The sequence below is a fragment of the Niveibacterium sp. 24ML genome, assembly GCF_026586805.1.
In the GTDB taxonomy this organism is placed as follows: domain Bacteria; phylum Pseudomonadota; class Gammaproteobacteria; order Burkholderiales; family Rhodocyclaceae; genus Niveibacterium.
In genome coordinates, this window is the sequence record NZ_JAPFHA010000007.1 from 1 (window position 1) to 113,385 (window position 113,385).

Annotated in this window: 105 protein-coding genes, 4 tRNA genes, 1 other RNA gene and 2 pseudogenes (1 of these 112 only partly in view); 72 read left to right on the top strand and 40 right to left on the bottom strand. The window is 61.5% G+C overall.

Features of this window, described 5'->3' with window-relative positions:
• Positions 1-198: 198 nt before the first annotated feature.
• From ssrA to OPU71_RS07805, 5 genes are all read right to left on the bottom strand, one after another.
• Positions 199-560, bottom strand: a transfer-messenger RNA (tmRNA) gene (gene ssrA, locus OPU71_RS07785).
• Positions 561-610: 50 nt separating this feature from the next.
• Positions 611-1,291 (bottom strand): phosphoglycolate phosphatase, encoded by a 681-nt coding sequence (gene gph, locus OPU71_RS07790; protein ID WP_267726973.1) that lies wholly within the window; start codon positions 1,289-1,291, stop codon positions 611-613.
• Positions 1,288-2,004 carry a bifunctional 2-polyprenyl-6-hydroxyphenol methylase/3-demethylubiquinol 3-O-methyltransferase UbiG gene (gene ubiG, locus OPU71_RS07795; protein WP_267726975.1) on the bottom strand — a complete coding sequence of 239 codons (717 nt, stop codon included), beginning with the start codon at positions 2,002-2,004 and terminating at the stop codon, positions 1,288-1,290. Before ubiG ends, gph begins: the two co-directional genes overlap by 4 nt.
• 109 nt (positions 2,005-2,113) lie before the next feature.
• Positions 2,114-2,842 (bottom strand): OmpA family protein, encoded by a 729-nt coding sequence (locus OPU71_RS07800; protein WP_267726979.1) that lies wholly within the window; start codon positions 2,840-2,842, stop codon positions 2,114-2,116.
• Positions 2,843-2,933: 91 nt separating this feature from the next.
• Complete coding sequence (locus tag OPU71_RS07805) at positions 2,934-4,271, bottom strand: TRZ/ATZ family hydrolase (RefSeq protein WP_267726982.1); 1,338 nt, start codon at positions 4,269-4,271, stop codon at positions 2,934-2,936.
• A gap of 210 nt (positions 4,272-4,481) precedes the next feature.
• Between OPU71_RS07805 and gyrA the strand changes: the two genes are divergently transcribed.
• The 32 genes and pseudogenes from gyrA (at position 4,482) to rpoS (ending at position 35,672) form a co-directional block, all read left to right on the top strand.
• On the top strand, positions 4,482-7,088 hold the full coding sequence (gene gyrA, locus OPU71_RS07810; RefSeq protein WP_267726986.1) for a DNA gyrase subunit A: 2,607 nt from the start codon (positions 4,482-4,484) through the stop codon (positions 7,086-7,088).
• Complete coding sequence (gene serC / locus OPU71_RS07815) at positions 7,085-8,197, top strand: 3-phosphoserine/phosphohydroxythreonine transaminase (RefSeq protein WP_267726990.1); 1,113 nt, start codon at positions 7,085-7,087, stop codon at positions 8,195-8,197. The genes gyrA and serC overlap by 4 nt, the downstream gene beginning before the upstream one ends.
• 9 nt (positions 8,198-8,206) lie before the next feature.
• Positions 8,207-9,274: a prephenate dehydratase gene (pheA, locus tag OPU71_RS07820; protein WP_267726994.1), complete on the top strand. Its 1,068-nt coding sequence runs from the start codon at positions 8,207-8,209 to the stop codon at positions 9,272-9,274.
• A gap of 9 nt (positions 9,275-9,283) precedes the next feature.
• Entirely contained in the window at positions 9,284-10,396 is a 1,113-nt protein-coding gene (gene hisC, locus OPU71_RS07825; RefSeq protein ID WP_267726997.1) for a histidinol-phosphate transaminase, read from the top strand.
• Entirely contained in the window at positions 10,393-11,271 is an 879-nt protein-coding gene (locus OPU71_RS07830; RefSeq protein WP_267726998.1) for a prephenate dehydrogenase, read from the top strand. The genes hisC and OPU71_RS07830 overlap by 4 nt, the downstream gene beginning before the upstream one ends.
• Before the next feature lie 157 nt (positions 11,272-11,428).
• A pseudogene (aroA, locus tag OPU71_RS07835) lies at positions 11,429-12,724 on the top strand (3-phosphoshikimate 1-carboxyvinyltransferase); the annotation flags it as partial.
• Between the two features lie 48 nt (positions 12,725-12,772).
• Positions 12,773-14,506 (top strand): arginine--tRNA ligase, encoded by a 1,734-nt coding sequence (gene argS, locus OPU71_RS07840; RefSeq protein ID WP_267727000.1) that lies wholly within the window; start codon positions 12,773-12,775, stop codon positions 14,504-14,506.
• Positions 14,507-14,794, top strand: coding sequence for a helix-hairpin-helix domain-containing protein (locus tag OPU71_RS07845; RefSeq protein ID WP_267727005.1), 288 nt, complete (start codon positions 14,507-14,509; stop codon positions 14,792-14,794).
• A gap of 2 nt (positions 14,795-14,796) precedes the next feature.
• Positions 14,797-15,453: pseudogene (gene cmk / locus OPU71_RS07850) on the top strand ((d)CMP kinase); the annotation flags it as partial.
• 108 nt (positions 15,454-15,561) lie between these two features.
• A complete protein-coding gene (rpsA, locus tag OPU71_RS07855; protein WP_267727010.1) occupies positions 15,562-17,265 on the top strand; it encodes a 30S ribosomal protein S1 in 1,704 nt (567 codons plus the stop codon).
• A gap of 12 nt (positions 17,266-17,277) precedes the next feature.
• Entirely contained in the window at positions 17,278-17,559 is a 282-nt protein-coding gene (locus OPU71_RS07860) for an integration host factor subunit beta (RefSeq protein WP_267727012.1), read from the top strand.
• A gap of 96 nt (positions 17,560-17,655) precedes the next feature.
• Positions 17,656-17,964 carry a LapA family protein gene (locus OPU71_RS07865; RefSeq protein ID WP_267727014.1) on the top strand — a complete coding sequence of 103 codons (309 nt, stop codon included), beginning with the start codon at positions 17,656-17,658 and terminating at the stop codon, positions 17,962-17,964.
• A gap of 4 nt (positions 17,965-17,968) precedes the next feature.
• Positions 17,969-19,144 (top strand): lipopolysaccharide assembly protein LapB, encoded by a 1,176-nt coding sequence (lapB, locus tag OPU71_RS07870; protein ID WP_267727016.1) that lies wholly within the window; start codon positions 17,969-17,971, stop codon positions 19,142-19,144.
• A gap of 30 nt (positions 19,145-19,174) precedes the next feature.
• Positions 19,175-20,497 carry a UDP-glucose dehydrogenase family protein gene (locus tag OPU71_RS07875; protein WP_267727018.1) on the top strand — a complete coding sequence of 441 codons (1,323 nt, stop codon included), beginning with the start codon at positions 19,175-19,177 and terminating at the stop codon, positions 20,495-20,497.
• Positions 20,497-21,438 (top strand): D-glycero-beta-D-manno-heptose-7-phosphate kinase, encoded by a 942-nt coding sequence (gene rfaE1, locus OPU71_RS07880; protein ID WP_267727020.1) that lies wholly within the window; start codon positions 20,497-20,499, stop codon positions 21,436-21,438. Before OPU71_RS07875 ends, rfaE1 begins: the two co-directional genes overlap by 1 nt.
• Before the next feature lie 10 nt (positions 21,439-21,448).
• Positions 21,449-22,456: an ADP-glyceromanno-heptose 6-epimerase gene (rfaD, locus tag OPU71_RS07885; protein WP_267727022.1), complete on the top strand. Its 1,008-nt coding sequence runs from the start codon at positions 21,449-21,451 to the stop codon at positions 22,454-22,456.
• Between the two features lie 11 nt (positions 22,457-22,467).
• A complete protein-coding gene (cysM, locus tag OPU71_RS07890) occupies positions 22,468-23,358 on the top strand; it encodes a cysteine synthase CysM (protein ID WP_267727024.1) in 891 nt (296 codons plus the stop codon).
• 8 nt (positions 23,359-23,366) lie between these two features.
• The gene (locus OPU71_RS07895; protein WP_267727026.1) at positions 23,367-24,020 is read left to right on the top strand and encodes a hypothetical protein; all 654 of its coding nucleotides are present in this window, start codon (positions 23,367-23,369) and stop codon (positions 24,018-24,020) included.
• Between the two features lie 92 nt (positions 24,021-24,112).
• Positions 24,113-24,189: transfer RNA gene (locus tag OPU71_RS07900), tRNA-Val, on the top strand.
• A 145-nt stretch (positions 24,190-24,334) separates the two neighbouring features.
• Positions 24,335-26,251, top strand: coding sequence for a threonine--tRNA ligase (thrS, locus tag OPU71_RS07905; RefSeq protein ID WP_267727028.1), 1,917 nt, complete (start codon positions 24,335-24,337; stop codon positions 26,249-26,251).
• 25 nt (positions 26,252-26,276) lie between these two features.
• Complete coding sequence (gene infC, locus OPU71_RS07910) at positions 26,277-26,807, top strand: translation initiation factor IF-3 (RefSeq protein WP_267727381.1); 531 nt, start codon at positions 26,277-26,279, stop codon at positions 26,805-26,807.
• Between the two features lie 148 nt (positions 26,808-26,955).
• The gene (rpmI, locus tag OPU71_RS07915; protein ID WP_172204368.1) at positions 26,956-27,153 is read left to right on the top strand and encodes a 50S ribosomal protein L35; all 198 of its coding nucleotides are present in this window, start codon (positions 26,956-26,958) and stop codon (positions 27,151-27,153) included.
• 13 nt (positions 27,154-27,166) lie between these two features.
• Complete coding sequence (gene rplT, locus OPU71_RS07920; RefSeq protein ID WP_267727033.1) at positions 27,167-27,526, top strand: 50S ribosomal protein L20; 360 nt, start codon at positions 27,167-27,169, stop codon at positions 27,524-27,526.
• A 69-nt stretch (positions 27,527-27,595) separates the two neighbouring features.
• Positions 27,596-28,627, top strand: coding sequence for a phenylalanine--tRNA ligase subunit alpha (gene pheS / locus OPU71_RS07925; protein ID WP_267727035.1), 1,032 nt, complete (start codon positions 27,596-27,598; stop codon positions 28,625-28,627).
• Between the two features lie 3 nt (positions 28,628-28,630).
• The gene (pheT, locus tag OPU71_RS07930) at positions 28,631-31,012 is read left to right on the top strand and encodes a phenylalanine--tRNA ligase subunit beta (protein ID WP_267727037.1); all 2,382 of its coding nucleotides are present in this window, start codon (positions 28,631-28,633) and stop codon (positions 31,010-31,012) included.
• A 2-nt stretch (positions 31,013-31,014) separates the two neighbouring features.
• Entirely contained in the window at positions 31,015-31,344 is a 330-nt protein-coding gene (locus tag OPU71_RS07935) for an integration host factor subunit alpha (RefSeq protein ID WP_267727039.1), read from the top strand.
• Positions 31,319-31,699, top strand: a complete 381-nt coding sequence (locus tag OPU71_RS07940; protein ID WP_267727042.1) for a MerR family transcriptional regulator — start codon at positions 31,319-31,321, stop codon at positions 31,697-31,699. The genes OPU71_RS07935 and OPU71_RS07940 overlap by 26 nt, the downstream gene beginning before the upstream one ends.
• 46 nt (positions 31,700-31,745) lie before the next feature.
• A tRNA-Pro gene (locus OPU71_RS07945) sits at positions 31,746-31,822 on the top strand.
• Positions 31,823-32,326: 504 nt separating this feature from the next.
• Positions 32,327-33,070, top strand: a complete 744-nt coding sequence (gene surE / locus OPU71_RS07950) for a 5'/3'-nucleotidase SurE (protein ID WP_267727044.1) — start codon at positions 32,327-32,329, stop codon at positions 33,068-33,070.
• Positions 33,067-33,726, top strand: a complete 660-nt coding sequence (locus OPU71_RS07955) for a protein-L-isoaspartate(D-aspartate) O-methyltransferase (RefSeq protein ID WP_267727046.1) — start codon at positions 33,067-33,069, stop codon at positions 33,724-33,726. Before surE ends, OPU71_RS07955 begins: the two co-directional genes overlap by 4 nt.
• On the top strand, positions 33,723-34,724 hold the full coding sequence (locus OPU71_RS07960) for a peptidoglycan DD-metalloendopeptidase family protein (protein ID WP_267727051.1): 1,002 nt from the start codon (positions 33,723-33,725) through the stop codon (positions 34,722-34,724). Before OPU71_RS07955 ends, OPU71_RS07960 begins: the two co-directional genes overlap by 4 nt.
• 9 nt (positions 34,725-34,733) lie before the next feature.
• Positions 34,734-35,672 carry an RNA polymerase sigma factor RpoS gene (rpoS, locus tag OPU71_RS07965; protein ID WP_267727054.1) on the top strand — a complete coding sequence of 313 codons (939 nt, stop codon included), beginning with the start codon at positions 34,734-34,736 and terminating at the stop codon, positions 35,670-35,672.
• Position 35,673: 1 nt separating this feature from the next.
• Here rpoS and mltB read toward each other — a convergent pair whose 3' ends face one another.
• Genes mltB through OPU71_RS07985 form a run of 4 tightly spaced genes read right to left on the bottom strand, consistent with a single transcriptional unit; the run spans position 35,674 to position 40,533 of the window.
• The gene (gene mltB / locus OPU71_RS07970; protein ID WP_267727057.1) at positions 35,674-36,699 is read right to left on the bottom strand and encodes a lytic murein transglycosylase B; all 1,026 of its coding nucleotides are present in this window, start codon (positions 36,697-36,699) and stop codon (positions 35,674-35,676) included.
• On the bottom strand, positions 36,678-38,624 hold the full coding sequence (locus tag OPU71_RS07975; RefSeq protein ID WP_267727061.1) for a transglutaminase TgpA family protein: 1,947 nt from the start codon (positions 38,622-38,624) through the stop codon (positions 36,678-36,680). Before OPU71_RS07975 ends, mltB begins: the two co-directional genes overlap by 22 nt.
• A complete protein-coding gene (locus OPU71_RS07980) occupies positions 38,621-39,595 on the bottom strand; it encodes a DUF58 domain-containing protein (RefSeq protein WP_267727065.1) in 975 nt (324 codons plus the stop codon). The genes OPU71_RS07975 and OPU71_RS07980 overlap by 4 nt, the downstream gene beginning before the upstream one ends.
• Entirely contained in the window at positions 39,592-40,533 is a 942-nt protein-coding gene (locus OPU71_RS07985; RefSeq protein ID WP_267727069.1) for an AAA family ATPase, read from the bottom strand. Before OPU71_RS07985 ends, OPU71_RS07980 begins: the two co-directional genes overlap by 4 nt.
• A 90-nt stretch (positions 40,534-40,623) precedes the next feature.
• Between OPU71_RS07985 and OPU71_RS07990 the strand changes: the two genes are divergently transcribed.
• From OPU71_RS07990 to bamC, 3 genes are read left to right on the top strand one after another with little or no spacing between them, the layout of a single operon-like run.
• A complete protein-coding gene (locus OPU71_RS07990; RefSeq protein ID WP_267727073.1) occupies positions 40,624-41,547 on the top strand; it encodes a histone deacetylase family protein in 924 nt (307 codons plus the stop codon).
• 58 nt (positions 41,548-41,605) lie between these two features.
• The gene (gene dapA / locus OPU71_RS07995; protein WP_267727075.1) at positions 41,606-42,484 is read left to right on the top strand and encodes a 4-hydroxy-tetrahydrodipicolinate synthase; all 879 of its coding nucleotides are present in this window, start codon (positions 41,606-41,608) and stop codon (positions 42,482-42,484) included.
• 13 nt (positions 42,485-42,497) lie between these two features.
• Positions 42,498-43,658: an outer membrane protein assembly factor BamC gene (gene bamC / locus OPU71_RS08000; protein WP_267727077.1), complete on the top strand. Its 1,161-nt coding sequence runs from the start codon at positions 42,498-42,500 to the stop codon at positions 43,656-43,658.
• 472 nt (positions 43,659-44,130) lie between these two features.
• Here bamC and OPU71_RS08005 read toward each other — a convergent pair whose 3' ends face one another.
• Complete coding sequence (locus OPU71_RS08005; RefSeq protein WP_324256045.1) at positions 44,131-45,126, bottom strand: JmjC domain-containing protein; 996 nt, start codon at positions 45,124-45,126, stop codon at positions 44,131-44,133.
• A gap of 206 nt (positions 45,127-45,332) precedes the next feature.
• Here OPU71_RS08005 and rlmD point away from each other — a divergent pair, with 206 nt between their 5' ends.
• Positions 45,333-46,631, top strand: a complete 1,299-nt coding sequence (rlmD, locus tag OPU71_RS08010) for a 23S rRNA (uracil(1939)-C(5))-methyltransferase RlmD (protein WP_267727081.1) — start codon at positions 45,333-45,335, stop codon at positions 46,629-46,631.
• A gap of 173 nt (positions 46,632-46,804) precedes the next feature.
• On the opposite strand, the gene OPU71_RS08015 is transcribed toward rlmD, so the two are convergent.
• The 8 genes from OPU71_RS08015 to phnG form a co-directional block, all read right to left on the bottom strand.
• Positions 46,805-48,007 (bottom strand): MFS transporter, encoded by a 1,203-nt coding sequence (locus OPU71_RS08015; protein ID WP_267727083.1) that lies wholly within the window; start codon positions 48,005-48,007, stop codon positions 46,805-46,807.
• Complete coding sequence (locus tag OPU71_RS08020; RefSeq protein ID WP_267727085.1) at positions 48,004-49,152, bottom strand: alpha-D-ribose 1-methylphosphonate 5-triphosphate diphosphatase; 1,149 nt, start codon at positions 49,150-49,152, stop codon at positions 48,004-48,006. The genes OPU71_RS08015 and OPU71_RS08020 overlap by 4 nt, the downstream gene beginning before the upstream one ends.
• Before the next feature lie 70 nt (positions 49,153-49,222).
• Complete coding sequence (gene phnL / locus OPU71_RS08025) at positions 49,223-49,945, bottom strand: phosphonate C-P lyase system protein PhnL (RefSeq protein WP_267727088.1); 723 nt, start codon at positions 49,943-49,945, stop codon at positions 49,223-49,225.
• 57 nt (positions 49,946-50,002) lie between these two features.
• Positions 50,003-50,782, bottom strand: a complete 780-nt coding sequence (gene phnK, locus OPU71_RS08030) for a phosphonate C-P lyase system protein PhnK (RefSeq protein ID WP_267727090.1) — start codon at positions 50,780-50,782, stop codon at positions 50,003-50,005.
• Positions 50,779-51,645 (bottom strand): alpha-D-ribose 1-methylphosphonate 5-phosphate C-P-lyase PhnJ, encoded by an 867-nt coding sequence (locus tag OPU71_RS08035; protein ID WP_267727092.1) that lies wholly within the window; start codon positions 51,643-51,645, stop codon positions 50,779-50,781. The genes phnK and OPU71_RS08035 overlap by 4 nt, the downstream gene beginning before the upstream one ends.
• Positions 51,642-52,817, bottom strand: coding sequence for a carbon-phosphorus lyase complex subunit PhnI (locus OPU71_RS08040; RefSeq protein WP_324256046.1), 1,176 nt, complete (start codon positions 52,815-52,817; stop codon positions 51,642-51,644). Before OPU71_RS08040 ends, OPU71_RS08035 begins: the two co-directional genes overlap by 4 nt.
• 1 nt (position 52,818) lies before the next feature.
• A complete protein-coding gene (gene phnH / locus OPU71_RS08045; RefSeq protein WP_267727095.1) occupies positions 52,819-53,445 on the bottom strand; it encodes a phosphonate C-P lyase system protein PhnH in 627 nt (208 codons plus the stop codon).
• Positions 53,445-53,891 (bottom strand): phosphonate C-P lyase system protein PhnG, encoded by a 447-nt coding sequence (gene phnG, locus OPU71_RS08050; protein ID WP_267727097.1) that lies wholly within the window; start codon positions 53,889-53,891, stop codon positions 53,445-53,447. The genes phnH and phnG overlap by 1 nt, the downstream gene beginning before the upstream one ends.
• 140 nt (positions 53,892-54,031) lie before the next feature.
• Between phnG and phnF the strand changes: the two genes are divergently transcribed.
• The 4 genes from phnF (at position 54,032) to phnN (ending at position 57,340) form a co-directional block, all read left to right on the top strand.
• A complete protein-coding gene (phnF, locus tag OPU71_RS08055) occupies positions 54,032-54,760 on the top strand; it encodes a phosphonate metabolism transcriptional regulator PhnF (protein ID WP_267727100.1) in 729 nt (242 codons plus the stop codon).
• A 144-nt stretch (positions 54,761-54,904) separates the two neighbouring features.
• A complete protein-coding gene (locus tag OPU71_RS08060) occupies positions 54,905-56,062 on the top strand; it encodes an alpha-D-ribose 1-methylphosphonate 5-triphosphate diphosphatase (RefSeq protein ID WP_267727102.1) in 1,158 nt (385 codons plus the stop codon).
• Positions 56,055-56,798, top strand: coding sequence for a DUF1045 domain-containing protein (locus OPU71_RS08065; protein ID WP_267727104.1), 744 nt, complete (start codon positions 56,055-56,057; stop codon positions 56,796-56,798). Before OPU71_RS08060 ends, OPU71_RS08065 begins: the two co-directional genes overlap by 8 nt.
• The gene (phnN, locus tag OPU71_RS08070) at positions 56,795-57,340 is read left to right on the top strand and encodes a phosphonate metabolism protein/1,5-bisphosphokinase (PRPP-forming) PhnN (protein WP_267727107.1); all 546 of its coding nucleotides are present in this window, start codon (positions 56,795-56,797) and stop codon (positions 57,338-57,340) included. The genes OPU71_RS08065 and phnN overlap by 4 nt, the downstream gene beginning before the upstream one ends.
• A gap of 72 nt (positions 57,341-57,412) precedes the next feature.
• Here the strand turns inward: phnN and OPU71_RS08075 are convergent, their stop codons facing one another.
• The 5 genes from OPU71_RS08075 to phnC form a co-directional block, all read right to left on the bottom strand.
• Positions 57,413-58,072: a DapH/DapD/GlmU-related protein gene (locus tag OPU71_RS08075; RefSeq protein ID WP_324256047.1), complete on the bottom strand. Its 660-nt coding sequence runs from the start codon at positions 58,070-58,072 to the stop codon at positions 57,413-57,415.
• A complete protein-coding gene (locus OPU71_RS08080; RefSeq protein ID WP_267727109.1) occupies positions 58,069-58,515 on the bottom strand; it encodes a GNAT family N-acetyltransferase in 447 nt (148 codons plus the stop codon). Before OPU71_RS08080 ends, OPU71_RS08075 begins: the two co-directional genes overlap by 4 nt.
• Complete coding sequence (phnE, locus tag OPU71_RS08085; RefSeq protein WP_267727111.1) at positions 58,512-59,252, bottom strand: phosphonate ABC transporter, permease protein PhnE; 741 nt, start codon at positions 59,250-59,252, stop codon at positions 58,512-58,514. Before phnE ends, OPU71_RS08080 begins: the two co-directional genes overlap by 4 nt.
• A 105-nt stretch (positions 59,253-59,357) precedes the next feature.
• On the bottom strand, positions 59,358-60,338 hold the full coding sequence (phnD, locus tag OPU71_RS08090) for a phosphonate ABC transporter substrate-binding protein (protein WP_267727113.1): 981 nt from the start codon (positions 60,336-60,338) through the stop codon (positions 59,358-59,360).
• Between the two features lie 32 nt (positions 60,339-60,370).
• Positions 60,371-61,183: a phosphonate ABC transporter ATP-binding protein gene (gene phnC / locus OPU71_RS08095; RefSeq protein ID WP_267727115.1), complete on the bottom strand. Its 813-nt coding sequence runs from the start codon at positions 61,181-61,183 to the stop codon at positions 60,371-60,373.
• 296 nt (positions 61,184-61,479) lie between these two features.
• Between phnC and OPU71_RS08100 the strand changes: the two genes are divergently transcribed.
• The 3 genes from OPU71_RS08100 to OPU71_RS08110 all read left to right on the top strand — a co-directional run bounded on the left by OPU71_RS08100 (position 61,480) and on the right by OPU71_RS08110 (position 62,986).
• On the top strand, positions 61,480-62,706 hold the full coding sequence (locus tag OPU71_RS08100) for an aspartate kinase (RefSeq protein ID WP_267727117.1): 1,227 nt from the start codon (positions 61,480-61,482) through the stop codon (positions 62,704-62,706).
• A gap of 57 nt (positions 62,707-62,763) precedes the next feature.
• A tRNA-Ser gene (locus OPU71_RS08105) sits at positions 62,764-62,857 on the top strand.
• Between the two features lie 52 nt (positions 62,858-62,909).
• Positions 62,910-62,986, top strand: a tRNA-Arg gene (locus OPU71_RS08110).
• Positions 62,987-63,232: 246 nt separating this feature from the next.
• Here OPU71_RS08110 and OPU71_RS08115 read toward each other — a convergent pair.
• Positions 63,233-63,541: a hypothetical protein gene (locus OPU71_RS08115; RefSeq protein WP_267727120.1), complete on the bottom strand. Its 309-nt coding sequence runs from the start codon at positions 63,539-63,541 to the stop codon at positions 63,233-63,235.
• Positions 63,542-63,709: 168 nt separating this feature from the next.
• Here OPU71_RS08115 and OPU71_RS08120 point away from each other — a divergent pair, with 168 nt between their 5' ends.
• From OPU71_RS08120 to ftsB, 16 genes are all read left to right on the top strand, one after another.
• Positions 63,710-64,360 (top strand): DedA family protein, encoded by a 651-nt coding sequence (locus OPU71_RS08120; RefSeq protein WP_267727122.1) that lies wholly within the window; start codon positions 63,710-63,712, stop codon positions 64,358-64,360.
• A gap of 72 nt (positions 64,361-64,432) precedes the next feature.
• Positions 64,433-65,074 (top strand): phosphoribosylglycinamide formyltransferase, encoded by a 642-nt coding sequence (gene purN / locus OPU71_RS08125; protein ID WP_267727124.1) that lies wholly within the window; start codon positions 64,433-64,435, stop codon positions 65,072-65,074.
• A gap of 29 nt (positions 65,075-65,103) precedes the next feature.
• A complete protein-coding gene (locus OPU71_RS08130) occupies positions 65,104-66,225 on the top strand; it encodes a DUF3108 domain-containing protein (protein WP_267727127.1) in 1,122 nt (373 codons plus the stop codon).
• A 2-nt stretch (positions 66,226-66,227) separates the two neighbouring features.
• Positions 66,228-67,487: an RsmB/NOP family class I SAM-dependent RNA methyltransferase gene (locus tag OPU71_RS08135; protein ID WP_267727131.1), complete on the top strand. Its 1,260-nt coding sequence runs from the start codon at positions 66,228-66,230 to the stop codon at positions 67,485-67,487.
• Entirely contained in the window at positions 67,484-68,812 is a 1,329-nt protein-coding gene (locus OPU71_RS08140) for a mechanosensitive ion channel family protein (RefSeq protein ID WP_267727134.1), read from the top strand. Before OPU71_RS08135 ends, OPU71_RS08140 begins: the two co-directional genes overlap by 4 nt.
• Before the next feature lie 117 nt (positions 68,813-68,929).
• On the top strand, positions 68,930-70,102 hold the full coding sequence (locus OPU71_RS08145) for a fatty acid desaturase (RefSeq protein WP_267727138.1): 1,173 nt from the start codon (positions 68,930-68,932) through the stop codon (positions 70,100-70,102).
• Positions 70,103-70,245: 143 nt separating this feature from the next.
• A complete protein-coding gene (gene creB, locus OPU71_RS08150) occupies positions 70,246-70,920 on the top strand; it encodes a two-component system response regulator CreB (protein WP_267727143.1) in 675 nt (224 codons plus the stop codon).
• A complete protein-coding gene (creC, locus tag OPU71_RS08155) occupies positions 70,917-72,347 on the top strand; it encodes a two-component system sensor histidine kinase CreC (RefSeq protein WP_267727146.1) in 1,431 nt (476 codons plus the stop codon). The genes creB and creC overlap by 4 nt, the downstream gene beginning before the upstream one ends.
• A gap of 99 nt (positions 72,348-72,446) precedes the next feature.
• A complete protein-coding gene (creD, locus tag OPU71_RS08160; RefSeq protein WP_267727149.1) occupies positions 72,447-73,850 on the top strand; it encodes a cell envelope integrity protein CreD in 1,404 nt (467 codons plus the stop codon).
• A gap of 165 nt (positions 73,851-74,015) precedes the next feature.
• Positions 74,016-75,263: a hypothetical protein gene (locus tag OPU71_RS08165; protein WP_267727151.1), complete on the top strand. Its 1,248-nt coding sequence runs from the start codon at positions 74,016-74,018 to the stop codon at positions 75,261-75,263.
• A gap of 223 nt (positions 75,264-75,486) precedes the next feature.
• Positions 75,487-76,671 (top strand): CaiB/BaiF CoA transferase family protein, encoded by a 1,185-nt coding sequence (locus OPU71_RS08170; protein ID WP_267727153.1) that lies wholly within the window; start codon positions 75,487-75,489, stop codon positions 76,669-76,671.
• 249 nt (positions 76,672-76,920) lie between these two features.
• Positions 76,921-78,549: a CTP synthase gene (locus tag OPU71_RS08175; RefSeq protein ID WP_267727155.1), complete on the top strand. Its 1,629-nt coding sequence runs from the start codon at positions 76,921-76,923 to the stop codon at positions 78,547-78,549.
• A 91-nt stretch (positions 78,550-78,640) separates the two neighbouring features.
• Positions 78,641-79,480, top strand: a complete 840-nt coding sequence (gene kdsA / locus OPU71_RS08180; protein WP_267727157.1) for a 3-deoxy-8-phosphooctulonate synthase — start codon at positions 78,641-78,643, stop codon at positions 79,478-79,480.
• Positions 79,477-79,773, top strand: a complete 297-nt coding sequence (locus OPU71_RS08185) for a Dabb family protein (RefSeq protein WP_267727159.1) — start codon at positions 79,477-79,479, stop codon at positions 79,771-79,773. Before kdsA ends, OPU71_RS08185 begins: the two co-directional genes overlap by 4 nt.
• 178 nt (positions 79,774-79,951) lie before the next feature.
• Positions 79,952-81,241 carry a phosphopyruvate hydratase gene (gene eno / locus OPU71_RS08190; RefSeq protein WP_267727161.1) on the top strand — a complete coding sequence of 430 codons (1,290 nt, stop codon included), beginning with the start codon at positions 79,952-79,954 and terminating at the stop codon, positions 81,239-81,241.
• Positions 81,242-81,356: 115 nt separating this feature from the next.
• On the top strand, positions 81,357-81,635 hold the full coding sequence (gene ftsB, locus OPU71_RS08195) for a cell division protein FtsB (RefSeq protein ID WP_267727163.1): 279 nt from the start codon (positions 81,357-81,359) through the stop codon (positions 81,633-81,635).
• 43 nt (positions 81,636-81,678) lie between these two features.
• Here the strand turns inward: ftsB and OPU71_RS08200 are convergent, their stop codons facing one another.
• On the bottom strand, positions 81,679-82,227 hold the full coding sequence (locus OPU71_RS08200; RefSeq protein ID WP_267727164.1) for a cob(I)yrinic acid a,c-diamide adenosyltransferase: 549 nt from the start codon (positions 82,225-82,227) through the stop codon (positions 81,679-81,681).
• A gap of 324 nt (positions 82,228-82,551) precedes the next feature.
• The gene (locus OPU71_RS08205; protein ID WP_267727165.1) at positions 82,552-82,788 is read right to left on the bottom strand and encodes a glycine radical domain-containing protein; all 237 of its coding nucleotides are present in this window, start codon (positions 82,786-82,788) and stop codon (positions 82,552-82,554) included.
• A 398-nt stretch (positions 82,789-83,186) separates the two neighbouring features.
• Here OPU71_RS08205 and OPU71_RS08210 point away from each other — a divergent pair, with 398 nt between their 5' ends.
• From OPU71_RS08210 to OPU71_RS08230, 5 genes are all read left to right on the top strand, one after another.
• A complete protein-coding gene (locus tag OPU71_RS08210) occupies positions 83,187-84,692 on the top strand; it encodes an FAD-linked oxidase C-terminal domain-containing protein (protein WP_267727167.1) in 1,506 nt (501 codons plus the stop codon).
• Complete coding sequence (glcE, locus tag OPU71_RS08215; protein ID WP_267727170.1) at positions 84,692-85,765, top strand: glycolate oxidase subunit GlcE; 1,074 nt, start codon at positions 84,692-84,694, stop codon at positions 85,763-85,765. Before OPU71_RS08210 ends, glcE begins: the two co-directional genes overlap by 1 nt.
• A gap of 6 nt (positions 85,766-85,771) precedes the next feature.
• The gene (gene glcF / locus OPU71_RS08220; RefSeq protein WP_267727172.1) at positions 85,772-87,025 is read left to right on the top strand and encodes a glycolate oxidase subunit GlcF; all 1,254 of its coding nucleotides are present in this window, start codon (positions 85,772-85,774) and stop codon (positions 87,023-87,025) included.
• Between the two features lie 43 nt (positions 87,026-87,068).
• Positions 87,069-87,929 carry an HDOD domain-containing protein gene (locus tag OPU71_RS08225; protein WP_267727174.1) on the top strand — a complete coding sequence of 287 codons (861 nt, stop codon included), beginning with the start codon at positions 87,069-87,071 and terminating at the stop codon, positions 87,927-87,929.
• A gap of 89 nt (positions 87,930-88,018) precedes the next feature.
• Positions 88,019-88,768: a PP2C family protein-serine/threonine phosphatase gene (locus OPU71_RS08230; protein WP_267727176.1), complete on the top strand. Its 750-nt coding sequence runs from the start codon at positions 88,019-88,021 to the stop codon at positions 88,766-88,768.
• 68 nt (positions 88,769-88,836) lie between these two features.
• On the opposite strand, the gene OPU71_RS08235 is transcribed toward OPU71_RS08230, so the two are convergent.
• Positions 88,837-89,940 carry a trypsin-like serine protease gene (locus OPU71_RS08235; RefSeq protein WP_267727178.1) on the bottom strand — a complete coding sequence of 368 codons (1,104 nt, stop codon included), beginning with the start codon at positions 89,938-89,940 and terminating at the stop codon, positions 88,837-88,839.
• 165 nt (positions 89,941-90,105) lie between these two features.
• Positions 90,106-91,212, bottom strand: coding sequence for a magnesium/cobalt transporter CorA (gene corA / locus OPU71_RS08240; RefSeq protein WP_267727180.1), 1,107 nt, complete (start codon positions 91,210-91,212; stop codon positions 90,106-90,108).
• A gap of 236 nt (positions 91,213-91,448) precedes the next feature.
• Here corA and OPU71_RS08245 point away from each other — a divergent pair, with 236 nt between their 5' ends.
• From OPU71_RS08245 to OPU71_RS08260, 4 genes are all read left to right on the top strand, one after another.
• Positions 91,449-92,570, top strand: a complete 1,122-nt coding sequence (locus tag OPU71_RS08245) for an NAD(P) transhydrogenase subunit alpha (protein WP_267727183.1) — start codon at positions 91,449-91,451, stop codon at positions 92,568-92,570.
• 12 nt (positions 92,571-92,582) lie between these two features.
• Entirely contained in the window at positions 92,583-92,885 is a 303-nt protein-coding gene (locus OPU71_RS08250) for an NAD(P) transhydrogenase subunit alpha (RefSeq protein ID WP_267727185.1), read from the top strand.
• Complete coding sequence (locus tag OPU71_RS08255) at positions 92,882-94,258, top strand: NAD(P)(+) transhydrogenase (Re/Si-specific) subunit beta (protein ID WP_267727187.1); 1,377 nt, start codon at positions 92,882-92,884, stop codon at positions 94,256-94,258. Before OPU71_RS08250 ends, OPU71_RS08255 begins: the two co-directional genes overlap by 4 nt.
• Before the next feature lie 293 nt (positions 94,259-94,551).
• The gene (locus tag OPU71_RS08260; protein WP_267727189.1) at positions 94,552-94,707 is read left to right on the top strand and encodes a hypothetical protein; all 156 of its coding nucleotides are present in this window, start codon (positions 94,552-94,554) and stop codon (positions 94,705-94,707) included.
• A gap of 203 nt (positions 94,708-94,910) precedes the next feature.
• On the opposite strand, the gene OPU71_RS08265 is transcribed toward OPU71_RS08260, so the two are convergent.
• From OPU71_RS08265 to OPU71_RS08280, 4 genes are all read right to left on the bottom strand, one after another.
• Positions 94,911-97,778 (bottom strand): adenosylcobalamin-dependent ribonucleoside-diphosphate reductase, encoded by a 2,868-nt coding sequence (locus OPU71_RS08265; protein WP_267727192.1) that lies wholly within the window; start codon positions 97,776-97,778, stop codon positions 94,911-94,913.
• A 180-nt stretch (positions 97,779-97,958) separates the two neighbouring features.
• The gene (locus OPU71_RS08270; protein WP_267727196.1) at positions 97,959-98,795 is read right to left on the bottom strand and encodes an HDOD domain-containing protein; all 837 of its coding nucleotides are present in this window, start codon (positions 98,793-98,795) and stop codon (positions 97,959-97,961) included.
• Between the two features lie 12 nt (positions 98,796-98,807).
• Entirely contained in the window at positions 98,808-99,896 is a 1,089-nt protein-coding gene (locus OPU71_RS08275; RefSeq protein ID WP_267727199.1) for a cation diffusion facilitator family transporter, read from the bottom strand.
• 104 nt (positions 99,897-100,000) lie between these two features.
• Positions 100,001-101,608 carry a hypothetical protein gene (locus OPU71_RS08280; protein WP_267727204.1) on the bottom strand — a complete coding sequence of 536 codons (1,608 nt, stop codon included), beginning with the start codon at positions 101,606-101,608 and terminating at the stop codon, positions 100,001-100,003.
• 47 nt (positions 101,609-101,655) lie between these two features.
• On the opposite strand from OPU71_RS08280, the gene OPU71_RS08285 reads away from it, so the two are divergent.
• Positions 101,656-102,498, top strand: a complete 843-nt coding sequence (locus OPU71_RS08285) for an endonuclease/exonuclease/phosphatase family protein (protein WP_267727208.1) — start codon at positions 101,656-101,658, stop codon at positions 102,496-102,498.
• Here the strand turns inward: OPU71_RS08285 and OPU71_RS08290 are convergent.
• Together OPU71_RS08290 and OPU71_RS08295 are read right to left on the bottom strand one after the other, a co-directional pair.
• Entirely contained in the window at positions 102,465-103,298 is an 834-nt protein-coding gene (locus OPU71_RS08290) for a DUF2189 domain-containing protein (RefSeq protein WP_267727212.1), read from the bottom strand. The genes OPU71_RS08285 and OPU71_RS08290 overlap by 34 nt on opposite strands.
• 152 nt (positions 103,299-103,450) lie before the next feature.
• On the bottom strand, positions 103,451-103,663 hold the full coding sequence (locus OPU71_RS08295; RefSeq protein ID WP_267727215.1) for a YdcH family protein: 213 nt from the start codon (positions 103,661-103,663) through the stop codon (positions 103,451-103,453).
• 257 nt (positions 103,664-103,920) lie between these two features.
• On the opposite strand from OPU71_RS08295, the gene OPU71_RS08300 reads away from it, so the two are divergent.
• Both OPU71_RS08300 and greB read left to right on the top strand, forming a co-directional pair.
• A complete protein-coding gene (locus OPU71_RS08300) occupies positions 103,921-104,157 on the top strand; it encodes a DUF3567 family protein (RefSeq protein ID WP_267727219.1) in 237 nt (78 codons plus the stop codon).
• Positions 104,158-104,206: 49 nt separating this feature from the next.
• Entirely contained in the window at positions 104,207-104,755 is a 549-nt protein-coding gene (gene greB / locus OPU71_RS08305) for a transcription elongation factor GreB (protein ID WP_267727223.1), read from the top strand.
• On the opposite strand, the gene OPU71_RS08310 is transcribed toward greB, so the two are convergent.
• Positions 104,746-106,542, bottom strand: coding sequence for an ATP-binding protein (locus OPU71_RS08310; RefSeq protein ID WP_267727225.1), 1,797 nt, complete (start codon positions 106,540-106,542; stop codon positions 104,746-104,748). The genes greB and OPU71_RS08310 overlap by 10 nt on opposite strands.
• Before the next feature lie 63 nt (positions 106,543-106,605).
• On the opposite strand from OPU71_RS08310, the gene htpG reads away from it, so the two are divergent.
• The gene (gene htpG / locus OPU71_RS08315; RefSeq protein WP_267727226.1) at positions 106,606-108,525 is read left to right on the top strand and encodes a molecular chaperone HtpG; all 1,920 of its coding nucleotides are present in this window, start codon (positions 106,606-106,608) and stop codon (positions 108,523-108,525) included.
• A gap of 78 nt (positions 108,526-108,603) precedes the next feature.
• Here the strand turns inward: htpG and OPU71_RS08320 are convergent, their stop codons facing one another.
• From OPU71_RS08320 to OPU71_RS08340, 5 genes are all read right to left on the bottom strand, one after another.
• Positions 108,604-109,509 carry an amino acid ABC transporter substrate-binding protein gene (locus OPU71_RS08320; protein WP_267727228.1) on the bottom strand — a complete coding sequence of 302 codons (906 nt, stop codon included), beginning with the start codon at positions 109,507-109,509 and terminating at the stop codon, positions 108,604-108,606.
• A gap of 146 nt (positions 109,510-109,655) precedes the next feature.
• Positions 109,656-111,296, bottom strand: a complete 1,641-nt coding sequence (locus tag OPU71_RS08325; RefSeq protein WP_267727230.1) for a mechanosensitive ion channel family protein — start codon at positions 111,294-111,296, stop codon at positions 109,656-109,658.
• Positions 111,297-111,366: 70 nt separating this feature from the next.
• A complete protein-coding gene (locus tag OPU71_RS08330; RefSeq protein WP_267727232.1) occupies positions 111,367-111,627 on the bottom strand; it encodes a SemiSWEET transporter in 261 nt (86 codons plus the stop codon).
• An 18-nt stretch (positions 111,628-111,645) separates the two neighbouring features.
• On the bottom strand, positions 111,646-112,824 hold the full coding sequence (locus OPU71_RS08335) for a vWA domain-containing protein (protein ID WP_267727234.1): 1,179 nt from the start codon (positions 112,822-112,824) through the stop codon (positions 111,646-111,648).
• Between the two features lie 9 nt (positions 112,825-112,833).
• On the bottom strand, positions 112,834-113,385 hold the 3' portion of the coding sequence (locus tag OPU71_RS08340; RefSeq protein WP_267727236.1) for an AAA family ATPase. The gene runs 297 nt beyond the window's last position; only the last 552 of its 849 coding nucleotides appear in the window; its start codon lies off the right edge, out of view — the gene reads right to left on this strand; the stop codon is at positions 112,834-112,836.

Below are 113,385 nucleotides of genomic sequence, written 5' to 3' on the forward strand. Positions count from 1 at the left end.
CTGCCTGGGGTGGTACGCTTATCCCTACGACAACTGCATCCCCGAATCGTTCACGGGGTTTTGCATCACCCTGTTAGCACGCCGTCTGGGAGATGTCGTGGCAGCAGTGCGTACCAAACGATCCGGCAAAGAAAAAGGCCAGAGTCCTAGATTTCTCTTGGGTTCTGGCCTTTGTTGCATCTACTTGGATGCGAGTTTTGGTGGAGGCGGCGGGAATCGAACCCGCGTCCGAAAGTCCTCTACAACCGGATCTACATACTTAGTCGGCCTATTTTGATTTAACGCTGTACTTTGCCGGACGACAGGCCCGCACAGCGCGAGCTACCTTGGATTTAGCTTTGCGCCAAGTAGCCCGGCGCATTGCGATTCCCTGTTTATAACGCTGCCGCGGGTTGCCCCGCCTGACCCAGGGAAGAATCAGTGCAGCGGTCCAGCCTTAAGCGGCTAGAGCGAAACGCTCGTCGTTTGCGTTTGTGGTTTTCCAGATGGATTTACGAGGTGACTGGTCCTCGGTATGCACCAAGCTGCTTCGCGACCCCCGTCGAAACCAGGTCGCCCCCATGTTCTAGATATTTGGGTGCCGGCCTCAATATCAAGCCCGGCAGAATTTCTATTGTACGTGTTCGTGAGACAAAGCGCCCAACAAACCGCTTGGGTCGCTGACGATCGCGTCGGCGCCCCAGCGATGAATGGGTTCGCCTTCGCCCAGATAGCCCCATGCTGCAGCAATTGTTCGCATGCCGGCGGCGCGCCCGGCTTGGATGTCGCGAATGTCATCACCGACGTAAACCGTCTGCGCTGCGGGGACGCCCGCCCGGTCACAGGCCAGGATCAGCGGGGCAGGGTGAGGCTTCGGGTGCGATGCGGTATCCCCGCTGATCACGCACGCAGCGCGCTCGGTGAGGCCTAGCGCGCTGACCAGGGGCTCAGTGAAGCGCGTGTGTTTGTTGGTGACGATTCCCCATTTGATGCCGCTTGACTCAAGCGTGGCGAGCACTTGATCCATGCCGTCGAACAGGCGTGTGAGTTCGCAGATCGCAGCGGTGTAATGCGATAGCACGCGCTGTGCGTGTGCTTGGTATTCGGGGTGTTCAGGTTCGAGCTTGAGTCCGACACGAAGCAGGCCTCTCACGCCTTGCGACGTAACGGGGCGGGTTGCTTCAAGGGGGAGCGGCGGGTGACCTTCTTCCATCAGGACGCGGTTGAGCGCAGCCCCAAGATCCGGTGCAGTGTCGGCGAGCGTGCCGTCGAGGTCGAACAAGACGCATCGTGTGCTGGTCTTGTGCTTCATAGTGGCTTGTGACAACGCACGAGGTAATTCACATCGGTGTCGCGCCCGAGCGCATAGACTTGGGTGATGGGGTTGAAGGTCATGCCGATGACCTCTTCAATTTCCAGCCCTGCGTCACGAGCAAAGCGCGCGAGTTCCGACGGTTTGATGAATCGTGCGTACTCGTGGGTGCCGCGCGGGAGCATGCGAAGCACGTATTCGGCACCAATGATGGCGAACAGATAGGACTTGGGGTTGCGGTTGAGTGTTGAGAAGAACACTGCACCGCCCGGTTTGGCAAGTTTGGCGGCCGCCGCTACGGTGCTTGCTGGATCGGGTACATGCTCCAGCATTTCCATGCAGGTCACGACATCGAAGGATTCGGGTTCTGCGTTAGCGATTTCCTCGGCAGAGACTTTCCGGTAATCGACGTTTTGTCCGCTCTCGTAAAGATGCAGACGCGCGACGCCCAGGGCTTTGTCCGATAGGTCGACGCCGGTCACGATTGCGCCCCGGCCGGCCATGCTTTCAGAGAGGATTCCGCCTCCGCAGCCGATATCGATCGCGCGTTTGCCGGTTAGCGTGGTGTGCTGGTCAATCCAGTCCAGCCGCAGTGGGTTGATCTGATGCAGCGGTTTGAATTCGGACTCTGGATCCCACCAACGGTGAGCAAGTTCGCTGAATTTGTGCAGTTCAGCCGGGTCAGCGTTCAAAGGGTTCGCGGTGGTCGTCATTGTTTGGCGTGTGCCGTGCGTTGAAATATCTGCAATTGTCGGGTGACGCGATGCGAAAAAAAAGCCCTGCTCCTCGGAGCAGGGCTTTCTTGCTGAAGTTCCCGGCGAATTACTGCTTGGTGCCGATCACTTCGATTTCTACGCGGCGATCCGGCTGCAGGCACTCAACCAGCTTCTTGTTCTTGCCGCTTTCCGCGCCGAGGTTCTTACACTGAGTAACCGGCTGGGTTTTGCCCTTGCCTTCGGTGTAGACACGGTTCGGATCAATCTGCTGGCTAACCAGGAATTCCTTGACCGCAGCTGCACGGCGCTCGGACAGAGCCTGGTTGTACTTGTCGCCACCGAGGCGGTCGGTATGGCCGACTGCGATGATGACTTCAATCGAGAGCGCCTTGGCCTTTGCTGCGAACTCAGTCAGCGTTGCCTTGCCTTCGTCGCGCAGCACAGCCTTGTCGTAGTCGAAGAGTGCGTCAGCCGCAATGGTGACTTTCTCGGCGGCAGGCTTCGGGCCCGGCACAACTGGTTTGGCTTCAGGTGCTACCTCAACCTTCTTCGGCTCGCACAGCTCTTTGGGCATCAAATCCTTGTCGCAGAAGCAACCGACCGGAAACTCGGAACCCTCAACCATGGTGGTCGAAGCCAGTTCCTTGGTCCAGTAGCCGGTACGCCAGCAGAGACCGGCTCCGCTGCGCACGACGGTGTTGCGGGCATCGATCGCGTAAGGCGCGACCTTCGTCGTCGGGACGATCTTGATCTCTTGTTGCTGCGCCATTGCGACCGGAACCAGACCGATCACGGCAGCAAACGCGACCACCAGCTTCTTGTAACCTTGTTTCATATTCTCCTCGTTGCAAGGCAAGTATTTTTTGCGAACCGAGATGGCCCGAAGTCCCCCGGCGCAGCGTGTTGTATGAACGCCACGCCCTGCTTTATTGGCTTTTCGCCGATGTTTTAAGAAAAGTTTGCCACATGGACAGGCGAGGCAGCAATTCTTTGTTGCGATCCCACAACATCGCGCCATCCTTGATTCTTGCTTGTCCTGCTATCCATACATGGGTGACGTGCTCTCTCCCGGCTGCATAGAGCAGGTGGCTGGCCGGATCAAAGCACGGACTGCATTCGAGACTGTTGAGTGCGACTGCGGTGAGGTCTGCCGCCTTCCCCGGCACGATTGATCCGATCGTTTCATCAAGCCTCAATGCTGCAGCGCCGTCGAGCGTTGCTGCGCGCAGTGCGGTGTGGGCCGGAAACGCTGCTGCATCGCCGCTGGTAACTTTTGCGAGCAATGCTGCGTGGCGCATTTCCTGAAACAGATCGAGCCGGTTATTGCTTGCAGCGCCATCGGTCCCCAAGCCTACTCGTAATCCCCGCTTATTCATGCTGGCAAGCGGTGCAGCACCGCTTGCAAGTTTCATGTTTGAAGTGGGGCAGTGGGCAATGCTGCAATTGTGCGCTGCAAGTATGTCAATTTCGTTTAGGTCGAGATGTACGGCATGGACGGCAATGAAGTCGGTATCGAGCAGCCCGAGCGACTGGATGCGTGCGAGTGGCCTGATGCCATGTCGGCTCTGGCTTTCTGCGATTTCGTCGCGTGTTTCATGCAAGTGCATGTGAACGGGCATGCCAAGTTCATGGGCGTACTGGACGATTCGTTCAAAACTGCGATCTGAGACGGTGTAGGGCGCATGTGGGGCGAGGCTGAATTGGATGAGCGAGTGGTCTCGCCAGTGGTCGCGCGCCGCCAGGCCCTTGCGCAGGTAGTCGTCGGCATCCGACGCGTAAGCGGTGGGGAATTCGATTACGGTGACGCCGATCATGGCCCGCATTCCCAGTTCAGCGAAGGCGCTTGCGGCCGCGTCAGGGTGAAAATACATCTCGTTGGCGCAGGTGATGCCTCCGCGGAGCATTTCGATGCCCGCGAGCAGGGTGCCGTCGCGCACAAATTCGGCAGATACACAGGCGGCCTCGGCGGGCCAGATAGCTTCTTGAAGCCATCGCATGAGCGGTAGGTCGTTGGCAATTCCGCGCATCAGGTTCATCGCGGCGTGGGTGTGCAGATTGACCATGCCGGGAATCAATACATGGTCTTGCAGCGAGACGCGCTCACGCGCATCGAAGCGTTGCTCCGCCTCCGCCAGTGGGCAGACAGCGTGGATCACGCCGTTTCGGATCGCGACGGCGTGATCCTCAAGGGTCACCCCGGCCGGCTCGATCGGAATCAGCCATTTCGGAGCGATCAGGAGGTCGATTGGTTCGCGGGCGTGCATGGTGCTGTCCTGGGTAAATTTTGGCCGATCTTAACGACGGCGCTGCGCGATGGCGAGGCGAGTGCATCAAGGGTTGCAGGCTGGCGGCCTCGGTCGTGTGTCCTTGGCCTGGAGGCGCTGCGGAAGGGGGTGTCGGACGTGTTAAGATCGTAAGCTTTTGGCAATTTGCCGTCTCTCCGGCCCAAAGCTGGACTTTTCATCGCGCGACACATGGATTCCTTCGCCAAAGAAACGTTACCGATCAGCCTCGAAGACGAGATGCGGCACTCCTACCTCGATTACGCGATGAGCGTGATCGTCGGGCGTGCCCTGCCAGATGCACGCGACGGCCTCAAGCCGGTCCATCGCCGCGTGCTGTTTGCAATGCACGAGTTGGGCAACGACTGGAACAAGGCTTACAAGAAGTCTGCCCGTATCGTCGGCGATGTGATCGGTAAGTACCACCCGCACGGCGATCAGTCGGTCTACGACACCATAGTCCGCATGGCGCAGGAGTTCTCGCTGCGCTACATGCTGGTCGACGGTCAGGGCAACTTCGGTTCGATCGACGGCGACGGCGCTGCGGCGATGCGCTACACCGAAGTCCGCCTCTCGCGCATTGCGCACGAGATGCTTGCTGACATCGACAAGGAAACCGTCGATTTCGGCCCGAACTACGACAACTCTGAAAAAGAGCCGCTGCTGCTCCCCGCCCGCATCCCGAACCTGCTGATCAACGGCAGCAGTGGTATCGCGGTGGGCATGGCGACCAACATTCCGCCGCACAACCTCGGCGAAGTGATCGAGGCTTGCCACGCCTTGCTGGCAAACCCCGAAGTCGACATCGAAGATCTGATCAAACTGGTGCCGGCACCGGACTTCCCGACCGCAGCGATGATCTACGGTCTGCATGGCGTGCATGAGGGTTACCGCACCGGCCGTGGCCGTGTCGTGATGCGCGCGCGCACTCACTTTGAAGACATGGAGAAGGGCAATCGTCAGGCGATCATCGTCGACGAAATCCCGTACCAGGTTAACAAGCGCACGCTGCTCGAAAAAATCGCCGAGTTGGTCAACGACAAGAAGATCGAAGGCATCAGCGAGATCCGCGACGAGTCCGACAAGGACGGCATGCGCATCGTGATCGAGCTCAAGCGCAATGAAATGCCGGAAGTCGTGCTGAACAACCTGTTCAAGCAGACCCAGCTGCAAGACAGCTTCGGCATGAACATGGTTGCGCTGGTCGACGGCCGCCCGCGTCTGCTCAACCTCAAGCAGATGCTTGAGTGCTTCCTCTCGCACCGTCGCGAAGTGGTTACGCGCCGCACGATCTTCGAACTGCGCAAGGCGCGCGAGCGCGGGCACATCCTCGAAGGCCTTGCGGTTGCGCTGTCGAACGTCGACGAAATCATTGCGCTGATCAAGGCCGCGCCGACGCCGCCAGTTGCGAAGGTCGAGATCATGGCGCGGACCTGGCGCTCGCAGCTGGTCGAAGACATGCTGTCGCGCGCCGCGGCCGACAATTACCGGCCTGAAGGCCTGCTGCCCGAATTCGGCTTGTCGGCGCAGGGCTATCGCCTCTCGGACACCCAGGCGCAGGCGATCCTTGAGATGCGCTTGCAGCGCCTCACCGGGCTCGAACAGGACAAGATCGTCAACGAGTACCGCGAGGTCATGGAGTTGATCGCCGATCTGCTCGACATCCTCGCCAAGCCGGCGCGGGTGACGCAGATCATTGGTGACGAACTCACCGCGATCAAGACCCAGTTCAGCGATCCGCGCCGTTCGGAAATCGTGCTGCATGCAGCCGATATCAACATCGAAGACCTGATCGCCCCGCAAGACATGGTGGTTACGCTTTCGCACACCGGCTACTTCAAGCGCCAGCCGCTCGCTGACTACCGTGCACAAAAGCGCGGTGGGCGTGGCAAGCAGGCAGCGTCGGTGAAGGAAGATGACTGGGTTGACCAGCTTTTCGTTGCCAACACGCACGACCACATCCTGTGCTTCTCCAGCCGCGGCCGACTTTATTGGCTGAAGGTCTACGAGGCGCCGGAAGGCAACCGCAATTCGCGCGGCAAGCCGATCGTGAACCTCTTCCCTCTGGTCGAAGGCGAGAAAATCACCGCCGTGCTGCCGGTGAAGGAATTCGACGAAGGGCACTTCATCTTCATGGCGACCTCGCAAGGCACCGTGAAGAAGACGCCGCTGACCGACTTCGGCAACCCGCGCAAGGCTGGCATCATCGCCGTGGGTCTCGACGAGGGCGACTACCTGATCGGTGTTGCGATCACCGATGGCAACTCGCAGGTGATGCTGTTCTCGGACGCCGGCAAGGCTGTGCGTTTCGACGAAACCGATGTCCGCCCGATGGGCCGCACTGCGCGCGGTGTGCGCGGCATGATGCTGGAAGACGGCCAGTCGGTGATCTGCATGCTGGTTGCGAACGGCGAAACCCAGCACGTGCTGACCGCCACCGAAAACGGCTACGGCAAGCGCACCCCGATCGGCGATTACACCCTGCATGGTCGTGGCACCAAGGGCATGATCGCGATCCAGGGGTCGGAGCGCAACGGCAAGCTGGTCGGCGCCGTGCTCGTCGATCCGACCGATCAGGTGATGCTGATCGCCGACAACGGCGTGCTGATCCGTACCCACGTCGACACCATCCGCGAGACCTCGCGCTCGGCGCAAGGCGTGACACTGATCAACCTGGATGATGGCGCCAAGCTTGCCAGCATCGAGAAGATCATCGAAAGCGACGCTGCAGTCGACGAGGCCGAGGGTGTTGAGGGCGAGGAGGGTGGCGCCAGCACCGATACCGGGGCCGCAGAATGACGCGCCCCTGGAACTTCGGCGCCGGGCCGGCAACGCTGCCGGAAGCGGTATTGCGGCAAGTTGCCGGTGAAATGCTCGACTGGCATGGCTCGGGCATGTCGGTGATGGAGATGAGCCATCGCGGCAAGGAGTTCATGGCCATCATCGAGCAGGCCGAAGCGGACCTGCGCGACTTGATGGCGGTGCCGTCGAACTACAAGATCCTGTTCATGCAAGGCGGGGCGATTGCGGAAAACGCAATCATCCCCTTGAACCTTGCGGGCAAGAACCAGAAGATCGATTTCATCGAAACCGGCTCCTGGACCACCAAGTCCTTGAAGGAAGCGCGTCGCTACGGTGATGTGCATATCGCGGCGTCAAGCCTCGATCCAGCAGCCAAGCAGGGCAAGTACACGTGCATTCCGAGTTTCGATCAGTGGCGCTTGCGTAGCGACGCCGCCTATCTGCACCTGTGCAGCAACGAAACGATTGATGGTGTCGAGTTCTTCGACTGGCCTGACATGGCCGCGCTGGGCGCGCCCGATGTGCCGGTGGTTGCGGATGTGTCGTCAGACATTCTCTCGCGGCCGCTCGATGTATCGCGCTTTGGTCTGCTGTTTGGTGGCGCGCAGAAGAACATCGGCCCTGCCGGGCTGACCATCGTGATCGTGCGCGACGACTTGCTGGATCAGTCAAATCCGCTCTGCCCGCTGGCCTTCCAGTACAAGACGGTGGCGGAGAACGGCTCGATGTTCAACACGCCGCCGACCTTCCCGATCTACATCGCCGGCCTGGTATTCCAGTGGCTCAAGCAGCAAGGCGGCGTGGAAGCGGTGGAGCGCACCAATATCGCCAAGGCAAAGCTGTTGTACGACGCGCTTGATGCCAGCGATCTCTACGTTTGCCATGTTGATCCGTCGGTGCGTTCGCGCATGAACGTGCCGTTCTTCCTGCGCGATGAATCGCTCAACGATGCCTTCCTTGTCGGCGCGAAGGCGCGTGGTCTGCTGCAACTCAAGGGCCACAAATCGGTAGGCGGAATGCGTGCATCGATCTACAACGCGATGCCGCTCGAAGGCGTTCAGGCGCTGGTCGACTATCTGCGTGAATTTGAACAAACCCGCGCTTGAGGGCTGCACGTGAGCGAAGAAGAACTGTCCCGTCTGCGGGCCGACATCGACCGGCTCGATCGTGAAATCCTTGAGCGTCTCGGCCAGCGTGCCGGTTGCGCCAAGAAGATCGGCGAAATCAAGCGCGGCCCGATCTATCGGCCGGAACGTGAAGCGCAGGTGCTGCGCAAGATCGCTGACCTGAACCCAGGCCCCCTGTCGGGCGAGGCGGTTCAGCGCATCTTCCGCGAGATCATGTCCTGGTGCCTCGCGCTGGAGCAGCCGCTGAAAGTGGCTTTCCTCGGGCCGGCGGGCACCTTCTCGGAATCGGCCGCCCGCAAGCACTTCGGTGGTGCGCCCGATTTTCAGCCGGAAGGCACGATCGACGAAGTCTTCCACGCGGTGGAATCCGGCGGTGTCGCTTACGGCATCGTGCCGGTCGAGAACTCGACCGAAGGTGCCGTGGGCCGTACGCTTGATCTGCTGCTCGCCAGTTCGGCCAGCATTTGCGGTGAAGTGAAGCTGCGCATCCGCCAGCATTTCTTGTCGCAAGCGGCGTCGATCGGTGCGGTCAAGCGCATCTATTCGCACTCGCAGTCGCTCGCGCAATGTCAGGACTGGCTGGCGCGACACGCGGCGGGAGTGGATCGCGTGCCGGTCGCGAGCAATGCCGAAGCGGCACGCATGGCATCGACCGATCCAGAGTCCGCCGCGATTGCCGGTGAGGCGGCCGGGCAGTTGTACAACCTGAGCTTCCTCGCCTCCGATATCGAAGACGATCCGAACAACACCACGCGCTTTCTGGTCATCGGCAAGCACGACGCGGGCCCTTCCGGCAAAGACAAGACCTCGCTGGTGTGCTCGGCGCCGAACCGCCCCGGTGCGGTGTTCTTCCTGCTTGAGTCCTTCGCCAAGCACGGCGTCAGCATGAGCAAGCTCGAATCGCGCCCCTCGCGCACCGGCTTGTGGGAATACGTGTTCTACATCGACGTTGAAGGCAACCGGGCGGACGAGGGGGTTGCGAAAGCGCTCGCTGATCTGCAGGACCGCGCCGCCTTCGTCAAGGTTCTGGGCTCCTACCCGGTCGCAGCCCTCTAAGGATTTGGCATGAGCACCATCGTTCAGAAGGCACCCGAGTACATCCGTTCGATTTCGCCCTATATTCCGGGCAAGCCGATTGCAGAACTTGCGCGCGAGATGGGCTTGCGCGAAGAAGACATCGTCAAGCTGGCCTCCAACGAGAACCCGCTGGGTGCGAGCCCCAAGGCGATGGAAGCGGCCACGCGCGCGATCGCCGAAATCCACCGCTACCCGGACGGCAATGGCTTTGAACTACGCGCAGCGCTGGTGAAGAAGTTTGGCGTTTCGCCAGAGCAGATCGTCCTGGGCAACGGCTCGAACGATCTGCTGAACCTGTGCGCGGCTGCGTATCTGAATCACGAAACCTCAGCGGTTTACTCGCAGCACGCCTTCGCGGTGTATCCGCTGGCGGTCAAGAGCGCGGGGGCGATTGGCATCGAAGTGCCGGCCAAGGCCTTCGGGCACGATTTGCCTGCGATGCTGGCAGCGATTCGCCCCGACACGCGGATCGTCTTCATCGCGAATCCGAACAACCCCACCGGTAACTTCCTTCCTGCGGCGGAAATCGAGGCCTTCCTCGACGCCGCACCGGACGATGTGCTGGTCGTGCTGGACGAGGCCTACAACGAATATCTTGAGGCGGCGCAGCGCTACGACAGCGTCGCGTGGCTCAAGCGTTACCCGAACCTGGTCATCACCCGCACCTTCTCGAAGATTTACGGGCTCGGCGGGCTGCGTGTTGGCTACGGGCTGGCCAATCGCGAACTGGCGGATCTGCTGAACCGGGTGCGCGAGCCGTTCAACGTGAATAACGTTGCGCTTGCGGCCGCGGCGGCAGCGCTGGCCGATGAAGACTTCGTTGCGCGCAGCTATGCCGTCAATCGCGAAGGCATGGCGCAAATCGTTGCGGGGCTGAACGCGCTCGGGCTGGAGTACATCCCCTCATCGGGCAACTTCCTGACCTTCCGCGTTGGCGACGCCGGCACGATCAACCGCAAGTTGCTGGAGCAGGGCGTCATCGTGCGCCCGATCGCCAGCTATCAGATGCCCGAGTGGCTGCGGGTGACGATCGGCTTGCCGAACGAAAACGTCCGTTTCCTGGATGCGCTGGCCAAAGCGCTTGGCAAGGGCGGCGCATGAAACCGTTCGGGCGGGTTGTCGTCTGCGGCGTTGGCCTGATCGGCGGCTCGTTTGCGCTGGCGCTCAAAGCCAAAGGACTGGTGCGCGAAGTGGTCGGAATCGGCCGCACGCGAGCCTCGCTTGAGCGCGCACGCGAACTGGGCGTGATCGACACGATCGCGACTGAATGGCCCGAAGCGCTCGATGGTGCAGAGTTGGTGCTGCTGGCCATGCCAGTGGGGCAGATGGAAGCCGTGATGACCGCGATGGCGCCGCATCTGGGGCCGGATACCCTTGTGACCGACGCGGGCAGCACCAAGCGCGATGTGATCGAAGCGGTCTACACCCACTTCAAGACGCACCTCGAACAGATCGTGCCTGCGCATCCGATCGCCGGCGCAGAGAAAAGCGGGCCGGACGCCGCGCGCGCCGATCTCTATGCAGGGCGCAAGATCGTGCTGACCCCGCTGTCCGAGAACCGGCCGGAAGCGATCGCCCGCGTGCGCGAAGCCTGGGCGGCGACCGGTGGCCACTTGCACGACATGACGCCGCAGGAGCACGACCGTGTTTTTGCCGCCGTCAGCCATTTGCCGCATCTGCTGGCCTTTGCACTGGTGCATGAAGTGTCCGGTCGCGCGAATGCCGAGCAGTTGTTTGGTTTTGCCGCCGGCGGATTCCGGGATTTCACGCGAATCGCCAGCAGCCACCCGGAAATGTGGCGGGACATCTGCGTTGCCAACCGGCATGCACTGCTCGCCGAGCTTGATACTTACCTGACCGAGCTGGCCTGGATCCGCGCGCTGCTCTCGCAGGCTGATGGCGATTCGCTGCAGAAGCTTTTTGGCGAAGCGCGCGATGCGCGTGAGGCGTGGCTCGCCGGCAAGTTCGACGCCTGAGAAATCATGACGCTTTCTACTGCGCAACCCGATGCAGTGGCTGCGATGCTCGCCGTACCGGATGTACGGCTGCGCTTCTCGCCCCAGCCTCGGGCTGCTCGCGACGAAAGCCTCACGATTTCTCCCGCTTGCAGTTAGACCCAATTTGGATTTCTCCATGGAATACCTAGATCTGGCGCCGGCTTCCGGCGCCGCCGGAACTATCCGTCTGCCGGGCTCGAAGAGCATCTCCAATCGCACTTTGCTGCTCGCGGCGCTGGCGGAAGGGCGCACCGAGATTCGCGACTTGCTCGCCTCGGACGACACCGAGCGCATGCTGGAGGCGCTGGCGGCGCTGGGCTTGCCGCCGCAGTCCTTGGGTGATCTGAACTGGGCGCTGCAGGGCGGCGCCGGGCAGTTCCCCAACGCGAGTGCTGATCTGTTTCTGGGCAATGCCGGCACCGCGTTCCGCCCGCTGACTGCGGCGCTGGCGCTGGCCGGTGGCCACTACAAACTCTCCGGCGTGCCGCGGATGCATGAGCGCCCGATCGGCGATCTGGTCGATGGCCTGCGGCAGTTGGGCGCCGACATCACCTATCTGAGTCACGACGGCTATCCGCCGCTTCAGATCCAGCCAGCGACGATCCAGGCCGGCGGTGTGGTGCGCGTGCGTGGCGATGTGTCGAGCCAGTTCCTGACCGCGCTGCTGATGGCGCTGCCGCTCTTTTGCAAGCGCGCCGGGCAGGCGACGACGATCGAGGTGGTGGGCGAGTTGATCTCCAAGCCCTACATCGAAATCACGCTGAACTTGATGGCGCGTTTTGGTGTGGTGGTTGAGCGCGAGGGGTGGCAGCGTTTCACCGTGCCGGCTGCGAGCTACCGCAGCCCGGGGGTGATCCATGTTGAGGGCGATGCGTCGTCGGCGTCGTACTTCCTCGCTGCTGGCGCAATTGGCGGCGGCCCGGTGCGGGTTGAAGGGGTCGGCCGCGCGAGCATCCAGGGCGATGTCGCGTTTGCCGAAGCCCTTGAAGCGATTGGCGCCCGGATCACGATGGGTGACAACTGGATCGAAGCTGCCGCGCCTGCCAGTGGCAAGCTGCGTGCGTTCGACCGCGACTTCAACCACATCCCGGACGCGGCGATGACGCTCGCGGTGGCGGCCCTGTTTGCCGACGGCCCCTGCCGCCTGACCAACATCGCGAGCTGGCGCGTCAAGGAAACCGACCGCATCGCCGCGATGGCGACCGAGCTGCGCAAAGTGGGCGCGACGGTGGAAGAGGGGCCGGACTGGCTGCGCGTGACGGCGCCGGCCGAGCTCACCGTGAATGCCGCGATCGACACCTATGATGATCATCGTATGGCGATGTGCTTCTCGCTGGTGAGCCTTGGTGGCGTACCAGTGCGCATCAACGACCCGAAGTGCACCGCCAAGACTTTCCCCGATTACTTCGACGCCTTCGCGTCGGTCTGCAGGAGATAAGAACGTTGCGGCGCCACAGGCGGCCGCGCGTTCAGAAGTGCCATGACATTCACACAAACGATCTACCAGCTTCTTGATTCCCGTGTTGCTGCCGCGCTGGCGGCCGCTGGCTGCGAGGGCGTACCCGCCGTGATCACCCCGGCCGCTCGCCCTGAGTTCGGCGACTATCAGGCCAATGGCGTGATGGGCGCGGCCAAGGCGCGCAAGCAGAACCCACGCGAACTGGCGCAGCAGGTTGTCGAGAAACTCGATCTGGCCGGCATCGCCAGCAAAGTTGAAATCGCAGGGCCGGGCTTCATCAACATCACTCTGGATCCGGCCTTTCTCGCTCAGCGCGTGAGCGCGGCGCTGGGTCGCGAGGATCTGGCCGTGCCACATCCGGCGCCGCAGCGCGTGGTGGTCGACTACTCGTCGCCCAACCTGGCGAAGGAAATGCACGTCGGCCACCTGCGCTCGACCATCATCGGCGACGCGCTCGCACGCGTGCTGCGCTTCCTCGGCCACGAGGTTATCGCCCAGAACCACATCGGCGATTGGGGTACGCAGTTCGGCATGCTGACCGCTTTCCTGGTCGAGGTGGAGCAGGGCGCCGATACGGAAATGGCGCTGTCCGACCTGGAAGACTTCTACCGCCGCGCGAAACAGCGGATGGATGAAGATCCGGCCTTTGCCGACACCGCGCGCGAGTACGTGGTCAAGCTGCAAGGCGGTGACCCGCACATCAACATGCTCTGGCGGCGCTTCCTCGAAGTGTCGATGCATCACTGCGAGGCGGTCTACGACACGCTGGGGGTGGGCCTGACGCGCGCGGATCTGCGTGGCGAGAGCGCCTACAACGACGCGCTGCCGGGCATCGTGGCCGATCTGCAGGCGAAGGGCCTGGCGGTCGAGAGCCAAGGCGCTCAGGTGGTGTTCCTCGATGAGTTCAAGAACAAGGATGGCGAGCCGCAGGCCTACATCGTGCGCAAGCAGGACGGCGGCTTCCTGTACTCGACGACCGACCTGGCTGCGGTGCGTTATCGCGTTGACGAACTCAAGGCCAATCGCGTGCTGTACGTGGTGGATCAGCGTCAGGGGCTGCACTTCCAGCAACTGTTCACGCTGGCACGCAAGGCGGGCTACGCCGACGCCACAGTCTCGCTGGAGCATGTCGGCTTCGGCGTGATGCTGGGCGAGGACAACAAGCCGTTCAAAACCCGCTCTGGCGGCACGGTGAAGCTGGCCGAACTGCTTGAAGAGGCGGTCGAACGCGCCTTCGTGCTGGTCTCGGAGAAGAACCCGGATCTTGCCGAGGAAGTGCGCTGGGAGATCGCTCGTGCCGTGGGCGTCGGCGCCGTGAAGTACGCCGATCTGTCGAAGAACCGCGCGAGCGACTACGTCTTTTCGTGGTCGTCGATGCTGGCCTTCGACGGCAACACCGCGCCCTACCTGCAGTACGCCTACACCCGCAGCGCCAAGGTGCTGCGCGACGCGGCGACGTCGGCGGTGGCCGATGCGCCGGTGATCCTGGAAGAGCGCGCCGAGCAGGTGCTCGCGCTGCAACTTGCGCGTTTCGCCGATGCCCTCAACGCGGTCGCGAAGGATACGGCGCCGCATCAGCTGTGCGCCTACCTGTTCGACCTGGCTGTCGTGTTCAGCCGCTTTTACGAAAACTGCCCGGTGCTCAAGAGTGAAGGCGCCTTGCGCGCCAGCCGCCTGCAGCTGTGCCGCCTGACGGCCGATACGATCAAGACCGGCCTTGGTTTGCTCGGCATTGCCACGCTTGAGGTGATGTAAATGCGTCGCGCGCCGGTCGCGCTGCCGAAGGATGTTGCGGCCGAACTGCTGCGCATCCCCGGTATCGGGCCGGCGATGGCGGGCGACCTGTACGCGCTCGGCGTTCGGCGCCTCGCCGATCTCGCCGAGGCAGATCCGCAGGCGCTTTACGACCGCCTGTGCAAGCTCTCAGGCGTGCGACAAGACCCCTGCGTGCTCTACACCTTCCGTTGTGCCGTGTATTTCGCGCGCCATACGGATCACGACCCCGAGCTGCTCAAGTGGTGGAACTGGAAGGACCGCACATGAACATCCCCGTCATCGCAATCGACGGCCCCACCGCCTCCGGCAAGGGTTCGGTCGCAGCCCGGGTTGCCCGCGCTTTGGGCTGGCACTACCTCGATTCGGGCGCGATCTATCGCGTTCTTGCGCTCGCCGGGTTGCAGCGCGGCATCGCGCTCGATGACGAAACGGCGCTCGCAGCACTGGCGCCGCAACTCGACGTGCAATTCGTGGGCGACACCATCCTGATCGACGGCGTCGATAGCAGCCTGGATGTGCGACGCGAAACCACCGGCAACGCGGCATCGAAGATCGCCGTCTTGCCCGGCGTGCGCACGGCGCTGATGGCGCGGCTGCGCGCCTTCCGCCAAGCCCCCGGTCTGGTTGGCGATGGCCGCGATATGGGGTCGGTTGTGTTTCCGGATGCGCCCTTGAAGATTTTCCTCACGGCGAGTCCCGAAGCGCGTGCTGAGCGCCGCTATAAGCAGTTGATTGAAAAGGGATTGGCTGCTAACCTAGAGAGTCTTGTGCAGGAGTTGCGCGAGCGTGACGCACGCGATGCCAGTCGCCCGGTTGCGCCGCTGAAGCCCTGTGAAGACGCCATCCTGCTGGACACCACGCCGCTTTCGATTGATGAAGCGGTCGCTTTCGTTCTGCAGCAAGCCCAGACGCACCAGCTTTGCTAACGCCCTGAGCCCCGATGGACACGGCTCCGGCCGCTGCGTTTTTCGCTGCGGACCGGGTTTGTTTTTTCTTTTTCCCGCCATCGCAAGATGGCAACAGGTCATTCTTCCATGTCTACTTCTATTCCCGCTCCCGATAGCTTCGAGGCCCTCTTTGAAGAGAGCCTTAGCCGCCAGGAAATGCGTGCCGGTGAAGTCATCACCGCTGAGGTCGTTCGCGTCGATCACAACTTCGTGGTCGTTAACGCCAACCTGAAGTCCGAGAGCTACATTCCGCTCGACGAGTTCCGCAATGATCGTGGTGAGCTCGAAGTTGCCGCGGGCGACTACGTCCAGGTCGCCATCGAAGCCCTCGAAGATGGTTTCGGTGAATCCCGTCTGTCGCGTGACAAGGCCAAGCGCATCGCCGCCTGGAACCACCTTGAGGCTGCACTGAACGACGGTGATCTGGTCAAGGGCGTCGTGACTGGCAAGGTCAAGGGCGGTCTGACCGTCATGACCAATGGCATCCGTGCATTCCTGCCGGGTTCACTGGTCGATATGCGTCCGGTGAAGGACACGACCCCGTTCGAAGGCAAGGAATTCGAATTCAAGGTCATCAAGCTCGACCGCAAGCGCAACAACGTTGTGGTGTCGCGTCGCGCTGTGCTCGAAGCTTCGATGGGTGAAGAGCGCGAGAAGCTGCTGTCCTCGCTGCAGGAAGGTACCGTCGTCAAGGGTATCGTCAAGAACATCACCGACTACGGTGCGTTCGTTGACCTCGGTGGCATCGACGGCCTGCTGCACATCACCGATCTGGCTTGGCGCCGCGTTCGTCACCCGACGGAAGTCGTGCAGGTCGGTGACGAAGTCACCGCGAAGGTCCTTAAGTTCGACGCCGAGAAGAACCGCGTCTCGCTGGGCCTCAAGCAGCTGGGCGAAGATCCGTGGGTGGGCATCGCTCGCCGTTACCCGTCGGGCACCCGCCTGTTCGGCAAGGTTACCAACATCACCGACTACGGCGCGTTCGTTGAAGTCGAGCAGGGTATCGAGGGTCTGGTCCACGTGTCCGAAATGGACTGGACCAACAAGAACATTCACCCGACCAAGGTTGTCCAGCTGGGCGACGAAGTCGAAGTGATGATCCTCGAAATCGACGAAGACCGTCGTCGCATCTCGCTGGGCATGAAGCAGTGCAAGGCCAACCCGTGGGATGACTTCGCTCAGACCTTCAAGAAGGGCGATCGCGTCAAGGGCGCCATCAAGTCGATTACCGACTTCGGCGTGTTCATTGGCCTGACCGGCGCAATCGACGGCCTGGTTCACCTGTCCGACCTGTCGTGGTCGCTGACGGGCGAAGAGGCGATTCGCAACTTCAAGAAGGGTGACGAAGTCGAGGCCATCGTGCTGTCGATCGATGTCGAGAAGGAGCGCATCTCGCTGGGTATCAAGCAGCTCGATGGCGACCCGTTCACCACCTTCATCGCTACGCACGACAAGAATTCCATTGTCAATGGCACGGTGAAGTCGGTTGATGCGCGCGGTGCAGTGATCGCGATGAACGACGACGTCGAAGGCTATCTGCGTGCTTCGGAGTTCTCGCGTGATCGCGTTGAGGATCTGTCGCAATTGCTGAAGGTTGGTGAAGTGGTTGAGACCATGATCATCAACGTCGATCGCAAGACCCGTTCGATCAACCTGTCCGTGAAGGCCAAGGATCAGGCTGAGCAGAACGAAGTCATGCAGAAGTTCTCGGCAAATGACACTTCCGCTGCCAGCGGCACCACCAACCTTGGTGCGTTGCTGAAGGCCAAGCTCAACAACCCGCAGCAGTAAGCCTTGTTAGTCATGACGAAGTCGGAGTTGATTGCCAGGCTGGCGGAGCGTTTTCCGCAGCTTGGCGTGAAGGATGCCGACTACGCCGTGAAAGTGATTCTCGATGCGATGACGCTTGCTTTGTCGCGCGCCGATCGCATCGAGATCCGGGGTTTCGGCAGTTTTGCATTGAATTACCGTCCGCCACGGATGGGGCGCAATCCCAAGTCCGGTGAGAAGGTTGAAGTGCCGCAGAAGTACGTGCCGCACTTCAAGGCAGGCAAAGAGCTGCGTGAGCGTGTGGACGCCCAGTAGGCGATGGCGGACGAGTATTGAGTTGTTCCAAGAAGGCGGCGTGAGCCGCCTTCTGCTTTTTTGGCGGCTGACGCGTGTTTGCGGGATAATTGCAGGATGCGCTTACTGCTCTGGCTCCTGCGTGCCTTGGTGTTCTTCCTCCTTCTTGGCTTCGCGCTCAAGAATGATGCGATCGTCACGCTACGCTTCTTCTTTGAATCCGAATGGCGTTTGCCGCTGATCGCGGTAATCCTGTTTGCTTTTGTTGCCGGCGTTTTGCTCGGTATCACCGCTGCTGTGCTGACTCTACGCAATCAAAGGCGCGAAATACGGCGCTTGCGTGAAAACATGTCCGGCGTTGCAGCGTCCGTGTCGTCTATCTCCGTGCGGGACGCTCCGCCGGCCGATTACCCGAAGTCAGCCTGAATCCATGGAATTTGAACTCTGGTGGTTACTCGCCTTTCCGATCTTCTTCGCCTTGGGCTGGGTCGCGGCGCGAGTCGATATCAAGCATCTGGTGAAGGAGTCGCGCGCGCTTCCGCGGTCGTATCTGACTGGATTGAATTTTCTTTTGAATGAGCAGCCTGACAAGGCAATCGACTCATTTCTTGAGGCGGTCAAGGTTGATCCGCAAACAGTCGAACTGCACTTCGCGCTCGGGAGCCTGTTTCGCCGACGCGGCGAACTCGATCGTGCGATCCGGATGCATCAGACCTTGGTGGATCGTGACGATCTGACGTCCGAGCAGCGCGCGACTGCCCTCTCTGAATTGGGTCAGGACTTTCTCAAAGCGGGTTTGCTTGATCGCGCAGAGGCTGTGTTTGTGAAGCTCCGCGATACCGGGATGCGCGAGTTTGCACTCAAGCAACTCCTTGAAATCTATCAGCAGGAGAAAGACTGGGCCAAGGCGATCGAAGTTGCGCGAGCCTTGCCTAACGCCGACTCTGCGCTGATGCTCAAGGAGATCTCCAATTTCCATTGTGAGTTGGGCGCGAACGAGTTGGCGCGCGGTCAACTTGAAGCCGCGGCCACCCAGTTGCAACGTGCCCTCGACGTCAATCGGCAGTCGGTCAGAGCGAACATGCTGCTGGGTGATGTACGCCTCGCACGTGGCGATGTGGCTGGTGCGGTGGAGGCTTGGCAGCGGGTCGAGCAACAGAATCCGGTCTATCTTGCCTTGGTCGCAGAGCGGATCATGGATGGTTTCAGCCGCCTTGATCGTCAGAAGGACGGAATGCAGCTTCTGCATTCTTACCTTGAGCGCTATCCCTCGCTGGATCTGCTTGACGCGGTTTTCCAGTGGGAGCTTGAGCGTGATGGCCCCGACGCCGCCTACAAATTGGTCCGTGAGGAGTTGCGACGCAACCCCACGATTCTCGGCTTGGACAAGCTCCTTGAAGCCGCATTGCTCAATGCTGCGCCTGAGCAAAGGCAGGATATCGAGTTGGTGAAGGGCTTGATTCATGGGCATACGCGCCGTGTGGCGCGCTATTGCTGCGATGCCTGCGGCTTTAAGGCGCGACAGTTCTATTGGCGTTGCCCGGCCTGTGGTGGCTGGGAGACCTACCCGCCGCGTCGAAGTGAAGAGTTTGACTTGACGCCCTGATTTGGCGTCGATCTGAGTGGAGTCAGCAAGGTGAAAGTGACTGTTGTAGGTACTGGCTACGTGGGGTTGGTGTCGGGCGCGTGCCTGGCCGAGATGGGCAATGACGTGCTTTGTCTGGACGTCGACCCGAACAAGATCCGCATTCTCAAGGAGGGCGGCATCCCGATTCACGAACCCGGCCTTGACAAGGTTGTTGAGCGCAATGTGGCTGCTGGCCGCCTTCACTTCACCACCGACGTGGAAGAGGCGGTCCGTTTCGGCACGATTCAATTCATCGCGGTCGGCACGCCGCCGGATGAAGACGGTTCAGCGGATTTGCAGTATGTGCTGGCCGCGGCACGCAACATCGGCCGCCTGATGACCGACTACAAGGTGATCGTAGACAAGAGCACGGTGCCCGTGGGTACCGCAGACAAGGTTCGCGCTGCGGTTGCCGATGAGCTATCCAAGCGCGGCGTTGAGGTCGGGTACTCTGTGGTCTCCAACCCCGAGTTCCTCAAGGAAGGCGCTGCGGTCGAAGACTTCATGAAGCCTGATCGCATCGTTGTGGGTGCTGACGACGAGCAGGCGGTGTACTTGATGCGGGCGCTCTATGCGCCGTTTCAACGCAATCACGACAAGCTGGTGGTCATGGATGTCCGTTCTGCGGAGCTTACGAAGTACGCCGCAAATGCAATGCTGGCAACGCGCATCTCGTTCATGAACGAGCTTGCGTTGCTTGCCGAGAAGCTGGGCGCCGATATCGAGTTGGTGCGCCAGGGCATTGGCTCCGATCCGCGCATTGGGTATCACTTCTTGTATGCCGGATGCGGTTACGGCGGCTCGTGCTTCCCCAAGGACGTCAAGGCCTTGATCAAGACGGCCTCGGATGCGGGCAAAGATCTCAAGGTGCTCAAGGCCGTCGAGGATGCGAACGACGCGCAGAAGCTGGTGCTGGTCGAGAAGATCGTCAAGCGCTTTGGCGCGGACCTATCAGGAATGCGCTTTGCCTTGTGGGGGCTGGCTTTCAAGCCGAACACCGACGACATGCGTGAGGCCACCAGCCGCGTGGTTGCGGCCGAGTTGTTCAAGCGTGGCGCGACGGTCACCGCGTACGACCCGGTTGCGATGGATGAGGCAAAGCGAATCTTTGGTGACGAGCCTCGTCTGAGCTTTGCGAAGAATCCGATGGATGCGCTTGAGGGGGCTGATGCCTTGGTGATCGTCACCGAGTGGAAGGAGTTTCGCAGCCCCGATTTCGATCGCATCAAAGGCGTGCTCAAGAGCCCTGTCGTGATCGACGGCCGCAATCTGTACGATCCCAAGCTCCCCCGTAGCTTTGGCCTTGAATACCTTCCCATCGGACGCCCGTAATGCGCAATCTGCCGCCGCTTCCGCATACTGCTGCCGCTCGAGTGCTCGTCGTCGGCGATGTGATGCTTGATCGCTACTGGTTTGGCGATGTGAACCGGATCTCGCCGGAGGCGCCCGTCCCGGTTGTGAAGGTTGAGCGGAGTGAAGAGCGCCCCGGGGGTGCTGCCAACGTTGCACGCAATGCGGCAGCGTTGGCGGCGCGTACCGTACTGTTGTCGGTGGTTGGCGCGGACGAACCCGCCGCAGCGCTTGGTCGTCTGCTTGAATCGGATGGGGTTACCGCCTGCTTGCAGACCGACCCGGATCTGGCAACCACCGTCAAGCTGCGGGTCATTGGCCGTCAGCAACAGTTGCTGCGCATCGACTTTGAAACCTGGCCGAATCATGAGTCGCTGCAAGCGACCTTGACCGAGTTCCGGTCGCGCTTGCCTGAGTGCGATGTCGTTGTACTGTCGGACTATGGCAAAGGTGGGCTCACCCATGTTGCCGAAATGATCGGGCTGGCGCGCGCTGCGGGTAAGCCGGTTCTGGTTGATCCCAAGGGCGACGACTATTCGCGTTACCAGGGCGCGACCTTGCTGACGCCAAACCGCTCGGAGCTCCGCCAGGTGGTTGGCAAATGGAAGGACGATGCAGACCTTGCTGCGCGTGCCCAGAAGTTGCGCGAGGCCTTGTCCCTCGACGCCCTGCTGGTGACCCGATCGGAAGAGGGCATGACGCTGTTCCGTGCAGACGGCGTCGTTCATGAAGGGACCCGTGCGCGCGAGGTGTATGACGTATCAGGCGCTGGCGATACGGTGATCGCAACGCTTGCTGTCATGCTGGCTGCCGGCGCGTCCATGGTCGATGCCATGCGTTGGGCCAATCATGCCGCGGGCATTGTGGTGGGCAAGCTTGGCACGGCTACCGTGACCCTCGACGAAATCAAGATTCCAGACTGAGGAGGCGCAAATGTCGCGCTATTACATCGTGACCGGCGCCGCCGGGTTCATCGGATCGAACATCGTTGCTGGCTTGAACGCCAAAGGCATCGACAACATCATTGCCGTCGACAACCTGTCGAAGGGGGACAAATTCAAGAATCTGGTGGGCTGTGAAATCGCCGATTACCTCGACAAGAAAGTCTTCCTCGAAATGATCGAGGGTGGCGAACTTGACGGTTCGGTCGAGGCAATTCTTCATCAAGGCGCGTGCTCCGACACCATGGAGCAGGACGGTCAGTACATGATGGAGAACAACTACCGCTACTCACTTGAGTTGCTGCGTTTTTGTCTGGAACAGGAGGCGCAGTTTCTCTACGCCTCGTCGGCGTCGGTGTACGGTGGTGGATCGGTTTTCAAGGAGGATCGTCAGCACGAAGCGCCCTTGAACGTCTACGCCTACTCCAAATACCTCTTTGATCAGGTTGTGCGCCGGGCGCTCGGAGAGGGGGGCTCGCAGATTGCCGGCTTCCGCTACTTCAACGTCTATGGTCCGAATGAGCAGCACAAAGGGCGAATGGCTTCTGTTGCCTACCATTTCTTCAACCAGTACCGCGATAACGGGAAGGTTCGGTTGTTCGAAGGCCAGGACGGGTATGGCAATGGCGAGCAGCGTCGCGACTTTGTCTTTGTGGAAGATGTCGTGAACGTGAACTTGTACTTCCTCGATAGTCCCGCCCTTTCCGGGATTTTCAATCTTGGCACCGGCCGCGCGCAGAGCTTCAACGATGTTGCGGTGGCAACCGTGAATGCCTGCCGTGAGGCTAAAGGCGAGCAGGCGCTTTCTCTTGCGCAACTGCAGGCGCAAGGATTGATCGAGTACATTCCTTTCCCGGATGCGCTCAAGGGCAAGTATCAAAGCTTCACCCAGGCAGACATGGGCCTGCTACGCGAGGCTGGGTACACCCAGGCCTTCCACGATGTGGCGCAAGGCGTGGGCAAGTACGTCAAGGTCTTGCAGCAGCGTGCTGGTCAATAGGTAGAGCCCGAATGCCATTTCTGACGCTTGAGGATTACGTCGGGCGCACGCCGCTGGTGAGGCTTAAGCGCATCACCGCCGGCCGCAACAATGTCATCCTCGCGAAACTCGAAGGCAATAACCCGGCGGGCTCGGTCAAGGATCGACCTGCGCTTTCGATGATTACCCGCGCCGAGGCGCGCGGCGATATTGCTCCAGGCAGCACGCTCATCGAGGCCACCAGCGGCAATACAGGCATCGCCCTGGCGATGGCCGCTGCAATGCGGGGCTACAAGATCATCCTGGTGATGCCAGAGAACCAGAGTCTCGAGCGTCGCCAGACCATGCGGGCATTCGGTGCTGAACTCATTCTCACGCCGCGCGAGGGTGGTATGGAGATGGCGCGCGATGTTGCTGAGCGCCTGCGGGATGAGGGGAAGGGCGTGATCCTCGATCAGTTCGCCAACACGGACAATCCGCTCGCTCACTACGAAGGTACGGGCCCTGAAATCTGGCAACAGACCGACGGCCTTGTCACGCACTTCGTCAGCAGCATGGGGACAACCGGCACGATTGTTGGCACCTCGCGTTTCCTGAAAGAAAAGAACCCAGAGATCCGGATCATTGGTTGTCAGCCCGCCGAAGGCGCCCAGATTCCCGGCATTCGCAAGTGGCCGCAGGCCTACTTGCCAAAGATCTATCAGGCGGAGCGCGTTGATCAGCTGGAGTACGTAAGCCAATCGGATGCTGAAGACATGACGCGCCGCCTCGCGCGCGAAGAGGGCATCTTTGCCGGGATCTCCTCGGGGGGCTCTATGGCTGTTGCAATCAGGCTGGCCGCCTCACTCGAAAATGCGGTCATTGTGTCAATCGTATGTGATCGAGGGGATCGCTACCTTTCGACCGGCGTCTTCCCGGGGTGAGCATAGCGATGCTTGATTGTGTGTCGTTTCAGTTGGGGATTGAGCCCGACGTCGAGGCTATCCGCTGTGTTTACGACCTTGATCCCGCCCTTTCGGATTCTGACCTGGCGGAATATGCCTACCAGCGGCAGCGTGCTTTGGAGGGGGGCGATTTGCTTCCTCCCCATCTGATGCGCGTCTCGCATGTGTCGACGCTGAGACTCTCGGGGGGGCGGGTTGCCATCAATACCGCCGCTCGTAAAACGCATGGGGAGCGGGCCTTGCTCGCGTCGTTCCTCGGTGAGCTGCGCCAGACTCCAACTTTGCTGTGCTGTTGGGGCGATGCCGCGCAGCAATTGTCAGTACTTCGCTGTCGGGCCATGTTCTATCGGCTCGATTTGACCGCAATCGAGCGCTGCGAGGATTTGTCGCGATCGGTCTTCGGCAAGATGTCCTTGGTGCATCTCGCTCGCATGCTTGGGTTTTCGCATCCTGGATCGGGCTCATTCAAAGCGGATGCGAAGGGGGCTGAGCACGAGGATAGGATGAGTTGGCTCGTCTCAGAAGCCGGGGCTGCCCTCGCGCTGGTTGCGCTCCTGAGACAACAGTGCATGACGGGTGAGTTGACAGCCCAAGCGTGTGAATCAATCGAGGATGCCCTTCGTGTTGCGATGCAATGTTGATAGCGCCGAGTCGAAATCGAAGCGGTCTGCGAAAAAAATTGCCAAGATGCATTGACAGATCGTAATTCACAGCTATAATCATGCTTCTCTTTAGGCGCGTAGCTCAGCTGGTTAGAGCACCACCTTGACATGGTGGGGGTCGTTGGTTCGAGTCCAATCGCGCCTACCAACACCCAAGCGGAGCGGTGATGAATTCGCGAACTTGCACGACGGTCAGTCCGTAGTATCAGGGTTCGCTCGGTTCATACGCTTCGATTGAACGAAAAAGTGCGGCCCTGTGGTCGCACTTTTTTTTTGCCCTTGTGGGGACTGCTATGTCTAACGTGCGTCTGCCGGATGGTTCGGTCCGGTCCTTTGATCGGCCGGTGACGGTGGCTGAGGTGGCTGTCAGTATCGGCGCTGGCTTGGGGCGCGCCGCTTTGGCTGCCCGCGTTAATGGCGAACTCGTAGATACGAGCCATCTGATCCAGACCGATTGTGATCTGGCGATTCTGACCGCCAAGGACGCTGAGGGGCTTGAGGTTATCCGGCATTCGACGGCTCATTTGCTTGCGTATGCAGTAAAGGAGTTGTTTCCTGAGGCGCAAGTCACTATTGGCCCGGTTATCGAAAACGGGTTCTATTACGACTTTTCGTTTCCTCGGGGCTTTACTCCGGAGGATCTGGTCCGGATCGAAGAGCGCATGGCCGAGCTCTCCAAGCGTGATATCCCGGTGACGCGCGAGGAGTGGTCTCGCGATGACGCTGTGGCGTTCTTCAAGGGCATTGGAGAGGCCTACAAGGCCGAGATCATTGCAAGCATTCCGGCTGATCAGCAGATATCACTTTACCGAGAGGGTGCGTTCGTCGATCTGTGCCGCGGGCCCCACGTGCCTTCAACTGGCAAGCTCAAATTCTTCAAGTTGATGTCTGTGGCGGGTGCTTATTGGCGTGGCGACTCTCGTAATGAGCAGTTGCAGCGCATTTACGGCACGGCGTGGGCGAGCAAGGAGGATCTGGACGCCTATCTCCACATGATCGAAGAGGCTGAAAAGCGCGATCACCGTAAGCTGGCCAAGGTTCTCGACTTGTTTCATTTGCAGGACGAGGCGCCCGGGATGGTGTTCTGGCATCCGAAAGGCTGGACGCTCTGGCAGCAAATTGAGCAATACATGCGTCAGCGCCTGGATGCGGCCGGTTATCTGGAAGTGAAGACGCCGTTGGTGATGGATCGCGTTCTTTGGGAGCGATCTGGGCACTGGGACAATTATCGCGACAATATGTTCGTGACGGAGTCCGAAAAGCGCGACTACGCGGTCAAGCCGATGAATTGTCCGGGCCATGTCCAGATTTTCAATCATGGGCTTCGCTCCTATCGCGAGTTGCCGTTGCGTTTGGCGGAGTTTGGCTCCTGTCATCGAAACGAACCGTCAGGCGCTTTGCATGGCCTGATGCGTGTGCGTGGTTTCGTTCAGGATGATGCGCATATCTTCTGTACCGAAGATCAGATCGTCTCTGAGGTTCGCGCATTCAATGACCTTCTTGTATCGGTCTACAAGGATTTTGGCTTCGTTGACGTAGCCGTCAAACTGTCGCTGCGGCCTGAAAAGCGCGCTGGCGCTGATGAGGTCTGGGATAAGGCAGAAGACGGCTTGCGTGAGGCGTTGCGGGCTTCCGGCGTTGAGTGGATCGAGCTTCCAGGTGAGGGGGCTTTCTATGGCCCCAAGATCGAATATCACATCAAGGATGCACTGGGTCGCTCGTGGCAGTGCGGAACCATGCAGCTGGATTTTGTGTTGCCGGAGCGTCTCGATGCAGAGTATGTGGCCGAAGACAACACGCGCAAGCGCCCGGTCATGCTTCATCGCGCCATTCTTGGTTCGCTTGAACGGTTCATTGGCATTCTGATCGAGAACTTTGCCGGCAGCTTCCCGCTCTGGCTGGCGCCAAAGCAGGCGGTCGTCATGAGCATTTCTGAGCATCAGGCGGACTATGCGCAGTCTGTAGTGGAGCGGCTTGTTGCGGCAGGTTATCGCGCTGAGGCGGATTTGCGCAGCGAGAAGATTTCCTATAAAATTCGGGAACATAGCTTGCAAAAGCTGCCATATCAGCTGGTCGTCGGTGAGAAAGAAAAGGCGGCTGGCGTGGTTTCCGTACGTGCCCGGGGTGGTCAAGATCTTGGCCAGATGCCCCTCGATCAATTGCTAGATCGCTGGCGCCACGAGATGGATTCTCGTGGTAGTGCGGTTTGATTTTTACTTTTTGGAGACTTAGACCATCGCTCAGGAAAAGCCGCAGCGCCTAAACGGAGAAATCAACGTATCCGAGGTGCGCTTGGTAGGAGAGGACGGCGAGCAGCTCGGCATCGTCCAGACACGACAAGCCCTTGAAATGGCCGAAGAGGCTGGGCTTGATCTCGTTGAAATCGCGCCGCTCGCAAAGCCGCCAGTCTGCAAGCTGATGGACTTTGGGAAGTTCAAGTATCAGGAATCGAAGAAGGCGCACGAAGCCAAGCTCAAGCAAAAGCAGATTCAGGTCAAGGAGGTCAAGCTTCGTCCGGGTACCGACGAAAACGACTATCAGATCAAGCTGCGGAACATGACGCGTTTTCTTCAGGATGGCGACAAGGTGAAAGTCACCTTGCGCTTCAGAGGGCGCGAGATGGCGCACCAGGAGTTCGGTGTTCGCCAGTTGGAGCGTATCAAGGCGGATCTGGAGGCGGTCGGGATGGTTGAACAGTTCCCGAAGCTGGAAGGTCGTCAGATGGTGATGGTTCTTGCTCCTAGCAAGAAAAAGCAGCCGGTTTGACCGGGTGTTAGGAAGAATCTCGGGGCTTGCATAAGCAGGCCTTCTGGGACGGCTCTTCAGTGAGCTGTATATAAGTGGTTCCAGGTTCCATAAGTGCTCTCTGCTGAGAGCCACCCGGTGCCATAGACTAACAATTGGAGTGTGTTTCATGCCCAAGATGAAAACCAAGAGCGGCGCCAAGAAGCGCTTTAAGGTCCGCTCGAGCGGTAGCATCAAGCGTTCGCAGGCGTTCAAGCGCCACATCCTGACCAAGAAGACGACGAAGACCAAGCGCCAGCTGCGCGGCATGGAGGGCGTTCACGCGTCCGACGTAGCCCAGGTCAAGTCAATGCTTCCTTACGCTTAATCAGGAGTAGCTCATGCCTCGCGTAAAACGTGGTGTAACCGCCCGCGCTCGTCACAAGAAAGTCCTCGATCAAGCCAAGGGCTATCGCGGTCGTCGCAAGAATGTATATCGCATCGCCAAACAGGCGGTGATGAAGGCCGGTCAGTATGCGTACCGCGATCGTCGTCAGCGGAAGCGTCAGTTCCGCGCGCTTTGGATTGCGCGTATCAATGCAGCTGCCCGCGAAGTTGGCCTGAACTACTCCAAGTTCATGAATGGTCTCAAGAAGGCATCCATCGAGATCGATCGTAAGGTGCTGGCAGACTTGGCTGTTTTCGATAAGCCCGCTTTTGCGGCGATTGCGGACCAAGCCAAGGCCCAACTTGCTGCGTAATATTTGGTAGCAGAAGAAAAGGAGGCTATGCCTCCTTTTTTTTGTCCTTTACGTCCCGGAAGCGCATTCGTGGATCATCTGGAACAGCTTGTAAGTCAAGCACTTGCGGAATTCAGTGCAGCGCTCGATGCCAACGCGCTCGAGCAAGCCAAGGCGAAGTATCTGGGTAAGAGTGGCTCGTTGACCGATCTCCTCAAGGGGCTCGGAAAGATGGACGCCGACGCCCGGAAGGAAGCTGGGGCCGCGATCAATCGGGCGAAATCGACGGTTGAGCAGGCTCTTGAAGCGCGACGTGAAGCCATGCGTAACGCCGCATTGGCGCAACAGCTCGCCGCCGAGGCGCTAGACGTCACTTTGCCTGGCCGCGGCAGGGGCAACGGGGGCTTGCATCCCGTGACCCGAACGCTCGATCGTATTGAGCAATTGTTTGCTGGAATCGGTTTCTCGGTGGCTGATGGCCCCGAGATTGAAGCTGACTGGTTCAACTTCACTGCATTGAACACGCCTGAAAACCATCCCGCGCGATCAATGCATGACACTTTCTACCTTCAGGATGCGCCTGGCGTGCTGCTGCGCACCCATACGAGTCCTGTGCAGATCCGTTACATGAAGGATCATGTTGAGAAACACGCGGACTGTGCCGCGATGCCCGAGATCAGGATCATCGCGCCGGGGCGTGTCTATCGCGTGGATTACGACGCAACCCACTCGCCGATGTTTCATCAGATCGAAGGCCTTTGGGTGGGTGAGCGCGTCAGCTTTGCGGATCTCAAGGGCGTGATCGCGGAATTCCTGCGTCGCTTTTTTGAGACCGACGAGCTTCAGGTTCGTTTTCGACCGTCGTTCTTTCCCTTCACCGAGCCATCCGCCGAGATCGATTTTGCCTTCATGAGTGGGCCGAACAAGGGGAAGTGGCTGGAGATCGCAGGTTGCGGGGTGGTGCACCCAGCAGTTTTGCGCAATGGAGGGATCGATCCTGAGCGCTACACAGGATTTGCCTTCGGAATGGGTCTCGACCGTCTGACGATGTTGCGTTATGGCGTCGATGACCTCCGTTTGTTCTTCGAAAACGATCTTCGCTTCCTCAGCCAATTCAGGTAAGTCATGCAGTTCTCAGAGCACTGGTTACGTTCCCTGGTCAATCCTGCGCTGGACTCAGCGGCGTTGGGGCATCTGCTTACGATGGCGGGGCTTGAGGTTGAAGATGCCGAGCCTGTAGCGCCAGCGTTTTCGGGCGTTGTGGTCGCGCAGATTCTAGAAGCACAGACACACCCCAACGCGGATCGCTTGCGCGTCTGCCGCGTGGATGTCGGGGCTGGCGAGTCGCTGCAAATCGTGTGTGGTGCGCCGAACGCGGCTGCCGGGATGAAGGTGCCCTGCGCACTTGTGGGGGCGGTCCTTCCTGGTGGATTCGAGATCAAAGCCGCAAAGCTCCGTGGCGTTGAGTCCTTCGGGATGCTCTGTTCCGCGAAGGAACTTGGCATCTCGGATGAGAGTGCTGGGCTTCTCGCGTTGCCTGCTGATTTCGTCGTCGGAAGCAGTCTTCGTGATGCATTGCTGCTCGACGATACGCTTTTCACCATCAAGTTAACGCCCAATCGACCCGATTGTCTGAGCCTCAATGGCGTTGCCAGAGAGGTTGCTGCGCTGACCGGTACGCCCTTTGCCCCGCAGACCGTCGCCCCGGTCCCGGCGGTTCACGCTGAGTCACGACGCGTCGAGCTGGATGCCGTTGATGGTTGCCCTCGCTATTTCGGCCGGATTCTGCGGAATCTGGATCCGACCCGCGCTGCGCCGGACTGGATGAAGCAGCGCCTAGAGCGCTGCGGGGTGCGATCCATCAGCGCGATTGTTGATGTGACGAATTACGTCATGCTCGAACTTGGTCAGCCGCTGCATGCATTTGATAACGACAGACTGAAGGGGGCGGTTCGGGTTCGTTGGGCGAGTCCTGGCGACAAACTGGTGTTGCTTAACGGCCAAGAGCTTGAGCCGGATTCGCGCACACTTTTGATCGCCGACGATGCGGGGCCATTGGCATTGGCAGGCGTCATGGGCGGCGAAGCGAGCGGGGTGACCGATTCAACTCGCTCCGTGTTCCTTGAAAGCGCGTTCTTCCAGCCTGATGCGATCGTGGGACGTGCACGTCAGTATGGATTTACCTCGGATGCGTCCCACCGCTTCGAGCGGGGCGTGGACTTCGAATTGCCGGGTTGTGCCATCGAGCGTGCAACCGAACTGATCCTCTCGATTTGCGGTGGCGAGGCGGGCCCGGTTGTGGGGGCTGAGAGCACCACAGATCTGCCCCGTCGGCCTCCGCTCTCAGTCCGAGTGGATCGGGCGGTGCAAGTCATTGGTGTTCCTTTTTCGGCAGACGAGATCGTTGCGATTCTTGGTCGCCTTGGAATGCCGGTTGAGACAGATGGCCAGTTGGTCACGGTTACGCCTCCGTCCTATCGGTTTGATCTGCAGATCGAGGAAGATCTGATTGAGGAGATTGCGCGGATTCGCGGGTATGAATCGATCCCCGAGAAGGCACCTCAAGGCGTGCTCCGGATGCCGGCGCTGCCGGAACGCAAGCGCGGCGCCGCAAGCATGCGCAGGGCACTTGCAGCGCGCGAGTTTCAGGAAGTCATCAACTACGCCTTCATTGAAGAAGCGTGGGAGCGAGACTTCTGTGGCAACCATGATCCAATCCGCCTCGCCAATCCGATCGCTAGCCAGATGTCGGTCATGCGCTCCAGTCTCATTGGCGGCTTGATCGGTACGCTGATGGTCAACCAACGGCGTCGCACCAACAGAGTACGGATTTTCGAGATCGGTCGATGCTTCGCAAGGGATCCATCGGGATATCCCGTCGCTGGCTACAATCAGCCGGTCAAACTTGCGGCGCTCGCCTGGGGAGCTTCAGAAGCAGAGCAATGGGGTGTTGCAACGAGGCGAGTGGATTTCTACGACCTGAAGGCTGATATTGAGGCGCTGCTCGACGGGCGGACGCTGGAGTTTGCGCGCGCCGATCACCCAGCACTGCATCCGGGGCGCGCTGCGAGTGTGCTTTGCGATGGCGTATCCGTCGGCTGGATTGGCGAACTGCATCCCAGCTGGGTGCAGAAGTACGAACTGGGTGTCGCGCCAATCGCCTTCGAGCTGGATTTCGAGGCGGTCGCCTTGCGTCCGATGCCGGTCTTTGCTGCGCCTTCGAAATTCCCCCCGATGTTGCGGGATATTGCGTTGGTGGTGCCGGTCGGTGTCAATGCGGGTGAGCTTCTCAAAGTGTTGCAAGAGGCGCAGGCACCGATCACGCAGGCCATTGAACTATTTGATGTTTACCAAGGCAAGGGCGTCGATCCGGATCGCAAGAGTGTTGCCTTCCGCATACGCTTCCAACATACTGATCGCACGCTTGAGGACGCTGAAGTCGATGCCGCAATCAATGTTTTGGTTGGTCGTGCCGCTGAGCGGTTTGGCGCGCAACTGAGGAGCTGATTGTGTCGATGACGCTAACGAAAGCCGAGTTGGCCGATCTTCTGTTCGAAAAGGTCGGTCTCAACAAACGGGAAGCCAAAGACATGGTCGATGGCTTCTTCGACGAAATCCGTAACGCGTTGGAGCGGGGCGAAACGGTGAAGTTGTCGGGTTTTGGCAACTTCCAGTTGCGGGACAAACCGCAGCGTCCTGGCCGGAATCCAAAGACCGGGGAAGAGATCCCGATCACAGCGCGTCGTGTTGTGACCTTTCACGCCAGCCAGAAGCTCAAGGCTGCCGTGGACTTGTTGAGCGAATCCGACATCAATGTCGCAAGCCAGCGCGCCGCTTGAAGCGGTCGTCCTTCCCCCGATCCCTGCCAAGCGCTACTTCACGATCGGTGAAGTCAGCGAATTGTGCGGTGTAAAGCCCCATGTGCTCAGATACTGGGAGCAGGAGTTCACGCAGCTCAAGCCGGTCAAGCGCCGGGGCAACAGGCGTTACTACCAGCATCATGAGGTGCTGTTGGTCCGCAGGATCCGTGATCTGCTGTACAACGATGGCTTCACGATCAGCGGGGCACGCAATCGCCTTGACGACCAGGCGGGGCGGGATCGCGAGCAGTCTGCGCGGGAGGAGCGTGAGGCGGCCTTGCTCGGCGCCATCCGTGGCGAGTTGGAGGATGTCCTGCAATTTCTGCGTAGTTAGAAATCAGCGGCCATTTTTCTTTTTTCTGCTATAATCTTTGGCTAGTCGGGGCGTAGCGCAGCCTGGTAGCGCACTTGCATGGGGTGCAAGGGGTCGCGAGTTCGAATCCCGCCGCCCCGACCAAATAGATTCAAACAAAAGGCTCGTCTTCGGACGGGCCTTTTGTTTTTTGCTTTCGGTGTTGCGTGCTCGCTCCTTTGTGCGCCGACAGGGTTTTCTTCAGTTTTGAGGCGGCTTGCTCCTTAGCGTCACGTCACACAAAGCGGGCTTGTCCTTGTTTTTACGCAGCCAAGCGCCGCGGAGGAGGTCGCAAGGCGGCGGAGTAGAAGCGCAAGCGGGCGTCAATGCCGCGGAAGATCTGCATCCATCAGCGGTGGTGATTGACTGCGGCGACCGATTGGTGGTCCCAAGCGAGGGTCAGGCGGCTGCGATGGCGACGCTCAGCGTATAATTCCGCGCTTTGTCGATCTGCATGAATTGAGCCTTTTTTTTGGGGCCGCAATTATGCGTCGCTGCACGATACTTCCAACAACCGCTTGACCCGCCACAGCTGCGCGACCGCTTCACCCTCCCTTGGACAAGGGGTTCCTGCGCATAGTGTGTCTTCTGCTTCGAGAGCGCTTTGATATGAGGATCCTCATCAGCAACGACGATGGCTACTTTGCGCCGGGTATCGCTGCCTTGTCCGAAGTGCTAGGCACCTTTGCAGAAGTGGCAGTGGTGGCGCCTGAACGAGATCGTAGTGGCGCGAGCCATTCTTTAACGCTTGATCGCCCACTGTCTGTGAGGCGAGCGCCGAGCGGCTACCACTATGTCAATGGCACGCCCACGGATTGCGTTCACCTTGCGGTAACCGGATTCCTCGATTTCCGGCCCGATCTTGTCGTGTCAGGAATCAATCACGGCGCGAACATGGGTGACGACACGATCTATTCCGGGACTGTTGCCGCTGCAATGGAGGGGTATCTGCTGGGTATTCCAGCCATTGCGGTGTCCTTGGTGGGGCGGGAGGGAAACAACTTCCAGACCGCCGCCGAGGTTGCCGCCAGCGTGGTGAAATCCGTGGCCAAGGACTTGGCTGGCCCGCCGTTCTTGTTGAACGTAAACGTGCCGGATGTAGCGTTCGCTGAACTCCGCGGTACTCGGGTGACGCGGCTTGGGAAGCGGCATATGGCCGAGCCGGTGGTGCGATCGAGCAATCCGCGCGGTGAGACTATCTACTGGGTGGGCGCCGTGGGCGCTGCTCAGGATGCAGGTGAGGGCACAGATTTTCATGCAGTTGCAGAGCGCTTTGTGTCCATCACGCCATTGCAGGTCGACCTGACCCAGTTTGAGGCCCTTGAATCCTGGAAAGCGCGGGTCGCTGGATGACGCACAAGCTTGGCGCATCGGCGGTGTCGGCTGTTCGTGCCCGTGTGCGCATGGTCGAGAACCTCAAACTGCAGGGCATTTCGGATGCCCGTGTGCTTGCTGCAATGAATCAGGTGCCGCGGCACCAGTTTGTTCAGGAGGCGCTCGCAAGTCGTGCTTATGAGGACACCGCCTTGCCGCTCGGGTGTCAGCAAACGATATCGCAGCCTTATGTTGTTGCGCGGATGATCGAGTTGCTGGCGCAAGGGCGTGACCTGGGGAAGACACTTGAGATCGGCGCAGGGTGTGGTTACCAGGCGGCAGTGCTTGCATGCATTGCGCGTGAGGTCTACACGATCGAACGGATTCGCACGTTGATCGAGCGCGCAAAAGAGAACCTTCGCCCGCTTCGTGTGCCCAACCTGCGCTTGAAGTATGGTGATGGCATGGCTGGTCTACCTGAGGCCGCGCCGTTTGATTCGATCATTGTGGCCGCGGGCACCTCTCAGGTACCACGAGCGTTGGTTGATCAGCTCGCACCGCTCGGCCGCCTGATTCTGCCGCTTGGTGGCGCTGATCAGATTCTCCTGATGATTGAGCGTCAGGCAGACGGCAGGCTGCGCGAATCGCGCTACGATGCGGTCCGTTTTGTACCGTTGTTGGCAGGAACTGAATGACACTGAATTTGCCTTTGAATCGACTGCTGTTGTGTGCCGTGCTGGCCGTGGCGCTGTCGGCCTGTACAAGTACCGGAAGAGCGCCCGTTGAGGATCGCGCCGCCACGGGGCGCTCCGCGTCGGCCGCCACCAGCGACACCGCCGCGCCGCAAGCACCCAAGCCGGGCTACTACGTCGTAAAACGCGGTGACACGCTGATCAGCATCGCGCTGGAGCACGGACAAGACTGGCGCGATATCGCGAGCTGGAACGGCATTGAGAATCCGAATCTGATCCTTGTTGGCCAGGAGTTGAAGGTCAAGCAAGGCGATGGCGCCGTTGCTAAAGTGCCGGCCTCGCCGGTGATCGAGACCAAGCCGCTTGAGCCAAAAGGCACTGCGGCAACCGTGGTTCCGCAGAAGCCTGAAGAGGGGCTGCGGCGAGAGCCCAAGGGCGGCAAAGTGCCGTATTCCGACCAGGCGCTGGCTGCTGCCGTGAAGGCGGACGAGGCTGCGCGTAGCGGGGCAAAGCTGGCGGTTACGCCCAGCCCGTTGCCGGCTGCGTCAGCGAGTGAGCCTGTGCCTGCAGATTCACCCAAGAAGGAATCGGCGCCCGACCCGAAGTCGGCGACACCCGATCCGAAAGGCAGCGATGACTTCGACTGGGCCTGGCCCGCGTCCGGCAAGGTCGTCAATGCCTTTAACGAGTCCACCAACAAGGGTGTGGATATTGGCGGGCAAGTCGGCGATCCGGTGGTGGCGTCGGCCCCTGGCAAGGTCGTTTATGTTGGGTCCGGCTTGCGCGGCTATGGAAATCTCGTCATCATCAAACACAACGCGACCTACCTGAGCGCCTATGCCCACAACCAGAAAATTCTGGTCAAAGAGGGGCAGGCCGTGAAGCGGGGGCAGGAGATCGCGGCGTTGGGTGACAGTGACGCTGATCGCGCCAAGTTGCACTTTGAGATTCGGCGCCAAGGCAAGCCTGTAGATCCTCTGAAGTATCTTCCTAAACGCTAAGGGTGGGATATGTACGATCCGGCAACCTTTTTCGAAGACGAAGACGAAAAGGAACCGGATCTCCCGCCAGAGATTGAGGCGTTTGGCGCCGAGCCCGTTCAGACGCCGCCCGAGAACGAGTTCCTCAACGATGTCACACAGATTTATCTGAATGAGATCGGCGCGAATCCGCTGCTGACGGCGGATGAAGAAGTGGCACTGGCGAGGCGGGTGCGACTGGGCGACTTTTCTGCCCGCCAGAAAATGATTGAGCACAACCTGCGACTGGTTGTGAACATTGCCAAGCACTATCTCAATCGTGGCATTCCGTTGCTTGATCTGGTCGAAGAAGGCAACCTCGGCCTGATTCACGCGCTCGAGAAGTTCGATCCGGAACGCGGCTTCCGTTTCTCGACCTATGCGACCTGGTGGATCCGCCAGAATATCGAGCGCGCGATCATGAATCAGTCGCGCACGATTCGCCTGCCGGTGCATGTTGTCAAAGAACTGAACCAGGTGCTTCGCGCACAGCGTTCGATTGAATCAAGCCGCGGCGGTGCAACGATCGAGGATGTGGCCGAGCGGCTTGAGCGGCCGGTGGCGGATGTGCGTGCGATTCTGGCGCTCAACGAACACACTGCGTCGCTGGATGCGCCACTCGATATTGATCCCAACCTCTCGATTGGCGAGTCGCTCGCAGACGAAAACTCCGATGGGCCTGAAGCAACACTGCAGAACGCAGAGATCGAAGGTCTTGTGCGGCAGTGGATCGGGCAACTATCTGAAAAGCAGCGCATGGTGATCCAGCGTCGGTATGGGCTGGATGACTGCGATGTTCAGACGCTGGAAGAGCTTGCGCTTCAGCTTGGCCTGACCCGCGAGCGGGTGCGGCAAATCCAGCTTGAGGCGCTCGCGCAACTGCGCCGTATCCTTAAACGCCGCGGCGTGTCGCGCGACGTTCTGCTCTAGTTCAGTTTGGTCGCTGCTGACGGGCCTGTTTGACTGCCGTCGCAAGGTGATAGACCGTCATCGCGTAGAAGCTGCTGCGGTTGTAGCGAGTGATGACATAGAAATTCTGGTAGCCCAGCCAGTATTCGGTTGCGGCATCCGGGGTCACCAGATCGATCAAGGCGGCTGGTTTGTCGTAAGCGCCCGGCGCATCCGGTGATACACCGAGCCTTTCAAAGTCCTGTCGATTGAAGGCTGGCGAAATGCCGGCTTCGATCAGGGCGATTGCCCGTTGCGGGTCTTGCACCTTGGCGGGGACAGCGATCGGGCCACCCGTCTCCCAGCCGTGCTGGCTCAGAAAACTGGCTACGCTGCCGATTGCATCGACCGGGCTGCTTTCAAGCGAAATGCGTCCATCGCCGTCGTAGTCCACGGCGTAGCGGCGGATGCTGCTTGGCAAGAACTGTGGCCAGCCCAGCGCACCAGCGTAAGAGCCCTTGTACAGGCCGACCGGGACACCGTTGTCACGCGCCAGCAGAAACAGCTCGCCGAGTTCGCGTCGGAACAATTCGGCGCGTGGCGGGTAATCAAAGGCAAGCGTTGCCAGCGCGGAAAGGGTCTGGAAGTTGCCGAGCTGGCGCCCGTAGATCGTTTCGACGCCGATGATGCCGACAATGATCTCTGCCGGTACGCCAAATTCTTCTTCGGCTCGCGCGAGTGTGCTTTCGTGCTCCTGCCAGAAGGCCAGGCCAGCATTGATGCGGGTCTTGTCGATGAAGCGTGCGCGGTATCGGGTCCAGGACTTCACCGTCGGGCTGGCCGGCGGCAGGATGTATTTGATTACCGCGGGCAGGTGCTTGGCTTCCGCTAGCGCCGCGAGGATGGCACCTTCGTCAAGTGATTCGCGCGCTGAGAACTCCGCGGCGAATTTCTTGACCTCGTCGCGGCTCTCGTAGGGGGCCAGGTCCGGTTCTGCGGCGTGAATCGCTACCATCATGGTGGTGAGCAATGCCGCCACAAGGGCCTTCAGGGGTTTCTTGCAAGCCATTCTTTGATCGATTTGCTCAGTTCGGCTGCTTCGGTGCCGGAAGCAGGTGGGCCGTAGGTGATGCGCGCATAGCGTGCGGCAAAGTCTGTCAGCGAAGCACGCCACAGTGGCTGGATGCTGCCGGCTCGCGCCGCGAAGGCAATGGGTCCTTCGCTGACGTCTGGCGCCAGATCATACCGCGCAAGTCGTTTCAGCAGGTCTTGCCAGCTGCGCTCGGTTGCGCTCAGCCGCTTGCGATTGCGGAAGAGCGCAATCCAGACGGCCGCTTGCCAGAGCGCCGCGCCAGCAACCAAGAGCGCGACCATGTTGCGCCAATCCGGGCTGAAGCCCAGGCTTGAAAGCAGGTCGCGCTGGCGTTGGGCGTCATAGCCGAGCACCCAGGTGTTCCAGGCGTGCGAGACCGCCTCGGCCCGGTTACGCAGGTTCCGCAGCCATTCGTTGTCAACCCGCACCATGAGCGGAATTGGGTCGCCGATCGGAAGCGATGCGATCAAGCCTTCGTCGATCCGGCGTGGCGCCGCTGCGGCGGTGGGGTCGATGCGCACCCATCCGCGCCCGGCAAGCCAGACTTCGGCCCATGCGTGGGCATCGGATTGGCGCACGACCAAAGTCCCGTCGATCGGATTGACTTCGCCGCCTTGGTAACCTGCCACAACGCGCGCTGGTACCCCCGCGTTTCTCATCAACACCACGAAGGCGTTGGCAAAGTGTTCACAGAATCCGCGCCGGGTTTCGAACAGGAACTCGTCGGCGGCATTCCGCCCCAGGCGGGGTGGCGACAGCGTGTAGAGGTAGTTGCCTTCGCGCAGAAATTGCAGCGCGGCTGCTACGCGATCTTTCGGTTCCGCGTGCGTCGCGCGCAGCGTTTCGCCGAAGCGCGCGACGCGCGGGTTGCTGCCGGCCGGTAGCCTGAGGTTCAGCGCCTTGACCTGCTCGCTCTCGCCAAGTCCGATCCGTGCCCCGGGTGTGCTGCGGAGTGCGACGCGCTGACGCGTTGCAAGCGGCCGCTCCGCCAGCAGGACAAAGTCGCCCCCCATTGATTGCGTGCCCGCTGGGCGTGCGTGTTCAAGGGCGAAGAGCCAGCGGTTCTCGCTTGGCTCGAGCGTGACGATATAGCTCACTTCCTGGCCCGCTTCCGGTGGCGCACTGATTTGCGCGGCGGGCGCCTGGCGCCAGGTGGTGCCATCGAACATGGAAAGCACCGGTCCGCGAAAATAACGTGAGGCCTGAGTCGGCACACCATCGGGAAACTCCGCGCGGAACGCGATTGCCCCCGACTGCGAGAGGTCAGAGATCGACCCGGGGCGCATGGTGTCTGACATGCCGGTCATTGCGCCGGTGCCGTCAGAGGGCATCGCCCAGAGCGGAGAGTCGATGCGCGGGAACAATACGAAGAGCACCGCCGCCAGGGGTACGGCGATGGCGAGCATGCGCAGGCTGCTGCCGAGCCCCATGCGCAGCGACAGTTCGGGTTGTTCAACCCGCTGCATGGCACTCAGGGCTATCGCGCAAGAGAGGGTTGCGGCGATCGCGGTTGTGGCGTTCTGCTCGATCAGGAAGTAGCCCATCTGCATGAAGAAACACAGTTGCACCGTGATGTGTGCGTCGCGGCGCTTGGTGGTTTCGACCAGCTTCAGGGCCAGCAGCATTGCAAGCAGTGCCAGACCGGGCGTGCGGCCAAAGGCCGTGCCATAGCGGGAAAGGGTTACGCCCACGGCAACGGCCGCCAGCAGCAAGAGCAGCGCCCGCGACGGCGCCTTCTGGTGAGTGCCGCCACGCAGACGCGCAAACATCCACAGCAGCGGAATGGCGGCCACGAGCGCGACTTCGGGCGAAAGATGAATCAGCAGCGGCGTCAGCGTCAGCGTAACGGCGACAAGAAGCCACCATCCGGTGTTGCGATCGAGCAACTTGTGCGGGCTCATGTGCGATCACCGCCGTGCAGGGCAAGCGCCCGGAGCGCGTCGTTCAGATGTGCGGGGCCGCGCGCGGGCCCGAGGGTCTTTCTCGGGAGGCGCAGCCCCCAGTCCAGGCCTGACTGCTCCGCCTGCAAGGCCCAGGCGCACAGGCGCGACAGACGTGCCTCGGTCCCCATCGTGCTGGGGCAGGCGTCCCAGTCGAGCCAGCGCTCACCGCCGACCTCGCTCTCGAAATGCTTGGTTGCCATCGGGCCGCCCCGTGCAAGCTGGCGCCATGCGATCCGGCGCGGCGGATCCCCCGCACGATAGGGCCGCAAGCTATCGAAGCTCGAGCCTTCGCCGCTTTTCATGCTGAGGCCCTCGCCGTCGCCTTCGCTCAGCGCCGGGGCGGGCGGGTCGACCTCCGGCGCGGGATACACAAGGCCAAGCAGATCTGGCTCCAGGTAACTCCATGCGACCACCAAACCCAAGGGATAGCACGTTTCCAGGCGGAGCCGCCCCACCGGGTGCGCCCCCCGTTTGCGCTCGGGGAGTGTGATAGTGACGCTGGTTTCGCTTTGCGCTGCAATGGAAAGCTCGATCGCCGGGCCGTCCAGCGCGCCAATCGCGAGCGCAAAGCGCGGCCGGTTCTTTGTGTCGGAGAGTCCTAGCAAGGCGGTGCGCGCATCGCCAGCGTAAGCGTTCTCGCAGCGCCCGCTGGTCAGGCTGATGCCCAGCAGGTTGCGATGCGCCCGCACCATCGCCAGATGCCCAACGCCGGCGAGCACGAAGGTCATCGCAAATCCCAGCGCGAGGTTGTAGTTGAGGCTGGCAATCAGCATTGCCAGCAACATTGCACCAAAGCTCAGCCCTGCCGCGGTCGGCAGCACGTAGATGCGGCGCTGGCCCAGCGTTACCGGCAATGCTTCGGCGCTGCGGCCACGTAGCATCCAACGCTGCGCGCGCGCTTGCATCGTCTTCTTGATGCCGGAAATCACGCGACCGGGGTGCTGCTCAAGAGTTCGTCCACGATCGCTGCGGTGAGGCTGCGCGTGTCTTTGCCGTGCAAGCGGTGCGCGGAAACGGCCTGCCAGACGGCCTGCACGTCTTCCGGTGCGACGAAGTCGCGCCCCTCGGTTAGCGCAAAGGCGCGCGCCGCGGCCAGCAGGGAGAGGCCCGCGCGGGGGCTGAGGCCCTGGAGCACGCCACCGTGATTGCGTGATGCGGTCAGCAGCCGCAGGACGTAGCGGGCAATCGCCTCGCTCACGAATACATCGGCGCAGCTGTTCTGCAACTGCATCAGCTGCGCGCGATCGGTGACCTGTGCGATCGCTTTGCGCGCTCGGCGGTCCTGTCCGGTGAGCAGTGCGAGTTCCGCCGCCGGGGGCGGGTAGCCAAGCGCCAGGCGCATCAAGAAGCGATCGAGCTGCGATTCGGGCAGATCGAACGTGCCGGCGTGATGCGTCGGGTTCTGTGTGGCGATCACAAAGAATGGTTCGGGGAGCGGATGCGTCTGCCCGTCCACCGAGACACGGCGTTCTTCCATGGCTTCGAGGAGTGCGCTCTGGGTTTTGGGCGAGGCGCGATTGACTTCGTCCGCCAGCAAGACCTCGGAAAACACCGGGCCGGGGCGAAACGCAAACTGCGCAGCGCCAGCATCCCAGATCGATACGCCAACCAGATCGGCAGGGAGCAAGTCGCTGGTGAACTGGACGCGTCGCCATGCCAGGCCGCAGGCGTCGGAGAGTGCATGTGCGAGTGTTGTTTTGCCCACACCGGGCACGTCTTCAATCAGCAGATGGCCGCGCGCCAGGAGGCAGGCCACCGCAAGGCGGATCTGCGCCTGTTTGCCCAGAACGGCAGCACCCACCGCGTCAGCGATTGATTGCGCCAGTGTGCGGGCTTCCGATATCGGCAGTTTTTGTGTTGGGCTCATCGTAGTGGTCGGATAATATTCGTCGAGGGGGAGGGCCGCTGATCATTGTCGGCCTGTTCATTTCATAAGCAAGAGGCGGCGAGGGGTCAAATGGCGACCGCGTTCATCACCCATCCTGATTGCTGGATGCACAACATGGGGGCGATGCACCCCGAATGCCCGGATCGCCTTTCTGCGATTCAGGATAGATTGATCGCTTCAGGCATCGATTCGTTCCTCAGCTTCTACGATGCGCCGCAGGCGAGCATCGAGCAACTGTCGCGCGTTCATCCGTCGCAGCATGTCGAAGACCTGATTCACTGCGCGCCCGAACGGGGCATCAAGCACATCGACGCCGATACCGCGATGTGTCCGCATACGATTCGCGCTGCCCTGCGCGCCGCGGGTGCAGGTGTGATGGCGACGGATCTGGTGATGCGGGGCGAAGTGCAGAACGCCTTCTGCGCCGTTCGCCCGCCGGGGCACCACGCCGAGCGCGCCCGCGCGATGGGCTTCTGCTTCTTCAACAACATCGCAGTCGCCGCCGCTCATGCGCTTGAGCAACACGGGCTCAAGCGGGTTGCGGTGGTCGACTTCGATGTTCATCACGGCAATGGCACCGAGAACATCTTCGCGGGTGACCCGCGCGTGCTCATGGTCAGCTTCTTCCAGCACCCGTTTTACCCCTACAGCGGCGCTGACAACCCGGCATCGAACATGGTGAATGTGCCGGTGCCAGCAGGTACCCGCGGCGAAGGATTTCGTAATCTGGTTACGGATATCTGGCTGCCGGCGTTGGCTGAGTTCGCGCCTGAAGCGCTCTTCATCTCGGCGGGCTTTGATGCCCACTACGAAGACGACATGGCATCACTTGGTCTGGTGGAAGCGGATTATTCGTGGGTCACCTTGCAGCTGAGGCAGTTTGCTGAGGCCCACTGCGGCGGGCGTATCGTCTCCATTCTTGAGGGGGGCTATGCGCTGTCCGCGCTTGCACGCAGTGCGGTCGCACATATCAAGGTGCTGGCAGACCTGTGAAGCGGTTTTCTTGCGGTATGAGCTAGAATGCTGCCTTTGTCTTTTTGGCGGCACACGCATGATTAAGGGTTCGATTGTCGCCATCGTCACGCCGATGCTGGACGATGGCAGTCTTGACCTGACGCGCCTCAAGAGCCTGATCGACTGGCATGTGGGCGAGGGTACCGATGGCATCGTGATCGTCGGCACAACCGGTGAATCGCCGACGGTCAGCGTCGACGAGCACTGTGAGCTCATCCGCACTGCGGTGGGGCATGCGGCAGGGCGTGTGCCAGTCATCGCTGGCACCGGCGCCAATTCCACCGCGGAAGCCATCGCGCTGACGCGCTTTGCGAAGTCCGCGGGCGCCGATGCTGTCCTGTCTGTTGTGCCCTACTACAACAAGCCGACTCAGGAAGGTATCTATCAGCACTTCCGTGCCGTGGCAGAGGCGGTCGATATCCCCGTCATTCTCTACAACGTCCCCGGTCGCACCGGGGCCGACATGTCGAATGACACCGCGCTCAGACTCGCGCAGATTCCGAACATCGTGGGCATCAAGGATGCGACCGGCGCGATCGATCGCGCCCTGGATCTGATCCTGCGCGCACCGGCCGACTTTGCCCTGTACAGCGGCGATGACATGACCTCGCTGGCCTTCTTGCTGCTGGGTGGCCATGGCGTGATCTCGGTGACGTCCAATATTGCGCCGCGCGACATGCATGATCTGTGCGTGGCGGCCGCTGCGGGCGATCTGGAGAAAGCGCGCTCAATCAACGCCCGCCTGGTGGGGCTGCACAAAGACCTGTTCTGCGAACCGAATCCGATTCCGGCCAAGTGGGCGCTCGCCCGTATGGGCCGTATCGGTGCTGCGCTTCGTCTGCCGATGACGCGGCTGACCGTCGCAAACGAATCCAAGCTGCTCGACGCATTGCGTCAGGCCGGCATTGAGGCCTGAGGAGTAGTTTTCTATGAAGTTGAAAACCGTAGCGCCGGTGTGTCTGCTTGTCGCGCTTTCCGCATGCACTTTCTCGACGAAAGACATTGGCAAGGTCGACTACAAGGCTGGCGCCCAGCAGCGGCCGACGGCGCTTGATGTGCCGCCGGACCTGACCAGCCCGGGGCGCGATGATCGCTATGCCCTGGATGGCGAAGGCGCAGTGGCCGCTGCCACCTTGTCGGAGTTCCAGGCGGGTCGCAAACCCGCCGGCGCGGGCGGCATCGCTCCGGCCACGGGGCCGCTTGTGCTGCCGGACGTTGCCCAGATGTCGATCGGTCGCGCAGGTTCGGAGCGCTGGCTGGTTGTGCCGCTGACGCCGACCCAGGCTTACGCAAAGGTCAAGGGCTTCTGGCTGCAGAACTCGTTCCCGCTGGTTGTCGATCGCCCGGAACTGGGCATCCTCGAAACTGACTGGGTCGAGAATCGCGCCAAGATCAAGCAAGACATCATCCGCGATACCGTTGGCAAGTACCTTGATGGCATGTATACCTCGCCGGAGCGGGATCGGTATCGCACGCGGATCGAGCCGGGCGCAAAGCCGGGTACGGTTGACATCTTCATCAGCCACCGCGGTATCGAAGAAGTTGTGACCGGCGGCGTGCAGCAGGATTCATCGGTCTGGACCTGGCGCAAGTCTGATCCAGGCATGGAAGCAGAGATGCTTCGGCGCATGATGCTGGCCTTCGGCGTTTCGGAAGACCGCGCACGCGACTTGCTGGCGAGTTCTCCGGCAACCGAACGCGCCCGATTCGAGCGCGCTGCAGATGGCGGGGCGGCCCTTGTTCTGACGGGTTCGATCGACGATGCCTGGCGTCAGGTCGGGTTGGCGCTTGATCGCAACGGCCTCCTGGTTGAGGACCGTGATCGCACGGTTGGCTTGTTCGATGTCAGAGTCGCCGGCGTCAAGCCTGAGGAAAGCAAGAGCAGCTGGCTGGACAAGCTTGCGTTCTGGAAGACCACCGCGCCCGCTTCTAGTCCAGTGGCAAGCTTGAAGCCGGGGCTTGCATATCGCGTCTTTGTGAATGGCAGCGAAAAGAGTTCCGTTGTCCGTGTGCTTGATGCCGACGGAAATATCGACAAGGGCGAAGAGGCGAGCAAGATCCTGAAGCTGCTTTACGAGTCGCTCAAGTAGGCACTACTGATTGGTGGTTGGTTAAAAAGAGCGCTCTGAGAAATCAGGGCGCTTTTTCCTTTTTCGAAGTCCGTGTTTGCCGGTGCTGTAGACGCAAAAAAGCCGACCCGAAGGTCGGCTTTTTCGTTCCGTCGGCGGAATTACTGAGCCGGGGACTGCTCAACTGCCGGAGCCGAAGCTTCAACTGCCGGAGCCGATTGCTCAACTGCCGGAGCCGATTGCTCAACTGCCGGAGCTTCAACTGCCGGAGCCGATTGCTCAACTGCCGGAGCCGACTGCTCAACTGCCGGTTCTTGCTTCGAGCATGCGGTAACTGCGAGCGCCAGCAGAGCGGCGACGAGGAGAGATTGCTTCATTGTTGGTTTCCCTTATCGATAAAGACAAACGCCAAATTCTTTGGTCGGCTCGGTTATTAACCTAACCAATCGAAGATTCTAGCATGTTTTTCAAAGCTCAATCATCGGCTGGGGGTTCATGCGAACGCCCCTGGATGACCAAACCCACTGCAATACCAATCATAAAACGCATCAATCACTGCCGGGTTGACAGCATTTGCTGAGATTGAGCGATTTTTTGCGATGTCCCGGAAAGCCGCGCGCTGAGCGCTTGTTGTTTCAAATGGCTCGCCATTCAGATAGAAGCAATGGCCCTTGAACAGGAGTTGCGTCTTGAGGTCCAGGCGAAATCCATTTGCGCGTATCAAGCGTTCGAATGCAGCGGGCGCAAGCGGACGCGCCGGTGGTTCAAAGAACACATGTGATTTCGGCTCGCTCAGATAGGCTCCAAGAAAGTTGGCAACGGTTTTCTTGTTCCAGGTGATGCCGTGCAGCATTTGCGCAACCTGTTCAACCATGTCGTCGCTGATTTCGGCTGGGTTGCGCGGGCGCTCGAGGTTTGGGTCAGCGTAACGTCCGCGCAAGCAGAGGTTTTCCTGGAGGTAGGTGAGAAAACCGTCTGCCAGTTCTTGTGCGGTTGCCGTCCGGAAGCCGACCGAGTAGGTCATGCAGTCGCCAATTGCCACCCCGTCGTGCGCGTACTGGGGCGGCAAGTACAGTAGATCGCCTGGCTCAACGATCCATTCTTTGCTTGGCTTGAAGTGCTTGAGCAGGCGCAGCGGTGCGCCGTCAATCACGGTCAGATCGCGTTGCGCACTGATTCGCCAGCGGCGACGCCCCATCCCCTGGATCAGGAAGACGTCGTAGTTGTCGAAATGTGGGCCGACACCGCCGCCGTCCGTTGCGAAACTGACCATCAGGTCGTCGAGCCGTGCGTAGGGGATGAAGTTGAACTCGCGCAGCAGTGCATCCGCTTCGTTTGAAACCAGGTTCGTGCCGGACACGAGTGCGGTCCACGGCCCCTTGCGGCGCCACGCCTTTGGCGTGAACGGTCCGTGTTCCAGCTCCCACTGACCGTCGGTTTGCCAGACCATGCGCGATTCCATTTCATCGCTCTGTGCAAGGTCGAGCAATTGCGCGCGATCGAAGGGGCCCTTGAATCCGGGGATGGCGCCACGCACAAGGAGTGGTTTCTTCTGCCAGTACTTGGACAGGAATTCGTCGGCTGTCAGGCCGCCTAGAAGGGTCGAGTTCATCGGCCGATTATAGCGGCGCTCGATCGGGATGCCCGCTGCTACAATCCGGCCCCTTCAAACGTAGCAATCAAGGGGTCTGGAGCATGCCGATAGCGGTTGTCGAATCGCTTGACTACGAAGGGCGCGGCGTGGCGAGAGTCGAGGGTAAGGCGATCTTCATCGAAGGCGCCTTGATCGGCGAACAGGTTGAGTTCTCGAGCTACCGGAAGAAGCCCAAATTCGAGCAGGCGACGATGGTCAGGCTCGTCAAGGGAAGTCCGCTGCGCGTGACCCCTAAGTGCGCCCATTTTGGCGTGTGCGGCGGCTGCAGCATGCAACACCTTGACGATGGCGCTCAGCTTGCCGTCAAGCAGCGCGTGCTGGAAGACAACTTGTGGCATCTGGGGCGTCTGCGACCCGCGCGCATCTATCCCGCGATTCAGGGTGCCACCTGGGGCTATCGGTATCGCGCGCGAATCGGTGTCCGCCAGGTAGCGAGCCGGGGCGGGGTCCTTGTCGGGTTTCATGAGAAAAAGAGCAGCTACATTGCCGATATGCACGCCTGTCCGGTGCTGCCGCCGGAGGTTGGGCAGAACTTGATGGCCTTGCGGGAGTTGGTTGCGGGTTTGTCCTGCCCGGATCGGATTCCTCAGATCGAGCTTGCCGTTGACGAGACGCGCATCGTGCTGGTTTTCCGGAATCTGGTTCCGCTGACGCGGGGTGATGTGACGCGTTTGCTCGAATTCGGGCGCGAGATGGGCTTCGGGATGTGGTCTCAGCCGGGCGGCCCCGATACCGCGCATCCACTCTCACGCGACGATGCCGATGAACTGGCGTACACGCTGCCGGAGTTCGGTTTGCGTCTGGCGTTTCGGCCGACTGACTTTACCCAGGTCAACGTGGGCATCAACCGCTTGCTGATTCGCCGTTCGATGCAACTGCTCGATCCGCGACCGGGCGAGCGCATCGCTGATCTGTTTTGTGGTTTGGGGAACTTCAGCCTCCCGATCGCGCGCTGCGGTGCCTATGTTGTCGGCGTGGAGGGGAGTGACGCACTGGTTGCGCGCGCTGAATCGAACGCCCGGATCAACGGCCTTTCCGAGTTGAGCGAGTTTCATGCGGCCAACTTGTTCGAGGCAACACCGGCGAGCCTTGCCCGCCTGGGTCAATTGGACAAGATGCTGATTGATCCGCCGCGCGAGGGCGCGATTGCGGTCGTCAAGGCCCTCGGTGATGTGGCGCCGCGACGCATTGTGTACGTGTCGTGCAACCCGTCCTCGCTGGCGCGCGATGCCGCCGTACTTGTCCACGAAAAGGGCTACCGCCTTGAAGGGGCGGGGGTTGCCAACATGTTCCCGCACACCTCGCACGTCGAATCTGTTGCGCTTTTCGTGCGTGACTGAATCAGAGGGTCAGGCGCTGCATTGCCGTTGGAATGGCTAGCGCCCTTGCCGACGGATTCGTTCGAAACCTCATTGGTGGCAGTCAAACGGCTGGGCTGGCTGCCCGCAAGGTGTTGCAGATCGGGCCATGTCTGCATAGCGCGCCCGCGTGCTGGGGCGCGGATCGGGGTGTTTCAGATCTGATTGCCGGGGTCGGAAACGAGTCGATCTGCTTTCAGATAGATGATGAAGGCGGCGGTTGAAATGGCTGCGAGCACCAGCGCCATCTGTTTGTAGCTGCCGCCCTGATCAAGCAGCAGGGCGATCAGCATGGGCGCGCTTGCCTTGGCGAAGAAGGCTGGCGCGGCGAGTTGGCCGTTGATCCGGCCGAATTGCGCGCGACCGAACAGCTCGACCGGTACGGTGCCACGCACGATGGTCATCACGCCATTGGCGGCGCCGTACAGAATCACGAACAGCAGCGCCAGTCCGCTGAGTACGGTGGCCTGCCAGAGCAGGAGCAGGGCCAGCGCAGTGAGCGCGAAGCAGGCCATGCCGACCTTTCTGGCCGAGACGTGGCGTGCGAATGCGAATTCCAGCATCCGGCCGGCAAGCTGCAGCGGCCCGATCAGGGCTGCGATCCACACGGCACTGGCCTTGCTGCCGCCGACTTCGTTCAAGGCCCCCACGACGTGTGCGCCGATGGCGGTGAATACAAACGCGTTCAGCGTGAAGGCGGTCATCAACCACATGAGGCACAGCCTTTGCTGCCGGCTCAAGGGTGCGTGGTCGGTGCTTGTCGTGTCGTGCCTCATGGGTTGAAGTCCTGGTGCGCGCGGTAGCGCATAGCGGTGCAGCGGCAGGCATACGACGAGGTTCAGTGCGGCGAAAGCGGCGAGCGTCTGGCGCCAGCCCATGGCCTCGTTCAGATGCCAAGCGAGGGGCCAGAATGCGGTGGAGGCGAGCCCGCCAAAGAGCGTCAGCGCCGTCAACGCGCTGCGATAGCGTGCGCCAGCGAGCTGACTCAAGGCAGGAAACGCCGCCTCGTAAAGGCAGCCCGTCATGGCAAGCCCGATCAGCAGCCAGCCGGCAAACATCCAGGGCAGGTTGCTCGCGCTTGCGAGTAGCAACAGCCCTGCGCTTGCCAGCAGGGAGCCTGCGCTCAGCACGGTGCGTCCGCCGAGGCGGTCGATCGCGCGGCCTGTGGCGGGCGCAGCCAGGCCAGATGCGCCGAGCGCGGCTGAGAAGCCCGCGAAGACCCAGCTCGGATCGCAGGACAGCCCCGCCGCCATGGGCGCGGCGAGCACGGTCACGCTGTAGTACAGACTGCCCCAGCCAATGATCTGCGTGATGCCCAGCGCGGCAACCACCCGCGGTAGCCCGGGCACGGCGTTCATTGCGGGTAGTTAACCGCAAATACCTGTCGGCCAGACACCCAGGTGCTGGTGATTGTTGCGTGCCCACCCGGGTGACCGACGCTGACCAGATCGGCGCGCTTGCCGACGGCGATTTCGCCGCGGTCGAGCAAGCCAGCGGCGCGGGCGGGTCCGCTTGTGACCAGACGCGCCGCCTGGTGCAGCGGCAAACCGTCACGGGTGTGAAGCGCGGCGACGGCCGCGAGCATGGTGGCGGGGGCGTAGTCTGCGCACAGGCAGTCCGCCACGCCGTCGAGGATGGCATCGAGCGCGCGCATGTTGCCGGACTGGCTGCTACCGCGCATCACATTTGGCGCTCCAAGAATGGTTGAGAGCCCCTGTTTGTGGGCCGCGCGGGCCGTTTCAAGATTGATCGGGAACTCACTCATCGTTGCGCCCAACTCCTTCATGGTCGCGACGCGCAGCGGCTCGTCGTCATCGTGGCTGGCGGTCGGAATGCCCAGCTCTCGCGCCTTGGCCATTACCGCCAGCACGCGCTCGTCGGCTGTTTCGCGGGCGACGCGCTTCTCTTCGGCAATCGTCTCGGCGGCCTCGCGGCTGCTGCCGTGGTTGCCCATCATGTAGGCGATGTAGGTTTCTAGGTGCTTGAACTGCCCCTGACCCGGCGTGTGGTCCATGATCGAGAGCAGATCGACACAGCCCTCTTCAAGCAGCGTCAGGATGTAGGGCATGGCGCTGATGTCGGTGATCTCGTAACGCACATGGATGCGGTTATCGACCAGTTCGTGCGCCTTGAAGCGTTTGAGCGCGCGAACGACCTCGCTGGCGGTGTCGTTGTTGCGCACACCCCATTCGGCATGGGCGAATGACAAGGCGTGAAAGGGCGTAGTGATGCCGGCTGCGGCGTTGCGGCGGTCGATATTTACGCAGGCGAAGTCATGCGGAAACAGCACCTTCGCGCGCGGTTCGCATTCCTTTTCGATGGCGTCGCAATGCAGATCCACCATGCCTGGCATCAGCCACTGGCTGTGCAGCGGGATCTGGTGCGCGTTGCCGCAGACTTCCGGGCAGATCGCCTGGATCAGGCCGTCTTCGATCAAGAGCGAGCCGTCTTCGATGACCTCGTCGGCAAGGATGATGCGGGCATGGGTCAGGTGCGTCTTCATGGGCGGCGTCTCGGTTTGATGGTGCGGTCGAGTGCGTTGGTACGCCCGTCGACGCATCCGGTGGGTGGGGCTAGGCGGCGTTCGCCAGCGGTGCGCTGATCGGTTGAACCGGCAAGCGGCGTGTTGCCACGGCTTCGCGCACCTCAGCGTCATGGAAGATCCCGATGACGCCCGCACCGCGTGTGCAGGCTTCGCGGATCAGTTCGATGACCACGGCACGATTGGCCGCATCCAGTGAGGCAGTGGGCTCGTCGAGCAGCATCACCGGCTTTTCGGCGATGAAGCCGCGCGCCACGTTCACCCGTTGCTGCTCACCGCCGGAAAAGGTGGCGGGCGGCAGCGCCCACAGCCGCTCGGGCAGGTTGAGGCGGGCGAGCAGGGCGGCCGCGCGCTGGCGGGCTTCCGCCTCATCGGCGCCAATCGCCAGCAGCGGCTCGGCCACGATGTCTTGCGAACTGACGCGTGGAATCACCCGCAGGAACTGGCTGACATAGCTCAGCGTGCTGCGGCGCAGTTCAATGATCTGTTGCGGGCTGGCGCGGGTCAGATCGATGCGCGCCAGCGTGCCCGCTTCGCGCAGCCAGATCTCGCCGCCGCTGCACAGGTAGTTGGCGTACAGGCAGCGCAGCAGGGTGCTCTTGCCCGCGCCCGAGGGGCCGTCCAGCACGAGACACTCGCCGCGATCCAGCGTGAACGAAACCTCGTCCAGGACCGGGATGCGTACACCGCCTTGCTGGTGGAGGGTGAAGTGCTTGCGCAGTGCGCTGACTTTGACCAGGGTGGATTCATGCACGGCGGGGTTCTCCGTAAGGCGCAGTCGCGCTGCTGCGCAGGGCGCCGGAAGCGGTGTTCATGCCACCAGTACCGATGACACCAGCAACTGCGTGTAGGGGTGCTGTGGGTCATCGAGCAGTTGGTCGGTGAGGCCGGTCTCCACGATGCGGCCGTGCCGCATCACGATCAGGCGGTGCGCCAGCAGGCGTGCTACCGCCAGATCGTGGGTGACCAGAATCACCGCGATATGCAGTTCGGACGCGAGCCGGCGCAGCAGATCGAGAAAGCGTGCCTGCACCGACACATCCAGCCCGGCAGTGGGTTCATCCATGAACACCAGCCGTGGCTCGGTGACCAGGTTGCGGGCGATTTGCAGGCGTTGCTGCATGCCGCCGGAGAAGGCGCTCGGTGCGTCGTCGAGGCGCTTCTCGTCGATTTCAACGCGACGCAGCCAATCGAGCGCCACCTCGCGGATGCTGCCGTAATGGCGGCTACCGACGGCCATCAGGCGTTCGCCGATGTTCGCGCCCGCCGATACGCGCATCCGCAGGCCGTCGCGCGGGTTCTGCCGCACGAAGCCCCAGTCGGTACGCCACAACTCGCGCAGGCGGGCATCCGGCAGGCTCGCCAGATCGGTCATGCCCAGGCCGTCGATGTCGTAATGCACGCTGCCCGCGTCCGGCTTCAACTGGAAGGCCAGGGTGTTGAGCAGGGTGGATTTTCCCGAGCCGGATTCACCGGCGATGCACAGCACTTCGCCGGGATAAAGATCGAAGCTGACCTGCTCGCAGCCGATACGGTTGCCGTATCGCTTGGCCAGATCACGCACCTGCAGCAGCGGCTTGGTGGGTTTCATGCGGCCATCTCCCCTTTGTGCCCGGCCGCCTGGCGATCCGCGCAATATTCGGTGTCGGAGCAAACAAACATGTGGCCACCGGCGTCGTCGAGGATGATCTCGTCCAGATATGCGTCGCTTGCGCCACACAAGGCACAGGGGGCTTCCCAGCGCTCGATGCTGAAGGGGTGGTCTTCGAAATCGAGCGAACGCACATCGGTGTAGGGCGGCACCGCGTACACGCGCTTTTCCCGGCCGGCGCCGAAGAGCATCAGCGCCGGGTTGCGGTGCAGCTTGGGGTTGTCGAATTTCGGAATCGGCGATGGGCGCATCAGGTAGTGGCCGTTGACGATCACCGGGTAGTCGTAAGTCGTGGCGATGCGGCCGTGGCGCACGATGTCCTCGTACAGCTTCACATGCATCACGCCGTATTCGGAGAGTGCATGCATGGTGCGCGTCTCGGTTTCGCGCGGCTCGAGCCAGCGCAGCGGCTCGGGGATCGGCACCTGGAATACCAGCGTCTGACCTTCGGCGAGCGGCGTTTCGGGGATCCGGTGGCGGGTCTGGATCAGCGTTGCCGCACGCGTTTTTTCGGTGGTGGCGACGCCAGCGACCTTGCGGAAGAAACTGCGGATGTTGACCGCGTTGGTGGTGTCGTCCGCACCCTGATCGATCACCTTCAGCACATCGTTCTTGCCGATCACCGAAGCTGTGACCTGGATGCCGCCGGTGCCCCAACCGTAGGGCAAGGGCATCTCGCGGCTGCCAAACGGCACCTGATAGCCGGGAATCGCGACCGCCTTGAGCAGTGCGCGCCGGATCATGCGTTTGGTTTGTTCGTCGAGGTAGGCAAAGTTGTAGCCGGGCTGCATGGGCGCATTCATTCCGCAATCTCCTCTGCGTAGCCAGGATGAAGCGCGGCGGTATCCGGGGAGGCGGCGCCCCCTGCTGGATCATGGCCTGCGGGCTGCACCCGGGCGGCGTGAGCGGTTTCCCATTCGGCGCGCAGGCGGCGCAGCAGTTCCAGATTGGTCTGGAAGTCCACGTAGTGCGGCAGCTTCAGGTGCTGTACGAAGCCAGAGGCTTCGACGTTGTCGCTGTGGCTGAGCACGAACTCCTCATTGTTGGCGGGCTGTTCAGTGCTCTCGCCCAGCTCTGCGGCGCGTAGCGCCCGGTCGCACAGCGCCATCGCCATCGCCTTGCGTTCTGCGTGGCCAAAGGCCAGGCCATAGCCGCGCGTGAAGTGCGGTGCCTGGGTCGCGCTGCCCTCGAAGTCGTTGATCAGTTGGCACTCGGTCAGCTCCACTTCGCCAACCTCAATCGCGAAGCCCAGCTCATCGATGAAGACTTCGACTGGCACCGCGCCAAAACGGATCTCGCCCGCGAAGGGGTGCGTCGTGGAATAGCCACGCTGGGTGGAATAGCCCATCGCGAGCAAAAAGCCCTCGTCGCCGCGTGCCAGGTTCTGCAGGCGGGTGGCGCGTTCGGCAGGGAACAGGATGGGATCGCGGGTCAGGTCGGCCGGCGGGCTTGCTGCCGCGCTTTGCCGGCTCTGTTCCAGCAGGCCTTGCTGGCTGAGCACATCGCTCACTCGGGGCGCGCTGATCGGCGCGGCATTGGGCATCTGCGTGGGGGCTGCAGGCGCGCCTTCTTCGAGCAGACTGAAGTCGAGCAGACGCTGGGTGTAGTCGTAGGTTGGGCCAAGGACCTGGCCGCCCGGTAGATCCTTGAATGCAGCGGAGATGCGCCGTTCGATGCGCATCCGTGCGGTGTCCAGCGGCAGGCTGTCAGCCAGACGTGGCAGGGTGGTGCGGTAGGCGCGCAGCAGGAAGATGGCCTCGATCAGATCGCCAGCTGCTTGCTTGATCGCCAGCGCGGCCAGCTCCTCGTCGTAGAGCGAGCCTTCGCTCATCACGCGGGCCACCGCCAGGCGCATCTGACTGCGGATCTGCGCGATGGAAAGTTCTGGCACGCTTGGATCGCCGCGTCGTGCCTGCGACAGCAATTCGTGCGACTGGGCGATGGCGCGTTCGCCACCCTTGACTGCGACGTACATCTCAGGCCCCTTCCGTGATCAGGGTGGTGCGCGGCAGGCCCGCGATGCGTGTGCCGCAGCACAGCATTGTGTCGACGCCGAGCGGGAAGCGACGCTGGTTTTCCTGCACGAAGGCGGTGGCCGCCGCGTTCCAGCCGCCCACACCCAGCGTTTGCGTGTGCTCAATGCCCGGGCCACGCAGGCTGAGGTCGCCGGTGCTGTGTAGTTCCGCCACCTCAAGCAGCAAGGTGGCGGAGCGATCGGGAAATGCGGGGTCGCCCAGGCGCAACGCATCAAGCGCCGGCAGCTCATCCGGGGTGCCGATCACGACGAAATGCGCTTCGGCCAGGGTCGTCGCAAGCGCGCAGCCGCAGTGAAAGCGCAGGTAGTGTCCTGCGGCCGCGTTGCGCAGTTCTGGCGCGATCCACACGGCGGTGTCCTGGTCCGCCAGGGCCAGCAAGATCGCCAGTTGCGCTGCGCCGATGCCGGGTGGCGGGGCGGGCAGTGTCAGATGCGCGTCCAGCGCGGTGATGCGGCCGGGGCGGGCGAGCGCTTCGAGCAAGGCGCGAAAGCAGGCTTGTCCGTCGTGCACCGGATCAGCAAAGCCGGGCTGCATGTGTGACAGGTCGAGTTCAAGGGGCGCACGCATCAGTCTTCACCGCGAACTAGGGTGAAGAAATCGACGCGGCTGGCGGCAACCTCGGCAGCCCTGAGCGTGTGCCGCGCCTGTTCGGCGCTGGCCAACGGCGCGATCACTTCCTTTTGCACACGCGGCGCAGTCTCCGCCTGCTGGAGCAGGGCATCGCACAACGCGATCACTTCCGCTTGCCGAACGCTGCGCCCGCGAACTGCGCCCACCCCCACCGCACCGCCACTCAGGCGCAAGGCGCAGCGGGTGAGCGTCATTTCACCCAGATTGAATTGCGCACCATCGCCACCGATGCGTGCGCGCAGCATCACCATTCCGGTCTCTGGGCGGCGCAACCAGGTGAAGGGCGGCGTCTCGTTCAGTGCGGCGAAGCGTTCGGCCAGCAGTTCGGCCGGGCTGCGCGCCAGCAGGCCCAGGACACTGCGTCGGTCTGTGAAGTCGCTCATGCACCACCTCTTTGCGTATACACGTCTATACCACTAGGGGTTTAGAAAATGGGCGCAAGCCCTGTTGCCGGCGATTATTCCCGGTGTACATGAAAATTCCGTGAAGGCCGTTTATTCTTGCCGCATCGCAAGGAGGCAAGATGAGCCTGGAAAGAGGAAGCGGCGTTGCCGTGTGGCGCCAGATCGAAAGTGCGCTGACGGAGGATATCCGTCAGCAGGTGTTTGCTGCGGGCGAACGCTTGCCCAATGAAACTGAACTGGCTGAGCGTTTCGGTGTGAATCGACACACTGTCCGCCGCGCGCTGGGTGTGCTCGAGCGTGGCGGCCTGATCCGTGTGGAGCAAGGCCGGGGCACGTTTGTGCAGGACTACGCGATCGATTACACGATCGGTAAGCGCACGCGCTTTTCTCAGAACATGGCGAGCCTTGGGCTGGCTTCCAGCATGGCGTTGCTGCGCACGGCCGAACTGACCGCCCCAAGCGACATTGCAAAGGCGCTGGGCCTGAGGCGCGGCGCAAAGCTCGTGCAGATCGTGACGGTAGGGCATGCGGAAGGCCGGCCGATCAATATCTCCACCAGCAGCTTTTCTGCAGCCCGTTTTGCCGGGATTGGCGAGCGGGTGCGCGAACTCGGATCGATCACACGAGCGCTGGCCGAGTATGCCGTCGACGACTACACGCGCGGCGAAACAAAAGTCACTGCTCGGCTGCCGGACAATGAAACCGCGCGCGTGCTGTCGCAGGCCCGTACCCGCCCGGTGTTGCAAGTGGAATCGATCAACTTCGACAGCGACGGTGAACCGCTGCAGCACTCGACGGCCTGTTTTTCCGGCGACTGGGTGCAACTGATATTCGACCCGGGCGTTTAGGCGGGGGCACAGCCTGCGGGCTGATTGCGCCACCTGCGGGGAGTGACCTCACAGTGAACGACGCATGCGAACGTGTGGTCGTCTACACGAATTTGTAAACGGCCTTCTGTAGTCTCGCGTTTTCTGCAGAACAAGGCGAGTTGCATGCAAACCATCGAGACACGTCGCTCACTGGGCCGGATCGTCGGTGGCAAAGTGCTGGGCCCGGCGGGTTGGTCCGAGGCTGCCGTGCATCTGTCCGCAGGTTGCATTGGCGATGTGCCGGTAGCGGGGCAGCAACTGGACGCGCGAGACTGCCTGGTGCTGCCGGGCATCGTTGATTTTCATGGCGATGCCTTCGAGCGCCAGATCATGCCTCGCCCCAAGGTGAGCTTTTCGCTGGATCTGGCGATGCGGGAGACGGATCGCCAGTTGGCGGCGAATGGCATTACCACCGCCTTGCACGGGGTTACGCATTCCTGGGAAGGCGGGCTGCGTGGGGATGCGACCGCAAACGCGCTGTTTGCCGCACTGGATCGCCTGGCGCCGCGCCTGCTCGTTGAGCACAAGGTGCATCTGCGATATGAGGCGCATCACCTGGCGGGCGAGCAGCAAGCGCTCGACTGGCTCAGTACGGGGCGGGTGAGCCTGCTGGCCTTCAATGATCACCTGCCCGGCATGCGCCGCAAGCCACACAAGTGGCAGGAGTGGGCGGATCGCGCCGAGACCGATCTGGCGGGCTTTGAGCAACGTCTGGAAGCGGCGGCTGAACGGGCCGCCGAGGTGCCGGCGCTGATCCACCGGCTCGCCACCCAAGCCCGTCTGCACCGGGTGCCGATGGCCTCGCATGATGATCACAGCATCAGCGTGCGTGAGTTCTTTCAGAACGTCGATTGCCGGATCTCGGAATTCCCGCTGCAGCGCGATGTGGCGGGCTATGCACGCACTCAGGGATCGCCGGTGGTGTGTGGCGCGCCGAACGTGCTGCGCGGTGGCAGCCATGTCGGGGCACCGCGCGCGGCCGATCTGGCGCGCGATGGGTTGTGCAGCATTCTGGCGTCGGACTACTACTACCCGGCGCCGCTCCATGCCGCCTGCCAGCTTGCGGCCGATGCGGTCTTGCCGTTGGAGCAGGCCTGGGCGCTGGTATCCAAGCACCCGGCACAGGCACTAGGCTTGGATGATCGGGGCGAGATTGCGGTGGGCAAACGCGCTGATCTGCTCGTGCTGGATGTGCGCGACCTGCGCGCGCCGCGCTTGCTGGCCACAGTGAGTGGCGGGCGGATCGTCTATCTGGCAGAGGGGGAACGCTTGCATGCTTGAGCCATGCGCCAAACCTGCGAACGCTCGCTTTGCTGTGTTCTACGCGCCGCCGGAAGACTCCGTACTCGCCCGGGCCGGCGCCGACTGGCTGGGGCGCGACGCAATCAGTGGCGAGACAAGAATGCAAGCGCGCGTCGCAGCGATCAGTGCGGCGCGACTCGCCGAGCTAACCAGCGCGGCGCGGCGCTACGGCTTGCACGGCACCTTGAAGCCTCCGTTCGCGCTGAATGCAGGGCGAACGCTTGCCGAGCTGGATGCCGCCGTTGCTGCTTTGGCGGCGCGGCAAACAGCATTCAGCTTTGGCGTGCAGATCGCGCCGCTGGCGGGCTTTTTTGCGTGGCAGCCGGTGAGCGGACAAGCACAGATCGAGATCGTCGCAGCGAACTGCGTCATCGAGCTGGACGATTTTCGTATGCCGGCTGATGCGACGGAGCTGGCGCGGCGCCGTGCAGCGGGATTGAACGCGCGGCAGGATGAACTGCTGCTGCGCTGGGGCTATCCGTATGTGCTGGATCAGTTCCGCTTTCACATGACCTTGACCGATCGGGTGGCAGGCGACGAGGCTCACCAGATACAGGCGATGTTGGAACAAGGCGGCGCCGGGCAGACGCCAGCGGCCTTGCCTTTCGATTCTCTGTGCTTGTTCATGGAACCTGCTCCGGGCGCGGACTTCCGCTTGATTGCGCGCTACGGCTTTGACGGGCAGGTGCAACGCTACACGGGTTGGCCGGCATGAGCGGCACTGGGCTTGTGTATGTGGTCGGCGCGTCAGGCGTCGGCAAGGACAGCGTTCTTGCGAGCTTGCGCACCCTGTTGCAGGACGACGACCGGATTGCGGTGGCGCACCGATACATCACGCGTGAGGCGCAATGCGGGAGCGAGAATCATATTGCCCTGAGCCAGCCTGAGTTCCTTCAGCGCCGTGCCGCAGGCTGCTTTGCGCTGAGCTGGGAAAGCCACGGTCTGTACTACGGCATTGGCACCGAGATCGAGTTGTGGCTCAAGCGCGGCCTGCGGGTGTTGATCAACGGATCGCGGGCACATGTTGACGCAGTGCGCGAGCGCTATCCCACCGCCTCGGTGGTTGAGATCGTTGCCAGCGAAAGCATTGTGCGGCAGCGCTTGCTGGCGCGCGGGCGTGAGGATCTGGCCTCGGTCGAGGCACGGCTTGCACGAAATCGCCAGCTTGTTGCTTGCCCGGCGGACCTGCGAATCGCCAATGAAGCGTCGCTGCATGAAGCAGCCCAGGCCCTGCTGAGCGTCGCTCGCCAGGACTGATCCGTCGCCCTTGTCAGTTCTGCCGCGTGCCACCATCAGGCGGCGTCACCGCGAGCGGTGATGCGGCCTGATTCAGATTTCGAGCGCAGGCAGTTGCGCGTATTTGGCCAGGAAGCGCCGCATGTCTCGCAGATCGTCCATGCGTTCGCTCAGGGTGGCGTGATCCCAGTCCCACCAGGCGGTTGCTTCCACCGCCGCAGCGATTGCGCGGGGCAGGCGTGGCTTGAGCGTGCGGGCCGGGTTGCCGCCAACAATGGTGTAGGCCGGCACGTCGCGGGTAACGATGCTGCCACTGCCAATCACGGCGCCGTTGCCGATCCGCACACCCGGCATGATCACGGCGCCATGGCCGATCCACACATCGTGGCCGATGCTCACACGCTGCAGGGCGCGCCAGTGAAAGAGCTCCGGGTCGTCTTCGCCCATGCCGTACATCGAAGCGCGGTAAAGCATGTGGTGTTGGCAGGGGCGTTCGGTGGGGTGAAAGCCCGGATTGATCAGCACCATCGAGGCGATGTTGACGAACTTGCCGATGTCGGCAGCCATCACGTCGCAATGGTGGCCGATGTAGCTGTAGTCGCCGAACACGCTGTGACTGATCAGGGTGGAGGCACCCACCTCGGTATAGCGCCCGAAGTGGCTGGCGCGGATGCGTGCGTCCGGGTCAATCGTTGGGGCTTCGGAAAGCCATACCGCGGGTGACGGGTTGTGGGCCTCAATGAACATGCTCATGCAGTGGTCTCGATTGCAAAGCTCACGCCGTGGCGCGCGAAGCCCATACCGTCGTAGAAGCGGTGGGCATCAAGGCGGCGCAGGTTGGAAGAGAGCGCCAGCTTGTAGGCCCCCTTGCTGCCGGCTAGTTCGATCGCCGCTTGCAGCATGCTGCGGCCAAAGCCCTTGCCGCGGAACGACGGGCGGATCACAACGGCCTCCACAATCGCATCGCGGGCAAGCCGATGTGAGAACACCGGGAACACGATCAGGCTCAGCGTGCCAACGACCACCCCTTCGGCCTCGGCGAAGTAGCAGTGGTAATCGGGATATGCCTGCATCGCCTCCCAGGTGTGGCGCACGCGATCCAAGGGTTCTGGCGCGTCGCCGTCGAGCTCCGCAAGGATCTCCGCGAGTAGCGCCAGTTCATCCTCGCGCACCGGGCGGAGCGTCAGTGTGCTCATATCAAGACCTTGCGGATGCGGGCGGAGATCAAGTCAATGCCAGAGACCACCAGTACGATGATCAGCATGACGGCCGCCGTCTGTGCGTACTCGAAGCTGCGGATCACTTCGTACAGGATCACGCCGATGCCGCCCGCGCCCACCATGCCAACCACCGAAGCCGAACGCACGTTCGATTCGAAGCGGTAGAGCGCATAGCTGACCCACAGCGGAATCACCTGGGGGATTACGCCGTACACGATCTCTTCGAGCAGATTGGCGCCAGTGGCGCGAATGCCTTCAACCGGGCGCGGATCGATGGATTCAACGGCTTCCGAGAACAGCTTGGCGAGAATGCCGGTGGTGTGTACCCAGAGCGCCAGCACGCCGGCAAAGGGGCCAAGCCCAACGGCAACAATGAACAGCATTGCAAACACCATTTCGTTGATGGCGCGTGCGGCGTCCATGAGGCGACGGACCGGTTGGTGGATCCACGGCGGAGCGATGTTGGACGAGCACAGCAAGCCGAACGGGATGGCGCAAATCACGGCGAGGACCGTTCCCCAGATTGCTACCTGCACGGTGACGATCATCTCGGCGACGTAGGTGCGCCAGTCAGTGAAATCCGGTGGAAAGAAGTCCTTGGCGAAGCTGGCCATGTTGCCGGAATCGGCAATCAGCGCCATCGGGCGAATATCGGCGCCTTTCCATGACCAGGCAAGGATGCCCAGCGCGAGCGCCCAGAAAAACAGACTCATCAGACGCATGCGGGGTAGGCCGCCACTGGCGTCGTGCAGTTTGGATGATGTGGTTTGCATGGTTTCGCGACGGGGACAGCCGTTCGACTGTCCCCATCTGGGCGATTACTTTGCGGAGACGAGCAGCGTGTTCAGCTCAGCGAGTTTCTTGTTGATCTCGGCCAGCTTGGCTTGCTTGGCGGCCGCGTCCATCTTCTCGTCGTTTTCCAGCTTTGCCTTTTCCTTGAACAGCTCCAGCTGGCGGAACGGCAACAACTGCTTGTTACTGGATTCATTGAACGTGCCGAAGGTCAGCTTGTTCATGTTGTCCAGTTCGCGTTTGGCTTCTGCCGAGTCGCCGCGACCGTAGTTCAGGAAGAAGCCCTTGACCTTGGCCTTTACGTCGGCAGGCAGGTCATTACGCCAGACCAGCGGATCAGCCGCGATGAGCGGGGACTTCCACAGGATGCGGATGTCCTTTGCCTTGTCGGCTTCACGCTTCTGGAACTTCTCCCAAACCTCGGTATTGGTGATGGCAACATCCACCTGCTTGGCCGCGGTGGCCATCAGATTTGATTCGTGGCTGCCAACGCGCAGCGCTTTGTAATGGGTTTTCGGATCGATACCGTTGAGCGCGTAAAGATAGTATCCGGGCACCAGAGTGCCGGAGGTCGAGTTCGGGTCGCCGGCGCCGTAGTTGATCTCTTTGCCGCGCTTGAGTACATCATCAAGCGTCTTGAAGGCGCTGTCCTTGTGTGTGATGAGCAGCGAGCTGTAGCCCGGCGAGCCGTCGGCATAGGTCATCTGCGCAAAGATTTCGCCGTTGGCGCGATCCACCGCTTCCATCGCGGACTTGTTTCCCATCCAGGCCATCTGCACCTTGCCAAAACGCATGGCTTCGATGATGCCGGCGTAATCATTGGCGAAGAACGCCTTCACTTTGTAGCCGGTCTTCTTCTCCATGTCCTCCAGTACCGGTTGCCAGCCTGCCTTGAGGTTGGCGGCGGACTCGGTCGAGATCACCCCAAAGTTGATTTCCTGGGCCAGTGCAGTCTGGCCAAAGAACGATGCGGCGAGCATCGCCGTGGTGAAGAGTTTGCGCAGCATGAATTGCTCCTTGCGGTGAGGCGGCGGGTGAATCAGGCGGCTACCGGATACAGTTCCGAAGCCGGGAGGGTGGGGGGGAGGCAGGGCTGCGCAGCGCACAACTCGCTGCCATAGAGCTCCTGCAGGAAAGTCTCTGAGAGCTGGTCGACCGGGCCGTCAAACACCACTCTGCCGTGTTGCATGGCGACGACGCGCTTGCAGTACTTCATGGCGATATCGACCTGATGCAAAGACACAAGCACCGCGCAGCCGTGATCGCGGTTCACCCGCGCAAGGATTTCCATGACCTTGCGTGAAGACTCCGGATCCAGCGATGCGATCGGCTCATCGGCCAACACCACTTTCGCGCCTTGCACCAGCGCTCGGGCAATGGCCGCCCGCTGCTGCTGGCCCCCGGAGAGTGTCGATGCGCGCTGAAAGGCATAGTCGTCTATACCTACTTCGGCAAGCGCCTTGAGGCCGATTGCACGTTCTTCGCGGCTGAATAGCTTCAGCAGCGAGCGATGTGTCGGGATGCGATGGAGTTGACCGGTCAGCACGTTGGTCAGCAGCGTGAGGCGACCAACCAGATTGAACTGCTGGAAGATGAAACCTATCTGTGAGCGCACCGCACGAACGTTGCGGGCGATGCGCCCATTGGCCTGGATCGGCTCACCGAAGATGCGCACCTCCCCCTTGTCAGCGGCCACGAAGCCGGAGAGATGACGCAACAAGGTTGATTTTCCAGAGCCGGACGCACCGATCAGTGCAACCATCTCGCCGGACGCGATCGACAGGCTGACCTCGTCCAGCGCCCGGCGCTTACCGAAGGTTTTACTCAGATTGCTGACGCTGATTGCATGCATGGGATGCTCCCTGGCTCCGAATGGATGCGAGCGATGCTAGGCAGTCAACGTTAAGAGTACGTGTCAGTTGGAAGAAGAAATGCGCAGGGTCAATGCAGCGAAAATCCGGGGCCGGATATTGCTCCCCCATCGCCCGCGCAGCATTCTGATATTAAGGCCCTGGGTGCTTGCGGACGCGAGTGCCTGCATTGCTTGCATTGATCACTTTGGGGGGTGGATGCCTTGCGAGCGGGTTGCGCTGAGTGCTGGGGCGCGATCGTGTAACATTGCGGATCCTTTGCGATTGATTCAATACCATGGCTCTGATAGTTCAAAAGTACGGCGGCACCTCGGTTGGCACCACTGAGCGGATCAAGAATGTGGCCAAGCGGATTGCCCGTTTCAAGAAAGAAGGGCATCAACTTGTGGTTGTGGTCTCCGCCATGACCGGCGAGACCAACCGACTGATCGGGCTGGCCAAAGAGATCCAGACGACACCTGATCCGCGCGAACTCGACGTGGTGGTGTCTACTGGCGAGCAAGTCACGATTGGTTTGCTTTCAATGGCTTTGATGGAGCAGGGCGTCAAGGCGCGCAGCTACACCGGCCAGCAAGTCCGAATCCTTACCGATAATTCGCACACCAAGGCACGCATTCTCAAGATCGACGAGGACAGTATTCGTCAGGATCTGGACGATGGTCATGTCGTGGTCGTGGCGGGTTTTCAGGGCGTAGACGAGGCCGGCAACATTACGACACTCGGTCGCGGCGGCTCCGATACAACCGGGGTTGCCTTGGCCGCAGCATTGCGCGCGGATGAGTGCCAGATCTACACCGATGTTGATGGGGTCTACACGACGGACCCGAGGATTGTCCCCGAGGCGCGAAAGCTCGATCGAATCACCTTTGAAGAAATGCTCGAGATGGCCAGTCTCGGCTCGAAGGTGCTGCAGATTCGCTCGGTCGAGTTTGCGGGTAAGTACAAAGTCAAACTGCGCGTGCTCTCCAGCTTCCAGGAGGATGGCGAGGGCACGCTGATTACTGTTGAGGAAGATAGCAGCATGGAACAGCCGATCATTTCCGGTATCGCTTTCAATCGCGACGAGGCCAAACTCACCGTGCTGGGGGTGCCGGACCGTCCGGGTATCGCGTATCAGATCCTTGGGCCGATCGCCGACGCGAATCTGGATGTCGACATGATCATCCAGAACGTGGGTTACGACGGCACAACCGACTTCTCTTTCACAGTCAACCGCAGCGAGTTCGATAATGCACGCGCTGTTCTTGAGCAGGTGAAAACCCATATTGGTGCGCGCGAAGTTGTTGGGGACAAGAGTATCTGCAAGGTGTCGGCTGTCGGGGTTGGCATGCGTTCCCATCCGGGCGTTGCAAGCCGCATGTTCCGCACGCTTGCAGAAGAGGGCATCAATATCCAGATGATCTCGACTTCCGAAATCAAGATTTCGGTCGTGCTTGACGAGAAGTATCTCGAGTTGGCGGTTCGTGTGCTTCACAAAGCCTTCGAACTCGACCAGGTTTCTTGATTTTCTGGTGGTGATTGACTAAGAGGGGTTGGGTTCGCTACAATCCGCCCTCTTGATGGAGAGTTGGCCGAGAGGTCGAAGGCACTCCCCTGCTAAGGGAGCATACGGGCTAAAACTCGTATCGAGGGTTCGAATCCCTCACTCTCCGCCAAAAAAGAAGTTGCGGATTAGTAAAAGTTGGTATATAGTCTCGCTTCTACGTTGCACCCGTAGCTCAGCTGGATAGAGTACCTGGCTACGAACCAGGGGGTCGGGCGTTCGAATCGCTCCGGGTGTACCAGTTTCAAGCAAAAAGCCCAGTCTTAGGACTGGGCTTTTTGTTTTTGTGGCTCGCAAGGACGAACGGTCGTTGGCGGATCACGATTGCGATGAAGCCTTGCTGTCAGCACTGCTGGCCGCGCACATTTGGGAGACCCCGATTCATGTGCGTTGGGCGCACGGGGCGAAGTGTGGGGGGCTGATGCGGACGGAGCTACTGTGCGCAGTGTTCGGAACGGCGCAAGTAAGTGACTGATTACTTTGGTGCTTATTGGCCGCGCGTTCTCGCTGGAACGGCTCCGTTCGGGTCGGCAGATTCAACCGCTTGCGCGGCGAGCAGGGCATTCTGGAAGGGGCCAAGGCGAGAGGTGTCGGTCCATCCGAGGGGATAGCCGAACCACGAGCCATCACGCTCACGCGCGACACCGCCATGATCGAGGTGAAGCCACCAGTGCCGGTCGGCACGGATCCAGTGTGGGGGCATCTTCAGGCGCGTGGGCGCGCCGGTGTCGACCTTCTCTGCGGTCGATGACGGCATGACGGTTTCAGCGTCCGAGATGCTGATGGCGCGTTTCATGCTCGAGATTCTAGCGCTCGCTTGGGTTTCGTGACATCTGCTTAACGAAGGTTTGCAGTCGGTTACGGACCATGGGTTTCAAGATGTTGCAATGCAACGGTGTCGTCAGGGCGCTGTGCTAACCTCCCGCGTCGCCATTTGGATGAATTCTTCCCCCTCGGAGTCAGAATGGACCTAGTTTTACAGTTTATCGATATCGTGCTGCACCTCGACAAACACTTGGCCGTGATGGTTGAGCAGTACGGAGTCTGGATCTACGCGATCCTGTTTCTGATCATCTTCTGCGAAACCGGGTTGGTGGTGACTCCGTTTCTGCCGGGCGATTCATTGCTTTTTGTTGCGGGGGCTCTGGCGGCAACTGGTGGGATGGATATCGCTGTGCTGTCCACATCGCTGTTCGTGGCGGCAGTGCTTGGGGATAACTTGAACTACTGGATCGGTCGATGGGTCGGACCGAGAGTCTTTGCCTGGGAGGGGTCGCGTCTGTTCAACCGGAAGGCGTTTGACTCGACGCATGCCTACTTCGAGACGCATGGTGGAAAGACGATCATCATTGCGCGTTTCATGCCGATCGCGCGGACATTTGCGCCGTTCGTGGCCGGTGTCGCGAAGATGACCTACTCACGCTTTCTGCCCTTGGACATCCTCGGCGGGGCAATCTGGATCTTCTCGCTCACGCTGGCGGGGTATTGGTTTGGCAATCTTGCCTGGGTGAAGGCCAATCTGAGCTTGGTGATCATCGGGATCATCGGTGTTTCGCTGCTGCCCTTGATGTTCGCTTACCTGAAGAGCCGGTTTGCTGCGCGGGCTTCCGCCTGACGCGTCTGCTGGCGCCTCGCGTTACACTTGATGGCCGACCGGGCTGACCCGGCCGGCCTTTTCGTTTCTGACATGAAAAAAATAGTCATCCTGATTTCTGGGCGCGGATCGAACATGGAGGCGATCGTCCGGGCGGCGATACCCGGCGCCTCGATTGCTGCCGTGATTTCCAACAAGCCCGGCGCGGCTGGGCTTGCGTTTGCGCGTGAACACGGCATTCCGACGTCCGTCGTCAGTCATGCCGACTTTGCCTCGCGTGAAGCGTTTGACGATGCACTCGCGAACGAGATCGACCAATACAGCCCGGACTTGATTGTCCTGGCGGGCTTCATGCGGGTTCTGGGTGATGACTTCGTTCGTCGTTACGAGGGGCGCATGATGAACATCCACCCCTCGTTGCTGCCGAGCTTTCCGGGGCTGCATACGCACCGGAAGGCCTTGGAGGCGGGTGTTCGCCTGCATGGGGCGACGGTCCATTTCGTGACGCCAACGCTTGACTGCGGCCCGATCATTGCCCAAGCCGCCACGATGGTGGCCGATGACGATACGGAAGCATCGCTCGCGGCACGCATTCTTGAGCTTGAGCATGTGATGTATCCGCAGGCGGTGCGGTGGTTTGTGGAGGAGCGTCTGGTGGTTGCCGGTAACCGGGTTCAATTGCGCGGTGTGGCAACGCAGCATCGTGGCTGGATCGTGCCGCAACCCGAGGCGTAACGGCAGTGGCGTCCTGGCGGCAGCGTCTGGTGAAGGTCCGCGTCGTTCACTGGGCTGCGGCGGTTTCCTTGCTGTTTCATATGGTGTTGGTGTTTGCGCCTGCGTGGCATTTGCCGGCACGCAATGAACCGATCCGGATCGAAGCCAGCTTGCTCAAGTCGCCCGCCGTGCGTTCTGCAGCGCTTGAGCCCAGCCAGTCGCCCAAGGTGCCGGCCACCGAGGCTCGCAAGCCGCCACCGAAGCAAATTGCGAAGGCAGCGTCCGTCGGCGAAGGCGCTCGCCCCGCCGTGATTGCGCGCGCTCCGGTCTCGTCGGAAGCAGACGAAGATTTGGAGCCACAGGACGAGGGGGGCGGTGGTGGCGAAAAGCCTTCGCCTTACGGCCGCGAGACGGTTACTGACCCGGGCGTGATCATGGCGCCAGAAGGTTCTCCGGTCGGGATTGATCCGCAAGCGACACAGGCGTGGCCCAAACAGGGCCGCGTGCGTTTTCAGGTGCGCTATGGTGAAGCGGTAGCAGTGGGCGAGATGGTGCATACCTGGTCGCATGATGGCGAGCGCTACACCATGCGCAGCGAAGCGGCAACGACTGGTCTGGCGCGCTTTGTCAAACGCTTCGACGGGGTGCAGCAGAGTCAGGGGCGGGTGGGGCCGCAAGGATTGGCGCCCAACGGCTTCCAGGAGGATCTGAACGGCAAGCAGTCACATGCGGTGTTCGATTGGTCGCAACGTCGTGTTGTGATGCAGCGCCCTGATCGAGTGCGGGAAGTGAGCTTTCAGGGCTTTGCGCAAGACATCCTGAGCCTCGCGCATCACCTTGGGTTCCAGCCCGACGGCATGGAGCAGACGACGCTGTATGTGGTGGGTGGGCGTTGGGGCGCGGAAGCCACACTCACCCAAGTTGCAAACGAGCGCCTGCGCTTGCCGTGGGGCACGATCGAGACGCGGCACTTTAACTGCGTGGCACGGAACGGAGAGTTTGTCGTTGATCTCTGGTTGTCACGACAGCATCGCAATGCGCCGGTGCGGATCCGCGTAGACGACAGAAAACAGGGTCATGTGGTTGACGAAATCGCGCTCGAAATCGAGCTCGATGGTGTCAAGGCGGATATCGCGCCTTCACGCGAAACAGAAGAAATGTACAAGGGTTGATGATGCAAATTACAAAAAACAGGCTGGATGAAGCGACCGAGGTGCTGGCTGAAGTCCTGCGCTTTGAATACCCCGCGGATGCCGTGCTTTCCAGTTTCTTTCGCGAGCACAAGTCGCTCGGGCATCGCGACCGTGGCGTGATTGCGGAAACCGTGTTTGCAGTGCTGCGCAACCGCCGGCGTCTTGAAGCCTGGTGCGGTGATCGCGCAACCGGGCGACGGATGCTGCTCGCAGCCCTGATTCGTGTGCAAGGCATCTCATCGCGGCAACTGGATGCGTCAATTTCCGCCACCGAGAAACAGTGGCTGGCCGAGCGTCAGGCCGCGCCGAGTCCCGAGCTTTCGTTTGCCGATCAGGCGGACCTGCCCGACTGGCTTGCCGAGCGTTTCCTGGCGGTATTCGGTGAAGCCGACGCTCTGCGCCTGGCGCAAGCGCTCAATCGTTCGGCGCCGCTCGATCTGCGAGTGAACCCGCTCAAGGCAAAACGTGACGATGTGATCGAGGCGCTGCGCGCCGACAGCATCGCTTGTGAGGCTGGTCAGTACTCGCCGCTGGCGATTCGCCTGGCAGAAAAGCCTTCGCTCGCCAAGCACCCCTTGTTCCTTGATGGGTCGTTCGAGGTGCAGGACGAAGGCAGCCAGTTGCTGGGCTATCTGCTTGCGCCCAAGCGCGGTGAAATGGTGGCGGATTTCTGCGCCGGGGCAGGCGGCAAGACCCTGTTGCTGGGTGGTTTGATGCGCTCGACCGGGCGCCTCTACGCATTCGATACCGCCGAGCGACGCCTCGCGCGCCTGAAGCCGCGAGTTGCGCGGTCGGGGCTCTCGAATGTCCACACCTCGGCCATTGCACATGAAAACGATGCGCGACTGAAGCGTCTGGCCGGGAAGATTGACCGCGTGCTGGTCGATGCACCGTGCAGTGGCCTCGGTACGCTGCGTCGCAACCCGGATCTGAAGTGGCGCCAGACGCCCGAGGGGGTTGCCGAACTGACGGCCAAGCAGCTTTCCATCCTCTCGGCGGCAGCGAAACTGCTCAAGAAGGGCGGCCGGCTGGTCTACGCCACTTGCAGCGTATTGCCGGAGGAAAACGATGCAATTGTCGATGCCTTCCTCGCAAGCCATCCGGAATTCACGCTTCTTCCTGCGCAGGGCATTCTCCACGCGCAAGGCATCGAACTGACCTGCGGCGACCGTTTGCGGCTGGATCCGGCGGCGCACGGTACTGACGGGTTCTTTGCAGTGGCAATGGAGCGCAACGGATGATCGAGTTTGATAGTGGCGGGCATGCGAGCAGTGCGTTGATGGTGGCGTTCGAGGGCGCCATCGCGGAACTCTCGAAGCCGATTGCTCAGCTTCAGTTGCTTGTGGTTGCCGTGGTACTGGTGGTGACCGGTCTGCTGGTGCGTCGTATGCTGCCGCGCCTGTCGAGCGGCAGTAACTGGACCCGTCTGGTCCGTGCGGCGGCATGGCCCTTTGCGACGATCGTGGTGCTGATCCTCGCGCGCGGGGTCTTTCAGCTCGTCGGCTACAAGAGCGCGGTCATCGGGATTGCGGTGCAGTTGGCCTGCGCCATGTTCGTGCTGCGATTGATCGAAGTGGCCTTGCGGCAGGTCTTCTTCAAGTCGTCGTGGCTCAAGGGGGCAGAGCGTTACATCGCGGTCAGTGTCTGGGCGGTGGTTGCTCTCGATCTGGTCGGCTTGCTGCCCGAAGTGATCGCCTGGCTCGACAGCATGGTGGTCCAGCTCGGCAAGCAGAAGATTTCGCTCTGGATGCTGATCAACGGGGTGCTCTCGGCGGCGTTCACGATCATCGTTTCGATGTGGATTGCCGGCCTGATTGAAGACCGTCTGATGGCGTCCCAGCGTCTGGACACCAGCCTTCGTGCGGTGCTGTCGCGGGTGTCGCGCGCCTTGCTGCTGTTCTTCGGCGTGATGTTCGCGATGTCGCTGGTCGGGCTCGATTTCACCGCTTTGTCGGTGTTCTCCGGCGCGCTCGGCGTGGGTATCGGTTTTGGCATGCAGAAGATCGCTGCCAACTACATTTCCGGCTTCATCATTTTGCTCGATCGATCGATCCGTATCGGCAACATGATTTCGGTGGGCGCCGACCGTGGCGAGGTCAAGGAAATCACCACCCGCTTCACTGTCCTGCGCGCGCCGACCGGCATCAACGTGATCGTGCCGAACGAAACCCTGATCGGCTCGGTGGTGCAGAACGAAACCTTCGCCGACAAGAACGTCTGGATCGGCATTTCGGTGCAAGTCAGCTATAACTGCGATGTTGAGCAGGCGCTGCAGATCCTGGTCGAGGCCGCAGCCGCTGGTGGGGAGCGCGTCCTGCGCGATCCTGCGCCCACGGCGCATCTGGTCGCGTTTGCTGACAGCGGGATCAATCTGCAGCTTGGGCTGTGGATTTTCGATCCGCTTCAAGGCTCAATGGGCATCAAGTCGGACATCAATCGCGAGATCTGGCGTCGCTTCAAGGATGCGGGGATCGAGATTCCGTTCCCGCAGCGTGAGGTTCGCGTGGTGGGCCCGACGCCGCTTGATGTGCCGCTGGAGGCGATTGCCCGCGCGGGTGCGGGCTGACAGCGCGATGGTGATGCGCTGGCGTGACGCCGAATCGCGCCACGTGTTGCTTGAGGCGCCACGCTTGCCGACGAAGAACAACGTGTTTAGACGTGAAACCCTGAGGAAATGTAGCTGATGTGGTCTGGTTTGTTTGATCTGCCCTGGTGGGGCAATGTGCTGGTGTTGTTGGCGCTCACGCATGTGACGATTGCCTCGGTCACCATTTTCCTTCATCGCCATCAGGCCCATCGTGCGCTTGAGCTGCATCCGATTGCCAGCCACTTCTTCCGGTGGTGGCTGTGGATGTCGACCGGCATGGTCACCAAGGAGTGGGCTGCGATTCACCGCAAACACCACGCCAAGTGCGAAACGGCCGAAGATCCGCACAGCCCGAAGGTGTTCGGGATCAATCGCGTGCTTTGGGGCGGCGTGTTCCTGTACGTCAAGGAGTCGCGCAACAAGGAGACCATGGAACGCTACGGTCACGGCACGCCCGACGACTGGATGGAGCGCCATGTCTACACCCCCGGCCAGAAGGTCGGCATCGTGCTGATGCTCGCGATCGATATGGCCTTGTTCGGGGTGGTCCCCGGTGCGCTGATGTGGGGCGTGCAGATGATCTGGATTCCGTTCTGGGCCGCGGGGGTGATCAACGGTCTGGGGCATTTCTGGGGCTACCGCAATTACGATTGCGTGGATGCTTCGACCAATCTGCTGCCCTGGGGCATCCTGATCGGTGGGGAAGAGCTCCACAACAATCATCACAGCTTTGCGACCTCGGCCAAGCTCTCGGCCAAGTGGTACGAATTTGATATCGGCTGGATGTACATCCGGATCATGGAAATGCTGGGCCTGGCCAAGGTCAAGAAGACCATTCCGCGCCCCAAGTTTGCGGCGGCGAAGAGCGTGGTCGATCTCGATACCCTGCAGGCAATCGTGACGCATCGCTATGACGTGATGCGACGCTATGCCAACAGCGTGAAGGGTGTTTATCTCGAAGAGATCGCCAAACTCGCGCAAAGCGATCGCAAGCTCGATCTCAAGCAGTTACGTCGCTGGCTCAATGCCGAGCGGACTGAAGCGTTTCCGGCCATGTTGCAGCAGCAGTTCGAGAAAGCCTTGGCCGACAGCCCGCGCTTGCAGCAGCTCGTGACCATGAAGCAGGAACTGGTTGCAATCTGGGCACGCTCAAGCGCATCGCGGGACCAGTTGGTCAAACAGTTGCAGGATTGGTGTGTGCGCGCTGAAGCCAGCGGCATTCGCCAGCTCGAAGAGTTCTCCATGCGGCTGCGCAGCTACGCGATCTGATCCGCAAGCGGTTTCATTGAACGGGCACCTGGCGGTGCCCGTTTTTCCTTCCCCGAGCCTGTCGCGGGGCATGTGCCGAGTTGCCAGCCCATGCCGGCGCGCTATCCTTTGCGCCTGCCGGTCTTGAGACCTTTTGCTGAACCATGAGCCGTATTCTTATTGTCGATGATGAACCGACGATCGCCGACACGCTGAACTATGTTCTGCGCAGCGAGGGGCACGAGGTCGCGCGGGCGGAAACCGGACTCGATGGCCTCGCGGCGCTGCGAGACGCTCCACCCGACCTTGCGCTGGTGGATGTCGGCTTGCCGGACATCAGCGGCTTTGAACTGGTGCGGCGTTTGCGCGCGTTTTCGGATCTGCCGGTCATGTTCCTGACCGCACGCGGCGACGAGATCGACCGGGTGATGGGTTTTGAGCTGGGCGCGGACGACTATGTCGTCAAGCCCTTCAGTCCGCGCGAAGTCGCCGGCCGAGTGCGCGCGATCCTGCGCCGGGGCGGCCCCGCGCCAACGGCGGCTGTGGCTGGCACTGCCGGTTTCGAGCATCACGAGCTGGAGGCGCGCATCGTGTTCCGCGGCCAGGCGCTGACGCTGACCCGCTTCGAGTACAAGTTGCTGGCTTTTCTCTTGCGGCACCCGCGTCGTGTGTTCTCGCGCGACCAGTTGCTCGATGGCGTCTGGGGCAATGATCGCGACAGCACCGATCGCACGGTCGATACCCATATCAAGACGCTGCGGGCAAAGCTGCGCGAAGCGGCGCCCGATGCCGATCCGATCCAGACGCATCGCGGCCTGGGGTATTCGGTCCAGGCATGAGTCTCTCGATCCGGATTCTGGTTGGCTACTTCGTCATCGTCGGCCTCACCGGCCTGTTTGCGCTGATGATTGTCGTGCGCGAGGTCAAACCCAGCATCCGCGAGACGATCGAAGAGTCGATGGTTGATACCGCCAACTTGCTGGCGGCGCTGGCCTCGGACGAACTGCGCGACGGCACCCTTGCCAACGGGCGGTTCGCAAGCCAGGTGCGGGCATATTCCGAGCGTCAGGTGGATGCGCCGATCTACCACTTTCGCAAGACCAGCCTTGACTACCGGATCTACGTCACCGATGCCCGCGGCATCGTGATGTTCGATTCGGAAGGCCGGGCCGAGGGTCAGGACTACTCCCGCTGGAATGACGTGGCGCGCACGCTCAAGGGCGGCTATGGCGCGCGCAGTACGCGCACCGAACCCAGTGACGACGCCAGCTCCGTCTTCCATGTGGCGGCGCCTGTGATCGATGCGGGCAAGATCATCGGCGTGCTGACCGTGGCCAAGCCAATCGCGAAGGTCGACCCGATCATTGCCCGCAGCGAGAACGTCATCACCCGTTATGGCATCGCCCTGGTCGTGGCGTCTTTGCTGCTGGGGCTCTTCGTGACCATTCGCCTGTCGCTCTCGGTCAGGCGCTTGCAGCGCTTTGCGCGTGATGTGGCTGAGGGGCAACGCGCCGAAGTGCCGCATTCGGGGGCGCGTGAGCTTAACGACCTGGCGCGGGCCATGGCGACCATGCGTGAAAAGCTCGACGGCAAACAGTATGTCGAGCGCTACGTGCAGGCGCTGACCCACGAGTTGAAGAGTCCGCTGGCGGCGATTCGGGGGGCGTCCGAGCTGCTGGCTGAGGCCGATCTGCCTGCGCCCGAGCGGATGCGCTTTGCTCAGAACGTGCAATCGCAGAGCCTGCGAATGCAATCGGCGATTGACCGCTTGCTGCTGTTATCCCGCCTTGAAGCGCGCGATCGTCCGCCCGTGCCGGCGCGATTCGATGTGACGGCGCTGATCGAGCGTTGCCTCGCGGAGCGCCAGCCTTTGGCCGAGCAACGCGAGGTCAGCCTGAAGGCCGGATCGATCCCCGATGTGGCGATGCTTGGCGACGAAGGCTTGATCGCGTTCGCGCTCGGTAACCTGATCGACAACGCGATCGATTTTTCGCCGCCGGGCGCCGAGGTGGAAGTGTCGGTGAGCTTGCATGATGCGCAGGCGCGCCTGAGCGTGCGCGATCATGGCGCCGGCATTCCGGATTTCGCGCAGGAGAAGATTTTCGAGCGTTTCTACTCGCTGCCCAGGCCCGGGGGTAGTCAGCGCGGCAGCGGGCTGGGCCTGGCGATGGTGCGCGAGATCGCCGATCTGCACGGCGGCACGGTCGAGCTTGCCAACCAGCCGGGCGGTGGCGTGTTTGCCGTGCTGACTTTGCCGCGTGCCTGAGGCGGCTTCACGCAGACTTCACAATCGCTACACCTTCCACTCAAAAGTGCTCCACGTCGGGGGCCGAGACTGCACTCATCTTGAACAGAGGAGAGTGCAATGAAGGGATTCATCTCGAAGGTGTTTGTGCTGGCGCTGCTTGCAGCAGTCCTGGGCATTGCGGTGATGCTGGTGCGGGGCGTGATTGCCGACCGCGGCAACTACCGCGAGGAGGCGCTGCGTAGCGTGGGCCACAGCCTTGCGGGGCCGCAGTCGCTGGCGGCCGGCATGCTTGCGGTGCCGTATGTGGAAAGTTGGGACGAAATCGAAGCGGCCGGCAGCACCCAGGAGCGACGGACGCGCAAAACGCAGAGCGGGGTGCACTACGTACTGCCCGACACCCTGGATGTCAGCGGACAACTGGCGCCGGACATCCGCAAGCGCGGCGTGTTTCGTGTCAATGGCTACACGTTCGCGGGCAAGCTGAAGGGGCTGGTGCGCATGCCGGCGCCAGAGAGCGTGCCGCGCTCGCACGAGGGCAGCGAACTGAGCCTTGGCGTGCCGCGCCTGATCCTCACCGTGGGCAACGCGCGTGGTATCCGCACGATCCGCATGAATGCCGGCGGCCAAACACTTGCGGTGGAGCCGGGCACCGGCATCAGCGCTTTCCCGACCGGCGTATCGGCCAGCCTTGCGCGCGTGCCCGACCCCGGCAGCGCGATCGCCTTCGAAGTCTTTGCGGAGATCACCGGCGCGCAAAGGCTGGACATCCTGCCCTTGGGGATGGAAAGCCGTGCCAGCATCAGCTCGGAATGGCCGCATCCCTCATTCGTGGGCGACTTCCTGCCCGCCGAACGCAGGGTTCGCGATACCGGCTTCGATGCCGCCTGGCGCACCAGTGCGGTGGCCAGCAATGCCCGCAGCCAATGGATCGCGAGGGTTGGTGCGGGCAACAACAGCGGGGCCGCCGGCGCGTACGACGAAAAGATGCTCGCCGCAGCCCGCAGCCTGGTCGGCGTAGAGAGTTTCGCCGTCGCCTTGATCGACCCGGTCGATGCGTATGTGATGAGTGATCGCGCCACCAAGTACGCCATGCTCACCATCTGCCTCACGCTGGCGCTGTTTGCGGTGTACGAACTGGTCAAGGGGCTACGCGTGCATCCGATGCAATACCTGCTGGTGGGCTTCGCAATGGTGGTGTTCTTCCTGCTGCTGATCGCGTTGTCCGAGCACATCGGTTTTGATGCCGCGTATGCATGCGCCTCGGTCGCCTGTGTCGGATTGATCAGCTACTACGTCAGCGCCATCCTCGGCAGCCCCTGGCGCGCTGCGGGATTCGCTTCGCTGCTGGGCGGGCTGTACGGTTCGCTCTACGGCATTCTCTGCTCCGAGCAAAATGCCTTGCTGCTGGGCGCCTTGCTCCTGTTCGCGGTGTTGGCCGGCGTGATGACACTCAGCCGCAAGGCCGACTGGAACTCGCTCCTGCAAACGCGCAGCGAGGCGGCGGACGCAACGTCAGCCTGAGGCACCCGGTTACCTTGGGTGGGCCCCTGCCGCAATCGGGCGGCAAGGGGCTCACTGCGAGCGTGTTGCGTTTACGACAGGCTTCACGGCGCGCCATGCATACGCGTGCCATGCGGTGCGGCGGCAGACTATATTTGATTGGCATCGAGCTGCGGAGATGGCTCGATGACGATCATTCACCCAGGGAGGATGGCCATGCGCAGTGTCTTGCTCGTTGCGTTGATTGCGGGCGTGTCTGGAGCAGTGCAAGCGAAGGATCTCTTTGAACTCGATGCCAGGGTGATCGAGAGTGGGCAGCAGGGCTATCAGGGGTTTTCTGCCATCACGGATCTGCTCGATGCCGTATCCACCGACGGTCTGCAGAACGTGGTCTCGACCTACACCGAAACCTCCGCTGCGGTGGCGACGCTCAATGTTCGCGGATTGCCGGCTCAGGTCGAGTATCAAAGCGGCTCACCGGTACTTGCGTTTCGGGTGCCTTCCTTGGGCATCGACCTGAAGTTCAACGGCGCGACCCGTTCCGAGAGTGAAGACCAGTTCGAGGCTTGGCTCAAAGGCGAGGGCAGTGGTTTGTTGACCCGCATGCTCAAGGAACTCGCGCGCGTCTCACCGGTTGATCCGGTTGCAGGCAACCCCGGCAGCCTGATGGCGCAAATGGGGGCGGCAGACTATTCCACGGCGGCAGATTCCGTGTTTGTGGAAGATGCCAGCGGCAGTTCGATGGCCGGCAACAACTATGCGCTGGTGGGTCTTGAGTTCGGGCGCTACAGCGCCGGTGGCTACTCGCAAAGTGTCACCAAGCTGCCGCTGGGCTGGACCTGGAAACTCAAGGACGGCTATCAGTTCAAGCTTGAAGCGCCCATCACATACAGCGATATCGAAGGGGCCAAAACCGGGAGCGGCGCGCTGGGCGGTGCGTTTCGCGTGCCGGTGCTCAAGGGCTGGGTGCTGACGCCGGCGCTGCGGGTAGGCGCCACTGCGTCATCGGACCTCGGGGCCGCCGCGGTGATGTATTCGGCCAGCCTTTCAAGCCGCTACGCGTTTGCCCTGGGCGACTGGCAGTTTGGCATCACCGACATGCTTGGCTTGTATCGCACGCAGAGCCTCAGCCACGGCGATTACGAGGTCGATTACGATCTTTCGAACACCATGCTGCGCAACGGGATTGATGTGGGCACCTCCCTGCCGGCGGACTGGTTCGGCCGCCCCACGGCTTGGCGCGCATGGTTCATTGATACCCGCTTTTCGGGTGATGCGCTCTACATCGAGAGCTATCAGGAAATCGGTGCAGCCCTGAGTACGCGGGTCAGTTTTGCCGGCGTGACGATCGAACAGTCTAGCCTTGGTCTCACCTACACCATGGGCGAGAACGATCTGAAGGGCTTCCGGTTGAACTTCGGTTACAAGTTCTAAGTGCTGCGCGCCAGCCCGCCGACGGCTGCTGCGCGCACCGAAGGTCATGGCGGGCATGCCGCCGACGCGATTTTCGCCAGTGACTTGGTTTTCGGCTGCACGAAGCAAGCGATGATGCTTGGCGGTATGGCAAGGGGCGTTGGCGATCTGCAAGCCGCGTGGGCTGCGCCACCGACGGCGCGAGGGTCGCCACGCTGACGCAGCCCTCCGCGCAGGAGTTCAAATGACCCCGAATACTGGCCCGCTTGCGGGCGTGCGCGTCATCGAAATCGGCGGCATCGGCCCCGCGCCGTTTTGCGGCATGCTGCTCGCCGACATGGGCGCCGACGTGGTCTTGCTGGAACGCAGCAGTGGCACGCTGGCGCGCCAGCTCTTCGGTGGCGGGCGTGACACCGTGGCCAACCGCGGCAAGCGTTCCCTGGGGATCAACCTCAAGGCCCCCGGCGCGGCCGACGTTGTGCTGAAGTTGCTGAAGCAGGCCGACGTGCTGATCGAAGGCTTCCGCCCTGGCGTGATGGAGCGCCTTGGCTTGGGGCCGGAGGTCTGCGCGGTACGCAACCCGCGGCTGATCTACGCCCGCATGACCGGCTGGGGGCAGACCGGCCCGCTGGCGCCGCGTGCCGGGCACGACCTCAACTACGCCGCCTTGTCGGGCGCGCTCGATGCCGGCCGCTGGCATGGCGGCGCGCCCTGGGCGCCCCCCTCGCTGTTGGGCGACATGGGGGGCGGCGGCATGATGCTGGCGTTCGGCATCGCTTGCGCGCTGCTCGAAGCGCGGCGCAGCGGTCGTGGCCAGGTGATCGACGCCGCAATGGCCGAAGGTGCCGCGCTGCTCGCTCACGGGCTCTACAACGTGCATGCGAAGCGCGAACGCTATCCGGGCATCGAGCACATCCTCGATTCCAGCGCGCCGTTCTACGACGTCTATGCCTGCGCCGATGGCAAGTGGCTGTCGGTCGCGCCGCTGGAGCCGCAGTTCTACGCCCTGATGCTGCAGGCGCTGGGGCTGGAGGACGACCCCGACTTCCCAGTGCTCGAGCAATACTCTGCAGCACATTGGCCCCGGATGCGCGAACGCCTGACCACGATCTTCGCCGGCCAGACACGTGACCACTGGACGGCGCTGTTTGCGGATTCAGACGCCTGCGTCGCGCCGGTTCTGGCAATGGACGAGGCGCCGGTCCATCCACACCTCCAGGCTCGTGAGGCGTTCATCAACGTGGCCGGTATCCGCCAGCCGGCGCCCGCGCCGCGCCTGTCTACAACGCCCGCCGCCGTGCGCCGCGAACCACCCCTGGCGGGCGAGCACACCTGTGAGGTGCTGCGGGCGGCGGGCTGGCCGCAGCAGGAAATCGACGCACTGCTCGCGGCAGGGGTCATCGAACAAGGTTCGCACAACGCCGCATGACTTCGCTGCGAATCCACCCTTGCCGGCGAGGCGCGGGACTAACGTGTTGCGTTGCGACATTGCCAGTGAGCGTGGTGTTGCGCGCAGCGCTCTAGCCAGAACGTTCGCAAAGCTGGGGGCCGATAGGTCGGGCTGTCTGGCGGCGATCGCCGGTATGGAGAGGCGGCCTGGCCGGCGTGTCGGGTCGGTGAATTTGGAAGGCAAGCCCTGATGCGCTATCATCTCTTTTTACCAGCATCCCGTTTCGCCATGACCAAGTACGTCTTCGTCACGGGCGGCGTGGTGTCCTCGCTAGGCAAGGGCATTGCAGCTGCTTCGCTTGGGGCCATTCTCGAATCCCGCGGCCTCCGGGTTACCCACCTAAAGCTCGATCCCTACATCAACGTCGACCCCGGCACGATGAGCCCGTTCCAGCACGGGGAAGTCTTCGTGACCGAGGATGGCGCTGAGACCGATCTCGACCTTGGGCACTACGAGCGCTTTACCAGCGCCAAGATGTCCAAGCGCAACAACTTCACGACCGGCCAGATCTACGACGCCGTGATCAAGAAGGAACGCCGCGGCGAGTATCTGGGCAAGACGGTTCAGGTCATTCCTCACATCACCGACGAGATCAAGCGCTACGTCAAACGCGGCGCCGAAGGTGCTGACGTGGCGATCATTGAAGTCGGTGGTACGGTGGGTGACATCGAATCGCTGCCCTTCCTGGAAGCCATCCGCCAGATGGGCATCGAAGAAGGTCGCAACAACACCTGCTTCATGCATCTGACGCTGCTGCCGTACATCGCGACGGCCGGCGAGCTGAAGACCAAACCGACGCAGCACTCCGTCAAGGAATTGCGCGAAATCGGTATCCAGCCGGATGTGCTGCTGTGCCGTTCGGATCGTGAAATTCCGGCTGACGACCGCCGCAAGATCGCGTTGTTCTGCAACGTGATGCCGGAAGCGGTCATCGAGGTGCTGGACGCCGATTCGATCTACAAGATCCCGGCGATGCTGCATAACCAGATGCTCGACGAGATCGTCTGCCACAAGCTCGCTATCCTCGCGCGTGCGGCTGATCTGTCGCTCTGGGACAAGCTCGTGTTCGCTCGCGAGAACCCGGAGCACGAGGTCAACGTTGCCTTCGTCGGCAAGTATGTCGACCTGACCGAGTCCTACAAGTCGCTGACCGAGGCGCTGTCGCATGCCGGCATGCACACCCGCAGCAAGGTCAACATCCATTACATCGATTCCGAACAGATCGAAAAAGATGGTACCGGGGTGCTGGCTGGGATGGATGCCATCCTCGTCCCGGGTGGCTTCGGCCGTCGCGGTACCGAGGGCAAGATTGCAGCGATCCGTTTTGCGCGTGAGAACAAGGTTCCCTACCTTGGCATCTGCCTTGGCATGCAACTGGCCGTCGTTGAATTTGCTCGCCATGTTGCGGGTATGGGCGGTGCGCATTCCACGGAGTTCGACAAGAATTCCGCTTTCCCTGTGATCGGTTTGATCAGCGAGTGGCAGGACCGCACCGGAAAGATCGAGAAGCGCGACGAGAATTCTGACCTGGGCGGCACCATGCGCCTTGGCGGGCAGACCTGCTTGTTGGGTGAGGGCTCGCTGGCTCGCGAGATCTACGGCAAGCCGGAGGTGGTTGAACGTCACCGCCACCGCTACGAGGTCAACAACACGCTGCTCTCCAAGCTGGAAGATGCGGGCCTGCGTGTATCAGGTCGCGCGCCGGGTACAGACCTGTGTGAGATGATCGAATTGCCGGATCACCCTTGGTTCGTGGGCGTGCAATTCCATCCGGAATTCACATCCAACCCTCGTCAGGGGCATCCATTGTTCACCGCTTACGTTCGCGCCGCGATGGCGCAAGCGGCAAAGCGGTAAAGCCGAAAATCAGATGGCCGGCTTCAAGCCGGCCATTTTTTCGCCCGCTGCCGTGGCAGATGCATGGTCGCCGGGTTGTGAGGGGATAGAAATGAATCTTTGTGGTTTCGAAGTCGGTCTTGATAAACCGTTCTTCCTGATGGCTGGTCCGTGCGTCATCGAATCGCGCGAAATGGCGCTCGATACGGCGGCCGAACTCAAGAGCATTGCTGCTGATCTGGGCATCCCGTTCATCTATAAGTCTTCGTTTGACAAGGCCAATCGCAGCTCGGGCAATAGCTTCCGTGGCTTGGGCATGATGAAGGGTCTTGAGATCCTCGCCGAAGTGCGCGAGACGGTGAAAGTCCCGGTTGTGACGGATGTGCATACCGAACAGGAAGCACCGATCGTTGCCAAGTATGTCGATGTCCTGCAGACACCCGCATTTCTGTGCCGGCAGACCGATTTCATCCGTGCCGTTGCAGCTACGGGTAAGCCGGTGAACATCAAGAAGGGCCAGTTCCTCGCGCCGGGCGACATGAAGAACGTGGTTGCCAAGGCCAAGGAGGCCGCAGGCGGTGCGGACACCATCATGGTGTGCGAGCGCGGTGCGTCGTTTGGCTACAACAACCTGGTCTCGGATATGCGCTCGCTCGCGATCATGCGCGATACGCACTGCCCGGTCGTGTTCGATGCGACGCACTCGGTGCAACTGCCGGGCGGGCAGGGCGACAAGAGCGGTGGCCAGCGTGAACACGTGCCGGTTCTGGCACGTGCGGCCGTGGCAACAGGCATTTCAGGGCTGTTCATGGAAACCCATCCGGATCCGTCCAAGGCCTTGTCGGACGGCCCGAACGCCTGGCCGCTGGCCAAGATGAGAGCCTTGCTTTCGACGCTCAAGGAAATCGACTTGCTGGTCAAGCGTCACGGTTTCATCGAAACGACGCTGTGATCACCCATGTTGTCTTGCTTCGGCTGAAGCCGGGCGTTGCCATCGAGTCGGATGCGGCTCAATCCGCCCATTCCGCGATGTGCGCGCTGCCGGCTTTGGTGCCAGGCATACGCGCATGGCAATGCGGGTTCAATAGCACGCCAGACGAAGTGAGTGGCTGGGATTACGTGCTTGTGTCCGCCTTCGATGATCGTGCTGCGCTATTGGCCTATTTTGATCACCCCGCGCATTTGAAGGTTGTTGCGATGTGGGAGCCGATCGCGGATCTCGCATTTGGTGATCTGGAAGCCTGATCTCTGCGCACGGTCAAAGCGCCGTCATACGTGGCGGCGTAGAATTGACAAGTTTCATTGGTTATGTGTGCCCGGGGCAATCCCCCGCCTTCGGGTGCTGCACCGTCGGCTTGCTGGCGGATGACAGGGATGCCGCCCCCATAGGCGGCACAGTCTTGATAGAGAAAAGGAAAAACCCATGAGTGCTATCGTTGATGTAGTCGCCCGCGAAATTCTGGACTCCCGCGGCAACCCCACCGTTGAAGCAGATGTGCTGCTCGAATCCGGCGTGATGGGCCGTGCCGCAGTGCCGTCCGGCGCATCGACTGGTTCGCGCGAAGCGATCGAACTGCGTGATGGTGATGCCGCTCGTTACCTCGGCAAGGGTGTGCAGAAGGCTGTCGACAACGTCAACACCGAAATCTGCGAAGCACTCGTGGGCCTCGACGCCGAAGAGCAAGCCTTCATCGACAAGACGATGATCGACCTCGACGGTACCGAAAACAAGTCGCGCCTGGGCGCCAATGCAATGCTGGCCGTGTCCATGGCCGTTGCCCGTGCAGCCGCTGAAGAAGCCGGTCTGCCGCTGTATCGTTACTTCGGTGGTTCGGGTGGCATGAGCCTGCCGGTCCCGATGATGAACATCATCAACGGTGGCGCACACGCTAACAACAGCCTCGACTTCCAAGAATGCATGATCCTGCCGGTTGGCGCACCGACCTTCAAGGAAGCGCTGCGTTACGGTGCTGAGGTCTTCCACAACCTGAGCAAGATCCTCCACAAGAAGGGCTACCCCACCACCGTGGGTGACGAAGGTGGCTTTGCCCCGAACGTCTCGGGTGCCAAGGAAGCGCTGGAGCTGATCGTCGAAGCGATCGAGAAGGCTGGCTATGTGCCGGGCAAGGACATCCTGCTGGGTCTGGACTGCGCTGCGTCCGAGTACTACAAGAATGGCAAGTACGAGATGGAAGGCGAGAAGCTGTCGCTGACCTCTGCCCAGAAGGTCGACTTCCTGGCAACTCTGGTTGATACCTTCCCGATCATCTCGATCGAAGACGGCATGGCCGAGCAAGATTGGGACGGCTGGAAGCTGCTGACCGATCGCCTGGGCAAGAAGATTCAACTGGTGGGTGACGACCTGTTCGTGACCAACACCAAGATCCTGAAAGAAGGCATCGACAAGGGCATCTGCAACTCGATCCTGATCAAGGTGAACCAGATCGGCACCCTGACCGAGACCTTCGCTGCCGTCGAAATGGCCAAGCGCGCTGGCTACACCGCTGTGATCTCGCACCGTTCGGGCGAAACCGAAGATTCGACCATTGCTGACATCGCCGTCGGCCTGAACGCAGGTCAAATCAAGACCGGTTCGCTGTCGCGTTCGGATCGCGTTGCCAAGTACAACCAGATCCTCCGTATCGAGGAAGACCTGGGCGACATCGCGTTCTACCCGGGCCGCAGCGCGTTCTACAACCTGCGCAACATCTGATCGCCTGCCGGCGCAAGCCGGTTTTGTGATACCGGAAAGGGCCGCTCTGCGGCCCTTTCTTGTTGATATTCCGATAGAATTTGCGCCTCATCAGTTGGTTTCTGATTGGTTTTGCATGAAGTGGCCCGCCCTGATTCTTGTCGTACTGCTCTCGGTGTTGCAGTACCCGCTATGGTTCGGCAAGGGTGGCTGGACGCGTGTGCGTGAACTTGACCAGCAAGTGCAGGCACAACGTGACAACAACGCAAAACTCGAAGCCAGAAATGCCGGGCTTGAAGCAGAGGTCCGTGATCTCAAGAATGGCTATGAAGCGATTGAGGAGCGGGCGCGCTACGATCTCGGCCTGGTTAAGCCAAATGAGACCTACGTGCAGCTTCCTCAACCGAAACAATAAAGGCCGCAATCGCGGCCTTTATTTTTTGGTGCGTCCGCCGGCTTCAGCCACTCGTCCGTTTCCACAGCACATCGCTGCCACCCCCGCAGCGGTTTAGGTGACGTCCGAGCACGAACAGCAGGTCAGAGAGGCGATTCAGGTACTGCTGCACAGGCGCGTTGACGGTCTCTGAGCTTGCGAGACTGACGATTGCCCGCTCCGCACGCCGCGCCACGGTGCGAGCGAGGTGCGCAAGGGCCGCCGCGCGTGAGCCGCCGGGAAGAATGAACTCTTTCAAGGGCGGCAGGGATTCGTTGTACTTCGCTAGCGCCTCGTCCAGCCGCAAGACGTGTGCCTCTTTCACCATGGTGTAACCGGGGATGCAGACCTCGCCGCCGAGGTCGAAAAGGTCGTGCTGGATGTGGCCCAGCAGATCACGAACATCTTCTGGCAAGGGTTCCGTGAGCAGGACTCCGAGCATTGAATTGAGTTCGTCCACTTCACCTAGCGCATGAATGCGTGGGCAATTCTTAGGCACGCGAGTGCCATCGCCAAGGCCGGTGCTGCCATCGTCACCGGTGCGGGTGGCGATGCGCGAGAGGCGGTTTCCCATGGGGTTCTTTCAGTCAGTCGGGTTGCGGATTATAGGGTTTGAGCTTTGCGTCGACGCACACTGTGCTGATTTCGGCAGCTTTCTCATGCGACCCTGACTTGACCGGGATTCATTCGTCTCGGTTCCCGCGATTGTGTGCAATTGGCGCGAATGCGGGGAAGCGCCCGGCTCGGGCTACGGGAGGCAAAGCCCGCGACCTTGCATCGCAGGCTGAACGCACTTCGACGATCGCCCGATTCGCGCGGGGCTCGTCGGTGCCCGCGTCGGGAGATTCGGATGCAGGCGTGGATCTGCGTTGCGCAGATCCCGCCGGAGTGCAATCGCTTAGTGCGAGTGGAACGTGCGGTTGATGACGTCCAACTGCTGTTCGCGGGTCAGCTTGGTGAAGTTCACCGCATAGCCAGACACGCGGATCGTCAGCTGCGGATAGTTCTCGGGGTTTTCCATTGCGTCGAGCAGCATGTCGCGATTGAGCACGTTGATGTTCACATGGAAGCCATCGCAGCCAAAGTAGGCGTCAAGCATCCCGACGAGGTTTTGTACTTGTTCGGTCGAAGCCATGAGTGTCTCCAATTCATTGTCGAAGGGTGCTGCGGGTAGCCCTAGAAGCAGCATGGATATTGTGGCTGATGAAATGTCGTTGCGCAATAAGAAATACGATTCCGTTGATTGAAATCAGAAGTGACGACGCAACGCGCCCAGCGCTTACGCTGAAACGTCCGATTGGGCACGCGTTGGGCACGGTCTATGATTTTGAAGCGATGCATGATGCAAGCAACAACGATGATTTGCGACGCTTGCTACGTATCCTCGTCAAACGGCATGTCGGGTCGCTTGCCTTGGCTTGGTAGCGGCCCTACGGCCTTCTCGGGTTTGGCGCAAGCGGAACACAGAGCATTGGACTTCGCGCTGCGGGATCAGGGCGCCGCGCAGTCTCAGTTTGATATTGGAGCCGTCAAATGACTGATTCTTTGCCTGGTTTTGCGCTGCAGGATCAGGCGTTTGAGGTGGTCGATCGCGTTGCCTTGATCGAGGCGCTCTCACAGATCCTGCGCGAAGGATGCTTGCTGACCGAGCTTGAAGACTTGCGCCCCTGGGAGTGCGACGGACTTGCCGCGATGCGGGAAACGCCTTCGTTGGTCGCGCTGCCGGAAACCGAGGCGCAAGTGATTGCGGTCCTCCGCGTTTGCAGCCGCCTGGGGGTGCCCGTGGTGGCGCGGGGGGCAGGCACCAGCCTGTCGGGTGGGGCGATGCCGCATCGCCATGGCGTGCTCTTGGCCATGGCCAAGTTCCGCCAGATCCTGCGTGTCGACCCCGTTGCGCGGATCGCGGTTGTCCAGCCCGGTGTCCGAAACAAGGCGATCTCGGAGGCGGCGCTCCAGCACGGCTTGTACTACGCGCCGGATCCGAGCTCGCAGATTGCCTGCACGATAGGCGGCAACGTTGCTGAAAACGCGGGCGGTGTGCACTGCCTGAAGTACGGCCTGACCGTGCATAACGTCATGCGGGTGCGCGGCATCACGATCGATGGCGAGGTGCTCGAATGCGGCAGCCATGCGCTTGACGGGCCCGGATTCGATCTGCTGGCGCTGGTCAATGGTTCAGAGGGCATGCTGCTGGTGATCACCGAAGTGTCGGTGCGTTTGTTGCCCATACCGCAACAGGCTCGCTGCGTGCTGGCGGCGTTCGGATCGGTGGTGCAGGCGGGGGAGGCGGTTGCTGCGATTATTGCCGAAGGCATCATTCCGGCGGGCCTTGAGATGATGGACCAGCCTGCTACGGCGGCGGTGGAAGCCTTCGTGCATGCTGGCTATCCGCTCGACGCTGCGGCGATCCTGCTGGTGGAGTGCGATGGCAGCCCGGAGGAAGTTGCCGAGGAGCTTGCGCGGGTGCAATCCGTTCTTGAGCGCGCAGGGGCCGCAGCGGTACGTGTTTCGCGCAATGAGGAGGAGCGCCTGCGTTTCTGGGCGGGGCGAAAGGCTGCATTTCCCGCCGCCGGGCGGCTGGCGCCGGACTACTACTGTATGGATGGCACGATTCCGCGCCGGCGTCTGGGTGAAATGCTCACCGCGATTGCGGAAATGGAGCGCAAGTACGCGCTCAGGTGCATGAACGTCTTTCATGCCGGTGATGGAAACCTGCATCCGCTCATCTTGTTCGATTCGGCCGCGCCGGGTGAGCAAGCGCGCGCCGAGGCATTCGGCACTGAAATTCTTGAGCGTTCAGTTGCGCTGGGCGGCTCGATCACCGGTGAGCATGGCGTGGGGGTGGAAAAAATTGCGCAGATGTGCGTGCAGTTTGGTGACGCTGAGATCCGCATGTTCCATCGCATCAAGGCTGCGTTCGACCGTTCCGGCCTGTTGAACCCCGGCAAAGCGATTCCGAGTCTGCGTCGCTGTGCAGAGGGCGGACGTATGCACGTGACGGGCGGCCGATTGCCTTACCCGGAACTGGAGCGATTCTGATGGGCGCTGTGACGGAAGAATTGTTGGCGGCCTGGCAGGCGCAGATTCGTGATGCCGCAGCGCGCGGCGACTGTGTCGAGATTCGTGGCGGCGGTAGCAAGGCGTTCCTCGGTGAGCCGGCGCGTGGCGCGGTGCTCGACACGCGCGCCTGGCGTGGTGTGGTGTCGTACGAACCAACAGAGTTGGTGATCACGGTGCGTGCGGGTACGCCATTGGCGGAAGTCGAGGCGGTGCTGGCCGAGCGGAATCAGATGCTTGCGTTCGAGCCGCCGCACTTTGGCAATGCGACGGTGGGCGGCATGGTGGCGGCGGGGCTCTCAGGCCCACGGCGCGCCAGCGCGGGCGCAGTGCGTGACCACGTGCTGGGGATCAGTCTCCTTGATGGGCGGGGCGAACTGCTGCGTTTCGGCGGGCAGGTCATGAAGAACGTGGCCGGCTATGACGTATCGCGCCTGATGTGCGGGGCAATGGGCTGCCTTGGCCTGCTGCTCGATGTATCCCTGAAAGTATTGCCGCGTCCGGCGCTTGAGAGGACCGTGCGGTTGTCGATGACGCTGAGCGAGGCCTTGCAGGCGATGAACCGCTGGGGGGGCGAGCCGCTACCGATCTCGGCGACCTGTTGGGTGGGCGATTCGGTCTATGTCCGGCTCTCGGGGGCTCATGCGGCCGTAGACGCCGCAGTAGCCCGCCTGAAAGGGGATGTGCTCGACGATGCTGCGCAAGCGGGTTTCTGGTTGGCGATTCGCGAACAGACCCACCCGTTCTTCTCACGCCATGCGCCGCTGTGGCGATTGTCGGTACCCAGCGTCGAAGAGCCCATTGGTCTGCCGGGCGAAGTCTTACTCGAATGGGGCGGGGCTTTGCGTTGGGTGCTATGCGAAGACGGCGCGCTCGCGCGCGAGCGCGCCAGCAAAGAGCATGGCAGCGCCATGCTGTTCCGCGCGCTGCATGGGTCGAGTTTGCAGAGGTTTGATGCCTTGTCGCCCGCGTCCCGTGCCATCCATCAACGCTTGAAGCAGGCCTTCGATCCGGCTCGCGTGTTCAATCGCGGCCGCATGTATCCCGACTGGTGACCCGCCATGCAAACGCAGCTTGCCGATTTTGTTCGCGATACGCCGGACGGCGCTGAAGCCGAAGCCATCCTGCGCAAGTGCGTGCATTGCGGTTTCTGCACCGCCACCTGCCCGACTTATCAGCTGCTGGGCGATGAATTGGATGGTCCGCGTGGGCGCATCTACCTCATCAAGCAAATGCTGGAGGGGGCGGCCGTTTCCGAACGCACGCAATTGCACCTTGATCGTTGCCTGAGTTGTCGTGCCTGTGAGACGACCTGCCCGTCCGGTGTCGAGTATGGCCGCTTGCTTGATATCGGGCGAAAGTGGGCGGAGGATCTCGCGCCGCCGCGCTCAGCCCTTGCGCAGGCGAGACGCTGGGCCTTGGCCAACCTCGTTGCGCGTCCGGCACTGTTTGCTGCGGCCTACCTGGTCGGACGGCGGCTTGCACCGATGCTCCCTGGCAGTTTGGTGGGCAAGATCGTGCCCGCTACACCCCGGGGCCATTGGCCGGCACCGCGCCACGCGCGCAAGTGCATGGTGCTGCGGGGGTGTGCGCAGCCCGCGATGCTGCCGGACCTGAATGCCGCGGCTGCGCGTCTTCTCGACCGGGTAGGGGTCTCCTTGATTGAGTTACGCAACGACGGCTGTTGCGGGGCATTGCGTTATCACCTGAACGATCAGGACGGCGGACGAGGCGATGCGGCCCGCTTGCTTAGCGCATGGTTGCCAGTCCTTGAGCGGGGGGAAGTCGAAGGGATTGTTGTCACCGCCTCGGGCTGCAGCAGTTTTATTGGCGAGTACTCGCACCTGTTCCGCGATGACGCGCCGATGCAAGAAACCGCGGCCAAGGTTGTGGGTGTTGTGCGTGATGTTTCCGAGCTGATTGCACAGTACAGCAGCGAACTCGCTGCGGTGCTTCGTCCTCCCTCCAGCCAAAGGGCGATGCGCCTGGCCTTTCAATCCCCATGCAGCCTGCAGCACAGTTTGCGCATCCAGGGTGTGGTCGAGCGTCTGCTGAAGACGGCGGGCTACGAATTGGTGCCGGTTGCTGACGCGCATCTTTGCTGTGGATCGGCGGGTGCCTATTCGGTGCTGCAACCCGAAATCTCGGCGCAGCTTCGCGACAACAAGCTCGCGGCACTGACCGCCGCAGATCCGGTGGGGATCGCAAGTGCGAATGTCGGCTGTATTGCACACCTGGGCGGCCGGACACGGCTGCCGGTGAGGCACTGGGTGGAATGGCTCGCAGACCTGCTTCCCGATCATTCGGCAGGCTGATGCTGGGCTCAAGTTGTGCTTTTCCATGCCGTAAAAACGCAGGATGAGTGCAACCTCTACACAGGTACCGGCCGACGACGAACCAGAGGCACTTCTGGCGCGCGGCATCAAGCTGCCGCCCCAGCCAGCAGCCTTGCTCGCCCTGCAACGCCTGGCTGAATCGCTCGAGCCAGACATGCGTGAGGTGGCGGAGGTGATCTCGCGTGATCCTGCAATGACTGCGGGCCTTTATCGAATGGCCAGATCCCCACTTTTTGCGCGACGGAATCCACCGCAAACGGTGGAGCAGGTAGTGTTGATGATGGGTGTGCCGCGTACCTTGGTGCTCGCGCAAGCCATGTGTATGCAAGGCGCAATGCCCGGCAATGCAAAGGTTCTGGCGCGTTTCTGGGCTCGCTCGACCGCAATTGCGCAATTGGCAATGTTGATTGCCGAACGGCAGCCTGGGGCGCGCCGGATCGCGAGCGAGCAGGCCTACCTGGCAGGCATGTTCCATGACTGCGGTGTGCCAATCCTGATGCAGCGATTTCCTGCCTACTGCAATCGCACGGGTTTGGACGGGGTGGCGAACAAGTGGGCCGACATCCAGACCGAGGATCGACTGTTCTCATCAGATCACGCCGTTATCGGTTTCTTGCTCGCCAAGCATTGGCGCCTTCCGGATTTTGTTGCAAAGGCGGTACGCTATCACCATGAAGGTGGTCGCGCCCTAGGTCGGCCCGTCGATGGCTTGATTGCGGTGCTGCAACTCGCAATGCATCTCTACGCGCTTGAAATGAGCATGTCTGAGGGTGAGGCGTGCTTTGATGAAGCCGAGGTCTGTAGCACGCTTGAGATCAGTTCCAATGAGTTGGCAGATCTCAGCGAGCAAGTCCTTGAAGACTTTCATGACCTTGAACACTAAAAGCCCCTAAATAGGGGATTGCAGCACTATGCCATCCTGATGAGCGCAGCTAGAATGTAATTGAGAAAAACAACGATTGTGACAAAACTGTGGTGTTAACCATTGATACGGTAGTCGCGATGCACCAGGGCGACCGCAAGGAGCAGCAAGACCGCGTGGGTCTGTTCCCTCACCCTTCGCGGCCCGGCATGTTGCTTGCGGTGCTTGCCGATGGCATGGGCGGGCACAGCGGTGGCGCCATGGCGGCCGAGCAAGTGCTCTTGAAGGCCAAGCAGAACTTTGAGGCGTATGCGCCTGGATCTGATTCGCCCGAGGTTTTGCTTCGCGAGATCATCGAAGAAGCCCATGTCGTCATCAAGCTGACACGCTTCACCAGCGAGCAGGACCCTCATAGCACTGCATGCGTGCTTTTGATGCAACCCGGCAAGGTACATTGGGCGCATTGCGGTGATTCGCGGATCTACCATTTCCGCGACGGTGCTGTTGGCTTGCGCAGCAACGATCACTCGTTGGTGGCTGAATTGGTGCGAACTGGTCAGATTTCCGAAGCCGACGCCGAGACCTACCCGCATCGCAACCTCTTGCTCTCCTGCCTTGGCGCTGATCGAGAGCCGAAGATCGAAATCTGCAGCGTTGACGGACTCAAGGCCGGTGACGGATTCCTGCTGTGTTCAGACGGCCTTTGGGGCCACTGCACCGATCAGGAGCTTGCTCAATCGGTTTGCAATGAGCCAGCGCGACAGGCTGCGCGTGGTTTGATTGATACCGCACGTTCGCGTGGCAGGGGCACGGGCGACAACATCTCCATGGCGATCATCCGCCTTGTTGAAGCCCCCTGATTTGCAATCGTGCTACCCAAAAACAACGCCCCTTTTCAGGGGCGTTGTTGCATTGCTAGGTAGCGCTCTCAAGCACGGCGGCGGCGACGTGCGCCGATCAAGCCGGCCAGGCCCAGTGCGGCCAATCCGAGTGACCCGGGCTCCGGTACGGCCGTTGCATCAATCCAGTCAAGATAGGAATTGAGCAGGATGCCGCCCATGACGTCGCCAAAACCACCTCTCGGCGAGTATCCCTGGGCCCACCCGAAGGTGTTGGTTGCTGCCAGTTGGTATTCGCCGTTAATCATGACAAAGGACGGGCCGCCAGAGTCACCCTCACCGTTGTTGGCTTCAATCTCATTTCCAAGGCTTTCACCGCAGATAGTCACCCCAAACTCTCCGGCGAAGGACGACGTCGAATCGCACATTGAGTCGACCTTGGTGCCGTTAGCCAACGTGCCATCGAAGTCCGCATACCAGACTTCTTTCGGGCTTGCGCCGCTGAAGTTGGCTTCGTCATCGGTCTGCGCGAAGTCGAACACGTTCTTGCCGCTGCGCTTGACGCGGAATGCCGGGCTGACGTTGTAACCGTTCAGGCCGTCACCACTGGTGCCGTAGCCAACCATCGTGAAGACGGAGCCTTCACTGACCTGGCCGCGGAAAAGGTTGTAGGTCTTCGCTACGTCCGGCGCAGGGGAAGACAGGCGGATGATTGCGACGTCGTCGTTCACGCAGAAGCCACCGACCCCGGCCGGGCATTTGCCAAAGCCGGCGTAGTCGTGATGCATGTCTACCTTGTTGGCGGTAATGATTGCACGGCCTGCGCTGCCCGGCTCGCTGGTTGCGTTGAAGACCACACGCACATCATTGCCTGGCTTGTTGATGTCAACAACCGCTCCCTTGCCGTTCGTATCCACGCAGTGTCCGGCCGAGACAGCGTGCCAGCGGCTGATCATGGCGCCCGAGCAGATATAGCTCTGACCGTCATAGCGGATGTTGATGCTGACTACGCCTGAAAACGGCGAAGTCGGGACGTTTGCATCAATGCGGGCGGCGGGTGTGTCCGGCGCGGCGCCAGAGGTAATCAACGGGGTGATGCTCGGTGCTATCGCCATCGGGACTGCGTAGGCCATCGAGGCGGCGGTAGCGAATCCGATTGCTGCAATTGCGCGAAACAGCTTGTGTGAAGTCATTCTGTTGAGCTCCTGTTGTCGGGTTGGGCATGCCTTGTGGGCACGCGTACGTGCTACGCATAAAGCGCGCCAACTCAGGATTCAGTGTGTGACTTGTTTCACATCAATAACTTATGCGAATTGTTACGAACACCGTAATAACTATGTAAAAAACTCCGACGCTTGCTAGGCGCTCTGTAACCATTGCCGACGCCAGAAGATCAGGCCCATGGCGCTCGCAATCGTCAGCATGAGGCCAAGCGCGATCCAGAACCCGTTTGACTGCGCAAGCAGCGGCATTTGCAGGAAATTCATTCCGAAGATGCCGCTGATCAGCGTGGCGGGCATGAAAAGCATCGAGACCACGGTGAGCGCGCGCACTTCGGTATTGAGCCTCTGGCTCGCAAGGGACAAGTGCTGGTCGAGCAGATCGCCGCTTGCGTCACGCAGGGCGTCGAGCGACTCGACTACCTGCACGATGTGATCGTAGACGTCACGCAGATAGACGTCAGTGCTGCGCCGGACAAAACGTTCGTCGGCGCGTTGCAGGCCAGCGATGACTTCGCGCAAGGGCCATACGGTGCGACGCAACTCCCTGGTATCGTGCTTGAGGCGATTGATACCCGCGATCAGGTTGCCGCCGCGTACCAGGTTCATTTGGTCCTCAACCTGATCGATCTGATTGCCGAGCGAGTCCAGAACCTTGAAATAGCGGTCTACGATTGCGTCGAGCAGGGAGTACGCGAGGTAGTCCGGCCCATGGGCGCGCGCAGGGCAACTGGCTTCGCGCAGGCGTTCGCGGATCGGATCAAACAATCCGCCGGGCTGCTCCTGAAAGGTCAGGACGAAGTTCTCGCCCAGGACGATGCTGACCTGATCCGATACAAGCTCGCCGGTTTCGGCGATCGTGCGCCAGGCTCGTGCGACAAAGAAAACGTAGTTCGAATAGACGTCGAGTTTGGGCCGCTGGTGGGTGTTGAGCACGTCTTCCAAGGTGAGGGCATGCAGCCCGAAGCGCTGACCGATCTCGCTCATGACCTCCGCCGACTGCAGGCCATAGACGTTCAGCCACAGCACCTTGCGCTGCGGCTGATAGGCTCGAGATTCAGCGACAGATACGAACCTGCGCTCCGATAGCCCAACTTCGTCGAACTCGAAGAGTGTGATCGCCGGTTGCGCGGTTTTGATGTCGCCGATGTGGATCAGTGCTCCCGGTGGCTGGCCGATCTTTCGGGCGTAGTCGGGCCGCTTCTTTCGATGCGGTCGTTGAACTGGCTTGGGTTTGATGGCCATGATTTGTTCCGGTTTGATCCAACTCATCTGAGCGCGCGGTCGGGTGCTGTTGCGCTTCTCAGATTGTGCCGCCAATCAGTATCATGCCTGCTCGTCGTTGTCGCGGCACTCCCCCCATGCCAGACGCGTCCGAATACGGATGCGTTTTGTCGTGCGCGGCGAGCAGTCTCCCGGCAACCTCATGCGCCTAGCGCGCTTTTGCCCCGATTTGGGGCGGTTTCTGACCAGGAGGCTTCATGGCACTGACGATCGGCGTAGTGGCCGAACGTGTCACCGGTGAACGGCGCGTCGCGCTTGTTCCCGACGTGGCAAAGCGATTCAGGGCGCTCGGAGTCGAGCTTATCGTTCAACGTGGCGCATCGGACGCCGCCTGCATCGCTGAAAGCGACTTTGCGGAAGTTCGCTGGGTCGATACGGTCGATGAAGTACTGGCGGCCGACATGGTGCTGGCAATCCAGCCGCCATCGGAAGAACTGCTCGGCAAGCTCAAACCCGGTGCGGTGCTGGTTGCAGGTTTGCAACCGTACCAGAGCGCCGATCGTGCGCGTTTTCTTGCAGAGCGGAAGATCACGTCGTTTGCGATGGAACTGCTGCCGCGCATCTCGCGTGCGCAAAGCATGGACATCCTTTCGTCACAGGCGGCTTGTTCGGGCTACCAATGCGTGCTGATCGCCGCCAGCCACTGCACGAAGTTCTTCCCGATGCTCACCTACGCGGCCGGCACGATTCGTCCGGCCAAAGTGCTGGTGATCGGTGCTGGCGTTGCAGGCCTGCAGGCCATCGCAACCGCGCGCCGCATGGGGGCGATGGTTGAAGCCTACGACGTGCGTCCGGAAACCAAGGAGCAGATCGAGTCGCTTGGCGCCAAGTTTGTCGATACGGGCGTTTCTGCTGCCGGCACCGGCGGCTACGCACGTGAGCTGACCGATGATGAAAAGCGCCAGCAGGCCGAGCGCCTGGGCAAGGCCGTCGCTCAGTGCGATGCATTGATCACGACCGCTGCGATTCCTGGCAAGCAGGCACCGCAGATCATCAGCGCCGACATGGTCGCCAAGATGAAGACCGGCGCCGTGGTGGTCGATATGGCTGCGGAATCGGGCGGTAACGTTGCTGGCACCGTTGCAGGTGAGGCGGTTCGTGTTGGTCCGGCCCTGATCGTCGGCCCGACCAATCTGCCCAGCCGCATGGCCGTGCATTCGTCGGAAATGTTCGCCAAGAACCTCTTCAATTTTGTCTCGCCGATGATCAAGGATGCGGCGCTGGCAATTGACTGGAGCGACGAGGTGATCGCCGGTACTTGTCTCACGCACGACGGCGCGGTGCGCCACGAGGGCGTGAAAAAGATTCTCGGACTCTAAGGGAGCGCCACGATGGAAGGCTTCTCGGCAATTTACATTTTCATGCTGGCCGCGTTTACCGGCTACGAAGTCATCGCGCGCGTGCCGGTGATTCTGCATACCCCGCTGATGTCGGGGTCAAACTTCGTGCACGGCGTGGTGCTGGTGGGTGCGATGGTGGCGCTCGGCAATGCTGACCCGAACGATCCGCTGCAACTGGCGATCGGTTTCGTGGCCGTCGTGCTGGGTGCAGCCAATGCTGCGGGTGGTTATGTGGTCACCGAACGCATGCTTGCAATGTTCAAGCGCGATGACCGCAAGGAGGCCGCCAAATGATGGCGAAGTGGCTGATTGATATCTCGTACTTTGTCGTCGCGGTGCTCTTCATCCTCGGCCTCAAGGCGATGGCTTCGCCGGTATCGGCACGCAAGGGCATCCTGTGGGCGGGCGCCGGCATGGTGCTCGCCACCGTGGTGACCTTTCTGACCCCTGGCATGCAGAACTTTGCCTACATCATCGTCGCGCTGGCGCTTGGCGGCGGGGTGGCGTGGTGGTCGGGCAAGATCGTCAAGATGACCGACATGCCGCAGATGGTTGCCATCTACAACGGCATGGGCGGTGGTGCGGCGGCAGCGATCGCGGCGCTTGAGTTCTCGCGCGGCCACGTCACCGGTCCGGTGGTGACTACGTTGGCAACGCTCGGTGCCCTGATTGGCGCGGTGTCGTTTTCGGGATCGTGCATCGCCTGGGCAAAGCTTCAGGGGGTGATGCAGAAAGCCCACCGTCTGCCGGCGCAGAACATGGTTAACCTTGTTCTTGCTGTGGTTACGATTGGCTTTGGGGTGGTGATCGTCGTGGGCGGGCATCCGTCTCCGATGCACATCATTGCCTTCTTCGTCCTTGCGCTGGTACTCGGAGCCGTCCTGACGCTGCCGATCGGCGGTGCCGACATGCCGGTGGTGATCTCGTTGTTCAACGCTTTCACCGGCCTGGCAGTGGGTTTTGAGGGCTACGTGCTGGGCAACCCGGCGCTGATCATCGCCGGTATCGTGGTCGGTGCGGCAGGTACGCTGCTGACCCAGCTGATGGCCAAGGCCATGAACCGCCCGCTCACCAACATCCTGTTCCAGCCGATCACCGGCGAAGCGCAGGCAGGTGGTGCGATCGCGGGTTCGATGAAGGAAGTGTCGGGCCTTGATGCCGCTGCGATGATGCGCTATGCGCAGAAGGTGATCGTTGTGCCGGGTTACGGCATGGCAGTGGCCGGTGCGCAGCACAAGGTGTGGGAGATGGCCCAGCTGCTTGAGAAGGAAGGCGTCGAGGTGAAGTTCGCGATTCACCCGGTTGCCGGCCGCATGCCGGGCCACATGAACGTGCTGCTGGCTGAAGCGGGTGTGCCTTACGACAAGATCTTCGACCTTGAAGAGATCAACGCCGAGTTCCCGCTCGCAGACGTTGCACTGGTGATTGGTGCGAACGACGTGGTGAACCCGGTGGCGCGTACCGACAAGTCGAGCCCGATCTACGGCATGCCGATTCTGGATGCCGACAAGGCGCAGAACGTGATCGTGATCAAGCGCGGCAAGGGTGCAGGCTACTCCGGGATCGAAAACGCGCTTTTCTACGAGGACAACTGCCGCATGCTCTACGGCAGTGCCCAGCAGGCAATCGCCGACGTGATCACCAACGTCAAGTCGATGGCCAGCTGATCAGGCTTCGGCAGAATGAAAAGAGGCGCCCGCGGGCGCCTCTTTTTTTGGGGCTGAGCTGTTCTGAATAGCGTTGAAACCTTTTCTCCCGAGAAAAGGAATTCAATCATCAGGCGTAGCCAGCAAGACTATTTGCTTGCCTTAAAATTGTCGCAGCTGGATCAGGTTGAGCGCGGTGAGCTCACCTATCGCTAGGCTCAGGAGCGCTACAGCGTCCAGGGCATCAGCACGCTCTTGAGTTGGCTGCGTCGTCACGGTCGGCAGGATTGGTCAGCGGGTGAGCATCGTTGCCTATGACGACACGTTCTAAAACCGCTCCGGCCAAGCCGCTGACGCCCGAACGGCATATCAAGGCTCTGCAGGTGCAGGTGCGCGAGGCCAATGAGACGGCGCAACGCTTCGAGGCCATCATTGCGGTGCTCAAGGACGTTCCGGCGTACGCGTCGTAAAAAGCTTCCGGCAAGTCCTCACGCAAAGGCGCCTGAGCGGCCTTAGCGTGGCAAGGGCTTGCCAGTGCAGGGGCATCAGCCGCCAGGCGTACTGCCAGGCTGAGCAGCGGTAACAGCGCGGCAATCCGCCGCCCGTCGGGCGGTCGTGATGGCTCGCGATTACCGCATCCGACAAGGGCCTTTTGTGACGATTGGCGGGTTACTTAGCCGCAGGTGCCTACGGCACCACAGGCGGTGCAGAAGTCGCAGCCGTCTTTGCGGATGACTGACATGTTGCCGCATTCCGAGCACAGCGAGCCTTGCATCAGCTCAGGGTCGCGCTCGGGGCGCGGCGCTTCGAGGATGCCCATTTCGCGCGTCGGGTAGCCGTTTTCGTCGAGCACGCCGAGCATCGCGTAGCGGTGAATCACAAGGCGTGCGATGTAGGCGACGGTCGAGGGCCAGTTCTGCTGACGGCGAGTGCCAGGGACGAAGGCCATGAAATCGCCCAGGGGTTCCGGGTAGTTCAGCAGCTTGCGAAGTTTCATGCCGATCCAGGCCGGGTCCATCACGCGCATGTCGAGCGAGAGGATCTGGGTCAGGCCGTCGAGCGCGCGCGGGTAGTTGCCCGAGAGCCACATCGAGTACGGGCGGGTGACGCCGTCCGGCAGCATGATTTCCTTGAGACCGAGCACGAACTCTTCACCGGTGGCCGGGTTGGCGATGTCCACGGTCCAGGACAGGGTGCCGTCGGTGCCGGTCTTGGGCTCTTGCAGGCTGAAGACGGCGTCGAGCACCGGCGTCGGCGCTTCAACTTCGAATGCGCCGAGCTTCTCGCAGCGGTAGCGCACGATCTGCGCAAAGGCCGCGACCACGCCCGGCACGATGCGGTGTTCGCCATGCGGCGGGAAGGGCAGGTCGAAGGAACGTTCGCCAACCGTGCGGGCGAGCGTGTCGAGCTTGAGCTTGAGCCAGGCACGATCGTTCGCGCGCATGTCCATCGACAGCGTCTTGGCCACTGCGCCAAGGCCGCGCGGCTGGTCAGCGCCGTTCACCCAGACTTCAAACGGGAAGGCGCCGCGCGGCACTGCATCGCCGTTGGGCTCCATGTGACCAACGAAGATGCCGAACTCGCCTTGCGGGGTTTCGAGCATGTAGGTCCAGGAACTGTTGCCATCCGGCAGCGCGGGGCGGCCCGGCCAGCGCAGGCTGGCGAGCACCGGGGCCGGCAGCGACTTGATCGAGAGGCGGCGGTTCGCATCGGCGATCACAACGTCCTGCGGTTGCTTCTTCTCGGTGTTGCTTGGCTCGACCGACAGCACCGAGCCCAGAACGCTGTTGGGGCGGTAGGTCGCGAGGCCTTTGAGGCCGGCTTTCCAGGCGTCGAGGTAGAGGTCTTCGAACTCGGTGTAGGGGTAGTCGGCCGGCACGTTCACTGTCTTCGAGATCGAGGTGTCCACATACGGTGCGACTGCCGCAACCATGTCCTTGTGGGCTTGTGCGCTGATCTGCAGGGCGGTGACGAAGTAGTCCGGCAACTGTTCGACATTGCCACCCAAGTGGCGATAGGCGCGCCAGGCGTAGTCCTCGACTGCGTACTCCTTGAAGGTGCCGTCGGCCATCCGCTTCTTGCGGGTGTAGGTGTAGGAGAAGGGCGGCTCGATGCCGTTCGAGGCATTGTCGGCGAAGGCCAGCGAGATCGTGCCGGTCGGCGCGATCGAAAGCAGGTGCGAGTTGCGGATGCCGTGCTTGCGGATCTTGTCCTTCACCTCGTTCGGCAGGCGCGATGCGAAGTTGCCGCCCGAAAGGTACATGTCGGCGTTGAACAGCGGGAAGGCGCCGCGCTCCTTGGCCAGGTTAACCGAGGCAAGGTAGGCACGGTCACGCATGAACTCGGAGATCTTGGTTGCCATGGCGCGCGCTTCGGCGGTGTCGTAGCGCAGCTTGAGCATGATCAGCGCATCGCCCAGCCCGGTGAAGCCAAGACCGACACGGCGCTTGTTCATGGCTTCCTGGTGCTGGTTTTCCAGCGGCCAGTTGGTCACGTCGAGCACGTTGTCGAGCATGCGGATCGAGGTTTCGACGTTCTCGCCAAAGGCTTCGAAGTCGAACGAAGCTTTCTTGCCGAAGGCGTCGCGGACGAAGTTGACCAGGTTGATCGAGCCCAGGCAGCAGCAGCCGTAGGGCGGCAGCGGCTGTTCTGCGCACGGGTTCGTCGCTTCGATCGTTTCGCAGTAGTAGAGGTTGTTGTCCTTGTTCATGCGATCAAGGAACAGGATGCCCGGTTCTGCGTGGTCGTAGGTGGAGCGCATGATCTGGTCCCACAGTTCGCGGGCGCGAACCTTGCGGTAGACCCAGGAACCGTCTTCACGCTGGTAGCTGCCTGCGTCGCGCAGTTCCTGGCAGGGCTCGGACTTGTGGGCCAGTTCAACGTCGCCGTCGGCTTCAACCGCCTGCATGAAGATGTCCGTCACGCCGACCGAAATGTTGAAGTTCGACAGGTCACCCTGATCCTTGGCGTGGATGAAGGCTTCGATATCCGGGTGGTCGCAACGCAGCACGCCCATCTGGGCGCCACGGCGCGCGCCGGCGGATTCAACCGTTTCGCAGGAACGATCGAACACCCGCATGTAGCTTACCGGGCCGCTGGCACGGCTTTGCGTGCCACGCACCAGCGCGCCGGCCGGGCGGATCGACGAGAAGTCATAACCCACGCCGCCACCGCGACGCATGGTTTCGGCCGCTTCGGCCAGCGCGGTGTAGATGCCGGGGCGGCCGTCGACCACTTCGGTCACCGAATCGCCGACCGGCTGCACGAAGCAGTTGATCAGGGTGGCAGCAAGGCTGGTGCCGGCCGCCGAGTTGATGCGGCCTGCCGGCACGAAGCCGGCCTTGAGCGCGTGCTCGAACTTGGCTTCCCAGTGGGCGCGGCGGTCTTCCGCTTCATTGGCGGCGAGTGCACGGGCAACACGCCGCCGCACATCATCGACCGACTGCTCTGAACCCTTGGCGTACTTCTCCAGCAGGACTTCGCCTGAGATTTCCTGGGGCAGCAGTGTGTCGAGGGTGACGGTGGCTTCGCGTTGACTCATGACGAACTCCGGAGAATGGGGAAAACGAATGTCGCCAGAGCGGCGACCGGCGAGCATTAGACCACAAGATGTAGGGGGGTGGTACTGGAAAAAATCAACAGACGGTAGTTGACTTCGCCGGGATTGGCGCTAGTACTGGGCCTCCGCAAAGCGGCTGCTTTGCGGAGGGGGCGGGCTTGATCAGGCGGTTGCGAGCACAGCCTGCATCATTTCCATCTGGGCTTCGACGCTGGGCAGCACGGCCTCGACGTCAGCGACTTCGATCCCTGCAAGGGCCTCGCTGCGATGGTGCAGCGGATACTCGTATTCACTGGCGCCGCCCGAGCGGGCCGCCACCGCGCTGGTGAGGTTGAGCAGTGCCGCCGCTTCGGCGCTGTCGCCCGCAGCTTCTGGCTGGAGCTGGGAGCCGATCAGCACGCCGAAGGTCACTGGTAGCTGCCACTTGGCGGTGAGCGCCGCGCCCACTTCGGCGAAGTCGCAGCCGATGATGCGGCGCTCGACATCCGGCAAGGTGTCGCCCTCGCTTGGCGTGGTGTCCAGTACCAGTGCCATCAGGTCCGGCACCGCGACATACATGACGAGATGGCCTGCGTCGGCCAGCAGGCCCGCGACAAAGAGGCGTTCCGGGCTGTGGCCGCGCTTTGAGCGCGCGACTTCGCGGGCAAGCATGCCGCGCCGAATGCTGTCGCGCCAGAAGCGCGCCATGTCCATACGCTGCGGGCGAATGCCCGAGAACATGGCGGTCACCGATGTGGCGAGCACCAGGTCGTGCACTTGCTCAAGCCCGATCAGGCTGACCGCCCGGTTGATCGATTCAATCTTGCGCGCGTAGCCGTAGAACGCGCTGTTGGCCAGGCGCAAGAGCGATGCGGTCAGTGCCGGATCGGTGGCGATGACATCTGCGACCTCGGCAATCGATACGTCCGGGTCGTCCATGGCCGCGCGAACCTTCAGGTAGACGTCGGGCAGGGTCGCCAGGCGATCGACGTACGCCACCAGTTCCTGCGCAAGATGCATGGTTCGCTCCTCTCAGTTTGTTCTTGATTTCGTTTGCCGCCCGATTTTAGCGAGCGGAAAGTGATCCTGGCCCGGTAACTCCGGCTGCAGGGTCAAATGTTCAATTGAAAACTCGTTCTTCACCCGCTGCCGCACCGCGACCAGCACGGCGGGCCAGGGTGTGCTGTCGTCGAGCAGCAAATGGGCCGACAGCGCGACCCGCCCGGGTGCGTAATGCCACACATGCAGGTCATGCACCGAGCGTACGCCATCTATTGCCGCAATGCACTGACCGACCGCTTCAAGCGAGAGGCCGCTTGGCACGCCATCGAGCAGCACGCGAAACGCCTCGCGCAGAATCGTGGCGGTCGAACCGAGAATCAGCGCGCAGATCAGGACGGAGATGATCGGGTCAGCAGCTTGCCAGCCGGTGAAATGCACGACGAGCAGGCCGATGATGGCTGCGACCGAACCGAGCAGATCGCCGATCACATGAATCAGCGCGCCCCGCACGTTGAGCGAGCGCTCGCCGCGCATCAGCATCCATGCCGCCACCAGATTGACAAGGAAGCCGCTTGCGGCAATCGCAACGGCGGGCAGGGCGTCGATTGGCTCAGGGTTGCGCAGGCGGGTGATCGCTTCCCAGGTAATGCCCGCGACGATGGCCAGCATCAGGACGCCATTGGTGAGGGCCGCGAGCGCTTCGATCCGCCCGAATCCGTAACTGTGGCGCGCGGTCGGCGGGCGCAGCGCAATGCGGGCGGCGGCGGCGGCGATCGCCAGCGAAAGACTGTCCGACAGCATGTGACCGGCATCGCCCAGCAGCGCCAGGGAGCCGGTCACAAGCCCGCCAACCAGTTCGACAGCGGCAAAACCCAGGGTCAGCAGCAGCGCGAATGTCAGCGTGCGGGCGCTGCTGTTGGCACCGTGGTGATGGTGGCCGTGGCTACAGCTGGCACCATGATCGTGGGAATGCCTGTGATCATGCGCGCGGCCGGCCGGCGACTTTGCGGCAGCCGGTGAAGGAGACGTGGCGCCGGCATGATGGTGGTCGTGGTGCGCATGGTCGCAGGGCCCCGCATGGGGGGCGTGCGACTTCCGCGGCGGTGCGTAAGCGGTCATTCAGCGGCAATCGGGGCTAGGCCGCGCAGCGGGGTGTGCGCGAGACCGTCCGATTCTAACGCTGTCAGCTTGCGCGTCGTGCGGCCACGCTGAATTGCGCCGGCTTATTGCGTGTTGCCGCTTGGGCAGGGCTTGAGCCCGATCAACTCGCAACCGGCCAGGCGCTCGATGCGCCCGGTTGCTTCGAATCGTACAACGCCATTGCGGTGCGGCAGCGCGACGATCAGACCCGGTTCGACTTGATCCAGCGGGGCGAGCAGCGCGTGCGTGTCGAGCCCGTGCACCCGCGGCAGAAAAATGATCGGGATCGAATCGCGCTCGCGGCCCTTTGCATCGCGGGTGGGCGGCTTGAAGCGGGCGGCAATGCCGGGGCCGGAAATGAGCTGGACGCCGATTTCGGTTTCGTGGCTGTTCTGGTGCATCGCCCGCCGCGCCACGGCCAAGTGCACCTCGCCGTCCTCCCGCTGCGATAGCGCGATCAGCTCGCCGACTTCGACCGCCAGCGGGTCTTCGGCCTCCTGGTTCAAGCGCAGGCCGCCCTCACTGCGATCCATGATCGACCATTCGGTCGAAGGGAAGGCGGGCATGGCTTCGGCTGCGTCGGTCTGTCGCTTTCCGGCGATCCGCTTCATCAATTGGCGGACCTGGTCAAACCCGCAGACCAGCGCGGCGCTTGGATGCGCTTTGCGGCGAATGTGCTTTCGCTGGGGCGGCGAGCCCCAGCGATCACGCAATTGCTTGAGCAATTCAGGGTAGTCACCTTCGCGGGCGATCAGCGGCAGACCCAGGCGGGTTGGCGAGGTGCCGGCGGCAAGCCCCTCGCAGTGGGTGTCGAGCTTTGCGAGCAGCGGGTGAACGTCCAGCAGAAGGTCGGCTTCGCCGCGCATCAACTCTTCACGGCGCAAGGGGCGACGGATATCGCCATGGGCCGGCCACGCCGGGAACCAGCCTTCGGCATCGCCCGTCCATTCGTCGCGGGTGCGGATGCGGGCGTGGTGGCCGTATCGTTCAATATAGAAGCGCACATGCTCAAGATTGCGCCGCGACAAGCGGTGCGGGTCGGCCAGTACGAGCAGCAGGGTGCGCGCAAAGTAGCGCGCGATTGTGTCGCCGGAATCGACTTCCAGCGACGTGTTCTCGAAGCCGCGCACGCTCGCTGCCATGAAAAGCTCGGCCAGCACCCGCCAGTGCCCGCCGTTGAGTTCTCCGTAACTGCGACAGGTCAGCAGAACCCGCCGATGCGCCAGCTGGCACGCCCGTAGCGCTGCGCGGCGGCAGAACTTGGGCACCTGGAAGCGGCGCTCGGGGCGCGACCGTGCCTCGTTGATGGCGATCTCGGCATAGGTCATGGCGAGCCGTTCGAGAGCGCGGTCGGCTACCGCGATCGTGCCGCGCATGTCGCCGTTATTGCCGCCGCGGCCATCCGGGATGGCTTCAAGACGAGCGAGCATCGGCGAAACGTGCTCGAAGATCTGGTCCAATGCGTCCACGCGATCCGCTGGCGCGATGATCGGGCCGAGCGCGCCGCGCAATCGGGAAACGATGGTCTCGCAACACGCAAGCGGGCGATCGAGCGGCAGGGTGCTGATCCAGGCTTCGATGCCGGGTGTGTCGTGTTTGATGCCGGCGGGCATTGCGCGTTTGAAACGTGGCAACGAGATCGAGGCGGTGAATCGCTGGCGCAGGTTTCCCATGGTGTTGGACGCGGTCACGGACGAAACTCCTAGTGCGGTGCTGGTTTTACGCCAAAGGCATATTTATGCGTATTGTATCTTGGAATATCCAGTGGGGGCGTGGCGCAGATGGGGTGATCGCCTTGCCGCGCACGATCGCAGCGCTGCAGGCGCTGGATGCGGACGTGATATGCCTGCAGGAAGTCTCAGTGAATTTTCCCGGGCTGAAGGGCGGCCATACCGGTGACCAGGTTGCCGTACTGTCCAGCGCTTTCCCCGGTTATCAGATCGCGTACGGGCCTTGCGTGGATCTTTGCGGTGCGGGCGCGGGTGTGAGTTTCGGCAACATGGTGCTGGCGCGTATCCCGGTTCTGCAGGTCTGGCGGCACCTTCTTCCGTGGCCGGCCGATGAGTCGGCGCCGGCAATGCAGCGCGGTTGCGTCGAGGTCTTGGTGGATGCCGCCGGGGTGCCGTTACGGGTGCTGACGACGCATCTTGAGTACTACTCGGCGACAGTGCGCCTGGCGCAAGCCAAGGCCTTGGTGCGTCTGCAGCAGGAGGCCTGCGCGCTCGATCGCACCCCGCCAGCGGGCAAACGCGATGGCGGGCCGTTCGCGCCGAGGCCACGGCCATCAAGCGCGGTGCTTTGCGGCGACTTCAACTGCAAGCCGGACGAGCCGGCCTACCTTGCGGTGCAGGCAGCGGAGGGCGGAGAGCCGTGGTGCGATGCATGGCGTGCGCAGGCGAATGGGGTGGCGCATGTGCCAACGGTTGGGCTCAAGGGTGCGGAGTGGCCTCCGGCGCCGTACTGCTGTGACTATTTCTTCGTCAGTCGCGATCTTGTGCCGTCGGTCCGCTCGCTAGTGGTTGAAACGGACACTGCGGCCTCGGATCATCAGCCGCTGTTGCTGGAACTAGGGTTGGTCTGAGGCGGTTCCACCAAGGCTCGATAGGCGTGCCAGGTGCCGTGCCCGATCATCGGCATCAGGAAGATCAGGCCGATGTGGAAGGTGAGAAAGCCGACGATGGTCAGCAGCGCAATCAATGCCGCCCATACCAGCGCGGCGCCCGGATTGTTGGCGACGGCTGCGACACTGGTAAACATGGAGGTGATCGCGTCGGCCTTTCGATCGAGCATCATTGGAATCGCGACGACGCTGATCGAAAACACCAGAGCTGCGAAAACAAAGCCTACCGCGACATACACGGCCACGAACTCCAGGTTCTCAAGCCTGATCAACTGGTTTAGAAAGCCAGAGAGGTTGGGAATCTCGTTGGTGTAGAAGAGCGCAAACATCACGAGCGAGGCCCGCGCCCAGACCAGGAACACAACGGTGAGGACGAGGGCGAACACGCCGATGTTTGGCGCGTTCTTGCGCCAGATGGTCAGTGATGATGCGAAGCGGCAGCCGTCGCCGCGTTCGCGGCGGGCGCTCAGTTCATAAAGGCCCATCGCGAAGAACGGCCCCACCAGCAGGAAGCCGGAGGTCAGTGCCGAGGTGTACTGGTAAGCACGCTCGAACACCGCGGTGATCAGCAGCCCCATGGCACAAAAACAGAATCCGTAGAACAGGCTCGCGGCTGGGCAGGCCCGCATGTCTTGTGCGCCACGCCCGAGCCAGACAAACGCGGCACCAATGTGCACCTTGCGCAGCCGCGGGATCAGGGTGTGGGTTTCTTCGATCTTGATGTCGGTGGCCGCTTTGGGCTCGCTCTGCTGCTCGGGCATGTCTCCTCCAACACTGTCTTATGGTTTGTGGTGCCGCGAAACAATTGGGGTGGAGCGGGTGCTGGTATTCGGTGGCCCTGGCTATGTGCGTTGTCGGCCGTGGGCTCCGCTTAGCTTAGGGGCCGCGTGGGGCTGGTAGTGAGCGGAAGCGATCACGCAAGTTCGTCCGGATCGAGCAGGCGCTCGATCAGCAGAATCCGGTCTTTGATGAAGAGCTTGCGCTTCTTGAGGCGACGCACCAGCAATTCGTCGGTGGGCGGTCGCTCGTGCAGGCGCGTGATTGCGTCGTCCAGATCGCGGTGCTCGGAGAGCAGCACATCCAGCCGAGCGCGAAGGCTTGTAACGCTCTCGAAAGTGTCGTTCATGGCACCGTGGATATCGACTTGCGTTTTAGTCCCGGCCCCGCGTGCCCCGCAGACAGGGTGGTGGCGGTGCCGGCCTCCATGACCATGCGTGGACTTCAGGAACCATCGCCGTGTGCCGTAAGTCAACGCAGAGGGGATGCTATTAGGCGCCGGCCCAAATGACAACCGGCGTGGAATGCGACGTTGAATTGCGGGGGGGCTTCCCCCAGGTAGTGCAAGAAGGGCGAAGGCTCTGCGCTTCACTGAAGGAGGCGGTCATGCACGTCATGTTCAACAACCCGTACCTCTATGTGGTGGCCTATCCGGCACTCAACGGCATCGAGGTGATCAACAAACGCAAGGGGCGCGGCGTCTTCATGACGGATGCAGCCGCCGAGCGGTTCAAGCGTGAGTTGGCCGAGGCGCTTGAGGACGACGATGAGGAGGGCGAATCGATCGCTGACTTCATCGAGCACTTCGACGCGCTGATGATGCATCCGGCAATCCGGCACTGAGGGCGGTGGGTTGGTAGAATCCGCGGCCTCTTTGCGGTGCGATGGTCAGATGAGCAAGGCTTTCACGAAGGAAACAGATCAGGACGAGGACGAGCTTCCGTCAGGTTTGGCGCTGCCCGCCGGTAGTCGCAACTACATGACACGGCGCGGGTTTCTGACCCTCAAATCAGAGCTCGATACCTTGCTGAAGGTCACGCGCCCGGAAGTTGTTCAAGTTGTGTCATGGGCCGCCGGAAACGGAGATCGCTCGGAAAACGGCGACTACATCTATGGCAAGAAACGGCTGCGCGAGATTGACCGGCGCATCCGCTTCCTGATCAAACGGCTTGAAAGCGCGACGGTGGTCGACCCGGCCGAGCAGACAAACCTGGATCAGGTCTTTTTCGGCGCCACCGTGACGATTTGCGATGTGGAGGGGGGCGAGGAGCAGACCTTCCAGATCGTGGGCGTCGACGAGGCCAATGCCAGTGCCGGGCGGGTTTCGTGGATTGCGCCGATTGCGCGCGCCATCATCAAGGCGCGCGAAGGCGATAGTGTCCGCTTTGCGAGCCCATCGGGCCTGCGCGAAATCGAGATTGTTGAAGTCCGCTACGAGTGAGCGGCGCGCCGCTTGCGCACCACGGCGGCGCGATAGGGCAGCAGGAAAAAGACGGTGGTGCCCTGTCCGGGGCTGGATTCAGCCCAGATCTTGCCGCCATGCCGTTCGATGATGCGACGGGCTGACGCCAGCCCGATCCCGGTTCCGCCATAGCCTTGACCGGAGTGAAGCTGCTGGAAGGGTTGGAAGAGCCGGCCGGCGTACATCATGTCGAAGCCGACGCCGTTATCGCTGATCGAGACCAGTTGCCCGCCGTCGCGCTCGGTTGCGGCGATCTGGATCAGTGTTGCCTCGCGCTGGCGGGTGAACTTCCAGGCATTGTCCAGCAGGTTCCCGATCACGTTGCGCAGCAGCGGTTCATCCGCATCGACCAGCATGCCGGGCTGAACTTCGAAGCGGGCCGTGCGCTCGGGATGCGCGCTGCGCAGATCGGCCGCCATGTCGTTTGCGAGCGCCGAAAGGTCTACTTTTCGGATGTCGAGCGGCTGGCGGGCGACGTTCGCGAGCTTGAGCAGTTCGTCGATCAACTCGCCCATGCGCACGCTGGCCTTGGCGACCCGCGTCAGGTAGTCGCGGCCGGTGTCGTCCAGTTGCGCTGCGTAGTCTTCAAGCAGGGCGTGCGAGAAACCATTGATCGCACGAAGCGGTGCGCGCAGATCGTGCGAGACCGAGTAGCTGAATGCCAGCAGTTCCCGGTTTGAGTTTTCAAGTTCTGCGGTGCGTTCCTTGACCCGTTCTTCAAGCGTTTGAGCGAGCCGTTGCAGGGTTCGCCGGCCGCGCTCCCGCCGCCGTGCATCTTCGAACACCAGCCAGGCCAGGACGGCGAGCAAGCCGCAGAGCAGGGTCACGCCCCATACGAGGCGCTCGGTGTTCGCATAGAAATTGCGCAGCGCGGTCTCGCGCGGGCGGCTCGCCTGCACGATGAGGGGATAACCGTCGAGCTGGCGTGAGCCAATGATGCGAGGCTTTGCGTCGATCCATGACACGCGTTCGACAAAGCGTGTTGCATGCGTCGATGGCCGCGCGAAGGCCGGGTTGCGTGAGTAGTCGCGGCCGATCTGGCTATCGTCGGCCGGGTAGCGGACGAGCAGGACGCCGGTACTGGTGAGCACGCTGATGGCGTCGTCCGCACTGAGGCGGATGTCTTTGTAGAAGAATTCGAAGAAACTGGGGCTCAGTGCGGCGGTCAGGTAGCCCTCGAGTCCGCCGTTTAACCCGTTGATTCGCCGCGTCAGCGGGATCCTCCAGGCACCGGAATCCGGCATTCGCACCGGTGAGCCGATGTGAAGAGGAGCGTCGGCGGTACTGAGTTGCGCGCGGATCGCTTCGGGCACGGGGGTGTGCTGACCGATCGGAAACCGGTGCGATGAGGCGAGTGCCACGCCGAGGCTTGAATAGCTGGTCAGGTGGGTGGCTTGGGGCAGGCGCATCAACCACTGGCCGCTCAGCTCATGCAGTGCGTGCTCGCCGAATCTGCCGGGCCCGCCGTTTTCCCCCAGTTGTTTGCCGAGCGCTTCGAGCACCGTATCCACCTGGCTCACATTGCGTGCGATGTGCTCTTCGAGCGCCCGGGTGATGCTGCCCAGTTCGGCCTCGGCCCGGCGCAGTTCCTGGTTGCGATCGCGTGCGACCAGCACCGCGGTGCCGCTGACGATCAACGCGGCGAGCAGGATGTATCCAAGCAGGATCGTCGTTGCCACGCGTTTGAGACTGCGCCGGCGCCCCGGCAGCAGCAGTGCGCTCTCCGGAGTCACGTTCTCGGATGCCTCGGCAGGCTTATCTGACACGCTTGAAAAATCGCTGGGTCGCTCTCATATCCGGCAATGTTAATCGAGACACAGGAGAAATCCATGAGTGAAGCACAGACCGCCGCGGCACCGAAGGGGGAGACCCTGAACTTTCAGGCGGAGGTGAAGCAACTGCTGCACCTTATGATCCATTCCCTCTATTCGAACCGCGAAATCTTCTTGCGGGAGCTGATCTCCAACGCCTCTGATGCGTGCGACAAACTGCGTTTTGAAGCGCTCGACCACCCGCACTTGCTCGAAGGCGTGGGTGAGCTGGCGATCCGGATCGGCTTTGACAAGGATGGGCGGACCCTGACGATTGCCGACAACGGTATCGGCATGAGCCGCGAAGAGGTGATCGCGCACCTAGGCACAATTGCCAAGTCCGGCACGAAAGAGTTCTTCTCGCGTTTGACCGGCGACCAGCAGAAGGACGCCCATCTGATCGGTCAGTTCGGTGTTGGTTTCTACTCGGCCTTCATCGTTGCAGACAAAGTGACGGTGCTCACCCGCCGTGCCGGTTTGCCCGCCAACGAGGCGGTGAAGTGGGAATGTTCGATGACCGGCGATACCGCCGGCGCCTACACGATCGAGCCGATCGAGCGTGAAGTGCGCGGCACTGAAATCATCCTGCACCTGCGTGAGGACCAGGACGACCTGCTTTCGGGCTGGCGCCTGCGTTCGATCATCCGCAAGTATTCCGACCACATTGCGCAGCCGATCCGCATGCGCAAGGAAGAGTGGGATCAGGAAAAGGGCGAGCAAGTCCTGCGTGACGAGGAAGAGACGGTGAACCAGGCCTCCGCGCTGTGGGCGCGCCCGAAGGCCGACATCACCGAAGATCAGTACAAGGAATTTTTCAAGCATGTCGCGCACGACCACGAAGAGCCGCTGGCGTGGTCGCATGCCAAGGTGGAAGGGCGTCACGAATACACCCAGTTGCTCTACGTGCCGAGCCACGCGCCCTTCGACATGTGGGATCGCAACGTCAAGCATGGCCTGAAGCTTTACGTGCGCCGCGTCTTCATCATGGACGATGCCGAGAAGCTGCTTCCGTTCTACCTGCGCTTCGTGCGTGGCGTGGTGGACTCGAACGATCTGCCGCTGAACGTGTCACGCGAGATCCTGCAGGAGAGCAAGGACATCGACACGATCCGCGCTGGCTGTGCGAAGAAGGTGCTGTCGCTGCTTGAGGATCTGGCCGAGAACGACAAGGAGAAGTACGCGAAGTTCTGGGGCGAATTCGGCAAGGTGCTCAAGGAGGGCGTGGGCGAGGACTTCGCGAACAAGGAACGCATTGCCAAGTTGTTGCGTTTCGCCACCACGCAAGCCGACACACCGGACCAGACCGTGTCGCTGACCGACTACGTGTCGCGGATGAAGGAGGGCCAGGACAAGATCTACTACGTCACCGCTGACACCTTCACTGCCGCGAAGAACAGCCCGCACCTCGAGATCTTCCGCAAGAAGGGTGTTGAAGTGCTGCTGCTGGCCGAGCGGGTGGATGAATGGCTGGTCAGCCACCTGCATGAGTTCGACGGCAAGCAGGTGGTTTCGGTCGCCCGTGGCGATCTGGATCTGGGCAAGCTCGAAGACGAGGAAGAGAAGAAGGCCGCCGAAGCCGAAGCGGGCGACTTCAAAGATGTGATCGAGAAGCTCAAGTCGGCGCTGGGCGATCGGGTGAAGGATGTCCGGATCACCCACCGCCTCACCGACAGCCCTGCCTGCGTGGTGGCTGACGAGCACGACATGGGCACCAATCTCGCCCGCCTGCTCAAGGCGGCCGGCCAGGAGGCGCCTTCGTCCAAGCCGATTCTTGAGGTTAATCCCAAGCATGCGGTGTTGCAGAAGCTCAAGGCTGGCACCGAGCGTTTTGATGACTGGGCCAGCGTTTTGCTGGATCAGGCGCTGCTGGCTGAAGGCGGATCGCTGGAAGACCCAGCCGGCTTCGTCAAGCGCATCAACCAGCTCATGCTGGGCTGATTCTCGGCGATTGCTGTTGAAAAAACGCCCCGGCGCGCGATGCGTGCCGGGGCGTTTTTCATTGCGGCTGGGCGGGGCTCAGAGCGAATACCCGAGCACCCGTGCGATACCGGCATCCTTGCTCGGCCGCATGATTGAGTCTCTGAGCAGGCGCGACATCGGCAGTTTGAGGCTGTCGGTATTGAACCAGCGCTCGTAGATGGCGTTGATTTCGCCGCTGGCGTAGAGCTGCTTGAGTGTCTTGTCGATGGCAGCCTGAAGTCGATCATCCGATTTGCGCATCATGATCGCGTAAGGTTCAACCGACAGGTAGTCACCGACCAGGGCATAGCGCGATGCATCAGTGCGGGTGCTGAGCAAGCCGCTTAGCAGCACGTCGTCTTGAGGAAACGCTGCGACGGTGCCGGCCTCAAGCGCCTTGATCGCTTCCTGGTTGTTCGGAAACTGCATCAGCTTCATCGTCGTCACTTCGGCATCACGCAACTGGGTGAAGAGCTTTTCCGAGGTGGTTCCTTTCGAAAGCGCTACCGGTTTGCCGGCCAGGCTTGCGTGACCGGTCACACCAGAATTCGTGCGGGTGAGTAGCTTCATGCCCGCGACAAAGATCGTGTAGCTGAATTCGACCTTCTCCTGCCGCGACTTGGTGTTGGTGGTGGAGCCGCATTCAAGATCGATCGTGCCGTCAAGCAGTTTCGGGATGCGCTCGGCACCGCTGACGGTGACAAATTGCACTTTCAGATCGGGCAGCTTCAGATCCTTGCGCAGCTGATCGACTGCCTTCAGGCAGAGGTCGATTGAGTAGCCGACGGCTTGCTTCTGATCGTTCAAGAACGAGAACGGCCGCGCGGCTTCACGGTTGCCGATGGTGATCGTTCGTGTCTGGCGGATCTTTTCGAAGGTGTCGAGCTGAACCGTTTCAGCGTGGCTGGGTACGGCAAAGCAGAGCAGGGCGCAGAGCGCGGCCCAGGGGATGAGTGGCTTCATGGGTTTTGGCAGCAGTCAGATGAGGGCGGACTCGTGATCCGCCCGGGCGGGTCCGGGCTGGCCTATCCAGCACAGAAAATGCCCAATGCATCTTACCCGTGCGTGTTGGAGCAGTAATACGTAGTAGTACGTAGTTCTGCGGGTAACTACTGTTTGGTTTCCGGTGATGCGTTCTGAGGCGGCTTGGCCGGTGCTGCGTACCACTGCGCCTTTGGGGAAAGGACCGCCTGGGCCGGCTGCGCGAAGAAGTGCGGCGACATGATCTGCACGCCAGATTCGTTGAACGCATCCTGAATTGCGCCGTGGAGCAAGGACAGCACCGGTACGCGGCGCCGCGCCTCATCGATATGGCAGAACAATTCGTATTCGACGTAGAAGTCGTTCAAGGCCCGTTGATAGACATAGGGTTCTGGCGTCTTGCGGACTTCATCCACGCTCTTGGCGGCCTGAATCAGCAAGGCATGGATCTGGCGCCAGGGTGCGTCATAACCGATCGTGACCTTGGTTGTGAGCAGGGTGCCCACCGATTCAGCGCGGCGCGAATAGTTGTGGATCGCGGCACCAAGCAGAACGGCGTTGGGGATCGTGATCTCTTCGTTGCGCACGTTCACGATCTTCACCGACAAGGTGCTCAGTTCCTGCACGACGCCTTCGACGTCCCCGATCAATACGTAGTCGCCCACCCGCAGCGCGCGCGAGTAGGTCAGCACCAGTCCCCCCATCAACTGGCTGACGACGCCGGCCGAGCCCAAGGTCAGCAGGAAACCAAGCAGGACGCTGACGCCTTTGAACACGTCGCTGCTTGAACCAGGGATGTACGGGTAGCACAGCGCGAACGCGAAAGCCCACACGCCCACCATGACGATGCGGCGGGTTGCCGAGGCGGTTTCCGGGTGAATGCCCGGAATGGCGATGGTGCCCGCCTGGGTTGCGTCGAACACACTGCGCACCACACCGGCAATGGCCTGTGTGATGAAGACAATGATTGCGATTGCGACGATGCCGGGCATTGCCGCCAGGGCCGCGTCACCAAAATCCCCCGCGTACCCAAAGAGGAAGTCGAGCAGGTGGTCGCCCAGCGGGGCGGTGATCGGGAACTGCTTGAATACGAAGGTCAGCCAGACGTCGATCAGGACCAGCGCGATCGCCAACAGAAGCAATTGAACGATTCGAAGCACAAGCCCGTAGGTGTAACGGGCCCAACCCAGACCTTTGGTGAGGGCAAGGCGCCTTTCAATCAGCGTGGTGAAGCGGCTCGTGATGCGGACCCGCACGATATGCAGGAGCCAGATCAGGCCAGCGAAGGCCAGCGTTGCAAGGATTGAGAGGCCGATGCCGCGGAGGATCGTTTTCAGGCTGGACTGGTCACGGTAGACGGCAATGACTTCCTCAACCCGTTTCGCTGCTTCGGAGGCTTCAAGCTCCAGCGAGCGATTGCTGTCCGAGTCGATATCCTTCTGCGAGATCGCGAACAGGATCTTGTCGCCCGCCATGACCGCGACGCCGGGGATCTCGCCAATGGAATAGGCAACAGTGGAAACCGGCAATCTTCGGCCTTCATCGGCCAGCTGTTCGATACGTGCCGCCGCGCGCTCTGCACGCACTTTGGGCGGCGGGCCACCATAGCTTGAACGAAACACCGTGATGTCACGATTCGCGACCGTGAGTGTCGCCTCCTGCGGCGGGGGTTCATCGTTCTTGTCGGCGGCGTTCGCGACACCCCAGGACGACAGAGCCAGACACAGGTAGCAAAACAGGCTGACGAAAAAGCGAAGTCCGGACTTCATACGCGCATGCTCCACCATGGATTGGCACGATCATAGCGTCAATCGGTGCCGCACCAAACGACGTGAAGCGTTAGCCAAAGCGGATCTTCATGATCAGGATGAACGATGCGAGCAAGAGCGTGATGATGTTCGCGATGACGACTGGCCACGCGGCAATCAAGAGGCCGTAGATCATCCACATCACGATGCCGCAGATGAACACGCTGTACATCCCGAGCGAAACACCATGCGCCGAACGGGTCTTCCAGGTGAGCCAGGCTTGGGGGACGAATGCAACTGTTGTCAGTGTTGCGGCCAGGTAGCCAAGTACTTCAACGTAGAGCGGATTCATTATTGCTTTCAGGTGGATTCACTGTTTGCGCGAGAGCTGGCGCATCGCGCGCTCCAGCCCGTCGATGGTCAGGGGGTACATGCGGTCAGCCATGATCTGCCGGATCAGGCTGATGGATTGGCGGTAAGGCCAGCTCGGTTCATGCGTCGGGTTGATCCAGCATGCGCCAGGGTAGGCGTCGAGCAGCCGGCGCAGCCAGCTTGCCCCGGGCTCTTCGTTGAAGTGCTCGACCGAGCCGCCGGGGGCGACCAGCTCGTAGGGGCTCATCGTGGCGTCACCGACGATGATGAGCTTGTAGTCCGGCCCGTAGGTGTGCAGCACATCGAGCAGCGCTTGCTTTGTGGCATAGCGGCGTGCGTTGTCACGCCAGACCGACTCATACACACAGTTGTGGAAATAGAAGTACTCCAGGTGCTTGAACTCACCTCGCACGGCAGAGAACAACTCCTCGCAGACCTTGATGTGGTCATCCATCGAGCCGCCAACGTCGAAGAACATCAGCACTTTGACCGAGTTGTGGCGCTCGGGCCGCATCTTCAGATCAAGCCAGCCCGCGTTGCGAGCGGTTGCACTGATGGTGCCGTCGAGGTCGAGCTCTTCGACGGCGCCTTCGCGCGCAAAGCGCCGCAGCCGGCGCAGGGCGACCTTGATGTTACGGGTGCCCAGCGCGACCGAATCGTCCAGGTTGCGGTACTGACGTTGATCCCACACCTTCACCGCAGTGCGGTTGCCTGCCGACTCGGGCCCGACGCGGATGCCTTCCGGATGGTAGCCGTGTGCCCCGAAGGGCGAACTGCCGCCGGTGCCGATCCACTTCGATCCGCCGGAGTGATGCTCCTTCTGCTCTTCCAGCCGCTTTCGGAACTCGTCCATGAGTTTGTCCCAGCCCAGCTTCTCGAGCTTCGCGCGATCGGCGGGACTGAGGTGAGTCTGCGTAACGCGGCGTAGCCAGTCCTCCGGGATCTCTGCCTCCAGGCCAGGGATTGCGGTGACGCCCTTGAAGAAGACGCCAAAGGCACGATCGAACTTGTCGTAGTGAGCTTCGTCCTTGACCAGGCAGGCGCGCGCAAGGACATAGAAATCGTCGATGCTTGGCCCGATCACGCCTTGCTGAAGCGCCTCCAGCAGGGTGAGGAATTCCTTGGTCGAAACCGGAAGCTTGCTGGCTTTCAGGTGGAGGAAGAAGTCGGTCAGCATCGCCGCGCCTCAGCGATTGCCCTTTGCCATCGCGACAAGGCGTTCGAACAGGGCGATGTCCTGTTCATTCTTGAGCAGGGCGCCGGCCAGCGGTGGCACCACCGGCTTGCCACCCGGCGCACGAAGATGCTCTGCGGGAATCTCCTCTGCGGCAAGCAGACGTAGCCAGTCAAGCAGTTCTGAGGTGGTTGGCTTCTTCTTGAGCCCCGGCACATCGCGCAGCTCGAAAAATACCTCCAGTGCCGCGCGTAGCAGGTTTTCGCGGATGTCAGGAAAGTGCACGCCAACGATCTTCTCCATCGTCTCCTTGTCGGGGAACTTGATGTAGTGGAAGAAGCAGCGGCGCAAGAAGGCGTCTGGCAGTTCCTTCTCGTTGTTCGAGGTGATGAACAGGATCGGCCGATGCTTGGCCTTTACGGTTTGCTGGGTCTCGTAAACGTGGAATTCCATCCGGTCCAGTTCGCGCAGCAGGTCGTTGGGGAACTCGATATCCGCCTTGTCGATCTCGTCGATCAGTACCACCGATGGCGCATCGTGCGCAAAGGCCTTCCAGAGCACGCC

Coding starts and splice junctions, on each gene's coding strand:
- gph (WP_267726973.1), bottom strand. CDS start 1,291: ATGAAGCACAAGACCAGCACACGATGCGTCTTGTTCGACCTCGACGGC.
- ubiG (WP_267726975.1), bottom strand. CDS start 2,004: ATGACGACCACCGCGAACCCTTTGAACGCTGACCCGGCTGAACTGCAC.
- OPU71_RS07800 (WP_267726979.1), bottom strand. CDS start 2,842: ATGAAACAAGGTTACAAGAAGCTGGTGGTCGCGTTTGCTGCCGTGATC.
- OPU71_RS07805 (WP_267726982.1), bottom strand. CDS start 4,271: ATGCACGCCCGCGAACCAATCGACCTCCTGATCGCTCCGAAATGGCTG.
- gyrA (WP_267726986.1), top strand. CDS start 4,482: ATGGATTCCTTCGCCAAAGAAACGTTACCGATCAGCCTCGAAGACGAG.
- serC (WP_267726990.1), top strand. CDS start 7,085: ATGACGCGCCCCTGGAACTTCGGCGCCGGGCCGGCAACGCTGCCGGAA.
- hisC (WP_267726997.1), top strand. CDS start 9,284: ATGAGCACCATCGTTCAGAAGGCACCCGAGTACATCCGTTCGATTTCG.
- OPU71_RS07830 (WP_267726998.1), top strand. CDS start 10,393: ATGAAACCGTTCGGGCGGGTTGTCGTCTGCGGCGTTGGCCTGATCGGC.
- argS (WP_267727000.1), top strand. CDS start 12,773: ATGACATTCACACAAACGATCTACCAGCTTCTTGATTCCCGTGTTGCT.
- OPU71_RS07845 (WP_267727005.1), top strand. CDS start 14,507: ATGCGTCGCGCGCCGGTCGCGCTGCCGAAGGATGTTGCGGCCGAACTG.
- rpsA (WP_267727010.1), top strand. CDS start 15,562: ATGTCTACTTCTATTCCCGCTCCCGATAGCTTCGAGGCCCTCTTTGAA.
- OPU71_RS07860 (WP_267727012.1), top strand. CDS start 17,278: ATGACGAAGTCGGAGTTGATTGCCAGGCTGGCGGAGCGTTTTCCGCAG.
- OPU71_RS07865 (WP_267727014.1), top strand. CDS start 17,656: ATGCGCTTACTGCTCTGGCTCCTGCGTGCCTTGGTGTTCTTCCTCCTT.
- lapB (WP_267727016.1), top strand. CDS start 17,969: ATGGAATTTGAACTCTGGTGGTTACTCGCCTTTCCGATCTTCTTCGCC.
- rfaE1 (WP_267727020.1), top strand. CDS start 20,497: ATGCGCAATCTGCCGCCGCTTCCGCATACTGCTGCCGCTCGAGTGCTC.
- rfaD (WP_267727022.1), top strand. CDS start 21,449: ATGTCGCGCTATTACATCGTGACCGGCGCCGCCGGGTTCATCGGATCG.
- cysM (WP_267727024.1), top strand. CDS start 22,468: ATGCCATTTCTGACGCTTGAGGATTACGTCGGGCGCACGCCGCTGGTG.
- OPU71_RS07895 (WP_267727026.1), top strand. CDS start 23,367: ATGCTTGATTGTGTGTCGTTTCAGTTGGGGATTGAGCCCGACGTCGAG.
- thrS (WP_267727028.1), top strand. CDS start 24,335: ATGTCTAACGTGCGTCTGCCGGATGGTTCGGTCCGGTCCTTTGATCGG.
- rpmI (WP_172204368.1), top strand. CDS start 26,956: ATGCCCAAGATGAAAACCAAGAGCGGCGCCAAGAAGCGCTTTAAGGTC.
- rplT (WP_267727033.1), top strand. CDS start 27,167: ATGCCTCGCGTAAAACGTGGTGTAACCGCCCGCGCTCGTCACAAGAAA.
- pheT (WP_267727037.1), top strand. CDS start 28,631: ATGCAGTTCTCAGAGCACTGGTTACGTTCCCTGGTCAATCCTGCGCTG.
- OPU71_RS07940 (WP_267727042.1), top strand. CDS start 31,319: ATGTCGCAAGCCAGCGCGCCGCTTGAAGCGGTCGTCCTTCCCCCGATC.
- surE (WP_267727044.1), top strand. CDS start 32,327: ATGAGGATCCTCATCAGCAACGACGATGGCTACTTTGCGCCGGGTATC.
- OPU71_RS07955 (WP_267727046.1), top strand. CDS start 33,067: ATGACGCACAAGCTTGGCGCATCGGCGGTGTCGGCTGTTCGTGCCCGT.
- OPU71_RS07960 (WP_267727051.1), top strand. CDS start 33,723: ATGACACTGAATTTGCCTTTGAATCGACTGCTGTTGTGTGCCGTGCTG.
- rpoS (WP_267727054.1), top strand. CDS start 34,734: ATGTACGATCCGGCAACCTTTTTCGAAGACGAAGACGAAAAGGAACCG.
- mltB (WP_267727057.1), bottom strand. CDS start 36,699: ATGGCTTGCAAGAAACCCCTGAAGGCCCTTGTGGCGGCATTGCTCACC.
- OPU71_RS07975 (WP_267727061.1), bottom strand. CDS start 38,624: ATGAGCCCGCACAAGTTGCTCGATCGCAACACCGGATGGTGGCTTCTT.
- OPU71_RS07985 (WP_267727069.1), bottom strand. CDS start 40,533: ATGAGCCCAACACAAAAACTGCCGATATCGGAAGCCCGCACACTGGCG.
- OPU71_RS07990 (WP_267727073.1), top strand. CDS start 40,624: ATGGCGACCGCGTTCATCACCCATCCTGATTGCTGGATGCACAACATG.
- dapA (WP_267727075.1), top strand. CDS start 41,606: ATGATTAAGGGTTCGATTGTCGCCATCGTCACGCCGATGCTGGACGAT.
- bamC (WP_267727077.1), top strand. CDS start 42,498: ATGAAGTTGAAAACCGTAGCGCCGGTGTGTCTGCTTGTCGCGCTTTCC.
- rlmD (WP_267727081.1), top strand. CDS start 45,333: ATGCCGATAGCGGTTGTCGAATCGCTTGACTACGAAGGGCGCGGCGTG.
- OPU71_RS08015 (WP_267727083.1), bottom strand. CDS start 48,007: ATGAACGCCGTGCCCGGGCTACCGCGGGTGGTTGCCGCGCTGGGCATC.
- OPU71_RS08020 (WP_267727085.1), bottom strand. CDS start 49,152: ATGAAGACGCACCTGACCCATGCCCGCATCATCCTTGCCGACGAGGTC.
- phnK (WP_267727090.1), bottom strand. CDS start 50,782: ATGAAACCCACCAAGCCGCTGCTGCAGGTGCGTGATCTGGCCAAGCGA.
- OPU71_RS08035 (WP_267727092.1), bottom strand. CDS start 51,645: ATGAATGCGCCCATGCAGCCCGGCTACAACTTTGCCTACCTCGACGAA.
- OPU71_RS08040 (WP_324256046.1), bottom strand. CDS start 52,817: ATGTACGTCGCAGTCAAGGGTGGCGAACGCGCCATCGCCCAGTCGCAC.
- phnH (WP_267727095.1), bottom strand. CDS start 53,445: ATGCGTGCGCCCCTTGAACTCGACCTGTCACACATGCAGCCCGGCTTT.
- phnG (WP_267727097.1), bottom strand. CDS start 53,891: ATGAGCGACTTCACAGACCGACGCAGTGTCCTGGGCCTGCTGGCGCGC.
- phnF (WP_267727100.1), top strand. CDS start 54,032: ATGAGCCTGGAAAGAGGAAGCGGCGTTGCCGTGTGGCGCCAGATCGAA.
- OPU71_RS08060 (WP_267727102.1), top strand. CDS start 54,905: ATGCAAACCATCGAGACACGTCGCTCACTGGGCCGGATCGTCGGTGGC.
- OPU71_RS08065 (WP_267727104.1), top strand. CDS start 56,055: ATGCTTGAGCCATGCGCCAAACCTGCGAACGCTCGCTTTGCTGTGTTC.
- phnN (WP_267727107.1), top strand. CDS start 56,795: ATGAGCGGCACTGGGCTTGTGTATGTGGTCGGCGCGTCAGGCGTCGGC.
- OPU71_RS08075 (WP_324256047.1), bottom strand. CDS start 58,072: ATGAGCATGTTCATTGAGGCCCACAACCCGTCACCCGCGGTATGGCTT.
- OPU71_RS08080 (WP_267727109.1), bottom strand. CDS start 58,515: ATGAGCACACTGACGCTCCGCCCGGTGCGCGAGGATGAACTGGCGCTA.
- phnE (WP_267727111.1), bottom strand. CDS start 59,252: ATGAGTCTGTTTTTCTGGGCGCTCGCGCTGGGCATCCTTGCCTGGTCA.
- phnD (WP_267727113.1), bottom strand. CDS start 60,338: ATGCTGCGCAAACTCTTCACCACGGCGATGCTCGCCGCATCGTTCTTT.
- phnC (WP_267727115.1), bottom strand. CDS start 61,183: ATGCATGCAATCAGCGTCAGCAATCTGAGTAAAACCTTCGGTAAGCGC.
- OPU71_RS08100 (WP_267727117.1), top strand. CDS start 61,480: ATGGCTCTGATAGTTCAAAAGTACGGCGGCACCTCGGTTGGCACCACT.
- OPU71_RS08115 (WP_267727120.1), bottom strand. CDS start 63,541: ATGAAACGCGCCATCAGCATCTCGGACGCTGAAACCGTCATGCCGTCA.
- OPU71_RS08120 (WP_267727122.1), top strand. CDS start 63,710: ATGGACCTAGTTTTACAGTTTATCGATATCGTGCTGCACCTCGACAAA.
- purN (WP_267727124.1), top strand. CDS start 64,433: ATGAAAAAAATAGTCATCCTGATTTCTGGGCGCGGATCGAACATGGAG.
- OPU71_RS08135 (WP_267727131.1), top strand. CDS start 66,228: ATGCAAATTACAAAAAACAGGCTGGATGAAGCGACCGAGGTGCTGGCT.
- OPU71_RS08140 (WP_267727134.1), top strand. CDS start 67,484: ATGATCGAGTTTGATAGTGGCGGGCATGCGAGCAGTGCGTTGATGGTG.
- OPU71_RS08145 (WP_267727138.1), top strand. CDS start 68,930: ATGTGGTCTGGTTTGTTTGATCTGCCCTGGTGGGGCAATGTGCTGGTG.
- creB (WP_267727143.1), top strand. CDS start 70,246: ATGAGCCGTATTCTTATTGTCGATGATGAACCGACGATCGCCGACACG.
- creC (WP_267727146.1), top strand. CDS start 70,917: ATGAGTCTCTCGATCCGGATTCTGGTTGGCTACTTCGTCATCGTCGGC.
- creD (WP_267727149.1), top strand. CDS start 72,447: ATGAAGGGATTCATCTCGAAGGTGTTTGTGCTGGCGCTGCTTGCAGCA.
- OPU71_RS08165 (WP_267727151.1), top strand. CDS start 74,016: ATGACGATCATTCACCCAGGGAGGATGGCCATGCGCAGTGTCTTGCTC.
- OPU71_RS08170 (WP_267727153.1), top strand. CDS start 75,487: ATGACCCCGAATACTGGCCCGCTTGCGGGCGTGCGCGTCATCGAAATC.
- OPU71_RS08175 (WP_267727155.1), top strand. CDS start 76,921: ATGACCAAGTACGTCTTCGTCACGGGCGGCGTGGTGTCCTCGCTAGGC.
- kdsA (WP_267727157.1), top strand. CDS start 78,641: ATGAATCTTTGTGGTTTCGAAGTCGGTCTTGATAAACCGTTCTTCCTG.
- eno (WP_267727161.1), top strand. CDS start 79,952: ATGAGTGCTATCGTTGATGTAGTCGCCCGCGAAATTCTGGACTCCCGC.
- ftsB (WP_267727163.1), top strand. CDS start 81,357: ATGAAGTGGCCCGCCCTGATTCTTGTCGTACTGCTCTCGGTGTTGCAG.
- OPU71_RS08200 (WP_267727164.1), bottom strand. CDS start 82,227: ATGGGAAACCGCCTCTCGCGCATCGCCACCCGCACCGGTGACGATGGC.
- OPU71_RS08205 (WP_267727165.1), bottom strand. CDS start 82,788: ATGGCTTCGACCGAACAAGTACAAAACCTCGTCGGGATGCTTGACGCC.
- OPU71_RS08210 (WP_267727167.1), top strand. CDS start 83,187: ATGACTGATTCTTTGCCTGGTTTTGCGCTGCAGGATCAGGCGTTTGAG.
- glcE (WP_267727170.1), top strand. CDS start 84,692: ATGGGCGCTGTGACGGAAGAATTGTTGGCGGCCTGGCAGGCGCAGATT.
- glcF (WP_267727172.1), top strand. CDS start 85,772: ATGCAAACGCAGCTTGCCGATTTTGTTCGCGATACGCCGGACGGCGCT.
- OPU71_RS08225 (WP_267727174.1), top strand. CDS start 87,069: ATGAGTGCAACCTCTACACAGGTACCGGCCGACGACGAACCAGAGGCA.
- OPU71_RS08235 (WP_267727178.1), bottom strand. CDS start 89,940: ATGACTTCACACAAGCTGTTTCGCGCAATTGCAGCAATCGGATTCGCT.
- corA (WP_267727180.1), bottom strand. CDS start 91,212: ATGGCCATCAAACCCAAGCCAGTTCAACGACCGCATCGAAAGAAGCGG.
- OPU71_RS08245 (WP_267727183.1), top strand. CDS start 91,449: ATGGCACTGACGATCGGCGTAGTGGCCGAACGTGTCACCGGTGAACGG.
- OPU71_RS08250 (WP_267727185.1), top strand. CDS start 92,583: ATGGAAGGCTTCTCGGCAATTTACATTTTCATGCTGGCCGCGTTTACC.
- OPU71_RS08255 (WP_267727187.1), top strand. CDS start 92,882: ATGATGGCGAAGTGGCTGATTGATATCTCGTACTTTGTCGTCGCGGTG.
- OPU71_RS08260 (WP_267727189.1), top strand. CDS start 94,552: ATGACGACACGTTCTAAAACCGCTCCGGCCAAGCCGCTGACGCCCGAA.
- OPU71_RS08265 (WP_267727192.1), bottom strand. CDS start 97,778: ATGAGTCAACGCGAAGCCACCGTCACCCTCGACACACTGCTGCCCCAG.
- OPU71_RS08270 (WP_267727196.1), bottom strand. CDS start 98,795: ATGCATCTTGCGCAGGAACTGGTGGCGTACGTCGATCGCCTGGCGACC.
- OPU71_RS08275 (WP_267727199.1), bottom strand. CDS start 99,896: ATGACCGCTTACGCACCGCCGCGGAAGTCGCACGCCCCCCATGCGGGG.
- OPU71_RS08285 (WP_267727208.1), top strand. CDS start 101,656: ATGCGTATTGTATCTTGGAATATCCAGTGGGGGCGTGGCGCAGATGGG.
- OPU71_RS08290 (WP_267727212.1), bottom strand. CDS start 103,298: ATGCCCGAGCAGCAGAGCGAGCCCAAAGCGGCCACCGACATCAAGATC.
- OPU71_RS08295 (WP_267727215.1), bottom strand. CDS start 103,663: ATGAACGACACTTTCGAGAGCGTTACAAGCCTTCGCGCTCGGCTGGAT.
- OPU71_RS08300 (WP_267727219.1), top strand. CDS start 103,921: ATGCACGTCATGTTCAACAACCCGTACCTCTATGTGGTGGCCTATCCG.
- greB (WP_267727223.1), top strand. CDS start 104,207: ATGAGCAAGGCTTTCACGAAGGAAACAGATCAGGACGAGGACGAGCTT.
- htpG (WP_267727226.1), top strand. CDS start 106,606: ATGAGTGAAGCACAGACCGCCGCGGCACCGAAGGGGGAGACCCTGAAC.
- OPU71_RS08320 (WP_267727228.1), bottom strand. CDS start 109,509: ATGAAGCCACTCATCCCCTGGGCCGCGCTCTGCGCCCTGCTCTGCTTT.
- OPU71_RS08325 (WP_267727230.1), bottom strand. CDS start 111,296: ATGAAGTCCGGACTTCGCTTTTTCGTCAGCCTGTTTTGCTACCTGTGT.
- OPU71_RS08330 (WP_267727232.1), bottom strand. CDS start 111,627: ATGAATCCGCTCTACGTTGAAGTACTTGGCTACCTGGCCGCAACACTG.
- OPU71_RS08335 (WP_267727234.1), bottom strand. CDS start 112,824: ATGCTGACCGACTTCTTCCTCCACCTGAAAGCCAGCAAGCTTCCGGTT.